Genomic DNA, 85,623 nt, shown 5'->3' with positions numbered 1-85,623 from the left:
GGCGGCGAAAGGGGCGACCACCAACGAGAGGGCGAAGAATACGGCGGGAAGCCAGCGCATTACTTTTTTCATGGAATCATCCTCTACGGAAGACGGGGACACACTGCACGACCTCCGGCGACTGTTTCACCTGACCCACCAACACACAAATCAAGCAAGCGGTCGGGACGCCCTCACTGGGGAGTCCTGGCCCGGGGGACGTAGGCATCATGTGCGTCACGGAGATTGGCATGAATTGTACTTTCGTCCACCCCCCCAACACACGCCCGAAAGAGACCAGGTTGCGATTCACCGTGGACGAAACTGAATCAGCTCAAGCCAGAACAGCCATTGCCCCGCTATGAGCCCCGCACAAACTGACAGCGGGGCCCGATTGAGCAAACCTCGACAACCGGCGACAGCAACGCGCCCAGCTCGAAGCTCAACATGTCCCCCGCAGCAGGGGTCGGCGATTTCGCGCCGGCTCGGACGGGCTACCTCCGAGGCATCAAAGAGGAACTCAGGCCATACTTGCTGGAGTAGAAAAGGGGGGCCGCAGAAGGAGACTCACCGATGGATCGTCGAGCGCTCCCTGTCCTGACTCTTGAAGTGCCGCAGTCTGCTCACCCACAACAACAAGCAGGCCGCTGCTACCGCGGACTCGCACGATTCGCCTCCGCTCTCCTCGGGTTCAGTAGCCTGCTCCGGACAAGAACTGACCGGAGTTTGAGCGAGTCAGCAGTGTCCAATGTGACATGGCCGCCAACGCAGCCACATGTCCAGAAGGCCAAGGCTGATTGACATTACACGGAGCATGAGGCATTTGTTCCCCATACTCCGACTGTTACCGCGACTTAGGTGCCGCCCGCGCTCAAGGCGGCGATGACGAGGCTGCCCGCGAGAGACAGCCTGATGGTGGTGACTAAGGACAGCGGCGCGGAGGAGGAAGGCGGATGGGCGGGAGAGTCGCTCATGCCCAGACAGAAGGGGCGGACTCATGCGACTTCAGGTCGGAGTGGCTCCGCTTCAACAGCTCGCGTGTTCAAGACAACCAACCTGGATTACCCCAGGTGCAACGCAAAGGGACGACACCATGCAGACCGGAACCGTGAAGTTCTACAACCCGGACAAGGGTTTTGGCTTCATCACCGCCGAGAACGGGAGCGACGTTTTCGTGCATTGCTCCGCCCTCGAAAGCAATGGATTCAAACCCCTTGAAGTGGGCCAGCAGGTCTCTTTCGACATCAAAGAGGGGCAGCAGGGCCCGCCGCAGGCAACGAACGTCAAGCGTCTGTGACCAGTCGGGCATGCGTGATGCCGATGTCCGCCAACTGATGGCCTCAGGGGCCCGGCAATAGCCAGCCAATGAGAGCGTTTCGAGGCAGGAGCACTCCCCCTCCGGGGACCGCAACTCCACGCCCCCCATGGTGCGCCAGCTTTGGGGGGCGAATTGGACCACGGGGGCATGGTGCAGAGGCCGGTCGAGCATGGCGGCCACGGCCGTGACACCTGCGAAGTCGCTGGAACTCAACAAGGCAGGTGTCGCGCCAGTCAGCGAGTGTCCTCCTGTCGTATGGCCCGCAGGGCGGGCATGATCCGCATGCCTATGTCGCCCGCAATCATCGCTCAATGACGAGGGCACGAGCCCCTGCTGCCCACACAGAATGACCAACGCTCGGCCAGTCTATCAGCGCGCCGGAGTCTCCGCAGTCCAGTGCAGGGGCGACAAAAGTTCGCGATGATGAAGAGCACGTGGATGGCGACAAATTCGCCAACCGAGCAGCCCCCCCTGTTCGACGTATCCCGGCATTGCACCAAGGTTCAATATCAACACATTGCGACCAATGAAAAGATTCCCTCACCATCCCGAGAACACAATTCGACAAGGCACACATTGATTGCCATGGAGGTTGATTTGCGGCCAAGGGTATTCGACTCCGTCGAATCTGCTCTCCAACTGGCGTCCCATGACTGTTTATTGCCAAAAACAACTCACAGCCATCGTTCTGCACGAATAGGAGAATCATCATGAAGCACATTTTCTGCGCGCCCGTCGTAGTTCTGTCTGTGACTCTGGCCGTTGTTCCCGTCGCGAAGGCGGAGGCGCCAGCGTGTTACGGGGCGAGTTCGATCGTCGGCGAAGCCGTCACCGCAATCCTCAGTTCATTCAACGCTGTGGAAGCGGCAAACAGTGCATTGAGGACTGCATCCGCCACACATCATCCGTTCGACATCACGGTGGCGCAGCATAAGGTTAACGCCGCGTCCGGAAATGTCGTCTTCATGCGTCTGTTCATTGACAGCCTTCCTAGTGTTCCTGGATTCCCAAACGCTTGCATTCCGACATGCAGTGCCGGACTTGCCATCGCAGCCGATGAACTCAGTGTCTGGACCAATCTGGGTCAAACTCGTCTTCGCACTTTGGTTGGGGGTGGCTCCGTGAGTACCGGCGAGCTCGACACTACCGATGCTGAAATTGCGTACCGCAAGGCCGACTTCATGTCGTCCTTTCCCATTTGTGCGCCCTGACTCAAGGGAGGGGCCCTCGGACAGTAAAGCTCGCGCTGGTTGTCCGGTTCTCTTTGGGAGTGCCAACCACAATGCCGTCCCCAAAGTGCACGGCATTGGGGTTGATAGCAGAGCCCCGGCTCGCGTGTTGAGAGAGACGGTGGCTACTTCACTCACCTCCTTCGCGCCGTGAAGTTGTAGATGGCGCCGCCGGGCTGCATTTCTTCGAGGAGAGCCTTGCGGATTGCCACGCTCAGCCCGCGGGCCATGCGCTCGGCGTCCGCGCGCCCACCCAGCATGGAGCCGAACATGCCGGACAGGTCCGCTACGCCCCGGCGACCTGGTCGTGATGGACAACCTGGGGGCACACCACGCCACGAGCGTGAAGGAGGCCATCCGAGCAGCGGGGGCAGACGTGCTGTACCTGCCGCCCTACAGCCCGGACCTCAATCCCATTGAGCTGTGCTGGAGCAAGGTGAAAGCCCTGCTTCGCCAATTGGCGGCACGCACGGTCCGCAGGCTGAAGGTCGCCGTCCAGAAGGCCACCGAAGCTGTTTCTCAACGAGATGCCGAGGGTTGGTTCATTCATTGCGGCTACTCGGTTCCGTGCGACTGATTACCGCTGTGAGCACGGCCATCATCCCGCTTGGAGGGGCAGCTGACGCGCGGGATGTAACCCTCGCCGCGCTGTCCGCTGTTGGACTCGACCTGGCCCCAAAGGAGGACTCCCCTGCTCAATCGTCTGAGTCGTCACCAGTTCCCATGGTGATTGACGGGCGGAGCCACAGGGGGGCGCATGGGGGAGGTCAACGACGAGTGGGAGCAGACGCCATCGGCGATACGCTCTTCTCGCCTGCCGGGCTTCCACCGGCGCACCATGGAGGAGCGCTGGCGCGAGCTGGCGCTGTGCCCATGGTCGTGGAGGAGCCGTCCGTCATCGCCGCGGTGTCCCTCGCCTCCAAGCTGGTGCGCGAGGCGGGCGGGTTCCTGGCCAAGGCGAACACCTCGATGATGATTGGCCAGGTGCAGCTCACCCGCTACGGCGCCCCCGAGAGAGCGCGCGCCCGACTGCTCACGGCCCGGGTTCAACTCCTCGCGCTCGCCAACGGCATCCACCCCGCGATTGAGCGACGCGACGCAGGCGTGGCGCTGTCGGCGCCGGTGTCACGCGCCGTGGACTGGCGCGGCCGGAGCTACCGGTTGGATTCGCGGGCAGCCCTGGGCGGCGCCCTGCCCGAGCGGACGGGCGTGTCGTCGCAGATGACGGAAGCGGCGATGGCACCAACTCTCCACCTGCTCCAACGTGCTCCCCAGGGCGGCCCGCAGCGGCGGACCGGCGGAGCGCAGCAACGACACGGCGGCGCGCGGTCGGACGGCGCGCTGATGCCCTGGTCGCAACGCCATCAGCGAATGGCCAACGATGAACAGGTACTCACGTGCGAGCACGCTCATTCGCGAGTCCTCAGAGGACAGCAAGCTCATGGCGGCCCGGGCACTTCGCGGACTGCAATCCCAGTAGCGAATGAGACCCAGCCGCAGCGCCTGCATGCCCTCGTCCTGTCCCGCACAAGCGGTGTAGAGCGACGAGGCGAGCGCGACCCGAGTGCGCTGAGCTGGACGACGCGTACGGGCGTATTGCTCCAGCGCGCGCGGGATGTCGTCCGAGTGGCGGCGCAGCGCATCCTGGAGCGCTCGTGCATCCTGGAAGCAAGACGTCATGCCGCTGCCGGAGAGCGGATGGCAGCAGGACGCGGCGTCGCCCACCAGCACGGCGCTCCCTTTCCACACTCGCTCCGAGAGCCGGACATCATTGGAGGCCATCCGCAGAGTCGAAGTCGCATCCATCGCCCGGCGAATCTCGGCGACCAGCGCGGGAGGCAGCGTGGCCAGCAGCTCGGGGCGTTCCATCAGAGTCTGGGGGGTGGTGCCCAGAGGGAGGTCCACCATCACCCGCGCCACCCCCGGTTGAATAGCATAGGCCAACGCGTACAGCGGACCTCCGACGAATTTGTGTCCATGCTCGGGACGCGGCAGACAGGCGCTGTCCACACAGAGCCCCAACATGGTGGAGATTCGGGTGTAATTCTCGGAGATACCCAGCATCCGCCGCACGGGCGACGCGCGTCCATCCGAGGCCACCAACAACCGGGCGCGCACCTCGTGGACGCCGCCGTCGTGCAGGAAGCGCAGCCTGACGCCGCGCTCGTCGTTGTGCTCCACCGAAGTCACCCGAGCCCCGGCCAGGAGCGTGACGCCAGGCCTTCGGACCACGGCGTCCAGCAGCGGTACGGTGAGAGCGGAGTGCTCAAGCGACAGGCCCGCGGCACCGTCCTTGTACGGCAGGACGACGACACGTGCGGGCGACGCATAGAAGATTGCGAAGCCTCGCACCGGACACGACAGCCAGGCGTCGACGACCTCGCTGAAGCCCAGCTCACGCAGCGCGCGTACGCCCGTCGGATGCAGCAATTCCCCCGACAGTTGTTTGTGTCGGTCGACGCCCGCATCCACCAGGAGCACGGACTGCCCCAACTGGGCAAGCGCTGCCGCCGCCGCGCATCCCGCGGGGCCGCCCCCCGCCACCACCACGTCGAAATCGCACGGACCGGCCATGAGGCAACAACTGCGCATGAGCCGGGCCCAATGCAGAGGAGGAACCATGGTTGCTCATGAAGAGTCGTTCTGCCGAGCGGTGCTCCCCCGGGTCTCCCGGACGTTCGCACTGAACATTCCCTTGTTGCCCGCCCCCCTGGACCTCGCAGCCACGGTGGCCTATCTGCTCCTACGCGTCGCGGACACGCTGGAGGATGAGATCCACCTGGCCCGACAAGAGGAGCTGTTCGACGCGCTCGCGGACCTGGTGCGACTTGAACCGGGCTGGGAGTCCCGCGCTCAATCCTTCGCTCGTCTGGTGGGAGGCGAGTTCCGGGCCGGCGCTCCCGAAGCGGAGGTTGAGCTCGTCGACAGGACCGTCTGGGTGCTGAGGACCCTGGCCTCGCTCCCCTCGTGGGCCCATACTCCTATCGCCCGCTGCGTGCGCGTCATGACGGTTGGAATGAAGCAGGTTCAGCGACAGCACGGCGGCGGCAAGCCGGTGATGGGGTTGCCCGACCTGCAGACGATGCTCGCCTACTGCTACTTCGCGGCGGGTGTGGTGGGCGAGATGCTAACGGAACTCTTCATCGCCTATTCCCCCGCCATCAACGCAACACGACGCGGCCAACTACAGAGTCAGTCCATCGCATTCGGTGAGGCCTTGCAGCTCACCAACATGCTCAAGGACGTGCGAGAGGACATGGAGCAGGGACGCTGCTGGCTTCCGCTGGACAGAATGGCGCGCCATGGACTGACGACCTCCACGCTGACGCTCCCCAGCCACCGCGAACAGGCCATGGCGCTGCACTCGGAGTTGATGGTGGTGGCTCGGCGGGGACAGCAAGAGGCGCTTGAGTATGTTCTCGCACTCCCCGCCGAGGAGCCGAAGCTCCGGCTGTTCTGCTTGTATCCCCTGTTCCTCTCGGTGAAGACGCTCTGCCTCATCGACAACAACCCCGCGGTGTTCGACGCCCCCCCGCTGAAGCTCAGCCGCCAGGAGGTGTTCGAACTCGTGCGGCTCCTGCACGCGCGAGTGGCTTCGGACTCGGCCCTGCGGGCACTCTTCGCGGAGTGCTCGCACGCGCCTCCGGAGGTGGAGGCGATGAGATGACGCGACAGGCCCGGGAGGTGCTGGTGCGGGCCCAGGAGAAGGATGGCCCCTGGTTTCGTAGCTCAACACCGGCTTGGAGTCACACCGGTCTCGTTGAGTCCCGGCGACTTGGTGGGTCAAGCCGCAGTTGGGTACCTCTTCTCATAGTTGGCGGGAGACTGGTAGCCGAGGGCGAAGTGCCTCCGGCGCAGGTTGTACCAGCCCTCGATGTACTGGAAGACAGCCATCCTGGCCTCTGCGTGAGTGCGGAAGGTCCGTCGGTCGAGCAGCTCGCACTCGAGGCTCGCGAAGAAGGATTCGCACAGCGCGTTGTCATACGCGTCGCCGACGCTCCCCATGGAGGGACGGACTCCGGCCTGCCTGCACCTCTACCCGAAGCTCAGCGAGGAGTATTGGCATCCCTGGTCCGAATGATGGATGACGTCTCGGGGCTGGCGCTGGGCGATGGCCACGTCCAGTGCGGCGATGACCAACTCCGACTGCAGGTGAGTCGTCATGGCCCAGCCCACCACCTTGCGACTCCACACGTCGATGACGACAGCCAGGTAGAGAAAGCCCGCCCACGTCGGGATGTAGGTGATGTCGACGACCCATGGCTCGTTTGGCCCTCGGGCCTCGAATCGGCGCTCCACCAGGTCCGCAACAGGTTGTGCCGCGTCATCTCGCTTCGTCGTCACGCAGTATCCCCTCCGACTGACTCCCGCCGACCGCGCCTCGCTCATCAGTCTGGCGACGCGTCGCCGTCCCACCTGGAGGCCGTGAGTGTCGACCAGCTCCGCCCGGACGCGAGGTGCACCATAGGTGCCGTCCGACATCTGGTGGATGGCATGGATGCGCTCGGAAAGATGGGCACCCTCCTCGGCCCGCTTTGATGTGGGCCTTCCCCTCCAGGCGTAGTCGCCGGCCTCGGTGACGCCCAGTGCTCGGCACATCGTTGACACCGCATGCTCGGCCTGGTTCTCGCTCACGAATCGGAACGCTTCTTGGGCGTCCCGACGCCTTCCTGTGCGAACCAGGCCGCGGCTTTTGAGAGGATGTCACGCTCCTCGCGCAGCACCTTCACCTCGCGCCGCAAGCGGGCCAGTTCCTGCTTCTCGTCCGACGTCAGCCCGTCCTGTCGCGTGCCCTCGTCCAGTTCGCTCTGGCGCACCCAGTTACGCACCGTCGTGTCAGTGACGTGGAACTCCTCGGCCAGGCTGCTCGTCGTCCGTCCCGCCTTCGCCAACTCGACGATTCGCGCTCGGAACTCCGGCGGGTACGGGGGCTTCGGTTTCGGCATCGTTGGGTCCTTCTCCCACAGTTGAACGGACTCAACGAACCCGACGCAACTTCACTCCAGTCCATACCACCACGGGGTGAGTCACTCCTCGCACAGATGTCGTGACAGACCCGGCGGATGGTGTGAGACATTGGAAGAACCGGGTCTCGCCACTTGCAAGGAATGACTTGAAGGGCGCAGGCTCTACCCGGTGTGACGGGTCCATCTCCGGGGACCCGTGGGGGCATGGGCTTGGTGACAACCGCAGACACCGCTCTCCTGGACTCGCTGGACCGGCATGCCCGGCGCCGTGCGGAAGGGATTCCCACTCTGAGCGCCCTGGTGGGTGACCCGGAGCGAGGGCTCCAACTCTGGACGGAATGGCTCCACCGCAGCGGATTGAAGGCAGCCTTCGCCCAGAGCGAGGACCTGCGCTCCACCGTCTCCGCCTGGGCCACCCAGCTCGCGCGTGAGCGCAATCTGTTCCGGGACGCAGAGAGCTACGTCGTCTTCTCTCAACGAGCCATCTCCTCCCGCGAGCTGCACTTCGAAGGCAAGACGCAACACGACCGCCGCGTCCTGTTCGAACGACTGGAGCCTCCCCACGCCGAGCCCGTGACGTGGGTCCTGTGCCGACAGCTGCTCGAAGCCCCCGAGCCCGCCCCCCCGGGCACGCTCCCCAACGAGGTCCGTGAGGCCATCTCCCACGACCCGCTCCGCGTCCTCCACGCGCTGTTGCTCATCATCCCCGAGGGCCGCGCCCCCGCCCTCCACCTGGCGCTCTCCCCCGCAGACCCGCGCAGCCTCCGCACCGCGACCGCCATCTGCTCCGCGGCCCCGCTGCTCCATGTCGCCTGCGTGCTGCCACCGGATGCGCTCGAAGGCACCCGCGGACGCAAGGACTCCCACGCGCTCGCGATGATGCGGGAGGGATTGCTCGAACTCCCGGACCCTGGCTCCAGCGCCACCGTGCAGGACACGCCTGGCGACGAGCCCGTGGCCCCTCGACGCGCGTCCTCGAAGAAGAAGGCTCCGGCCCCGCCTCCCGAGCCCCACGTCGCGCCGCCGTTGCTGGAGCGCTTCCGTGAGAACGCGGAGGCCATGGTCGCCGAGCGCGAGAAGTCCGAGGCCCGCGCACGCAGCAAGATGGAGCACTTCTTCTACCACGACATCCTGCAGGTCCATCCTGCCACCAAGGACGTCTTCACCCTCAACGCCAAGGTGGACGTCGGCGAGGGTAAACGCCCGCTGGAGGTCGACCTGCTGAGCCGTGAGCTGCGGCTCGCCGTCGAAATCGACGGACAACACCACTTCCTCGACCCGGACCGCTTCCGCCGGGACCGACGCAAGGACCTCGCGCTCCAGCGCATCGGCTACTGGGTCGCCCGCTTCCTCTACGAGGACCTGCACCCTCGCTGTGAAGACATCTTGAAGACCCTCGAATCGCTCATGGAGGCCCGGCGGCGAGAAGCCACCGCGCAAAGGACAACGCATGGACAGCCCTGACAACCGGTTGGCGGGACTCGCACTCACCTGGCTCGCGCCGCGCCCACAACGCAGCGGCACCCGCACGGAGCTCGACAACGCCCTGCGCCCCTTCGTGGAGCACCGCCTCTCCCGCCCCGAGTTGAAGGCCCGCCTCGATGGCGTGCTGGAGCAGCTCCTGCGCGATGAGCTCGTGGCCGCGAAGAAGAAGTCCGGCATGACGCTCACCAGCGCGGGGCTCAACCGTGTCCTCCAGTTCCTGCGCCTGGAGCAGCTCCCCAAGGGCCTCACCTGGAAGAAGCTCAAGGCCACCTACCTCCTCGCCAACAGCCTGGACATCACGCCCTCCAAGGCCACGCTCACCCGCCTGAACGACGCGGATGGCGTCCGCGCGGCCGTGCTCGCCCGGCACCATCCCGAGGTCGGAGAGGGAGAGCCGTCCCTCTCGCAGATTCGGGACCGGCTGCTCTGGCGTCAGCTCGGCGTGGAGACCGAGCGCCCGTTCTCCCTCAGCGCCGTGCAGGCCCACCTGCTCGGCAAGATGCTCGACACCGAGGTGAAGAACCCGCGCAAGGCCGTGGAGCAGCTCGCGGCCCGCGCCGCTGGGGCGACTCGCGCCGACGCGGAGATCCTCCGCCTGACGCTGCTGCGACAGTGGTTTCTGCCCGAGCAGCCCCCCGCGCCCACGCGCGACGCCGGGTCCGCGCCCAATCGAACCAGCGCGCCCGCTCCGACACGAGCCCCCGCGCCCCCCCCCACGGCCCTCGTGGAGTCCTTCGCCGCTCACGTGCTCTCGGTGGCGCGGGCCCTTCCCACGGGCCGCTATGGACGCGACAAGGTGTTCATCTCCCACGTGTGGCGAGCCCTCCAGCCCGAATGGAGCAACCGAGAGGCGTTCGACGCCGCGCTCCTGGAAGCCAACCGCTCCCAGCACCTGTCGCTGACGCGCGCGGACCTCGTCTCCGCCATGGATCCCAAGGACGTCGCCGAGTCCGAGGTGCACTCCTACGGCGCCCGATTCCATTTCGTCGTCATCTGATTCGTCCTTCCAGGAGCGCGCATGCCCAGCGACCCTCGACTCGAGGTCTTCCTCTCCGACGGCGGAGAGGTCTTCAGCAGCGTCCAACAGGGCCAGAACCTCTGGCAGCCCGACCCGTTCGACGTGGAGACCCTCAACCCCACCGCGCGGCGCGCCTTCAAGCGCTTGTTGGACCGCGCGACGGCGTCGCCTCGTCCCGACACGGGGAAGATCCTCCTCCTCCGCGGTGAGTCCGGCAGCGGTAAGACGCATCTGGTGCGCGCATTCCGCAACGCGGCGCACGAGCAGCAACGCGGCTTCACTGGCTACATGCCCATGACGGTGGATGCGGCGCACTACGACCGCTACATCCTGTCCAACCTCATCGACTCCATCGACCATCATCCGTACGACGTGGCGAAGGGTGACGACAGCGGGATGATGCACCTGTCGAACAAGCTGATGGCCCAGTGCACCAGCCTCTTCGCACCGAACATCGAACCCAAGGAGAAGGTCCCGGAGGACGATGAGTTCCATGGCCCCGTCCGAGCAGTGGCGGACGACCTGCTCTCCGACCCCCGTTTCAGCGGCGTCGAGGTAGACCTGCTGCGCGCACTCATCTACTTCCAGCGCAGAGACCCCCGCATCAACCGGCGAATCTTCAACTGGCTGCGCTGCGAGGAGATTACCCCCGAGGACCGGAAGGTCATCGGCGATCTCGTGCCGCGAACCTCCGACGACGCGCCCGCGCGCATGATTGAGCAACTGGGTCGCGTCATGAACGCGCTCGGGTATGCGCTCGTGCTGTGCATCGACCAGATCGAAGACATCCACGACTTCGAGCACCGCCCCGAGTCGGAGAACGCATTCCGCCGGGCGATGAACACCCTGGCCTCCATTGCCGGCAAGGTCCCGAACGCCATCGTGGTCATCTGCTGCCTGACCGACTACTGGGAGAAGATGCGCGTGTTCCTCACGCAGGCCATGGTCGACCGCATCGAAAACGACCCAGACCCCGTGACGCTGGAGCGGACCGTCACCGCAGCCACCGCCCGTGACATGGTCGCGCGGCGGCTGCGCTGCCTCTACGAACAGCGTGGCGTGAAGTACCAGCCCGAGGAGCCCACTTATCCCATCCCTCCCGAAGGTTTCGAGTTGCTCGCGGGTCAGCGCGCCCGCGACGTGCTGAACCAGTGTCGTCGCTACCGCGAGAAGGCCATCGAGCTGCAGCGCCTCCCGGATACCTTCCCGCTCCCGAGCCGCGGGACGACCGCGCAACCACCTCCGCCCCCCGTCGGCGCCGACATGGACCGAGCGTGGACGGACTTCCGCACCACCTACAAGGAGAAGCTCCCCGAGGACGATTCCGACATCACCGCCCTGCTCGCGTGGGCCGTCGAGATAGGGAGCGAGGAGATGGGAGGGTCGCCTCGCTTCACTGTGAAGCCCCGCAACGGAGACGACTTGCTGGATGTGGCAGTGCACCCTTCCGGAAAGAAGCTCGTCCTCGCGCTGTGCGAGAACAAGCCGCAAGGAGGCAGCCTGGGTAAGCAGATGACCGAGGCGCTCAGTGCCGCAAGGGGAAAGACGCCGGTGCTCATCCGGACCTCCGAGTTCCCCTCCTCGACCGGGACCCGCGTGTCGGAAGCCTTGAGCAAGCTCATCCGTCAGGGCGGGCGACGTGTGGTCCTGGGGGACAGTGACCTGCGCGAACTGGTCGCCCTGCGTGACTTCCGTGCCCTGCACGTCGGTCAGGCGGCGCTCGCGGAGTGGAGCCGCACCGCGCGGCCCGTCACCCGGCTGAAGTCCATGGGGGACATCCTCGGCCTGGAGCCGCTCGGCCCTTCCCTGCCGCCCCAGGGCCCCGCGAAGGACCCGGTCGCGCGTGAGCCCGAGAAGCGCGATTCCAAGGACACCGAGGTGCCGCCTCCGCCCGCACCGCCTCCCATGCCTGTCCACGTCAAGAACGAGAACAACTTCGTTCCCCGGCAGTCAGGCCTGTTCTCGGACGCCATGGTGACGACCGCGGCGACGCCGACACCGCGCAACGCATCGAGCCCACATCCCGCGCCGACACCTCCCGCCCAGACCTCGAAGCGTCCCTCCGGGAAGGTCGCCACCGTCACGCCGCAAGCGAGCCTCCCACCCGCCGCGGGTCCGAAGATGGCGGCCTCCGCTGATGAGGACACGGACCTCCCAGCAATGAAGCCCGCGGGCAAGCTGCTGCCCGACCCGGACCCCACGCCGGTCCAGCGGCCCGAGGCCCCCGTCAACCTGGTGCGCAAGCCCCGCCCGACACCCGCGGCGGGCATCCCCGCCGTCCCGAACGTGGTGCTCACCGGCCCCCTGCGCCTGGGCGTCTCCGAGGGACTGCTCCCCCAGAACGTCATGCTCGACACCGCCGAGCTGACGAAGCACAGCGCCTTCCTCGGTGGCTCGGGCAGCGGCAAGACGACGCTCGCGCTCAACACGCTGGAGCAGCTCCTGCTCCGAGGCATCCCCGTCATCCTCGTGGACAGGAAGGGCGACCTCGCCGCCTACGCCCGCCCCGAGGCCTGGGAGGAGCCCATCGAGGACGCCACGCTGCGCGAGCGGCGCCGCCTCCTGCGTGAGCGCGTCGACGTCGCGCTCTTCACGCCAGGGCGCTCGGATGGCAGACCGCTGGCGATTCCCATCGTCCCCCAGGGCCTGGAGACGCTCCCCGCCGAGGAGCGCGAGCAGGGCGTCCAGCAGGCCGCGGATGCCATCGCCGGAATGCTCGACTACAAGACGAGCGGCAACGACAAGGCCGCGAAGGCCGTGCTCGCGCAAGCGCTCCGATTGTTGATGGGCCAGTCCTTCGGCAAGGAGGTCACCCTCGAGCTCATCCAGCAGTTCGTCATGTCGCAAGACCCCGCGCTGCTGGAGGCCACGGACGGAATCCCCACGAAGACCCACGCCAAGCTGGCCCAGGACCTCAGCGTGCTGCGCATCAATCTGCGCACGCTCTTGGCCGTGAGCGGTGAACGGCTCGACCTGGACGAACTGCTCGGGCGCGGCGTCCATGGGGTGCCCGGTCGCACGCGCTTGAGCATCATCAGCACCAAGTTCCTCGGGGACAACTCGCGCATCCTCTTCTGGGTGTCGCAGCTCCTCCTGGAGACCCACCGTTGGGCCAGCCAGCACCCGTCGCCGAAGCTCCAGGCTGTGATTCTCTTCGACGAAGCGGACATGTATCTGCCCGCGACGAGCAAGCCCGCGACCAAGGAGCCGATGGAGAGCCTCCTCAAGCGCGCGCGCTCCGCGGGCCTGGGCATCATGCTCGCCACGCAGAGCCCGGGTGACTTCGACTACAAGTGCCGGGAGAACGTGCGCATGTGGTGCGTGGGTCGGGTGAAGGAGGACAACGCCCTCAGGAAGCTCCAGCCCATGTTCACCGAGGCGCGCGTCGACGCCGACGCCAAGCTCCCCGGACAGAAGGCGGGCCAGTTCCACGTCCTGCGCGAGGGCAAAGTGCAGCAGCTCAAGGCGGACCGCTCGGCCATCAGCACGAACCAGCTCTCCGAGGACGAAATCCTCCTGTACGCGCGCAAGTCACGCGAGGCCCAGGCGAGCGACACCAAGAACACTGGAACGTCCTGAACCACCGCCGGATGCCCGTTCCGGGACTTCCTGCTAGGAAGCCCCCGGAATGAGCACCCGGCCGCTTCCGCCACCGTTGGACCGCGAGCGCTTCGATGCGCTCGTGGCCCAGGGCTTCAACCAGGTCCCCGCGTATCGACGGTGGGACATCGGTGCGCTGCGGCCCGTGGACCTGCTGCGCGCCCTCCCTCCACACCACCGCTTCCTCCTCGAGAGCACCCGCGTCAGTGAAGAGGGACGCTACTCGTTCCTCGGCGCGAGCCCTTTCCTCCGGTTCGTCGCCAAGGGCCCCCGGTGCTCCCTCGACGACGTGCCCCAGCCGACTCCTCCGCTCGACACACTGCGAGCCCTGTTCCGTCGGTGGCGCGGCCCCCGCATCGACGGGCTCCCGCTCTTCCTCGGCGGCGCCGTCGGCTTCTTCGCCTACGAGGCCAACCACTACTTCGAGAAGCTCCCCGTCCACCCTCGCGATGACCTGGAACTACCAGACATCGCCCTGTCCTTCGTGGACACATTCCTCGCGGTGGACCATCTCGAAGGACACCTGCTCGCCATCGCCACCGGCTCGGACTGGGAGGACTGCCAGCGACGTCTGGACACCCTCGAGTCCGTCGTGCGCCAGGCCGCGCCCACCCCTCCTCCCGCGCCACCTCCTCCCGACGCGCCCCTCGCGGAGCCGCGCTCCAACTTCACACAGCAGAACTACCTGGACGCGGTGGAGCGCGTGCGCGAGTACATCCGCGCCGGAGACACGTATCAGGTCAACCTCTCCCAACGCCTCGAGGTCGACTTCCCCGGCGAGCCCCTCGCGCTCTACGAGACCCTGTCCGCCACCAACCCCGTCCACTTCGCCAGCTACCTCGAGGAAGACGGCTTCCACGTCGTGAGCGCCTCCCCCGAGCGGCTGGTCCGCGTCGAGCACGGACGCGCCATCACCCGCCCCATCGCCGGCACCCGCCGCCGAGGCACCCCCGAGGAGGACGCCCGCTTCGTCCAGGAGCTGCGCACCAGCGAGAAGGAGCGCGCCGAGCACGCCATGCTCGTGGACCTGGAGCGCAACGACCTCGGCCGTGTCTGCGCCTACGGCTCCGTCGAGGTGACGAAGCTGATGGAGATCGTCGAGTACGCCCACGTCCTCCACATCGAGTCCGAGGTAACAGGACAGCTCACGCCCGACACCGAGCCGCTCGACGTGGTAGGCGCGCTCTTCCCCGGCGGGACGATTACTGGCGTCCCCAAGATTCGCACCATGCAGCTCATCACCGAGCTGGAGCCGCACGCTCGTGGCCTCTACACAGGCTCGCTCGGCTACGTGTCCTTCAGCGGCGACCTGGACCTGAACATCGTCATCCGCACCCTGCTCGTGAAGAACGGCCGCGCCTACGCACAGGTCGGCGGCGGCATCGTCCACGACTCGCAGCCTCGCCAGGAGTTCAAGGAGACGCTGAACAAGGCGCGCTCACAGCTCCTCGCCCTGCGCGCGAGCGGAGCCACGCGATGATTCTCCTCATCGACAACTTCGACTCGTTCACCTTCAACCTCGTCCAGGCGCTCGGCGCGCAGGGCGCGAAGCTGAAGGTGGTGCGCAACGACGCCATCACCGTGCGCGACATCGAGGCCCTCCAGCCCGAGCGCATCGTCATCTCCCCCGGCCCCGGGACTCCCGAGGACGCGGGTGTCTCAATCGAGGTCATCCGCGCCTTCGGCGGACGTGTCCCCCTGCTCGGCGTGTGCCTGGGCCACCAGTGTCTGGGACAGGTCTTCGGCGCGAAGGTGGTCCGCGCTCCCGTCCCCGTCCATGGGAAGACCGCCGAGGTGCGGCACGAGAACCAGGGCGTGTTCCAAGGGCTCCCGCAGCCCTTCGTCGCCGCGCGCTACCACTCGCTCGTGGTGGAGCGGGAAGGCCTGCCCGATTGTCTCGAAGTGACGGCCTGGCATGAGGGCCTCATCATGGGCATGCGGCACAAGGCGCTGCCCGCGCTGGAGGGCGTGCAGTTCCATCCCGAGTCCTTCCTCACCACCCACGGGCCACGACTGCTCGCCAACTTCCTGGCGGCTCGTCGCTGACGATACAAACGGAGCCCCACCATGTTCTCCACCGTGGCGGTGAATGGCGAAGTGAAGCGCTGGGAGGACCTGCGCTTGCACGACTTCGCGCAGGGCTTCTTCTTCGGCGCGGGCTTCTTCACCACCTTCCGCATCGAGGACGGCGCGCCCCTCTTCCTCTCCCGCCATCTGCGGCGACTCGTCGGGAGCCTCGCGGCGCACGCCGATTCCATCCGCGCGCCTGCTCCCGAGTTGCTCGAGCCCGTCTCCGTCCGTGAAACCCTGCGACGCTGCCTCGCCGCGGACCCGCTGCTCGGTCCTCGCTTCACGGGCATCGGCAAGCTGTCCGCGAGCGACGGACAGCTCCTGCTCACCTTCCGGCCCCACGCCCCCGACGCCGAGCGACTCCAGCACGAGGGACGCGCCATCGTCGCCGTGGAGCACGGCGCCTATCGTCACGGGGAGACATCTCCGAACCACAAGGGCCTGTCGTACTTCCGTCAGTTCTCACGGATGCAACAGCTCCCCGTGCTGGCCAACGAGCTGGCTCACGCGTGTGAGCTGCCCACCGCGAACCTCTTCGTCCTCCTGGACGGCGCGCTCGTCACACCGCCACTCGACGCGCCGTGCCTCCCCGGCATCATCCGCGCGGTGCTGCTCGATTCGGGTTCCATCGACGGAGTCCCTATCGTGGAGCAGGCGCTCCCCCTCGCGCGGCTCGCCGAGGTGCGTGCCTGTGTCTTCACCAACGCCGCGGTGCTGGCCACGGGAGCGCCGAGCCTCCTGGGGCACGCGCTGCCCGAGAGCCTGTCACTCGCGGCGCGGCTCCGGGAGCACATCCTGACCATGGCATCACGCGAGGGCTGAGGCAGACTGCGGCCCCATGAGCCGCACCCTCGTCATCGTGCACCGCTGGGCCGGACGTCCGAACACCGACTTCTATCCCTGGCTCGAGGAGAAGCTGCGCGAGCCTCCCGCGCTCTTCGACGACATCCTCACGCTGGACATGCCCGAGCCCGCCGCGCCCACCATCGACGGCTGGGTGTCCACGCTCACGCGCACGCTCGGCCCGGTGCCTCCGCCGTCCACGGTGTTCCTGGGCCACAGCGTGGGCTGTCAGACCCTCCTCCGCTACCTCGCCGCGATGCCCGAGGGTCACCGCGTGGAGGGCGCCGTGTTCGTCGCCGGCTGGTTCGAGGTGGACAAGACGTGGGGCTCCTTGCGCCCCTGGCTCGACACCCCCATCGACTTCGCCCGCGTGCGCGCCGCGCTGGGCCGCGCCGTCGTCGTGCTCTCCGACAGCGACCCGTTCACCTCCGACTGGCGTCGCAATCAACACCTCTGGGAGGAGCACCTGGGCGCCGAGGTCATCGTCGTCCCCGGGGGACGCCACTTCAACAATCCTCGTGAGCCCGTCATCCTCGAAGCCGTGCAATCACATTTCGGCGCACGCCCTCGATAGGACATGGAAAGCTCACACCATGGGCTCTCCTCTCGCGACCACGCCGCGCCTCCGGGCCTCCGCCCTCGTCATGCTCCTGTGCGCCTGGGGCGCGTCCGCCGAGACACCCGTGGCCCAGCAGCCGCCACCCAAGCGACGCCCGGACGCCATCTCCCCTCCCAAACCTGGGGCGCGCCGTGAGCGCGTCGCGTCGGACATCCTCGCGGAGAAGACTCCCACCAGGCCGAAGCCTCCCGCGACACGCACCCGCATCGTCATCCCCGCCGCGGACGTGCCTTCCTTCGGCGTGAAGACGGCCCTGGAGCTGGACGTGGTGTCACCCTTCCAGGCGAGCTATGTGCTCGAGGACCCTGGGACCGAGGGAGTCAAGGTGAAGCTGACCCTGCCCGCCACCGTCCCGGGCGCATCCAAGCTCGACGTGCAACACGCCAACGTCCGGGGACTCGGTCTCTACATCCCCGCGCTCTTCCAGAGCCTGAAGACCCTCGAGAGTGGCTACCGGCTCACCGCCGACGCCACGGCGCGCATCGAACGCGTGGGCGAGAGCTGCCTCTGGGTAGAGGACCCCAAGGACATCACGCACCCCTATCAGGTGGACTGCATGTACTCCGCCTCCCCCACCAGCCCCTCGTTCCTCTGCACGTTCTCGAGCCTGAACCGGAACCTCGCCCGGGCCGCGCTCGAGACCTGCCAATCCCTCACGATGCGCTAACCCGTCACGGCGCCTCGTCGGACTCCCTCTCGGAGCGGAAGCCCAGCGCCTTGGAGACCTCCACCTCCTGGAGCTCCCGCCAGCCACCCTCGGCCACGTCCAGCACCACGTCGCCCACGGCCTCGCGATGGAGCGTGAGCACCGGATGCCCCACCGCCGCCAGCATCCGCTTCACCTGGTGGTGCCGCCCCTCCGTCAGCGTCAACTCCACCACGTCCGAGGCCCGTGACTCGGCTCGCGCAGGACGCGTGAGCCCGTCCTCCAGCTCCACGCCATCCCGCAGTCGCTGGAGCGCCGACGCATTGGGCTGTCCTTCCACTTGCGCCACGTAGCGCTTGGGCAGATGCGTCTGGGGCGCCGTGCCATGGCGCACGAAGCGCTCGTCATTGGTGAAGAGCAACAGCCCCGTGGTGTCCCGGTCCAGGCGGCCCACGGCGAGCCACTCGTAGCCTCGCAAGGGCTCGGGCAGCACCGCGCGGAGGCGCTCGAACACCGTGCCCACGCCCTCCGGGTCCGTGCCGTGCACCACCGGTCCCGCGGGCTTGTGGAACATCAACACCCGCGTCGAGGCCGTCAGCGAGTGCTCGCGCCCATCGACTCGCACCGTCTGCGTCGCACTCACCGGCGCGAAGGGCTCCGTCACCACCTGCCCGTCCACCTCCACCCGGCCCGCGCGAATCGCCGCCTCCGCCTCCGCCCGAGGCATCACCCCGGCGCGCCCCAACGCCCGCATCAGCCAGTCCGAGCGGCCCTGGGCCATCGCCTCGGCGTCCCGCTTCCGCGCCGCCTCCAGCCACTTGGGGGTCCTGCTCTTGCGCGCCATGCTCTCGCCTCTTTCCTGCACCACTCCGACATCCCTTGTCTTCTTTGGAGAGCCCATGAGCCGCGCTTCCCGAGCGCGCATGGCGGACAGGCGGACGTCACCGGGCCGCCATTTGACTCCACCCGGGCCGCTCTGCCATTGCGCCGCGTGTGGCCGTCCCTCCTGAAATCGCCGCCTCGCTCCAACATCACCCGCAACCGCCAGGGCCGTCCGTCGCCTTTACCCTGAGACTGGCCGAGGCGCTGCACCGCTACGGCACTCCCTCGCACCGCCTGGAGGGGCTGATGAAGCGCGTGTCGGAGCGACTGGGACTGGAGGGCCGCTTCTTCTCCACCCCCACGTCCCTCTTCGCGTCCTTCGGCCCGCCCGAGGCGCTGCGCACCAGCCTCATCCGCGTGGAGCCCGGGGACATGGACCTGGAGCGCCTCACGCAGCTCGACATCCTGGCCGACGACGTCATCCACTCGCGCCTCACCCCCGCCGAGGGCGCGCTGCGCGTGGAGGCCATCCTCGCCCGGCCCCCGCGCTTCGGGCCCGTGCTCCAGATTCTCTGCTGGGCGCTCGCCGGAGGAGCTGGCGCCCGTCTGTTCGGCGGAGGACTGAAGGAGATGGCGGTGGCCACGGTGAGCAGCCTGCTCATCGGCATCCTCAGCGAGGTGACGCAGCGCCAGCCCACCACCGCCCGCGTGCTCGAGCCCGTGGGCGCCATCCTCTCCTCCGCGCTCGCCGTGCTGGCCGCGAGCGTCATCGGGCCGCTGTCCATCCAGGTGGCGACGCTGGCGGGCCTCATCGTCCTCTTGCCCGGCCTGACGCTGACGGTGGCCCTCAACGAGCTGGCCACGCGCCACCTCATCTCCGGCACCTCGCGCCTGACGGGCGCCGCGGTGGTGTTCCTCCAGCTGGGCTTCGGCGTCGCGCTGGGCAGCAAGCTGTCCTTGCTGCTGCCGCCGCCCGTCGCCCCGCCGCCGCCCTCGCTGCCGTCGTGGACCCAGGCCGTGGCGCTGCTCGTGGCGGGCGTCGCCATCGGCGTGCTGTTCCGCGCGCGCCCTCGGGACTGGGGCTGGATTGCCGCCGCGGGCACGTTCGCGTTCTTCGGGGCCCGCCTGGGCTCGGACCTGTTGGGGCCGCAGCTGGGCGCCTTCGTGGGGGCGCTCGCGCTGGGCATCGTGGGCAACGTGCTGGCGCGGCTTCGCAACAAGCCCTCCGTCACCGTCGTCGTGCCCGGGCTGATGCTGCTGGTGCCCGGCAGCGTGGGCTTCCGCAGCCTGTCCTCGCTGCTCGAGCGCGACGTGGTGGCGGGCGTGGACACCGCCTTCAACATGCTGATGGTGGCGGTGGCCCTGGTGGCCGGACTGTTGTCCGCCAACGCGCTGGTGCCCACGCGCAAGGTGATGTGACGCGGGCGTTCAGCGCATCCGCGTGACGTAGAGGGCCACGAGCGACAGCAGGAAGTACGGCACCAGCCCGCCCGCGCCCGCGTAGTCCTTGGCCATGCGCTGGCCGAAGAAGAGGCACACCAGCGACACGGCGGACACCAGCGCGCCGAAGAAGGCCAGCGCCGGGCTGCCCGTGGCGACGAGCGAGACGAGCCCCGCGCCGCTGAGGGCTCCGGCCGCCAGCTCCAGCAGCGTGATGACGCCGAGCATCAACGGCACCATGCCCTTCAGGGGGCTCTTGGCGAAGTGTCCGGTGAGCCAGCCCAGGTTGCCCTTCCAGTCGATGACCTTGTCCAGTCCGGACTGGAGGAAGAGGATGGCGAGGAAGGCGGCGCACAGCGCCTGGAGCAGCCACGGGGTGAACTGACTCGATTCGAATGCCGGCATGGCGGGGCACTCTAGCCGCCCAGGGCCCGGGCCCAAGTCTTCTTGCTCGTGGAGCAGGCAGCCGGCCTGGGGGGCCGCCTCCCCCTTCCCTCCCACGGAAGCCGCCCTAGCTTCACGTGTATGGCTTCCGAGCAGACCGCCCGGCGTGTGTTCACCGGCCTCATCCTGCTGTCGCTGTTCCTGTTGGCCCTGGTCATCAAGCCCTTCGCCAAGGGCATCTTCCTGGCGGCGGTGCTCGCGGGCGTCTTCTACGGGCTGCACGTCCGGCTGACGCGCAAGCTGCGGGGGCGCAAGAACATCTCGGCGGGCCTCATCTGCACGGCCGTCATCCTGGCGCTGCTGTTGCCCCTGGGCGGGCTCACGGCGTTCGTGGTGGCGGAGGTGTCCTCCGGCGCGCAGTTCATCACCAAGACGGTGCAGCAGGAGGGCGTGGAGGGGCTGGTGCAGAAGCTGCCGGGCCCCGTGCGCAAGGGCGCCGAGAGCCTGATGGAGCGGCTCCCCCTGGAGGAGCAGCAGCTGGACCAGACCATCCAGGAGCAGGTGACCACCCAGGGAGGGACGGCGGCGCGCGCGGTGACGGGGGCGGTGGCGGCCACGGGCTCCATCGCCTTCCAGACCACGATGATGCTCATCGCCCTGTTCTTCTTCCTCACGGACGGGCGGGAGCTGGTGCACTGGATTGAGAGCGTGTCGCCGCTCAGGCGCGGCGAGGCGCTGGAGATCATGCGCGAGTTCCGCAGCGTGTCCGGCGCGGTGCTGCTGTCGTCGGTGGTGACGGCGGGTGTGCAGGCATTCGCGGCGCTGGTGGGGTTCCTCATCGTGCAGGTGCCCGCGCCGCTGTTCTTCGCGGGCGTGGCCTTCTTCATGGCGCTGATTCCCGCGGTGGGCGCGGCCATCGTCGTGCTGGTCGCCGCGGCGCTGATGTTCTTCAGCGGCCACCCGTGGGCGGCGCTGTTCCTGGCCGTCTGGGGCACGGTGGTGGTGGGGCTGGTGGACAACATCGTCAAGCCGCTGCTCGCCAAGCGCGGCATGCACCAGCACGGCGCCATCGTCTTCTTCTCGCTGCTCGGCGGCCTGGCCGCGTTCGGCACGGTGGGCCTGCTGCTGGGCCCGCTCATCGTCGCCTTCTTCCTGGCGCTGGTGCGCATCCACGAGCGCGACTACGGCCGCAACCACCCGCTGCCCTCGAGCCCGCCGACGCCCGGCCCCCAGGATGGAGACACGCACTCCGCGCGGGCCACCGAGCGCGAGGGGACGCTCACGACTCCCGGCGAGAGTCACTGAGACACGACGCGACGACCAGGTTCGTCGCGTCCCTCCGTAGTCCCTCTGTCAGCCCCGCTGGGCCCCTGAGACCCGCGCCCCCTGCTGACAGAGGAAGCCCCCATGTTCCGTCGTGGCAGTCGCAGTCCCTGGATGATGTTGGCCACCGTCCTGTCCGCGAGCCCGGGCCTCGCGGGCGACACCACCAACGTCATCTCCACCGACCGCTATCCGCTCCCCGCCGTCCGTGAGAGCCGGTATCGCCACCGCATCGCCACGGAGCTGGGCGGCGGCTGGCAGACCTTCGTCGGAGACCTGCACAGCCACCCCCGGGGACACTCGGAGATGGGGGGCGTGAGCCTCAGCTACACGCCACAAATCCGGCGCGACGAGGTCCTGCTCTCCGCCTTCCGCCATGGCTACGACTTCTTCGGGACCAGCAACCACACCTCGTCCTGGGACAACTCCTACGACGAGGATGATCCCGTCGGGCAGGTGAGCCTGGAGCAGGACGCGAACGGACAGCCCGAGATGCTGACGCTCGGGGGCATGGAGAGCCACCTGGGCTCCGACCCCGAGCACCACTTCAACACCTTCAACCGCCGCATCCGGTTCAACTCGAACAGCCTCTGGAACTGGCACCACGAGATCCTCAACCACTACTCGACCGACCCGCTCCAGAGCACCCACGTCCAGCTCAACCACCCCAACGAGGACGTCTTCTTCGCGCTCCCCACGGAGCCGGACCGGCGCCGCAACGTGCGCGACGCGGTGGAGCTGGCCGAGTACAACGACAGATACTTCGAGCTGCTGCGCCGCGGCTTCCGCGTCGCGCCCGCCTCCAACACGGACTCCCACGCCACCACCCGCGCGCAGCTCGGCGAGCCCTTCACCTTCCAGCACCCGAACGGCGCCTGGGTGCTGCCCTACATCGACGAGCCTGGCGTCCCGCGCGAGAAGATTCACGGCCGCGACACCGCCCAGGGCCGCACCGGCATCGTGCTGCCTCCGGGTGAGTGGTTCGACTACGGCAACTTCCTGAGAGCGCTGCGCAACCGCTGGGTGTACCGCACGGCGCTGCCGCCGGCGTCCGGCTTCTTCATGGTCAACGGGCGGACCATGGGCTCCGAGTTCTCGCTGGCCCCGGCCGAGCGGCGGCTCGACTTCACCGTCTGGGGCACGACCAAGGACGGCACCGGCGGCGGCAACAACTGGACCAGCCTCAAGGTCTGGAACCCCTTCCAGCCGGGCGCGCCCATCAAGGAGTTCACCTACACCGACCCGGGGCTCATCGACCTGAAGCAGGTCTTCTCCCTCACCCCCTACGAGTCCATCTACGTCGTCACGATCAACCAGGCCTGGGAGAACGCCGAGGTCACGATGGCGCCCATCTGGGTGCAGAACCCCGTCGCCAAGCCCACCATCACCCTCGAGTCCTCCGCCGTCCCCCGCCATGCGGTGCCCGTGATCTTCGTCAACGGTGGAGGCGACTCGGTGGTGCTCCAGCACGCGCGCACCGGCACCGACTTCAATGGCTGGCGGACGGTGGGGACCGTCTCCAACTTCTTCATTCCGCTGGACCCCGGCGTGCTTCCGACGACGTCGCAGTGGCGTGTCGTGGACCCGCATCAGCCGGAGGTCGTCTCCAACACCGTCACGCTGACGGTGAACAACGGCATGGACGTCCGACAGCCCCACCTGCCCACCCCGCCTCTCGACGGCGTCAACGTCCAGCTCTCCTGGACCAACCCGACGCCGCTGGCCGTGGACTACTACGCCTCGCGTGACAACGGCGCGACGTGGACGAAGCTCGCGGAGTCCATCAACTCCACGACGTCCGCGTATTGGAGCTTCTACACGGGCGGCTGGGGCGGCTCGAACGTGATTCTCAAGGTGGTGGACCGCGCCGACCCCGGTCACTTCGGCGTCACCCTGCCTTTCTTCGTCTCGCCCGAGGTGCAGCTCAAGATTCCCGCGACATCCAGTAACGCGACCGTCAACGCCATCGCGGCGTTCACGGTGACGGACTCGGACCTGGGCTCGTGCTGGTGGACAACCAGCGGCAACGAGCAGTCCGTCTACATCGACCTGGGCCAGGAGCACCTCGTCAAGCGGATGGAGGTGCTGTTCGGGAGCGAGAACCCACCGAGCTGGTACATGGGCACCAGCCACAACGGGAGTACCTGGAGCATGCATGACAGCGGCTCGCTGTCGTACTCGCCGAACCAGACGCTCATGAAGGACTACACGAACCGCACCGGCGGCGGCCTGACGGCGCGCTACATCCGGTTCTACGTGGCGGGCAACTTCCCCGGCCTCACGAGCGGGTCGCGGGTCTGCGACATCCGCCTGTACCGCTGACCGACCCGCGCCCCCTCTTCACACCGAGGGGGCGCGGAGCCTCATCAGAACGCTGCGCCGCTCGCGCGCCGGCCCGGCGAGGACGTCAGGCTGGACAGGCTGGTGTGCAGCACGAAGGTGGCGGCCGGGCCCAAATCCGGGCTGCGGTTCGCGGAGACACCGTCCGTGCCCGCCATCGCCGAGGACAGCACCGCCGTGTCCACCACCGTGCCGGACGCGTTCTTCACCGTCACGGTGTCACCGCTGTTCGACAGGCCCAGCGTGCTGGTGGACGCGGCCACCGCGTTGGGCGTGCCCGAGGGGATGCCCGACGCGCCACCGAACACCACGATGACGCCGCCCGCCGGCACCGTCGTCCCGCTGGCGAAGGTGTGCCGCACGCTCGCCGCGTCGGACACCGTCCACCCCGCGATGCTCAGCGCCGCCGTGCCCGTGTTCACCAGCTCCACGAACTCGCCATTCACGTCCGAGCCCGCCTCGTTCACCAGCACCTCGTTGATGAGCAGCGTCCCGGTGCCGCCCCCACCGCCCGTGGAGATGGAGAAGGCCGCGTCGCTGGTGTCCGTGATGCTGGAGTTGGACGTGTCCGTCACCCGCACGCGCGCCGCAGTGCTCGCGGTGGTGGGCAGCGTCCAGGCGAGGCTCCCCGCCGAGGCCGACGTGCTCGACGACAGCGTGGTCCACGTGCTGCCGTTCAGCGTGTACTCCACCCGCACGTTCGACACGCCCGAGGACGTCCAGGAGATGGAGCGCGCGCTGCCCGTCGTCCAGCTCTCACCGCCGTTGGGCGACGTCACCGTCAGGCTGGAGGACGCCGCGTCCCCGGGGATGAGGAAGTCCTTGATGACGCCCATGTGCTGCATGCCGGACGCGCCGCTGTCGCCCGAGAGCGCCGGGGACAGCTCGCCGATGGGCGAGTACACGCGCGTGTCCACCACCAGGCCGTTGGCGAACGAGCTGCCGCCGATGACCACCGCCGTCTGGTACGGCCGCAAGTCGCTGTCCACCAGCACGTGGTCATACGGGCTGTTGCGGCCCGCGTTGGTGTTGGTGTTGCCATTGCGGTCCGCGGGGTACGGGCTCGCCGTGTTGACCACCTGCGACAGGGTGCCGAAGGCCGACTCGGAGCGGCTGCCCGTGTTCAGGTCGCCGCCAATCACCAGGTAGTCCCCCGCGGGGATGTTGGCCTGGATGCGGCTGACCAGGCTCACCGCCTCCGTGTTGCGCGTGCTGGCGTTCGCCGTCAGCAGGTGCACGCTCACCGCCCACAGGTCCTTGGGCCCCGGGATGTCGATGCGCGCCCAGGCGAAGTCGCGGTTGCTGACCTGCGGGTCGTCCCACTCGCCCGAGGCGATGATGGGATAGCGGCTGATGATGCCATTGGGAATCTGCGCGCCGGACTCGCGGTAGTACGAGAAGCCCGGCCCGAAGGCCGTGTCCACGAAGCTGCGGATGTCGGCGGCGGAGTCCGTCTTGTAGTTGAACTCCTGAATCATCACGATGTCCGCGTCCGTGCCCTGGAAGATGCGCAGGCCGTGGCCCGGGTCGTAGTCCTGCCCGTTGCCACTGGAGAGGTTCGCCGCCATCAACCGCAGGCGCACGTTGGCCAGCTCGTCCTGGCGCTCACCGAGCGACGCGTCCTCGGAAGGCGCGTCCGACAGGGGCGCCTCGCCACCGCAGGCGGCGAGTCCCAAGAAGAACACCATGAGCCAGTGGCGCCATGACGACAGCGCGCGCGTCGAGACTGCGAGAGGGTTTCGCACGAGGTCCAGTCCTGCTCCCGCCTGGGGAGCGGTTGAGGGTCGGCAACGAATGCTGAACGGGTGGTCCAGACAGGCTTCGCCTGGAACCACGGCCTCAACTTACCTTCCCGGACCCACGGGAAAACCTGCGAAACACGATTGAAACATGACGAGACGTCGCCCTACAGGGCAGCCGCGGTGGACAGGGCGACGAACGCGTAGCGCAGGCCCTTGCCCAGCGTGACGAAGATGACGAACGGCAGGGGCCTGACGCCCACCATGCCGCCGGCGATGACGAACGCGTCACCGACGATGGGCATCCACGACATCAGCAGCGCGGGCGCGCCCCAGGTGCGCAGCTTCGCCTCGACGCGCTCCATCCGGGGCCCCTCCTTCTCACGGCGGCGCGCATACCAGCGCCCCAGCGCCCCGCCTCCACCGCGCGCCACCCACAGCCCCAGCAGGTAGAGCGACACCGCGCCCAGCACGTTGCCCACGGTGGCCACGCCCGTGGCGAGCATCGGCGGGGCGCCTCCATAGATGAGCGCGGCGAGCAGCGCCTCGGAGGGCACCGGCACCACCGAGCCCGCGAGCATCGCGACGAAGAAGAGGCCCGGGAGCCCCCAGGCGGAGAGGAACGAGGCGTCTGGCATGGAGAGGTGGGTGCGGAGCGCCCCGGCAGTGTGCCATGCGCACACGGGGGCACGCAGCCTCCGCGTCCAACCCGCCTGCTCCCACCCGCGGTGAGTCCCGGACCCGCAGGAACTGCGCACCCGCCCGAAGGCGCGCAGGAAATGCACGGCGTCGGGGTGGTTGGCACCTCGCTCCCCGAGGGAGGACGGGCGTCGGCGCAGGCCTTGCTACGGGAAGGAAACATCACCTCACCGTGAAGGAACTTCGTGTCATGAGCAGCAGCGACCATCCCGCACCGGGCCTGAGCAACGACCTGCGAATCGTCCCCGTGGAGATTGCTCCCGAGACGTTCTGGGTGGGCAAGCGGGAGCCGGGCAACATCTTCTACGCCAACCCCTATCTGAGACGCTTCCGGGGGACGGACGCGAAGACGCAGAGGACCTCGGAGTTCAACCTCCTCATCGACCCGGGCTCGAGCAGCGACTTCTCCACCATCCACACCAAGGTGACGTCGCTCATCGGAGGGATGGAGCGGTTGTCGGCCCTGTTCATCAACCACCAGGACCCGGACGTGGGCTCGTCGGCGAGCATCATCTCCGCGCGGTATGCGCCTCGCGCCGGAATCCTGTGCTCGGAGGACACCTGGCGGCTCATCGTCCACCAGAACCTGCCGCGCAACCGCTTCATCGCCACCGAGAAGTTCGCGCAGGGGCTGAGCGTCCCCACCGGGCACAAGCTGTTGCCGGTGCCCTCGCCCTTCTGTCACTTCCGGGGCGCGGTGATGCTCTACGACCCGCAGACGCGCGTGCTCTTCACGGGCGACTTGTTCGGCGGGCTCACGGACGCGAACGCGAAGGGGCTGTACGCGGACGAGTCCGACTGGGCGGGCATCCGCGCGTTCCATCAAATCTACATGCCGGTGAACGCGGCGCTGGCGCGCACGGTGGCCACCATCCGCAAGCTCACGCCCGCGGTGGAGATCATCGCGCCGCAGCACGGACGCGTCATCCGGGGGCCGCTGGTGCAGCAGTTCCTGGAGCGGATGGAGCGGCTGCAGGTGGGCCTGGACATCATGGACGAGGCCCAGGACAAGACGCACATCCAGGCGTGGAACGCGGTGGTGGACCGCGTGCTGGCGCTCGCGCGGGGCTACCTGGGCGATTCGGTGGACGTGAAGCTGGGGGCCAGCGAGGAGCTGTCGGACACGTCGACGTTCGAGGGCAACCGCCTGGTGGTGAACCGCCTGGGCAAGTGGACCGTGGAGCACGTGGTGGACGTGCTGTGCAAGGGTGAGCCGCCGGAGATCGCGGGCCCCATCATGGTGGAGGCCACCAGCGCGGCGGCGGAGTACAACCTGCCCACGCCGCACCTGGACATCGAGGGCGCGGGAGCCCCCTCGCACATCTCGCTGCTGGACCCCTGAGCCGCGGCACGGGCCAACGGACACCGAGAGGGAGGCGCGGTGGGCTCGACGGAAGATGACGCCGGGGGTGTGGTGTACCTCGGCGGCGTGCAGGAGACGAAGGCAACGGGCGGCACGACGCCGCCCCCGACGCCCGAGCTGTCATGGGGTCCCGCGCCGGTGACGCCTCCGCCCCCAGTGTCACTGGGCGAGACGTTGCGCGCGTCGACGCCCGTGTCCCCGCACGGGACGCTGCTCCAGGGAGTCCCCACGCCCGCGCCGCTCCCCGCGGCGATGGTGCGGGGGCTCGTCCCGGGACAGGTGGTGGCGAAGCGCTACCGCGTGGAGCGCTGGCTGGGCGCGGGTGGGAGTTCCACGGTGTACGAGGCGCACGACCTGCTCGAGCGGCATCGCGTGGCGCTCAAGGTGCTGGCGACGCCGCACGCGGACGCGGCGACGGTGGCCAGGTTCCGACAGGAGGTGGAGCACGCGCGGGCGCTGGAGCACGTGAACATCCTGCGTGTCTTCGATGTGGGCCTGGATGGGGAGCGGCACTTCCTCACCGTGGAGTTGTTGGACGGGATGGATTTGCGCCAGCGGATGATGGAGCGGCGCCCCACGCTCGCGGAGGCGCTGCGCTGGCTCACGCACGCGGCCGTGGCGCTGGAGCACGCGCATGGCCGGGGCGTGCTGCATCGGGACGTGAAGCCGGCGAACCTGTTCATCACGCGCGGCGGGGTGTTGAAGCTGATGGACTTCGGCCTGGCGAAGAGCGCGCACGTGGCCGGGACGACGGCGCAGGGGACGGTGCTGGGGACTCCCGAGTACATGGCGCCCGAGCAGGTGATGGGCAATCCGCCCGTGTCGTCCGCGACGGACCTGTATGCGCTGGGCATCGTGGCGTACGAGCTGCTCACGGGGCAGCTGCCCTTTCGTCACACAGACCCCGTGCCGCTGATGTTCCTGCATGTGCAGCAGGCGCCGGTGCCGTTGACGACGCTGCGGCCGAACCTGCCAGGGCCGTTCGAGCGGGTGGTGCTGAAGCTGTTGGAGAAGCGCCCCGAGGACCGCTACGCCAGCGCGGCGGAGCTGCGCTCGGCGCTCGCGAAGCTGTGGCCGTTCGCGCTCAAGGAGTCGAGCTGAGCGCGGAGGCGCGCGCGTCGAGGGCGAGAAGGGAGCTCTGAATGGGCGCACGCGCCGAGCAACGACGCCGCGCCGCGAGGAGACGCTCACGCGCGTGAGCGAGCCTGGGCGAAGGGCACACCCGCCCTGAGCTTTCGCGTGCGCTCAGGCCTCGCTCGTGGACTTTCCGGGAGCGGCCACCGCGAGCCCCAGGGCGACGACACCGGCGAGCGCGCCCGCGATGGCGAACTGCAAGGCGAAGTGGCCTCGGGCCAGCGCCAGCGCGGCCACCGTCAGCGAGCCACCCAACAGGCGCGTCGCGTAGAGGCTGCTGGTGACGATGCCCCGATGATGCCACGGGGCTCGCGACTGCGGGCCGATGAGCGACGTGCTCGCCGCAGGGCCCAGCCCCATGCCCAGCACCGCGAGCGAGACCAGCGCCGCGGACGTGCCCCAGCCATACGCGGCCGTCAGCGCGAGGAGGCCCGCCCCCGTCGCCGCCACCGCGAAGCCCACGCCCGCGCTCAGTCGCATGCCTCCGCGCACCAGCAATTTCACGCCGAAGGTCGACCCCACGGACCACCCCAACAACATGGGCAGCAGCGTCAGTCCGGCGACGATGGGTGTCTGTCCGCCCTGCTCCGTCATCCACAGCGGCACCCACGCGGCCATGCTGTAGAGCAGCGCGCCGCCGGCGATGCCTCCCGCGACGCCGCTGAGCACGGTGCGGTCCTTCACCAGCTCCATCGGCAGGAGGGGCGCGGGGGATTTGCGCTGCTGGAACACCAGCCCCGCGCCCAGCACCACCGCGCCCAGGAGGCACAGCCAGCGCAGCTCCGCGTGCCCTGGCTCCAGCGAGAACAGGAGCATCGCGGCGGAGGTGCCCGCGAGCACGGGCCCCCAGCGGTCCAGCTTCACGTCCGTGCGGCGCGGCGGGTCTCGATAGGAGAGATACAGGAGCAGCGCGGCGAACAGCCCCACCGGGACGTTCACCAGGAACACCCACCGCCACGACGCGTGCATCACCAGCCAGCCGCCGATGAGCGGGCCCACCGCGTTGCCCGCGCCCCACGCGCCGGTGAACAGGCCCTGCACGGCGGCGCGCTCGCGCAGCGTGTAGAGGTCCGCGCTGATGGTGAGCGTGGTGGGCTGCAGCGCACCGGCTCCGAGCCCCTGCAGCACCCGGAAGGCGATGAGCGCGTGCACGGAGTCGGCGAGCCCGCACAGCGCGGAGCCGACGAGGAACAACCCCATGCCGGCGAAGAAGACGGGCTTGCGGCCGAGCCGGTCCGCCAGCTTGCCGGAGATGAGCACGCCGACGGTGGAGGCGAAGAGGAACGCGGAGAACACCCACGAGTAGAGGTGCTGGCCGCCCAGCTCGCGGGTGATGGTGGGCATGGCGCTGGTCACCACCGTGCCCTCGAAGGCACTGACCACCAGGGCCAGCAGCACCGCTCCGGTCGCCGTCCGCCTCGCCACGCCGGGCCGAGCGGAGGACACCGGCTCTACCGACACACCGCTTCCATCCATTCCGAACATGTAACCGGGGGCTGGCCATGCGAAAATCGCAACTTCCGCATAGACTTCTTGCGCAATCCGCATGACCCGAGACCAGCTCCAGGCCTTTCTCCGAGTGGCACAAGAGGGGCGCCTCTCTCCGGCGGCCAAGGGCCTGGGCTTGTCCCAGTCCGGCCTGTCCCGGCAGCTCCAGGCGCTCGAGGCGGAGCTGGGCACCCGGCTGCTCGTCCGCACGCCCGCTGGCGCTGTCCTCACGGACGCGGGCGAACGCTTCCTGCCTCATGCCCGGCGCGCCCTGGATGCACTGGCCGCGGGCAGGTCCGAGCTGGAGCGACTGTCGGGAACACCTCGCGGCGCCGTGTCGCTCGGGACGTTGCACACGGTGGGCGCGTACCTGCTGCCGGACATCATCCCGACCTTCGCGCGGCGATTTCCCGAGGTGCGTCCCCGGCTCAGCGAGGGCATGAGCACGGTCCTCGAGGACAACGTGGTCCGAGGCGTCCTGGACCTGGCCATCGTGTCGTTACCCGTGCGTCACACGGACCTGGTGGCGCAGAAGTTGTGGGAGGAGGTGCTGGTGCTGGCGGTGCCTCGTGGACATCGCCTCACGAAGAGCACCCGGCCGCTGGCACTGGCGGACGTGGTGGAGGAGACGTGGGTGGTCATCCCCAGCATGAGCGGGACGCGGGCGCTGGAGGCGGAGTGCGAGGCGCGCGGGGTGACGCCGAGGCTCGCGCTGGAGACGGACAACGCGGAGGCGATGCGGCGCATGGTGGAGCGCGGCCTGGGTGTGGCGCTCATCCCGGAGCTGATGGCGCGGGACCATGAGTCTCGCGGCTTCGACGTGGTGCCGCTGCCGAAGAGTGGGTTGAAGCGACAGGTGGCGCTCGTGCATCGGGGCGAGGGCTACCTCACCGCGGCGGCGCGCGAGCTCAAGTCGTTCATCGTGGAGAGTGTGCGAGCGATGCCCGAGCCCTGGGGAGGAGGCAAGCGCACGGCAGCGGCCTCGGGCCCTCGGGTGAGGTAGCTTGCGAGCCGGCCAGCACGTCCATGTGGGCGAGAGAGGAGTTTCATGCCGCTGAAGGTGATGACGTTCAACGTGTTGCAGGGAGGCGAGGAGCGGTTCGACGACATCGTCACCTTCCTCGCCCGGAACGCACCGGACGTCCTGGTGCTCCAGGAGTGTCTGGGCTGGGACGACGGCGGGAGGTTGCGTCGGGTGGCGGAGGCGCTGGACGTGCCGCAGGACGAGGCGCACCTGGTGTTGGGACAGTCCCGCTCCAGGCCCAGCGGGCGGTGCTACCACGTCGCGGTGGTGAGCCGCCCTCCCCTGCGCTCGCTGCGCATCCACAATGACCGGCACTTCCTGGGTCACTGCATCGTCGAGTGCGAGCTGGAGGCCAACGGCCCGGTGACGCTGTTCGGCACGCACTTCGACGCGCACCACGAGAAGCTGCGCTACGTGGAGGCGCGGTATCTGCGCTCGTTGCTGGACGCGTCCCGGTTCCGCGAGGGGCAATATCTGTTGGTCGGTGACCTCAACTCGCTGTCGCGCAGGGACCCGTATCCGGTGGACCTGGAGGACCGGCTGCGACGGGCGGGCACGGACAAGTACGGCCATCCACCGCGCTTCGACGTCATCGACGACATCGAGGACTACGGCTGGGTGGACACGCTGCCGACGCGGGCCGCGTCGACGCGCTGGGTGACGGCGCGACGCAACCGGGGCGGCGTCACCATCGACTACCGCACGGACTATGTCTTCGCCTCGCCACGCATGGCGGAGCGACTGGTCTCCGCGGAGGTCATCGACGTGGGCGACACGTCCGACCACAACCCGCTGGTGGCGACCTTCCGATAAGAAACCAGGCTGGGAGAACACCATGTCCGGGGGGACATCCATGACGAAGCGCGGGTGGTGGGTTGCGCTGCTGCTCCTGCTTGCCAGCTGTGCGTCGGCACCTGCCGTCCACGCGGAAACTGTCGAGCTGTCGCTCGAGGAGGAATCCGCGGAGGACTGCCGCGAGGCGGCGGAAGACGACGGGGATGAGGGATGTGTCACCATCGCGTGCGAAGACGGCACGTGTGGGCTCTACCGGTGCGAGGACGTCGCATCCGCTGCGGTGGCATTCCGCACAGGCGCCCCCGCCGCACCGATGGCAGGCATGGGCAACTCGCCACAACGGTACTGGGGCGCTGCCCAGGTGTTGCCGGGCCGCGAGCCCGTGCTCGTCTTCCGGAAGGAGCGCCCCGAGGAGCTACCGAGTCAGAAGGACCTCCGGAAGGCGAGAAAGGAGTGGGAGCAGGCCACGAAAGAGAAGCACCACATCTTCCCCCGGGCATTCGCGGACTACTTCGCGTCCCGCCAGATCAACATCCACGAGTACGTCCTGACCATCGACGTGAAGCGGCACAAGGAGATCCACGGTGGTGGGCATGGTGCCCCGTGGAACGCGGACTGGCTCCAGTACATCACGCAGGTGGAGCGAGAGGCCAACCTGGAGGGCGGGCCCAGGCCCGCGGAAGTGCGGCAGCGGCTCTTCGACTTTGGAGGGCTCATGGTCCAGCGCTATCGTCTCGTGGGGATGCCGATGACGTACTGGCAGCAGCTCACCGCCAACATGCGAATCGCCGAGGACTGATGCGCTACTTCAGCCTGGCCCCCATCTTCGACCTGGGTGACACGCGATGGCGTTGGAGTCTCAACGCGAAGCGCCGGTGGGTATTACCCGGGACGGAGTGTCCTCAATGTCATGCCGGGCCTGCGCTCGGAATCGACTACCCGAGCGTCGACTTGTCCGGCCTGCCCGAAGAACGGCAGTACCGGAAGGCAAGGTTCGCCCCTTGGAACGAGTACGCGCCCCTTCAGGACCGCGTCCTACCGCTCCTCCCAGCAGGCGCTGCTCCCCGCTCGGGAATGGGAATGGGGCCACTGGTAGGAAAGGTCCGAGGACGCCCGCCCCCCGTCGCGATGGACATGCCCTGGCGTCTCTTCGCCCAGCCCGAGGGCTTCGAGCGATTGCTCGCCGCTGGGCTGCGCGGCATCACTCCGATTCCGACGGCCATGACGGCAGCGCGTGATGTACCACCGCTGCTCGAGCTCGAGCTCCAGTCCGGGGGCAGCTTCGCACCGGAGTGCGGCGTTGCTCCTCCAGGGGCACCATGCACCGTCTGCGGAGTCGAACGTCTGGTAGTAGCGCCGAAGAACTGGTGGCTCGATCCCGCCGAGAACTCGTCTTCCCTGGACCTCTTCCGCTTTCGTTGGGACCCCGCGATGACCGTCGTGAGCGAGCGCTTCGTGGAAGTGCTCCGCTCCCTGGGCGACACCGGCATCCAGGTCAGGGAAGTTCCCACGACCGAGCCATCCGCGACTGGCGCGCACCCGTAGCGGGAGAAGACCTCCACCTCATCGTCACGCCACGCCTGTACCGCACCGTTCCAGAAGTTGGTAAACCTCCACGCGCATGGCGCGAATGGACAGCTTCGTGGAGTACACGGTCGAGTTGTTGGAGAAGCTCGGCCCGGTGCAGGCCCGGCGGATGTTCGGCGGCTGGGGGCTGTACTTCGGCGGCCGGATGTTCGGCCTCATCGGCGACGGTCAGCTCTACTTGAAGACGGACGAAGTCTCCCGACCGGAGTTCCAGGCCGCGGGCTGCCGCCCCTTCGTCTGGGAGGGCGGGGGCCAGCGCATCGAGATGAGCTACTGGACGCCGCCCGCCGACGCCAGCGATGACGCCTACGCGCTGCTGCCCTGGGCCCGCCGCGGCGTCGACGCGGCGACCCGGGCCGCGCTGAAGAAGGCGCCGAAGAAGAAGGCGGCCGCGAAGAAGACTCCAGCGGAGCCCGCGAAGAAGACCGCCGCTCCACGCAAGGCCACCAAGACTCCGGCGAAGAAGGCTCCCGCCCAAAAGCCCTCGGCGACGAAGAAGCCCGCCGCGAAGAAGACCTCCACCGCGCGCAAGGCGAAGCCTTCGTCCCGCCGTCGGTAAAGCCCGCTCAGGCGGTCTGGATGTCCGCCGCCGTCTGCAACCCCAGCTCGGCGACGGAGACCTCGCGCATCCTGAACTTCTGCACCTTGCCCGTCACCGTCATCGGGAACGCGTCCACGAGCTTCCAGTAGCGGGGAATCTTGAAGCTCGCGATGCGCCCGGTGCAGTGCTTCGTCAGCTCCTCCGTCGTGAGCGACACGCCGGGCTTCGCCTTCACCCAGGCCATCACCTCCTCGCCGTACTTCACGCTCGGCACGCCGATGACCTGCGCCTCGCTCACGCCCGGGTGCGTGTGCAGGAACTCCTCCACCTCGCGCGGCGAGATGTTCTCCCCGCCCCGGATGATGAGGTCCTTGATGCGGCCGACGATGCGCACGTACCCGTCCGCGTCCATCGTCGCCAAATCGCCCGTGTGCATCCATCCCGCACGGTCCACCGCCTTCGCCGAGGCCTCCTCGTTCGCCCAGTACCCCAGCATCACGCTGTACCCGCGCGTGCACAGCTCCCCCGCCGTCCCGCGTGGCACCACCTCGCCCGTCTCCGTGTGGACGACCTTCACCTCCAGGTGCGGATGCACGCGCCCCACCGTGGACACGCGCTTGTCCAGCGGGTCATCCAGCGAGCTCTGCGTGGACACCGGTGACGTCTCCGTCATGCCGTAGCAGATGGTCACCTCGCGCATGTTCATCCTCGACTGCACCTGCTTCATCACCTCCACCGGACACGGCGAGCCCGCCATGACACCGGTGCGCAGCGTGGAGAAGTCGAACTCACCGAAGCGCGGGTGGTCCAGCTCCGCGATGAACATGGTCGGCACGCCGTACAGCGACGTGCACCTCTCCGCCTGCACCGCCTGCATCACCGCCAGCGGCTCGAAGGCCTCGCCCGGAATCACCATGGTGGAGCCGTGCGACGTGCAGGCCAGGTTGCCAATCACCATGCCGAAGCAGTGGTAGAACGGCACGGGGATGCAGACCCTGTCCGCGGGGCCGTACTTCAGCGCCTCGCCGATGAAGTACCCGTTGTTGAGCACGTTGTGGTGCGACAGCGTGGCGCCCTTGGGGAAGCCCGTCGTCCCGGACGTGTACTGGATGTTGATGGGGTCATCGAACTGGAGCGACGCCTCGCGCGCCTCCAGCGTGTGCCCGCTCACGTGCTTCGCGTTGGACAGGAGCAGCTCCCAGTCCTCGTCCAGCACCAGCGCCACGCGCAGCTCGGGACAGCGCGGACGCACCTCCTCCAGCATCGACTTGTAGTCCGTCTGACGGAAGCCCTTGGACAGCAAGAGCACGCTGGTGCCGGACTGGTTGAGCGAGTACTCCAGCTCCGCCGTGCGATAGGCCGGGTTCAGGTTGACCAGGATGGCGCCGATGCGGGCCGTCGCGTACTGCGTCACCACCCACTCGAAGCGATTGGGAGACCAGAGCCCCACCCGGTCCCCCTTCTCCACGCCCATGGCCAACAGGCCCTTCGCCACCTGCGTCGTCGTGTCCCACAGCTCACGGTACGTCGCCCTGTAACCCTGGGAGACGACCACGAGCGCCTCGCCCTCCGGGTTCCGCTCCACCGTCCGCCGCAGGTTCTGCCCGAGGGTCTCTCCGAGCAGCGGGGTGGAACTGGTGCCATGCACATACGAGGGAGGCAGTGGGCTCATGCCGTCATCGTCACGCCGCCAGCCACGGTGGGCAAGCATCACCGTCCCCGCTTGCACACTCTCCATCGTTGCGCAGAAATTGCGCGGCACCTCACCGGGCCGTCGAGCGGGCTCTCCGTCCCTTCACCGCGCCGCGCCGCGAGTCGCGTCGCTTCACCTGGACAACACGGGCCTTCTTCTTCTTCGCGACCCGAGGCCGAGGCACCGCGTCGACACCCTGGCACTCCGCGCAGAAGAACAACCCGCGTGCCGCCAGCTCCCGTCGTCGCACCTTCGCGCCACAGCGAGGACAGGGCTGTCCCTCGCGGCCATACACACAGAAGCGCTCCGCGCGCTTGCGCCCCGCCACACCCTCCGGCACCGGCGGCGCCCCCGGCGTGACGATGTGCCCGTCCCGCGACGCGTCCAACAAGAGCCGCTGGAGCACATCCCACAGCCGCGCGAAGTCCGCCTCGCTCAACACTCCCGCCGGCAGCAACGGCGGGAGCCTCGCCAGGAACAGCGCCTCCGCCCGGAGGATGTTGCCCACGCCGGACAGCCGCTCCTGGTCCAGCAGCGCGAGCGCCAGCGGCATCCGGCCCCGACACAGCTTCTCGCGCGCCCGCTCGGGCGAGGACTCCGGGCGCAGCGGGTCCTCTCCGAGCTTCGCGCGCAGCGTCGCCTCGTCCTTCGCCGTCAACAGCTCACAGGCCTGCGGTCCGGACAGGTGCAGCGTGGCGTGGGGCGAGGACAGCCGCAGCCGACAGGCGGGGGACGGCGCCGGCGCGTCGCTCCGGAAGTGGCGGATGTTCCCGAACAACCCCAGGTGCACGTGCAGCCGCACCTCGCCCTCGAAGCGATAGAAGAGGTGCTTGCCGTGCGCCTCCACCGCCTGGAGCACCCGCCCGGACAGCACGCGCGCCCCGTCGCCGAAGCGCCCCTGCGGGGAGTCCGCCGTGAAGCGCCGGCCCGACAGCCATCGGCCATGGACCCGCGCCACCCGGTGGATGATGTTCCCTTCTGGCATCCCCCTGGGTAACCCCCGGCCCTTCCAGGCGCCAAGGCCCCCCAGCCCCCCGTCCGGGGACCAGCCGGGGCAGCGCCCCTGTCCACTGGCATTCGCCCCAGCGCCGAATCGGGAGATCCCCTGGTGCGCGGTCACCACGCACCGCATTAAAAGGGGGAGGTTCATGGAAGACTCAAACGCCAGGCTGGTCGCCGCGCTGCTGGAGGCCCGACAGCGCCACTGCTTCCCCCCCGACGTGCGGCGGGCGGCTCCCGAGTTCGTCGGACAGGTGCTCGGACTGCTGTTCCCCCACTTCGCCGAGCGCCTGGAGTGTACCGCCGCCGCCGTGCGCCGGGACGTCACCACCGTGGAGGCCAGCCTCCACCGCCTGCGCGAGACGCTCGCCCCGCTCTACCCCGACATCAACGCCAGCATCCCCACCCGCTTCATGGAGCGGCTGCCGGAGCTCTACGACTGGCTGCGACAGGACTCGCAGGCCATCTTCGAGGCCGACCCCGCCGCGCGCTCCGTGGACGAGGTCATCCTCACGTACCCGGGCTTCCTCGCCATCGCCATCTTCCGCGTGGCCAACGCACTGCACGTGCTCGGCTTCCCGCTGCTGCCGCGGCTGCTCACCGAGCACGCGCACCAGCGCACCGGCGTGGACATCCACCCGGGCGCCACCATCGGCCGCAGGTTCGTCATCGACCACGGCACGGGCGTGGTCATCGGCGAGACGACGCTCATCGGCAACAACGTCACCGTCTACCAGGGCGTCACGCTGGGCGCGCTCATGGTGGAGAAGGCCCTGGCCGACAAGAAGCGCCACCCCACGCTCGAGGACGACGTGGTGGTGTACGCCAACGCCACCATCCTCGGCGGGGAGACGGTGGTGGGGCGAGGCAGCATCGTCGCCGGCAACGCGTGGCTCACGCAGACCATCCCCCCCAACTCCGTCGTCACCCGCCGCAGCGAGATTCGCCCCCGTGGGGCCGACGGCGCCATGGACGCCATCGAGTTCCACATCTGAACGCTCCCGAAGCACCCACCGCGCAGCCCCCGACGAGGCCCGACATGAAGGCGAACAACATCCTGGAGACCATCGGCAACACGCCGCACGTGCGTATCAACCGGCTGTTTCCGTCTCGCGTCACGGTCCACATGAAGCTCGAGCGCGCCAACCCCGGCGGCAGCATCAAGGACCGCATCGCGCTCGCCATGATTGAGGACGCGGAGAAGCGCGGCATCCTCAAGAAGAGCAGCATCATCATCGAGCCCACCAGCGGCAACACCGGCATCGGCCTGGCCATGGTGGCCGCGGTGAAGGGCTACAAGCTGGTGCTCGTCATGCCGGACTCGATGAGCATCGAGCGCCGCCGCCTCATGTCCGCCTACGGCGCCACGTTCGAGCTCACCCCGCGCGCGCAGGGCATGAAGGGCGCCATCGCCCGCGCCAAGGAGCTCGTCGAACAGGTGCCCGACGCGTGGATGCCCCAGCAGTTCGAGAACGAGGCCAACATCGAGGTGCACAAGCGCACCACCGCGCAGGAAATCCTGAAGGACTTCCCGGACGGGCTCGACTACCTGATTACGGGCGTGGGCACGGGCGGCCACATCACCGGCTGCGCCGAGGTGCTCAAGCAGCACTGGCCCAAGCTGAAGGTGTTCGCGGTGGAGCCCACCAAGTCGCCCGTCATCAGCGGCGGCCAGCCCGGCCCCCACCCCATCCAGGGCATCGGCGCGGGCTTCATCCCCAAGAACCTGCACACCAACGCCCTCGACGGCGCCATCCAGGTGAACGAGGAGGACGCCGCCGAGTTCACCCGCCGCTCCGCGCGCGAGGAGGGCATCTTCGTGGGCATCTCCTCCGGCGCCGCGCTGGCCGCCGTGAATCAGAAGCTGGGCGAGATGCCCGACGGCAGCCGCGTGCTGTGCTTCTGCTACGACACCGGCGAGCGCTACCTCTCCATCGAGACGCTCTTCCCCGCGCAGCAGTAGGCGCGATTCAGCCGCCGTAGCCCTTCACCAGCTCCACCAGCCGGTCCATCTCCTCCGGCAGGTTGTAGAAGTGGGGGGACAGCCGGATGCGGCCCCGGCGCACGGAGTGGGCGACGTGGTGCTCGGCCAGGTACGCGCCGAGCGCCCGCACGTCGGCCCCGGGTGGCAGGAAGGTGAGGATGCCCGCGCGCAGCGCCGGCGTGGGCCCCACCTCGCAGCCCAGCTCGACGAGGCCCTTCTCCAGGCGCGCGAGCAGCTCCTTGATGCGCGCCTCGATGTTCTCCACGCCCACCTCCTGGAGCAGCTCCAGCGCGGCGCCCAGCGCGTAGAGGCCGGGGTAGGAGGCGCTGCCCTCCTCGAACTTGCCAGCGTCCGGGCGCAGCTCGAAGTGGGTGCGGTTGAAGTTCCACGCGTCCGTGGTGCTGCGCCACCCCACGAGCACGGGGCGCACCCTCGGCAGCACCTCCTTCGCCACGTACAACACGCCGATGCCGGAGATGCCGAGCATCCACTTGTGACTGTCCGCGCTGAGGAAGTGGATGCGACACTTCTTCACGTCCACGGGGACACAGCCGACGCTCTGGATGGCGTCCACGCAGAACAGGACGCCGGCCTTCTCGCACAGCGCGCCCACCGCCTCCAGGTCCGTGCGCACGCCGGTGGCGAACTGCACGGAGGACACCGCCACCAGCTTCGTGCGTGGGGTGAGCGCCTGGGCCACGGCCTCCACCGTGACGCCGCCGGACGGCGCCTGGATTTCCCGCACCACCACGCCCCGGTCCGCCAGGTGTTGCCAGGGATAGACATTGGAGGGGTACTCCAGCGACGTGGCCACGGCCACCTCGTCCCCGGGCTTCCAGTCGAGGCCCTCCGCGACGAGCCCCAGGCCATGGCTGGTGTTGCGCACGAAGGCCATCTCGCCTAGCTCCGCGTTCAGGAGGCGGGCGGCCAGGGCGCGGATGCGCTCGCAGTGGGCCTCCCAGCCCCGCTCGTGGCGGATGCCATGGTGGACCAGGTCCTCCATCCACCCGCGCACGGCCTCGGCGGCGCGCAGGCTGGTGGGGGCCACTCCCGCGTGATTGAAATAGAGCTGCTCCTGCAGCACGGGGAACAGGGCACGGTAGGACTCGAGCGGGCGCGTCATGCGCGTGAGTCTAGCCAGGAGTCCGGCCAGCCGGGCGGATGACGTTGACACTCCAAGGAGCTGCGCGTTCACCCGCGAGCAGGAGCCCCCCTCCCGGGACGGTGGGTGGATGGGATAAACATCGGGCCCCGGTTTCAGGAGAGAGGGCTGCGCATGCGACGCGAGGTTCGCGGTGTCGTGAGGAGCATGGTGTTGGCGAGCGTGTTGCTGGCCGGCTGTGCCGGCACCGTCAAGGCGCCCTACCCCAAGCTCCAGGCGGACACCTCGCCCGCGGCGGTCGCTCGCGGCGCCGCCATCTTCCACGCGAGCTGCGAGTCGTGTCATCGCGGCGGCGACAACGAGACGGCCTCGGGCGCGCCCCTGCACGAGCTGCCGTCGTACATGGGGAAGTTCCACGCCTCCAACCTGACGTCACATCCCACGGCGGGCATCGGCTCCGCGACGGACGAGGAGCTGGCGCGCGTCATCCGTTACGCGGTGAGCCGGGACGGACGGCTGATGGTGATGCCCAGCTATGGGATGGGGGACAAGGACCTGGCGGCGGTGCTCGGGTTCCTGCGCTCGGGACATCCGCTCTTCACGCCGGACCCCACGCCCGCGCCCCGCTCCGAGTTCAGCTTCTTCGGGGGGCTGGGCTTCCGCGTCATCACCGGCAACGAGCCCATCCCCCGTCCGCCCCTGGGCATCCCCGTGCCGGAGAAGGCGGCCACGCTGGAGTACGGCCGCTACATGGCGCATGACGTCTATGATTGCGCGTCCTGTCATACGCCGGGCTTCAGCCCGCGCAAGACGGAGGGCGACGATGTCTTCTCCGGTGGCATGTCGTTCAAGGACCCCGAGGGGCAGGACGTCGAGTCGAGCAACCTCACCTTCCACGGGACGGGGCTCGCGCACTGGACGCTGGAGGACTTCACCCGCGCGGTGAGGGACGGCCTCGCGCCGGATGGGTCCGCGCTGCGCTCGCCCATGCCCCGCTTCCGGGGAATGGACGCGGTGGAGGCGCAGGCGCTCTATGACTATCTGCGCTCGGTGCCGCTCAAGAAGAACGATGTGGACGGTGCTCGTCCCCGGCTGACCGCCACGTCCGTGCGCCCCACGTGGGTGACGAAGCTCGATGGCGCGGGCGCGGAGGATGCTGCGGAGTCCGATGACGGCTCCGGGTCGACGACCGTGGCGGAGGCGGCGTCGGCCACCACGACGGGGACAGGGCCGACGGCTCCCGCGTCGACCCCTGGCGCGGCAACGGGCACGGCGCCGCACGGCTCGACCTCCCCCGTGGCCTCGAACACCCCTGCGAACTCAGCGCCTCATGGCTCGGCCACCACCGTGGCGGGCACGGCGGCTCACGGCTCGCCCGCCGAGGTGGCCTCGGCCCCCGTCGCGGGCACGCAGCCTCCCGCCGCCACGCCGGTGGCGTCGAGCCCCGCGCCCCGCAGGCCTCGCCCCGCGGCGCCGAAGGTGGACGCGCCCAAGCTCTTCACGCAGCTGGGCTGCGCGGGCTGCCACGCGCCCGGCGCCCGCTACCACGAGCAGATTGCCCGCGCGTCGCGCCGCTCGGACGCGGACCTGGTGCGCTGGGTGCGCAACCCGGAGCAGTTCCAGCCCGGCACGCCCATGCCCACGTACGCGGACCTCCTGGACGAGCGCACCGCGCTGGCCCTGGTCCGCTGGGTGAAGTCCGGCGGCCCCGCGACGCTGAAGCCCGCCGCCCACTGAAGCCCACTCCGACGCGCGGCGAAGCCGCCTCACGCCCCGCGTGCCACCCGCGCGGCATAATTCGCGCGAAATGACCCGAGAAAGCACGCCCCCACGTATCTGGGTTGGAAGTTCCTCGGGGTGTCTTTCGACAACACCGGGGCACGCGCCACCCCGGTGCCATCCGGCCCCTGCCCCGGGGTGGCGTGTGTAATCTTCCCAAGTCCTCGCTCCGCTTCTCGGACGAAGGGCTGCGTCCCGGACGCGGCTCGCATAGCGTGGACGCATGACGGAGTGCCTCCTCAACATCGACCTGGGTGAGCTGCCCGACGAGGATGAGCGGCTCTACGCGCTCGCCCACGTGGCCAACATCGCCTGCGGTGCCCACGCGGGCGACGAGGCCTCCATGCGCCGCGCGCTCGCCCTGTGCGCCCGGCATGGCACCCGCGCCTGCGCGCATCCGTCCTACGAGGACCGGGAGGGCTTCGGACGCCGCACGCTCGACGTGACACCCGAGGTGCTCCGTCAACAGGTGGCCCACCAGTGCGCCCGCCTCGCCCGCCTCGCCCGCGAGGAGCGCCTCCCCGTCGGCTACGCCAAGCCCCACGGCGCGCTCTACCACGCGGCCAATGCCTCACCCGCGCTCGCCCGCGCCGTGGTGGAGGGCATCGTCGACGCGCTGGGCACCGGCGTCACCCTCATCGGACCTCCCACGGGCGCGCTCGCGGACGCGGCGACGGACGCCGGCCTGTGCCACGCGCGCGAGGGCTTCGCCGACCGAGGCACCCTCCCGGATGGCTCCCTGATTCCACGCGGCCAGCCCGGCGCCGTGCTCACCGACCTGGCGAAGGCCCGCGACAACACCGCGCGGCTGGTGACGGGCGGCGGCGTCGACACCGTGTGCGTTCACGGCGACACCCCCGGCGCGGTGGCGCTGGCCCGCGAGGTGCGCACCACGCTGGAGGCCCTCGCGCTGCCACTGGAGGCCCTGGGTGACGGCGCGCTGCGCATGGTGCTCCCCGCGGGCATCGAGCGGCGCGCCGCGCGCGACGTGTTGCATGCGCTCGAAGGCGTGATGGACGCCGTCGTCACCGAGGAGCACGCGTGCGTGTACTTCGACCCCGCGGCGCCGCCCTCGGAGCCGCGACTCGCGCTCGCCCGATGGCTGGGAGCGCCGCGGGCCACGTCCGCGTCCACGCTCGTCACGCTGCGCGTGCGCTACGACGGGCCCGACCTGGCGAAGGTCTCCGAGCGGACGGGCCTCCTGGTCGACGACGTGGCCCGGCTCCACACCGCGCGCGAGTACACGGTGCGCTGCGTGGGCTTCCTGCCCGGCTTCGCGTACCTGGGCGAGCTGGACCCACGCATCGTCGTGCCTCGGCTGCCCACGCCGCGCACGCGCGTGCCGGCGCTCGCGGTGGGCATCGCCGGAGGACGCACGGGCGTGTACCCGTTCGCGTCCCCCGGCGGCTGGAACCTGATTGGCACGGCGCTGGACTTCACGGCCTTCCACCCGGACCGGGGCGCGGTACTGCAACTCGGTGACAGGGTGCGCTTCGAGCGGGTGGACTGATGGCGGGCTGGTTGGAACTCACCGCGATGCGAGCCCCCGCCACCGTGCAGGACGGCGGCAGGCCCGGACAGATGCACCATGGCGTGCCTCCCGGCGGAGCGATGGTGCCGGAGCTGCTGGCGCAGGCCAACCGCGCGGTGGGCAACCGCTGGGACGCCGCCGCGCTGGAGTGCCTGGGCGCGCTGGAGCTGCGCGCACGCGGCGCTCCGCTGCGCCTCTCGGTGGATGGCCGCGAGCCCCATGCCCTCGACGAGGGCGAGGTCCTCCGCGTCCCCGCCTCCGAGCGCGCCAGCGTCAGCTACCTCGCGGTGGCCGGCGGCGTGGACGTGCCGGTGGTGCTCGGCGGCCGCGGCACGCTGCTGGTGGCGCGGCTGGGAGGCCACGAGGGGCGGATGCTGCGCCCCGGAGACTCACTGCCCGTCGGTGATGCACTCTCGCTCGCGATGCCCGTGGAGGGCCCTTGGGAGGAGTCGGGGCCCATCCGCCTGACGCTGGGCCCCGACACGCGCCACTTCGATTCGCTGATGGCGGCCTCGCTGCTGGGCGGCACCTTCACGGTGTCCAGCGCGAGCGACCGCGTGGGCATGCGGCTGCAGGGGCCCGCGCTCGCGCACGGCGATGAAGGCGCGAGGACCTCCCGCCCCATGGTGCGTGGCGCCATCCAGGTGACGCTGTCCGGTGAGCCCATCGTCCTCGGCCCCGACCACCCCACCACGGGTGGCTATCCCGTCATCGCCACCGTCATCCGCGCGGACTGGGGACGGCTGGGCGCCCGGCGCGCCGGCACGTCCGTCGAGTTCCAGGCGGTGAGCCCGCACGAGGCCCGCGAGGCCTGGCGAGAGCACATGCAGCGCTTCCACGCGGAGCCCTGACATGGAGCTGCGCACCCCCCGGCTCGTCCTCCGGGACTTCACGCGCGAGGACACCCCGAGCGTCCTCGCGTATCAATCCAAGCCCGCCTACCTCGAGCACGACGACCGCCCGCCGCCCACCGAGGACGACGTGCGCGCCTTCGTGGAGATGCTGTCCCAGTGGGCCCACGAGGAGCCCCGCGCGAAGTACCAGCTCGCCATCACCCTGGAGGGCCGCGTCATCGGCACCTGCGGGGTGCGCAAGGCGTCCGCCGGGGACACCGTCGCGGAGTACGGCTGCGAGCTGGACCCGGCGTTCTGGGGACACGGCTACGCGCACGAGGCCTCCCAGGCGCTCATCACCTTCGGCTTCACCACGCTCGGCCTGAAGCGGCTGTTCGCGCTCACCCGGCCCCAGAACCGCGCGGCCATCCGGCTGGCGCGAGCCCTGGGGTTCCACGGCGTGAGCGACGAGCGCTACGAGCGCGGCCCCGCCGGACCCGGGGCGTCCGTGGGGAGCGAGAAGGTGAACGTCGTCCCCAGGCCCAGCTGACTGCGCACGCTGACGGTGCCGCCGTGGGCCTCGACGATGCCCCGGGTGATGGAGAGCCCCAGGCCCACGCCGCTGCCCGGCGCGCGCGTCGTGGGGCGCTGGAACCGGTCGAACAGGACGGGCAGGAGCTCCGGGGAGATGCCCGCGCCCGTGTCCTCCACGCTCACCTCGACGCGGTTCTCGCGCACCTCCGCCATCACCGTGATTCGGCCCCCCGCGGGCGTGAAGCGCACGGCGTTGCCCACCAGGTTGGAGAACACCTGGTGGATGCGGTCTGGATCACACCACACCTCGATGTCCTGCGCGTGGGGGCGCAGCTCCAGGCCGATGCCCCGCTCCTGCGCCAGGGGGCTCAGCTCCGAGGCCTGCTCCAACAGCCGCGAGAGCGCCATCGACTCCTGGCTCACGCGGAAGCCACCGCCCTCGATGGCCGCGAAGTCCAGCAGGTCATGGATGAGCCGCTCCATGCGCAGCGAGGAGCGGTTGAGCGTGTCCAGGTGATGGCGCGCGCGCCCGTTGAGCGGGGCCAGCAGCGGCGCGAGCAGCGACGTCGTCATCGTGATGACGCCCAGCGGGTTGCGCAAATCGTGGGACACCATCGCCAACAGCTCACCGCGAAGGCGCGTCTCCGACTCCGCGGCCTTGCGCGCGCGGCGCTCCGCGTCGTACAGCCGCCCGTTGTCCACCGCGACGGCGGCGGAGTCCGCGAGCGCCTGGAGCAGCGCCACCTCGCGCGCGCCCGGCACGCGGCGCTCCGCCCAGTACGCGCCGATGGCGCCCACCGGGTCCGCGCGGCGCACGGGCACCATGACCAGGCTCTTCACGAAGGTGGCACGGTAGACGTCATGCGGGATGCGCTCGTCCGCGTAGATGTCCTCGATGACCGCCGCCTCGCCATGGAGGATGGCCCAACCGGAGATGCACGCGTGGATGGGGAAGCGCCGGCCCTTCCACAAGGGCGCGATGGCCTCCTCGTCCGCGTAGTGGACCTGGTCCCCTTCGCGCAGCACGAAGGTGACGCCATCGGCGCCGCTGAGCTGTCGGGCCGCGCGGCGCACCAGCGCCATCACGTCCTCCAGCTCCCTCAGATGCGACAACTCCTGCACCACTTCCAACAACACCAGCGCGTCATCGAATGTCAGCGCCTCGAGTGGCAAACGTTCCTGAAACCTTCTCAAGGACGACCTCCCTGGGAGCAAGACTCAGCCAACACACCCGAAAAGAAGGACGTTCATTCGCTCGCCACGCCCGCCAGGACAGCAACCTGGCGACCTGCCTCCATCCGCCCTTCCCGGAGATATAGAGACCCGCCATCTCCAGAACCACGTGAGTCGACCGCCTCGCCGGATTCGAGCCTGCGACTCTGCCCACGTGTCGACACCCTTCCACACCCCTCGTTCCCACGTGAACGGAAAAAATTGCAACCGCGCTCGACCCCGGGAGCGTCCGCGACGCCGGCCTGAAAAAACGAGCGCCTGGGTGAGGGGAAAAAAGCGGGGGTTTCGTTCAGGGGACAGGTGCGCATCCCGGCCCGTCATGACGACGACCGAGCGCCCCCTCCACGAGGCTCCCCGTGTCATCGCTTCAGGACGTCGCCCGACGCAGGCCCCCGACGCCAGACGCCGCGCCGCGCCAGGACGGCGAGCCCTTGCGCCGTGAGCACCATCTCGCGCGCGTCCCCGCCGTGCTTGCCGCGGCAGGAGCCTTTCGATGACCATGACCTTTCCCCGGAGGATGGTCCACGTGGAGCCGCGACAGAGACCGACCCAGACCGCGGGCGCTCTGCTCGATGACGAGCTGGAGAAGCTCCGAAGGGATTTGACCCACGCCGTCGCGCGGGTGTGCCCTCCCCGGCTGGCCGAGCGGCGCGACGATTTGGTGCAGACGGCGATGATGCGCGTCATGGAGCTGCAGCGGCGCGAGCCCGAGCGCTCGAAGCTGGCCCCGGCGTACCTGTACCGCGTCGCGTACACCGCGCTGGTGGACGAGCTGCGCGGGGTGCAGCGGCGCAAGGAGGTGGCGCTGGAGGAGGTGGAGGCGCTGCCCGAGTCGCCGGTGGCCTCGGGTGACCCGGAGCGCTCCGCGGGCTCCTCGCAGATTGCCCGCGCGGTGCGCGACTGCCTCAAGCGGCTGGTGCAGGACCGACGGCTGGCGGTGACGCTGTACCTGCAGGGCCACACCGTCCCGGAGGCCGCGGCGCTGCTGGGCTGGGATGGGAAGCGTACCGAGAACCTCGTCTACCGCGGACTGAGCGGCCTGCGCGCCTGCCTCTCCGCGAAGGGATTCGAGCCGTGAGCGAACACCGACGCGACGACACCGCGGTTCCCGAGGAGGCCACCGTCGAGCGCCTGCGCGCCGTGGTGCGAGGCGAGGACGCGGCCGAGGAGGCGGGCTCGCCCGTGGACCCGGACCTCATCTGGCGCGCGGTGAGCGGGGAGCTGCCCGCCGAGGAGCGCAGGGCCGTGGTGGAGCGCGTGGCGGCCGACCCCGCCTGGGCCGCGGCGTGGCGACTGGCGCACGAGCTGAACCGCGCCTCCCGCCAATCCTCCTCCGATGAGCGGGAGGACCTGCGGGGCTCCCGGGCCCGCGGGAGCGGCGGGGCGTCGCGCGACGAGCGACGGTTCCGCTTCGCATGGAGCCGGCCCCTGTGGGGCGCGGTGGCCACCGCGGCGCTGGTGCTGGTGGTGGTGGCCGTCAAGCTCCCTGAGGACTCCGACGCGCCGAACCTGCGGGGCCAGGACACCGCGGGGCTCGTCTCGCGCGTGCCCGAGGACGCGGCGCTGCGAAGGAATGACTGCGTCCTGCGTTGGAGCGGCGGAGCCGAGGGGACGCGCTGGTCGGTGCGGTTGTCCACCGAGGACCTGCGCTGGGTCCACCGCGCGGACTCGCTGGAGAAGAGCGAGTACCGCGTGCCGGAGGCGGTGCTCGCGCCGCTGGAGGCGGGCACGAAGTTGCTGTGGCAGGTGGAGGCGCGGTTGCCGGACGGACAGGTGCTCAGGAGCGCCACGTTCGTCAACCGCGTGGACTGAAGTCGCGGTGTCGAGCACCTGGAGAAGACCTCATGACGACGGAGAGAGTGATGACGACGCGACGCTGGATTCACGGAGGGCTGCTGACGTTGGCGCTGGCGTGTGGCCTGTCCACGCAGGCCTGGGGGCAAGCGACGACGTACACGAGCGGCAGGACGCCTTCCATCCGGGGTGAAGGGGGCGACACGGTGCTGTTCTCCGTGGTGGAGAACGCGGCGCGCACCGGGGCGAGCCAGTCCGTGGTGCTCCAGGTCGTCGACGCGAACACGGGCGTGGTGCTGGCGCAGACCCAGGGGACGGTGGGGCCGGACGCGCCGCTGCGGCTCATGTACCGGCCCTCGGTGAGCGGCCCCGTGTACGGACGCGCGTTCGCGCCCAAGAGTGGGCCGCAGCTCTCCGTGGCCCTCCTCACCGTGGAGCGCTGGAACCCCACCCGAGCGACGGCGTTCAGCGGCCCGCAGACATGTCACTGGGAGCTGGTCCCCATCATGCCGGAGCCGGACCGCCCTGACGGCCCCACCACGATTCGCGTCTGCGTTCCCGACGACCCGCCCACGCCGCAGGTCCGCGCGGCCCCGTAAGGATGAGATGCCCCTGACGCGATGGCTCCGGCGCGCCACCGAGCACCTCCTCACCTTCCTGGTGGGGATGCTGCTCGTCGTGTGTCCGGTCATCGCGTCCGCCGCGCAGGACGCGCGAGCCCCCGCGCCCACCCTCGTCGACTGCCAGGAGCGCTTCGCGGCCCGTCCCGAGGACCTGGCGACGGTGATGTGCTTCTACGAGTGCGCGCAGGTGCCCCAGGCGCGCGACACCGTCCGCCGGGCGCTGATGGCGCTGGGGAAGCAGCACCCCGAGAACGGGTGGCTCGCCCTGGTGCTGGGACACGTGGAGTTCCTGTCGGACCGCAAGGCCGCCGAGGTGGCCTACCTGCGCGCGGTGGACCTCTTCCACGCGCGGGGGGACGCGGAGGGCGAGGTGCTGGCGTCCACCAACCTGCGCTCCATCCTGTTGAAGCAGCGGCGCACCGAGGAGGCCCTGTCCTGGACACACCGCGTGGGAGAGGTGGCGCGCGCCTCGGGCAAGCCCGACCTGCTCGCCCGCGCGCTCATCGTCGAGGCCAGCCACCTGCACGACGTGGAGCACGACCTGGGCCGCGCCTTCCGCGTGCTCAAGCGCGCCGAGCCGCTCACCTTCCCCGACGGCGCTCCAGGACTGCAGAAGCAATACCTGACGCTGCTCCACTCCATCAGCGAGCGGCTGGGGTGGCTGGAGGAGGCGACGGAGGCCTCGGTCCGACTGGCGGAGGTGGCGCGAAGCTCGCGGGACCTGTTCTCCGAGGCGCGCGCGCGACACGCCCTCGCCAACCTCATGACGCGCAGGCATCTGCGCGACCGGGAGCCCGAGACGCGGGCCCAGGCCCTGCGAATGGCCCGGGAGGCCCTGGTCGCCTCGCGCAACGCGGGCGTCCAGCAGCTCGAGGTGAAGGCGCTGCGGCTCATCGCCGACCTGCTCGGCGACGGCCCCGAGGAGCAGCGCGAGGCCGAGGAGCTGCTGCGTGAGTGCATGCGCATCGCGGAGGAGCTGGCCTCGGATGAGCGGAAGATTGCGTGTCTGTGGACCCGCGCGGAGCGCAAGGCCCACGTCGACCCCGCCGGCGCCATCCAGGACTCGGAGGCGTCCATCCAGCTGGCGCTCGGCGTCCCGGACCCGCTGATTCTCGCCCTGGCCCTGCGGGGGCGCGCGCAGGTGGCGTACCTGACCCAGGCGCTCCCCATGGCGCTGGAGCACGCCGAGCGCGCCCTCGACGCAGTGGAGTCCCTGAGGGCCTCGCAGAGCGACGCCCTCATCCAGGCGGAGCTGTTCGCGAGCTGGGCGAGTGACTACCACCGGCTCGCGGGGTGGACGCTGGAGGCGGGCGGCGCGACGGGGAAGCCCCTCCTGATAGCGCCGCGTGAGGCGCTGAGCCGGGCCTTCGCCATGAGCGAGCGCATGCGGGCACGGAGCCTGCTCGACGCGCTCGTGGCCTCGCACGCGCTCGCGGCCGTGGCGGAGACGCCGAAGCACAAGGCCCAGCGCGACGAGGTGCGCGGGCGCCTGACGGCCGTGCAGCGCAAGCTGTTGGAGCCGACGCGCACCCTGGCGCAGCGGGAGGCGGCGCTGCGCGAGCTGCAGGAGCTGGAGCGCATCGACCGGGATTTGCGTCCCGCGCCGCGCCAGGGCGCCCGGGAGTTCGCCTCGCTCGAGAGCATCGAGCAGGAGCTCGGCGAAGACGAGGCCCTGCTGGCGTTCCTGGTGGGCGACGACACGGACACACGGGGGGACTTCGCGGGTGGCGCGTGGGTGCTGACGGTGACGCGGGGCGGGACGCGCGCGCACCGCATCCCCGAGCGAGCGCGCCTGACGCCCACCGTCGCGTTGTTCTCGGGCCTGCTCGAGCGGCGCGACGGCTCCGAGACGAACGCGGCGGCGGCCCTGTACGCCCAGCTCCTCGGCCCCGCGCTCGCGGAGCTGCCCACCACCGTGCGCCGCCTGCTGCTGGTGCCGGACGGGCCGCTGCACGACTTGCCCTTCGCCGCGCTGAGACAGGACGCGGACGGTCCGCCGCTCGTCGCGCGCTACGAGCTGTCCCTGGTGCCCTCCGCGAGCCTGTGGCGTCACTGGCGCCAGGCCGCCGCGCGCGCGCCCGGAGGCGAGGCGCTGGTGCTCGCGGACCCGGACCGGAGGGTGCACGTCTCGGACGCGCGCACCGTCTCGAAGGAGCGCATGACGGTCTTCACCGAGGCCGCGCGGGTGGGCGCGCTCCCCGAGGCCCGGCGCGAGGGACACGCGGTGATGGAGGCCCTGCGGGACACGGAGGTGACGCCGCGGCTGCTCACGGGCACCGAGGCCTCCGAGCGCGCGCTCAAGACCACGGACCTGACCCGGATGAAGGTGTTGCACATGGCGGCGCACGCCGTCGTCGACGCCGAGGCCCCCGAGCGCTCGGCGCTGGTGCTCGCCCCGGGCAGCGAGCAGGAGGACGGCATCCTGCAGCCGCGAGAAATCGCCGAGCTGAGCCTCCAGGGCGCGCTGGTGGTGCTGTCGGCGTGTCGCAGCGCCTCCGGCGCGGTGCTCGCGGGCGAGGGCGTGCTCAGCCTGTCCCGCGCCTTCTTCGAGGCGGGCTCGCGCGCGGTGGTGGCCAGCCTGTGGCCCCTGCGCGACGACGAGGCCGCGGACCTGGTGGCGCGCTTCTACGAATACCTGGCCCAGGGCCTGAGCAGCTCGGCCGCCCTGAGGCGCGCGCAGCTCGACGCCATCGACGACGGCCTGCCCGCCGCGGCCTGGGCGGGGCTCGTCGTGCTGGGAGACGCCTCGCTCACGGTGACACCTCCTCGCGAGGAACACCTGTCCTCCCACCTCCTCCTGCTGGGAACGGGGGGGCTCGCCGGTGTGCTCCTCCTGGGACTGCTCGGGTGGCGGTGGCGGGCCCGTCGCCTCCGGAGCGCCGCCTCATGAACGCAGGCCGTCCCGCGACTCCCTCACCTCACCGCTGAAGCAGGCGCGCGAGGAACTCACGGGTGCGCGGGTGCTGGGGCTCGCGCAACACCTGCTGGGGACTGCCCTCCTCCACCACCTTGCCCGCGTCCATGAACAGCACGCGGTGCGCGACGTCCGCCGCGAAGCCCATCTCGTGCGTCACCACGCACATCGTCATGCCCTCGCGCGCGAGCGTCCGCATGACCTCCAGCACCTCGCCCACCAGCTCCGGGTCCAGCGCGCTCGTCGGCTCGTCGAAGAGCATCAGCTCCGGCTTCATCGCCAGCGCCCGCGCAATCGCCACCCGCTGCTGCTGTCCACCGGAGAGCTGCGCCGGGTACGCCTCCGCGCGCGCGTCCAGGTGCACCATCGCCAGCATGCGCCGGCCGAGCGCGTCGGCCTCCGCGTCCGACAACCCCAGCACCCTGCGCGGCGCGAGCGTCACGTTGTCCAGCGCGCTCAGGTGGGGAAACAGGTGGAAGCGCTGGAACACCATGCCCACCCGGCGGTGCAGCGCCTGGAGCGAGCGCGGGTCATCGCGCACGGGCGTGCCACCCACGACGACGTCACCCTCCGACGGCACCTCCAGCCCGCACAGACAGCGCAGGAGCGTGGACTTGCCACAGCCGGAGGGCCCGACGAAGACGACCACCTCTCCGGGCTGCACGGAGAGGTCCACGCCCTTGAGGACCTCCAGCGTCCCGAAGCGCTTGTGCAGATTGCGAACCTCGACGAGCGCCATGGCCTTCCTCACGCCTGACGGTGGAGGCGCTTCTCGAGCGCCGAGGCCAGCCGCGTCAGCGGCAGCGTGGCCATGAGATAGAACAACGCCACGAGCGGCCAGACGGCGAGCGGCGCGGCCAGTTGGCTCGCCAGCTCCTGCCCCGCCCGCGTCAGCTCCGCCATGCCGATGATGGACACCAGCGAGGAGTCCTTCAGCAGGGCGATGCCCTCGTTCGTCAGCGGCGGCAGCACGTTGCGCACCGCCTGCGGCAGGATGACGTGGCGCATGACCTGCGCGCGGCTCAGGCCCAGCGCCCGCGCCGCCTCCTCCTGCCCCGGGTCCACCGAGGCGATGCCCGCCCGGAAGATCTCCGCGACATACGCCGCGCTGTTGAGCGTCAGCGCCAGCACCGCCGCCAGCATCGGCGCCAGGTCCACGCCGAGCAGCTGCGGCAGCGCGTAGTAGATGAAGATGATTTGCACCAGCAGCGGCGTTCCACGAAGCCCCTCGACGTAGGCCGCGCACAGCCACGACAGCGGCTGGAAGCGCACGCGCCGCCCCAGCGCCACCGCCAGCCCCAGCGGCAGCCCGGACACGAGCGCCAGCAGGGTGAGCCCCAGCGTCAGCCCCAGCCCCTGGGCCAGCCGCCACGCCACCTTGCCCCAGGGCACCTCGGCTCGCGCGGCCTGGGCCTTCTGCGCCGCCTCGCCGAAGTAGCGCTCCTCCAGCGCGGCGAACTGCCCGTTGTCGCGCAGCCGCTGGAGCGCGCCGTCCACCGCCTCGCGCAGCGCGGTGTCATCCGGTCGCAGCGCGATGCCGTAGTGCTCCTCGGTGAGCAGCCCGCCCGCGGCGCGCAGGCCCTCGAAGCCGTGGGCGAGGAAGTAGCGCAGCGTCGGCCCATCCCCCACCACGCCCGCGAGGTTGCCGTTGCGCAGGTCCTGGAGCGCCAGGTCGATGCTCGGGTACTGCCGCACCTGGATGTCCGGGTACTTCTCCAGCACCAGCGAGGCGCTCGTGTTGATCTGGATGCCCGCCGTCTTCCCGCGCAGCGTCTCGATGCCGGTGACGGACGTGTCGCCCTGGCGCACCACCACCAGCTGTCCCGCCGTGTAGTACGGAGTGGAGAAGCCCAGCCGCTGCTGCCGCTCGGGCGTGATGGTCACCGCCGAAATCACCAGGTCGAACTTGCCGGCCATCAGCGCGGGGAACACGCCGTCGAAGGACGTGTTCGTCCACGCGACCTTCGCGCCGAGCTCTTCTGCGATGAGCGCGCCCAGCTCGATGTCGAAGCCCACCAGCTCGCCGTCCTTCACGGACTCGAACGGTGGGTAGGTCGCGTCCGTGCCGATGCGCAGCGTCTTCCCCGCCCAGTTGCTCCGGTCGGCGGGAGCCTCCGGGCGGCCGCAGCCGAGCCCCACGAGCACCAGCAATCCCCAGGCGAGGCAGGACAGGACACGCCCATGCAGGGGGGCCCAGAGGGAGCAGAGGCGGTGGCGCGGCATGGTTCGAACCGCTCACATGCACAAGATTCCCTGTCGTTTCAAGGGTTTCCGCAGGGGCTCGGCCAGCCCTGACAGCCGCGCAACTTCCGCCCTCCTCGGAGCGATACTTCCTCCACATCATGAAGACCCCCATCGCCGGCCCCCGCGTCCAGCCCCGCCCGCTCGAGACTCCCGCAGCGCCCCCGCCTCGCAACGAGGTGAAGCCGCAGGCTCCGGTGGCGCGCGGTGACGCCCGCGACGTGTCCCGCTTCGACGTGGGCACGCCCCAGAAGCCGGTGGTGGCGCTGACCTCGCCCGTCGCGCCCCAGGGCACGCAGGTGACGCCGGGCAGCTACCCCACGGTGGCGGACGTGAAGGCCATCTCCTCCATCCAGGACCCGGTGGCGCGCAACTACGCGATCACGCAGGGCTACTCGGACCTGTCCAACGCGCTGGGACAGATGCTGGGCAAGGAGAACGCCAACTGGTCCACCTTCGCGACCTGGGCCTCGAAGCAGGCGGGCGTGAGCATCCGCAACGAGGACATGCCCAAGTTCCTCACGGACGCGCTGCAGAAGGCCGGGGACATGGCCGGTCCGCTGAAGAAGGTGGACGACGTGCTGCGCAAGCTGGGCCTGCCCGCGCTGCCGCTGGGTGACATCGCCGCCGCGGGCAAGGAGGCGCTCGACAACGTCAGCGGCTCCATCGCGGAGGGCAACAAGTTCGTGTTCAACGAGGTGGGCCAGGAGTTCGCCCGCTTCATCGAGACCTTCCAGGGCGACACGTCGTACGACGCGGCGAAGGCGCAGAAGTACCTGGACGGCTTCGCGAAGGACAAGCCGGTGCTGAAGGAGGCCTTCGGTCACTACACGAAGGCCATGTTCGAGAAGGACCCGAACAAGAAGGCGGAGCTGATGCTGCTGGCCAACGACAAGATTGGCCTGCACGAGCAGACGCAGCTGCAGGGCTTCGTGGAGAAGGCGCTCAACTCGCCCGTGCACGACACCTTCCGCAATATCCTCAAGCAGAGCATCGAGTCGGGCATCAACGGGCTGCCCTTCCCCGCGCGGCTCGCGGGTCAGGCCGCGCTGAAGACGGGCCTGGTGGACGCGGCGCTCAACCCCGTGGTGGACGTGACGGCGTCGGTGTTCCGCCGGCTGGCCACCGAGCACATGATGAAGCTGGCGGTGCCGGGTGGCGCGCTGAAGCTGGGCAATGATTTGCCGCCGCCCACGGGCATGGAGTCGACGCTCTTCCCGCCGCACCTGCGCTCCATCGAGAACCCGGAGCTGCGCGCGCTGCTCGGCAAGCTGGACTCCAGCCCCGACAGCCTGAAGGGCACCGCGGCCAAGGACTGGAGCAAGCTGAACCAGCGGATGGACTACATCATCGACCTGTTCCGCACGCGCCAGTCGGACCCGCACCTGTTCGACGCGCCGTTCGGCAAGACGGGCACCACGTACCCGCTGCCGGCCACTCAGCCGCGCGCGAACTGAGCCGTCAGACCTCGTCCACCACGAACTGCTCCTGCCGGGCGATGCCGAGCTTCTTCATCCGGCTCTGGAGCGTGGAGGGCTTGAGGCCGAGCAGCGCCGCGGCGCCACCGGGGCCATAGACGCGGCCCCGGGTGAGCGCGAGCACGCGCAGGATGTGCTCGCGCTGCACCGCCGCCAGCGTCAGCACGGAGCCGGGCTTCATCGTCGCGTCCACCACGCCGGGGACCGCGGAGGCCTCGAGCTGTGGCGCGGTGCTGGTGGCGCCCGCGTGTGAGGTGATGTCGAAGGAGGACGGCCCCAGCTCCGTGCCGGTCGCGAGGATGGTGGCGCGCTCCAGGGCGTTGGCCAGCTCGCGCAGGTTGCCGGGCCACTCGTAGGACGCGAGCCGCGCGAGCCCCGCGGGGGACACGCGCATGCCGCGCCGCCCGGTGCGCCGGGCCTGCTCCTCGAGGAGGAACGCGCACAGCTGCGGCAGGTCCTCGCGCCGCTCGCGCAGGGGCGGCAGGCGCAGGGGGAAGACGCTCAGGCGGTAGTAGAGGTCCTCGCGGAAGCGCTTCTCGGCGATGGCGCGCTGCAGGTCCACGTGGGTGGCGGCGAGGATGCGCACGTCCGCGCGCACGGTCTTGTCGCTGCCCACGGGCTCGAAGGCCTTCTCCTGGATGGCGCGGAGCAGCTTCGCCTGGAGCTCGACGGGCAGCTCGCCCACCTCGTCGAGCAGGAGCGTGCCGCCGTGGGCCATCTGGAAGCGGCCCGCGCGGTCCTTGGTCGCACCGGTGAAGGAACCCTTGAGGTGGCCGAAGAGCTCGCTCTCGAGCAGGCCCGCGGGGATGGCGGCGCAGTTGAGGGTGACGAAGGGCTCGTCCGCGCGGGAGCTCCAGCGATGGATGGCGCGGGCGAGGCGCTCCTTGCCGGTGCCCGTCTCGCCGGTGATGAGGACCGGGGTGTCCGTCTCCGCCACCTGACGCGCGCGCCGGGCGAGGTCGCGCATGACGGTGCTGAGGGACGTCTCCAGGATGCCCTCGGACTCGCCGCCGAGCTGGGCTTCGAGCAGCTTGGCGTGCTCGTGGTCCTGGCGGTGGAGGCGCTCGAAGGTGGCGCGCTGCTCGGCGGCCTGGAGGGCGGTGGCGAGCATCTGTCCGTAGACCTCGACCAGGTCGACGACGGGCTGGGGGTAGGTCTCGCACTCGGCGCGGTCGAGGGTGAGGACGCCGTAGGAGCGCTCGCCCGCGCACAGGGGGACGACCATGCAGGCGTGGCCCGGGGGGAGGTCGAGGACGCCGTCGAACGGGTCTCCGTCGCCGTGGGAGTGGTCCTCCTCGGTGAAGGCGCGGGCGCGGCGGGTCTCCAGGGCCTGGCGCAGGGAGGGGAACTCCGAGAGCGGCAGGGCGTGGTGGCGCACCTTGGCGTTGGCGAGCGGGCCACGAGCGGCCACGGAGACGAGCTTGCCGTCCCTCAGGAGGAACAGGGTCGCCAGGTCGAAGCGCACCACGCGCGTCAGCCAGTCGAGCCCGCGCCGCAGCAGCTCCTCCACCGAGTCCTCGGTGGTCGCCAGCTCCACCAGGTCCCGCGCGTCCTTCACGCCCTCGACTCGGCCCGACAATTCATCCGCCATGAGGCGATGGATAATAGCGTTCCACCGAAATTGCAGTGCCCGAGGCACCGAGATTTCGTGGCGTGGGATGCGAGATGTAGGCCTCTCTGCCGAAACCCCTTGGATTGAACACTGAGGGAGAGGGAGGCGACGCCCTCATTCCGCACCTGAGGTGAAACGGGCGCAGGGTTCGTTCCTGGCTGGCAGCAACACCGCCACCCAGGAGTTCACACACATGAGAGCCTTTGGAATGAAGCCGCTGCTGGCAGCCTTGTCAGCGCTGGTCGTGTCCCTCGCGGGCTGCGGGGTGCCCGAGCAGGAGGCCCCCGCCGCTCCGGAGTCCACGTCGGCGTCCACGCCCCAGGCCCTGGTCGGTCCCTATGACCCGTGGGTCGCCCGCCACAACCTCACCGCCGCCCAATACCAGACGGAGTTCAACACGTGGACGGGGCAAGGCTATCGCCTCTCCTATGTCAGCGGTTACGAGGACGCCGGCAGTGCCCGCTATGCCGCCATCTGGGAGGACACGAGCGGGCCCGCCTGGCGGGCCTCCCACGGGCTGACCTCGGCGCAATACCAGACGACCGTCGTCAATCAGAACGCGCAGGGCTACCGCCCGGTGATGGTCAACGGGTACAGCGTCGGAGGCGTCGCCTACTTCGCGGTCATCTTCCACGCGGACAGTGGCGCCCCGTGGGTGGCCCGCCATGACCTGACCGCGGCCCAGTACCAGACGGAGTTCAACACCTGGACGGGCCAGGGCTACCGGCTCTCGCACGTGAGCGGTTACACGTCCGGTGGCGCGGAGCGCTACGCGGCCATCTGGGAGCAGTCGAGCGGCCCGGCCTGGCGCGCCTACCACGGGATGACCGCGGCCCAGTACCAGTCCACGTTCGACACCAACGCGTCCCAGGGCTACCAGCTCGCGAAGGTCAGCAGCTACAACGTGGGCGGCACGGACCGGTACGCGGCCATCTTCCATGCGTCCTCGGGGATTCCGATGGCCGCGCGCCATGGGCTCTCCTCCGCCGCGTATCAACAGGCCGCGACGGACCTCAAGAACCAGGGGTACCGCCCCATCCTGGTGGCGGCGCACAACAACGGGAGCGCGCCCGAGTTCTCGCTGCTCTGGCAGAACCTGACCTTCAGCGCCGCGGACCTGCAGCACATCGACGACACCGTGCAGCAGGCGATGAACACCACGAACACCGTCGGCCTGTCGCTGGCCATCACCCGTCGTGGGCGCCTCGTGTTCGCCAAGGGGTATGGCCTGGCCGACCGCGGCAACAACACCCCGGTCAACAGCTCCCACCGCTTCCGCGTCGCCAGCGTCTCCAAGCCGATGACGTCCATCGGCATCATGCGGCTCATCGAGAGCGGGCAGATTCAACTGACGGACCGCGTCTTCGGCCGGGGCGCCCTGCTCGGGGAGCTCTACGGCGCGCAGGGCACCTACGCCGACAGCCGCGTGCTGAACATCACGGTCCAGCACCTGCTGGAGCACACTGCTGGAGCCTGGGACAACGACGGCGCCGACGGCACGGGCGACCCCATGTTCATGAACACGGCCATGACACACGCGCAGCTCATCCAGTGGGTCCTGCAGAACGTGCCGCTCGAGTTCGCGCCGGGGACGCGGCACCAGTATTCGAACTTCGGCTACAGCGTCCTGGGTCGCATCATCGAGCGCGTCACGGGGATGACGTATGACGCCTATATGCAGAGCCGCGTGTTCGCGCCCAGCGGCGCCACCAGCTTCGCGGTGGGCGGCGATACCCTGGCCGCGCGTCTGTCCAACGAGGTCGCCTACTACCAGCTCGGCACGGGGGCGGCCAACCCGTACGGCATGCCGGTGCGTCGCATGGACGCGCACGGCGGCTGGGTCGTCACGCCCATCGACCTGGTGCGCGTCTCCGTGCACGCGGATGGGTTCTCCACCGTCCCGGACCTGCTGAGCGCGGCCTCCCTCACCACGATGACCACGCGCACGACAGTGCCGAACACCGGGGGAAACGCCGTCAACTACGCCAAGGGCTGGGAGGTGAACAGCGTCCCCAACTGGTGGCACGGCGGCTACCTCCCGGGCACCCGGGCCCTGCTGGTGCGGACCGATGACCGCTTCGGCCCCAGCCGCACCGAGGAGTTCACCTGGTCCGCCATGACCAACTCCAACAACAGCAACAACTCGGGCACGTCCGACATCAACCTCGACAACCTCATGTGGAGCGTCGTGAACGGCGTCAGCGCCTGGCCCGCACACGACCTGTTCTGACCCGGGCGTCGACGTGGCACGTGGGACCGGCGGGGCTCGAGCGGCTCCGCCGGTCCGTTGCAACGTCCAATGCCAGACACCTGGCGCCTCTCCGCAACACCTTGACGGCTCCCGTCACGCTCGTCGAATCTCGCTCAACCTTTCGACCCGACAGCGTTGTTCCATCGAAGGCACCCGACCTCGGGAGGCACGCGATGCGAATGCACACCAGGAAGGCCCAGGACCCGGTTCCGTCCAGCGTCCACCGGCCCGTGCCCCGGGCCGGCAAGGGGCTCGTGGGGAAGCTCGGAGCCCTCGACGGGAATGACGCCGAGCACGGGGCCACTGTGCCCCTGGGGTCGTGGAGCATCGGCGACATCCCGCTCTTCCCACCCACCGCGCCACAAACCAAGCTCGCCCTCGGAGAGGCGCACGGCCCGCTCGAGCGCGAGGCGGACCGCGTCGCCGACCAGGTGCTGCGCATGCCCGAGCGTGTCGGCCCTGTCGCCACCGCCCCACAGCAGCTCAGCCGCAAATGCACCTCCTGCGAGGAGGAGGACACGCTCCAGACGATGTCCGCCGGGTCCCGGCCCGCGAGCTGGTCACGCGACGCGGTGGGCGAGGTGCTGCGCTCGCCAGGCCAGCCGCTCGATGCGCAGACCCGGGCCTTCTTCGAGCCGCGCTTCGGGCACGACTTCTCCTCCGTGCGCCTGCACACGGACACCCGGGCCGCGCAGTCCGCCCGGAGCCTGAATGCCCATGCCTACACCGTCGGCCACGACGTGGTCTTCGGTCGGGGGCAATTCGCGCCGGGAACCCAGGAAGGAAGGCGCCTGCTTGCCCACGAGCTGACGCACGTCGTGCAGCAGTCCGGCGCGAAGGGACTCCGCTCCGACAGCCAGGTCCCGAGCCAGGACGCGCCTCGGGTCTCCGCCGGGGGCGCCTCCAACACCCTCATGAAGAAGGGCTTCGAGAGCACGGTGCAGGTGTGTCACCGGGTCCTCGAATCGAGGAAGTTCGAGGTCAGCAACGGCGGCCTCCGCGTCGTGCTGCTCCCACAGGCCGTGGACCGGGACGTCCCCAACTGCCGGGACTTCGATTTCCACGTCACGTTGACCCGCTCGGTGGACTGGGGGTTCGACCAGGAGATTGGCACCTGCGAGGCCACCACGGGGGGCCCCCGGACCTTCACCTTCGGCAACCTCGCGTCCGGGACGTATTACCTGACGGTCTGGCGCACCTTCGACCATCCCCACTGCTGCCTCGAAGGGGACCTGATGGTCTTCGACGAAGCGGTCTCGGAGGACTCGTCCGGCTGTACACGGCACAAGTCGCTGTCTGCCATGGATATCGTCCATGGCGCCTTGGACCTCGCGGGGTTCATCCCGGTCCTGGGAGCCATCCCCGATGGAGTGAACGCTGGCATCAACGCCCTGGAGGGTGATTGGGCCAACGCGGGTCTCTCCGCGGTGGCCATGGTGCCCGCCTGGGGCGATGGCGTGAAGCTCGGGGCCATCGCGGGCAAGGGGGCCATCAAGGTCTCCGAGAAGGCGGCCTTCCGGCTCGGCGAGGAAGGCATCGCCAAGGGCCTGAAGGAGGTCAAGGCCGCGAGCGCGGCGGAGAAGGCCGCCGTGGAGGCCTCGCAAGGCGCGGCCAAGACGGAGAAGGCCGTCGGCAAGGAGGCCGCCGCCCAGGCCGAGAAGAAGGAGGTCAAGGAGGCCGCCCAGGCGGAGCAGGCCGGGAAGGACTCCAAGAAGAAGAAGGACAAGGGCTCGGGAGGGAAATGGACCTGCTACGGCCACAGCGCCGTCTTGCAGATTCCCAGCGCATTGCCTGCGAACAAGTGCCCCTACGATGGCCAATACGTCGACGGCCCTCCCATGAGCGCCTCCACCGAGGCTGCCGCGTGCCTCGAAGCCAAGCACGCGTTCAATGCGATGATGCCTCGCGGATGCCGTCCCAAGCACCTCGCGTGCAGGTGTTCCAAGCGATGAAACCCGACCGCAAACTCGCGAAGAAGTTGGACGCCATCGTCCAGGGAACCCTCGTCGATGGACGGGCCCAGACCGAGTCGCTCGTGGCCTCCGTCGTCAGCGCGGGAGGGACGTCGGAGCAGGCGCTCATCAAGATGCTGGGTGACTCGAGCCTGGACCCCGAGCTTCGCGCGGACATCTGTTGGTTGATTCCACGACTGGAGCTCGACGCGGCGCAGAGACTGCTCGAACCGCTCATGTCCGAGTCCTCGGACAAGCTCCGGGAGGAGGCCGCGGTGGGACTGGGGCTCGTCGCGCACGACTCCTCCATCGAGGTCTTGCTGAAGGCGATGGAGCAGGATGCCTCCCGGTCCGTCCGGCGGGCCGCGCTTCACGCATTGGGCATCTTCAGTCCCCCCCGGGCCGCGGCCCACGTGATGAAGCTCCTGCTGGACCCGCGCGAAGACGAAGAGATGAGGGCGGAGGCCGCGGAGGCCCTGGCCCACTTCAGACATGAAGGCGTCGTGGAGGTCCTCATCGGCCAGCTCCGGGACGCGTCCGCGATGGTGCGCTATTCGGCGGCCTATTCGCTCGGTCAGCAGGGTGACGCGAAGGCCATCGAGCCGCTGCGAGAGGTCTCGTTGAGAGACCATGCCGCCACGCCGTGGGGCAGCGTTTCATCCAGCGCCCGGAGCGCCCTCGAGGAACTCGAGCGCCGCGACGACTGAGGTGCGTCAGGGGATGCTCGAAGCCTGGACGACCAGGGCATCCAGCTCGATGACCTCGCCCACGCCACCTTCGTCGCCCGTCACCTCCACGGACATCCGCTCCGTTCCCTCCGGAGCCGTCAGCGCGAGCGCGGTCCGCACCCACTGCCCGGAGAGCACGGGGCTGGAGAGCGTCTGCGCCTGCAACTCCCGGCCGGCCGAGTCACGCCAGCTGACCTTCATCTGTGCGACCACCGAGCGCCCCGTGCGCCCTCGCGCCCAGAAAGAGGCACGGTGCGCCCCGGGTGACGCGGCGAATCCCGGCCAGTTGTCGAGGTGAACACCCCAGCCATACGGCTCGGTCACCTCCACGCGCAGGACGGCTTCACCCTCTCTCGCGTCGGTGGACGCTCTCGACGCGGTGACGCCGTACCACGCGGTCCACACACCGAGCCCTGTCTCCAGGGAGGCCGTCTCCGCATCGAGCAGATTGGAGTTCGGGGCATGGTCGATGACGACGGCATCACAGGCGGCCAGCGCCGCGACCAGACACAGCAGGCCCCAGCGACTCATCGCTCCCGGCCCTCACAGGACAACGTCCCACGCGCACGCTGGACCGCCTCCAGGTAGCGCCCGCGACGGAACTGTTCCTCATGTCGGGACCAGTGAGCACAGGCCCGCTGCGCGTCCTTCAGCTGGTACGTCAGCAACGAGCCCAGCTCGAAGCTGAGGCGCTCACGCGTCGCAGCCGGTTGTCTGCGCATGGACTCCTCGAGGTACCGCGCCGCCTGCTCGAACTCGTGCCGACCTCGAAGGACCTCCAGCTCTCGCAAGACCTCCTCCACGCTCGGACCACGAACCACCGAAGGGGGGACACGGGAAGGAACGACCTTCGGTCCCGTCGGCGTCGCCAGCGCGGGAGGTGAGCCCGACTCGGGAGGCGCTGGCTCGGGGGACACACGCACAGGAGGGGATGGCTCATCGGGTTTGACCACCGGCCACGCCAACGTCTGCCCCACCTGCACGGGGACCACCTCGCCCCCGGGCTGACGGAAAGCGATGGCGCCTTCGTGCAAGGTGACCGCGCCACCCTCCCCTCGCTCCTCCACCGTGAAGCGCGTGCCCATGACCTCGATGGCGCCGCCCGACACGAGCACCACCGCGGGGAGCGCGCCCTGCGGGCGATGACCCACCGAGAACTCCGCGCGACCACGGACCAGCCGAACACCCGAGGACTCTCGACGAACGACGAGCGCGCCCTCGTTCCGGAGGGTGATGCCTCGGGATGCGTCCAGAAGCGAAGCATCGCCCCCTTGAATCACCACCCCCTCGGAGTCCTCCCGAACCACGAGGTCAGCGCTCGCGTGCGCGATCTCGAGCCCGCCCACGGAGCGCACGGAAGGAGTCCCCATGAAGAACACCACGAGGGCCACCGCGACCGCCGACACGGCGAGGCCCCAGAACACAGGACGCCGGTGCCATGCGGCGGGCCTGGGCTCGCGAGCATCCCGCAGTCGCGCGCCCACCCGGGCCCGGACAGCAGGCGGCATCCCTTGCTCGCGGCGAAGCGAATCTTCACGCCGCAGCGCTGCGCGGAGGTCACGGGGCGCCATCATCCACCTTCCATCCCCAGGCCGTCAGGCGGCCCTGAGCGCGGCTGATCAACTTCGACACGTAGCCCTCTGACAACGAGAGCAGCTGGGCAATCTCGCGCTGGCTCAAATCGTCCAGGAGCTTCAAGGTCATCACCACCCGCTCCTGCCCCGGCAAGCAGTCCAACGTCGCCGTGGCGCTGCGCACCGCCTCCCTGTGCGTGAGGGCCGACTCCGGCGTGGACTCCACGTGCGCCGGGTGCGCCGGGAACAAGAGGTTGGCGATGCGCTGTCGGAACGTCCTCTCGCGCCGCAAGGCCGAGAACGCCACGTTCTGCGTGACACGAAAGAGCCAGCCCCGCACATCCTCCTCGCGCAGCCAGGCCTGGTGCTCCCAGGCCTTGAGGAACACGTCATGCGTGACGTCTTCGGCCCAGCCCGAACGGCCCGCCGCATACCGCATCGCCCACGCGTAGACGTCCTCGACATGCGCCTCGTAGAGCGTGTCGAAGGACACGGGCCGGGCAGGCGGGACCTTGTAGTGGACAGCACGCGACATCCATCACCTGCGAACCTACGAGCGAAGCGCGAGAAACTTTCCTCCGAAGGCTACAGCCCCCACGAGAGCTGCACGCCAGTTTCGAGCCTCACGCCTCCCCGTGACCACAGTGCCTCGCCCTCGCGCACATGCGTCACGGGCCGCAGCAGCCCCAGGGCCGCGCGCGCCTCCACGGCGAGACGCTCGGTGAACCGCCACCCGAGCTTCATCCGAGCCCAACCCGCGGGAGAGACCTGGGTACCGCGCTGCCCCGACACCCAGGTGTCCTCGAGCCGGAAGGCGTGCACGACGAGGCCCGCGCCCACAGCGGGCTCCAGTCGCAGCCGCTCCGTCACGGCGTGGCGGTAACTGACGAAGGCACCACCTTGCACCTCGAACACGTTCAGCGCCGGCTCGCGGGACACGCCGAGCCCCGCCTCCGCATCCAGCCCCCAGTCCCCCAGCCCCCACCTGACGGAGAGCAGCCAGTGGGGAGCGACTCCGGGTCCACCCCAGAGCGTCCCCAGCCCCAGTCCCAGGTCCAGCGCTGCGCGCGATGGAGCAGCGGCCACCTCCACGGGAGCCTGGAGCACGGGCTCGGATTGGGGCGGCTCTGGTTCTGGTTCTGGCTCGGGCTGCACCGCTCGCGTCATCTCGGCGAGCTTCTGCGCGACCTCCAGATGGAGCTCCGCGATGGAACCCCGTCCCACGCGGACGCTCTGCTCGACGCGCTGCCGAGGCCCGACCGCCTCGAGCAACAGTCCCTCAGGAGCACGGCTCGCGCTCAGCCGAACCTGGGCCGGGCCACGTGCCGAGACGACCGCGAAGCCCTCCTGAATCAGCCGCAGGGCCACCTTCCGCTCCAGCTCCACGCCGTCCCATCGTCGATAGTCCTGTTCAGGGAGCGCGCGGAGGTCGAACGAAACCGACACCACCGGGGACTGGGTCAGGACGACGAGGGAGAGCGCGCAGAGCAGTGCGGTCATGCGGTGTCGGCGAGAGTACCGTCGGCCGTGGCCCTTCGGGCAGGAAAGTATTTTCGGCGTCGTGAGTAGCCAGGGACATGACGCTCCTTCGCTCCGTGAGCATCCTGCTGCTCTGCGCTGGCGTGGCCGCCTGTGAAGGCGCCGCGAAGAACAACCACCATGTCGGTGGAGGTGGAGGCGAACCCGAGCCTCCAACCCCGTCCGACACCCTCCGTCCGGCGCCCGCGAAGTTCTCCTGCGACGCGAGCACCGTCCCCACGGAGCTGCCGTTGCCCCGGCTGTCCCGGAAGCAGCTGATGAACTCGCTGCGCTTCGCCATCGAGCGTGCGCTGCCAGACGAGGCCGAGGCCATCTGGACGAAGCTCACCTCCATCCTCGCTCGCTACCCCACGGACCAGCGCACGCCCGCGCCCGGCGACGTGAAGGGCGGCTTCAGCCGACTGGACCAGTCCATCCAACAGACCCAGGTCGACGTCATGTACGACCTGGGCACGGCCGTGGCCCAGGAGCTGACCCGCACCGACGCGCGCCGCGACGCGCTGCTGGGCAGTTGCGCGAGTGACAGCCAGACCTCCAACGACCGGGCCTGTCTGGAGACCTTCCTCCGAGGCTGGGGCTCCCGCGTCCTGCGCCATCCCTTGTCCACCGCGGAGGTCACGACCTTCGCGGACATCGCGGGTGCCACGCCCGTGGACAGGGCCGCAATCGCGGACGTCATAACCACCCTGCTGAACTCCCCTGCGTTCCTCTACCGGCTCGAGCATGGAACCACGGCCGGCGAGCCAGTGAGTCCCCTCTCCGCGTTCGAGCTGGCCGCGAAGCTGTCCTACCAATTCTGGCAGGCGCCTCCAGATGACGCGCTCTGGGCCTCGGCGTCGGACGGCTCGCTGCTGACGGAGCGCGGCTTCGAGACGCAGCTCGACCGGCTGCTGCAGAGCCCCGAGCTGCGCGGCTCGCTGGACGAGTTCGTCAGCGAGTGGCTGCGCCTCGATGAGCTTCCGTCCCTGGTGGCGCTCCGGAACGACCCCGTCTATCGAGCCTTCGTCGGCGCGCAGCTGCCCACGGACGCCACGCGCGCCGCGATGTTCGACGACGTCCAGCGCTCCGCCTGGAGCACCCTCGTGTCGGGTGGCTCGGTGAGCGACTTCCTCAATGACCGGAGGTCCTACACGGCGGACCCCTTCCTGGCCGGCATCTACGGCGTCCCCGTCTGGGATGGCGAAGGCCCAGCGCCCATCATCCCCTCCCAGAATCGCAGCGGCCTGCTCACCCGCGCGGCGTTGCTGGCCACGGGGACCGCGTCGACGCGTCCCATCCACAAGGGCTACCTGGTGCGCAACGCGCTGCTCTGCCAGCAGGTCGGCGCCCCTCCGCCCAACGCCAGCGACCGACCCCCCGCGCCGACAGAGAGCATGACGACGCGGCAGGTGGTGACCCAGCTCACCTCCGGAGGCAGCTGCGGGGGCTGCCACAACAACTCCATCAATCCACCGGGCTTCGTGCTGGAGGGGTTCGATGCGCTCGGACGGGAGCGCGGCGTGGAGCGGCTGTTCAATCCGCAGGGCCAGGAGACGGCCGCGCCCTCCGTGGACACCTCCGCGGACGTGTGGCTCTACGACTCCGAGCAGCGGGACATCTCCAACGCCGTGGAGCTGTCGCGAATGGTCGATGAGAGCCAGCTCTTCGAGTCCTGCGTCGCGCAGCACTACTTCCGCTTCGCGCACGCCCGCGTGGAGTCCACCTCCCGCGATGGGTGCCTGCTCTCGGAGCTGGAGTCCGTCGCGCGCAGCGGCGCGCCGATGGCCGACCTGCTGAAGACCCTCGCCCGACACCCCACCTTCCAGCAGAGGAGCTTCCCGTGAGCAACACACCTGTCTTCCGATGGGACCGCCGCATGTTCCTGCGCGGCGCGGGCGGCGCCGTGCTGGCGTTGCCGCTGCTCCCCTCGCTCTTGAGCCCCCGCGAGGCGAAGGCCCAGGCCGCCCAGCGCCCGAAGTGCTTCGTGCACTTCCGCACGCCCCACGGCGCCATCTTCGGCGCGAGCATGTGGCCGACGGACGCCACGCTGACGCAGAGCCTGTTCTACGCGGACCACGACGTCCGGCGAGGAGACCTGGTCGCGACGCCCGACACGAGCGGTGACGTGGCCCTCAGCCGGGTGCTCACCGCGAAGTCTTCCGTGCTCACGCCCACACTCGTCTCGAAGATGAACCTCCTGCGGGGGCTCGATTTCCCCCTGTACATGGGACACAACTTCGGCGCCCCGCTGGGCTACTACGACTTCGACAAGCAGCGGCCCGGCTCCCCCCGAGCGACCATCGACCAGGTGATGGCCTACTCACCGGCCTTCTACCCAAGCGTCGCCTCCGTCCGGAAGCGGAGCGTCGCCATCGCGGGCTCCGGCACGTCGACGGGCAGTTGGGGATACAGCACCCCTGGAGTCCGCTCCTCTGGCGTCGCCACGAGCGCTCTCGGCGGCACGGAGAGCTCACTCGCCCTGTTCGACACCTTGCTGGCGGGGACGAGCAGCCCCGGCACCACCCGGCCCTCCGTGGTGGACAAGGTCCTCGAGAGCTACCGGCGACTGCGCAACGGCAACAGCCGACTCTCCGCCGAGGACAAGCGGCGGTTGGACCAGCACATCGACGCCGTCGCCGAGCTGCAGCGCCGGCTGGAGACCACCAGCGCCGGCTGCCAGGTGCCGCCCCGCCCGACCATCGACAACCTGTCGCTGCGAAACTCCGGCGCCTTCGCGGGCGACCCCGCGATGAACGTCGAGTACTTCCGGCTCATCAACGAGGTGCTCGCGGTGGCGATGAACTGCGGCGTCTGTCGCGTCGCCACGCTGAGCATCGACGAGAACAACCAGAACCTGACCTTCACCCCGCGCGCGCCGCAGGGAGAGGACTGGCACAACAACGTCGTGCACCCATCGACGGTGCCCGGGGCGAACCAGGACCTGGTGGTCCAGTTCAACCAGGTCTTCTTCTCGCAAGTGTTCCTCGACCTCGTCTCCCGCTTCGAGCGGTTCTCGAACGGCGTGGGAGGAACACTGCTGGATGACGCGCTCATCGCGTGGGGACAGGAGAATGGCAACACGCCGCACTTCTCCTTCTCCGTCCCCGTCATCACCGCCGGGAGCGCGGGAGGCGCCCTGAAGACGGGCAGCTACTGCGACTACCGGAACATCACGCGCAAGGTGAGCGGCGACTCGAGCACCGGCAGCGAGGGCAGCTTCCTGTGGGCGGGCCTGCTCTACAACCAGTGGCTCGGCACGGCGCTCCAGGCCATGGGCATCCCGAAGTCGGAGTGGAGCGAGACGGACCACCCCGGCTACGGCTGGAAGGCGTCGTACCAGTCCACCTACGAGTACCTCTTCACCAACAAGGGCTTCAGCTCGGCGCAGGCGTACCCGTCGTCGATGTGGCAGAAGACCGGGGAGCTGCTGCCATTCCTCGCGCCCTGAATCAGAGGGACTGGATGAACCGGAGCAGCGCCGCGCGCTGAGCGGCGCTCGAGGTGCGGAAGGCCTCCTTGGAGGACTCGGCTTCTCCTCCGTGCCACAGGATGGCCTCGGAGAGGCTGCGCGCACGGCCGTCATGCAGATAGGCCTCACCACCGCTGACGCCCGCCGTCAGGCCGATGCCCCAGAGGGGTGGCGTGCGCCACTCCGCGCCCGAGGCCCCCTCCTCCGGGAGGTTGTCCGCCAGCCCCACGCCCAGGTCATGCAACAGCAGGTCGGTGTAGGGGCGAATCACCTGACTCCGCAGCTCGGCGTAGGGGTGGTACGGGCTGGTCGTCAACGTCGCGACGTGACACCGCGCACAGCCCATTCCGCCAAAGAGGCCCTCGCCCTGAATCGCCTGGGCGTCACCGAGATTGCGGCGCGCGGGGACTCCGAGCAGCGCGAGGTAGCGCACCATCTTCTCCAGGTCCGCGTCCGCCAGCTCGGTGCTCACCGCAGCGCAGGTCTGCTCCGAGCCGCAATCCGGAACAGGGAAGACGGACGTGGTGACCCCCATGTCGACATTGAGCGCGTTCGCGACCTGATGGCGGAGCCTCGCCTTGCCCGCCTTCCAGCCGAAGCGTCCCGCGCGCGTCTGGCCCGTCTGCGGGTCCACCACCGTCTGCATGCGCCCGGAGATGCCATCGCCATTGGCGTCATTCGGGTCGGCGAGGCTGGCCAGCGTGTTCTCCTCCACCGCCTCCAACAGTCCCAACCCGACCAGGGGCGGCGTGATTCGGGCGGAGTGATGCGTGGGCACGGGCCCCGTGAAGGCGTAGACCGGGCGCCGCAGCTGATAGCCCGTGCCGTCCCCATACGTGCCGTTCGTCACCGTCCAGCCCGAGATGCTCACGCCGCCCTCGGGGGAGCCCTGGGTGCTCTGCGGTTGGAGGACCCCTCCCAACGCTGGATGCGCCGTCACCGTGGTGCCGACCACGCCCACCTTGACGGTATGGCGCAGGGGTGGCGCGACGACGAGGTACCCATGGGGGCTGGCTCCACTGGAGCCAGCCCCGTTCACCGTGAAGCTCACCGGGGACGTGGTGCTCAGTCCTCCCGAGGTGTTGCCGATGGTGAAATGGTATTGGACGACCGTGCCCGCCGGGACGTTGGTGAGCCATTGGGTGTTCGTGCCGGAGCTGTCACGCGCCATCCGGAAGCTCTGCTGCCCGCCACCGTTGAGCCGATAGTGCACGTCCGCCCAGGGCGCGGCGTTCACATGGAACCGCACGGTGTACACGGACGTCGCCGGGTCGGGCGGAAGCGCGCGGCCATTGTTGATGTGACAGGCCACGCAGCTGCGCGCGATATAGGAGGGTCCGAGCTTGTTCTGCTGCGCGGTGAGGCTCGGGTTGCCGGCCTCCGAGTGGGAGCCATCCGCGAAGTCGGTGTGATGAAGGCGCCGGCCCTCGACGAACGGCTGCGCATTCACAGGCGCCAGGTTCGTCGCCATCTGCTTGAACAGGTGCGCCGGCTCGCTCGAGTAGTTGTAGCCCAGCGTCGTACGCCCCCCCAGCCACGCGGTCTCCGGGAGGGGGAACGAGTCCAGGTTCGAGCCCCGTCCCTCCCAGGGCACCATGCCGCCCTGGCCCACGAGGTAGAGGAACGCCGTGCCGTAATAGTTGGCGCGTCCCACGACGGGCGGGAGCATGAAGGGGCTGATTTCAATCTCCATGCGGTCGCCCACCTGGAGCCGCCGGTTCTCCTTCGCGTTGTAATTGAGGGTGGCCGTGTAGCGCAGGGGGTCCACCTGCGCCATGTCCACGTTGAACCAGTATTGAGAGAGCACCGCCTGGCCTTGGTAGAAGGCGCGGAAGTCCGGCGTGTCCAGGGGCCAGAGCGAGGTGATGTTGACGGTGATGTCGTTGCCACCCTTGGCGACCCTGTCGATGACCTCGATGCTGTACGTGCGGTACTCGAAGTACAGCGGCAGGTAGTGCTCGTAGCTCTGGAATTGTGACTCACGCGCGTGGCGGTCTCTCGACCGGTCCGCCAGGCGGGTGATGAGCGCCGTGGGCGTATCCACCACCAACGCGGGCTCCAGCGGGGTGCTGGCGTCGAAGAGCGGGACCACTGGGGCCAGGGGCGTCGCAGTCGACGAAGCCACAGGCGGCGATTCATCGTGATGAGCTTGGGGCGCGTTCCCACAGGCGCCGATGAACAACCCCAAGATGGCCAGACTCCAAGCCGCCGCTCGTGTGCTGGATGGCTCTCTCATGCCTGGGATTATATCCCCGCAAAAGCCGCAATACGCGCCCACGCAGACACATGCGTCGCATGCATCCGATGTCTGTCTGAAATGAGATATCCGAGGCCCGCCCCTTCACCGTGTCGCGGCATCCACCTGTTGTCGCGGAGCCCGTGTGTCCAGGACCACCTGGCCGTCCTTCATCACGAACCTCACCTGCTTCAGCGCGTGGATGTCCTTCAGCGGGTCTCCCTCCACCGCGACCAGGTCCGCGAGCTTGTTCGGCTCGACGGAGCCGAGCTGGTCCTGCATCCGCAGCAGCTCCGCCGCGTTCACCGTCGCGGCGCGCAGGATGTCCACGGGCTTCAGGCCCGCCTCGGCATAGGCGATGAACCACTTCACGCTGGCCTGCCCTCGCGTCAGCCCTGGCATCCCCAGGTACATGTCCGAACCGGCGGCCACCCGGACGCCCGCGGCCACCGCGCGGCGGAGGCGCTCCTGGGCCTTGGTGAGGTTCCTCCTGCAGCGCTCCTTCATCTTGCGCTGGCGCTCCACATCGCCTCCCCGGGCCTCGAAGGAATCACAGACCTCCAACGGGCCGTCGGTGGGCACCAGGAAGATGCGCTTGCGGACCATGGGCGCCACCACGTCATCGGGAAGGGAGTACCCATGTTCGATGGAGTCGACGCCCGCCTGGACCGCCACGCGGATGCTCTCGTCGAGAGTGGTGTGCGCCGCCACGGGCCGCGTCTTGCGGTGGGCCTCCTCGACGATGACCTTCATCTCCTCCAACGAGAGGAGGTTGTGTCCGTTGTCGACGATGACCTTGATGCAATCCGCGCCGTCAGCGATGGCCTGACGCACGGCGCGCCGGGCCTCCTCCACGCCGGAGACGGTGACGTACTCCTGCTCGATGAGGGGCTGCGCCGGGACCTGGAGCGTGGGGAACTGACCGCCATGCGGCGCGAGCGCGCGGGTGCTGGCGGAGATGCGCGGCCCCTTCACCCAGCCACGCTGGATGGCGTTGCGCAGCGCCACGTCCCCGTTGAGCCCGGAGTTGCCGAGGTCTCTCACCGTCGTGATTCCCGCCTCGAGCATCTCACGGCCCAGCTTCGCGCCCAGCAGCGCACGCTCGGCGGTGCTCTGCTGGAAGAGAGGCCCGAGCGAGTCGCCACTCTCCGCATCGACCTCCAGCAGCAGGTGCGAGTGCGAGTCGATGAGCCCAGGCAACAGGGTGACGTCGCCCAGGTCCAGGACGCGTGTCCCCGCCGGGATGGGCAGTCCGCTGCCCACGGCCTGGATGCGCGAGCCCTCGATGAGCACGACCGCGTCCGGCAGGGCCTTGTCACGCTTCCCATCGAAGAGTCGCGCGGCGCGCAGGGCGATGCGCGGAGGCGCCTCCGGGGTGGGCGTCTGGGCCCATGACGGCGAGGGAAGGCTCCACGAGAGGAGCATGCCCAGGACCGTCGTCAACAGTCGTCGGGAACGATGGGACAAGGCGAGACTCCCCCGGTGCGCGGTGTTCAACCACTGTACGCGCGCCGCCCTGCCTTCTGAAGACTGTCATCGGCGCTGAAGTCGAACGGCACCGTCCGGGCTTGGGGCGACCATGACGAGGGCCGTTGCGCGGCGGCGCGAGGCAAAGGCATCACTCGACCGGCTGTCACCGCGCGTCCGCGATGCGCTTGAGCAACTCGTGCAGCAGCAGGCTTTCGCCGGGCGAGAGCACGCCCTGGAGCCCCTCCATGGATGCGCGCATGACCGTGGCGACGGCGCGGGCATCCGTGCTCGCCGGGGACTCGCCCTCATTCGAAATCGCGGCCACCACCGCCTCACGCGCGGCTTCGGCGAGCCCGAGGTCTCGTTGGTCCTCGGGCTGGGCCAGCAGCATCAGCACGGCCCCGGTGCCCATCGCCGACACCAGACCGAACGCACGCTCCTCGCTGACCCGCAGCCGCCCCGCGAGCGCGATGTTCCGGATGCGCCTGCGCAGCACCGCCGCCCCATCGCCGAGGGCCGGCGAGTGCGACGACAGATAGGGGTCGCTGCTCATCAGCGCGAACAGACCGGGGTGGCCGAGGCCAAACGCCACGTGCATGTCCCATCCATCGCGGAAGTCCTGGAGCGGGTCGGGGTGCGGCCGCCGCGTGGCCTTCTCCGACACGTAGCGCTTCATCACATGCTCGATGACCGCGCCGACGAGGCCCCGCTTGTCGCCGAAGAGCCGGTACAGCGTCGGTGCCTGCACGCCGGCCGCGGAGGCGACCGCGCGCGTCGTCACCGCATCCGGCCCTCCCGTGGCGATGAGCTCGGCCGCGGCCTCGATGATGCGGATGCGCACATCCGAGCCCGCCTCGGCCTCGTCGGCGAGCTTCTCCCGGTCCGTCATTTCACGGGGATAGCACGCGGCCAGAATCACCGCTAACGGGACATTGACATCGTCGATAACGAGCCCTACGTTTCCGCTGGAAACGATAATCCGTTTCCATTGATAACACCTGGAGGCAGTCGGATGATCGTCGTGACCGGAGCAACGGGGCGGCTCGGCCGCCTCATCGTGGAGAGGCTCATCACCCGGGTGCCCGTGGAGCGGGTCGCCGTCAGCGTCCGCGACCCGGGGAAGGCCCAGGAGCTGGCCGCGAGGGGCCTTCGGGTGCGCCAGGGCGACTTCGCCCAGCCAGCCAGCCTCGTGCACGCGTTCGAGGGAGCGACCCAGGTCCTGCTCGTCTCTTCCAATGCACGTGCCCATGGCGGGGACACCCTGGCGCAGCATCGCTCGGCCATCGACGCCGCGCGTGCCGCGGGCGTGAAGCGCATCGTCTACACCAGCCATATGGCCGCGAGCCCTTCCTCGGCCTTCCCTCCCATGCACGACCACGCGGCGACGGAGCAGTTGCTGAAGGACTCCGGCCTTCAGTGGACCGCGCTCCGCAATGGATTCTACGCGGCGAGCGCGGTGATGCTGCTGATGCGAAGCGTGGAGACGGGCGTCTTCGAGGCACCGGAGGATGGCCAGGTCTCCTGGACCACGCACGAGGACCTCGCGGAGGCCGCCGCCGTGGTTCTGGCGAACGAGGGTCGGTATGAAGGCCCGACCCCGCCGCTCACGGCGACACGAGCCCTGGACTTCGAGTCGCTCTGCGCTATCGCCTCAGAAGTGTTGGGTCGTCCGGTGCGTCGCGGCACCGTGTCCGAAGACGCGATGCAGGCGAGACTGGAGGCGGCCGGCATGCCTTCGCACGTGGTCGCCATCTCCCTGGGCCTCTACCGCGCGAGCCGTCACGGTGAGTTCGCGGCGGTCGACCCCACGTTGTCGGAGCTGCTCGGTCGCGCGCCGATGAACATGCGCGATGTCGTCGCCAAGGCGCTCGGCTGACCGCACGGGACCGCGCCACTTTCGGACAAGTCCATCCCCGGGACACCACCGTGGAGCGAGCAGGCGCCCCTGGCCATGTATCCTCGCGAGAGCGATACGACCATGCCTCCTCGCGCGTCTTCTCTTCTCGGGTTCATCATCGCGGCAGTGCTGGCCTCCAGTGGCGGGGCGCTCGCGGACAACCCACCGCTGACGGGTTCGAACTACGCCATCGACGTGTACCAGGGCCCGGTGCTGGCGCCAGTGCGGGTGTCGGGTCTGTCGGGCGCCTATGCGCCCATCGCCGAGGGCGTCGAGGGCATCAGCGTCAACACCGCCGCGCCCGCCATGCGCTCGCTCTATTCGTCGAAGCACGTGGACTACGACCTGTCCGCGGGCTTCACGTTCCCCAGCTCGCTGCGCGACACCGACTTCGACAACAACGGTTCGGTGGGCTTCGCCAAGGAGGAGTTCGTCTTCGTCCAGTTGGGAGGCCTCATCCAGTGGGGTCCCTGGGGAGTGGGCGGCGCCGCGTCGATCCAGAACTACACCCTGGGCCAGGACGCGAACGGCCAGGTCCTCGACCTGGGGATGACGCGCTTCCAGCTCCAGCTCGCGCGCAGCTTCTTCGAGGCGGAGCTGGTGGTGGGCGTGGGCCTGCGCGCGGTTTCGCTGAACATCAACCCCGCCCAGGACACCAACAACACGCTGGCCACCATGCTCGGCGCCAACGTGGAGGCTGGGGCCCTCTGGACGCCCATGGACCTGCCGCTGCGCGCCGCGCTGTCCCTCCGGGCGCCCGTCAAGGGAAGCCTCACGCCGGGCGGACCCGCCACCGCGGATGACGCGGGCAACGTGCGGGTCGCCGGTCTCTACCTGCCTGACTCCGTGAGGCTCCCCTGGGAAATCGAAGCGGGCATCGCCTGGCAGTTCGGTGCACGCCCGCTCCAGATGCCGTGGGGGCCTGAGCGCGCGGAGCGCTTCAAGGCCCTGCCCCGCTCCAAGCTGCTGCTGACGGGCTCCGTGCTGTTCAGCGGCGCGGTGTCGAACGCCATCGGCTTCGACTCATTCCTGTCGCAGCGGCTGGAGCGCTCGGGGCGGCGGCTGTCGGTCTCTCCTCGCATCGGCGCGGAGCTGGAGCCCCTCGAGAATCGCCTGCAGCTGCGCGCGGGCAGCTACCTGGAGCCGAGCCGCTTCGACACCGTCGGGCCGCGCCTGCACGGCACCGTCGGCGCGGAGGTGCGGCTGTTCCAGTGGTCCGTCTTCGGCCTGATGTCGCCCGACACCTCGTGGCGAGTCAGCGGCTTCGCCGATGTGTCCCGTCGCTACTTCGCCTGGGGTGTCGGCGCGGGCACCTGGCACTGAGCCACGGCGAGGCCATGGGCGCGTGCGAGCCTCCACGGATGGCAAACCACCTGGTTCCAGAAGGTGCGCTTCAAACCCGCGACCCTCACGCTCGAGCTCTCCGACACCACCTTCGCCGTCCGCCAAGGCTGGGCGAGCTTCGGAGACACTCGCATCGAGGCCACCCCGCTGGCCACCGCGGGCGACTGCGTTGCCAATGACTCACAGACCGGCCGAGGCAACATCGACCTGACCGGGACCCCGTTCAGCATCGAGCCCGGTCAATTCCAGACCTCGGGCTTCAATCCGAGCGGTACGGCCACCTTCAGGGGCAGCCAAATCGTCAACCTCCGAGACGGCGGCTACTGCGGGAGCATCGGCCCTCCCGAGAACGTCCTGCGGCTCGCTTTCCGGACGCCCCCCTCGCGAGGTCCTCGCCCCACGAGCGCGAGCAATCGCTGAGCCGCCCCGGGTTCTCGACACATCGCGCGCCGGACGGCGGCGAGTGTTCAGCACAGGCCTCCGGTGGCGTCCCCAGGGCATGGGTTCGTACCCCGGGTCCGTGAACATGCCCCTCCAACCATCCAAGCGGCGTTCAGCAACGCTCTCATCGTACTCCCTGGTCAGTGGCCTCCACCGGGCGGGCGTGAGCTATTTCCCGGCCCCAGCGGCCTCCATTCCAATCATCGTCACCGAAGGCTCCATGGATGAACGAGGCCGCTCCTCGTCCCATCGGGTTCCACACCCGCCTCACTCCTCGGACCCTGAAGCTGAGATGGCACATCATTCGGACATCTGCATCGTTGGCGCCGGAATCGGCGGACTGACCTGCGCCGCCCGTTTGGCGGCCGCGCCATCGAGCAACCACCTGAGCATCAAGGTGTTCGACTTGAACACCCACGTGGGCGGCCGAATCCTCTCGAGAAAGCTCGACTGCGGAGAAATCGCCGAACTGGGCGCGGCACGCTACTCACCGCAACTGCACCCACGCTTCCAGGCCCTCATGCACGGCTTCCAGCATCGACATGAGACCTATCCATTCACCCAGGCGGAGTTCCAAGGCCACACACAGGGACGACTCAGAGCCACCCTGCTCGAGCTGCTCTGCCTGCTGGAAGCCCATCCGCATGATTCATTCCTGGGCTTCGTCAGCCACTACCTGGGAGAAGGCGAGGCCAGGCGGACCATCAAGGCCATGGGGTATGACGCCTTGCTCCTGCCCATGGTCTCCGCGTCCATGGCCTATGGCATCATCAAGAAGCACCCCGAGACACAGGGGCTGCTCGACGACACAGGCAACCAATGGCGCTACGCACCGGCGGGCTACGGCCAGCTCCTGGCGCGACTGCAGAAGCAGGCCCAGTCCGACCGGGTCGAGTTTCGGATGGAACACTGCCTGCACTCCATCTCTCGCTTTGGAGACAGCTACCTGCTCGCCTTCAGCCACCGAGGCAGCTCGCAGTTCCATCGAGCGCGGCACCTCATCCTGGCCATCCCACCATCCGCCATGTCACGGCTCAATCTCGGATTCCCCACCCGCTGGAGTCCGCATCAATACGGCTCACTTCCCTTGTTCAAGGGCTTCTTGACCTTCGACACCCCCTGGTGGCGAGACCTCCAGTTGACCGACAAGGTCCTGGTGGTCGACAACCCCTTGAGGAAGCTCTATTTCAAAGGCAGGAAATACGTCCAGTTCTACACCGACGGAGAGAACGCCACCTATTGGCGTGACTGTGTGGAGCAAGGCGAGGATGTCTATCTGAGCAAGGTCCGCGCCTGCATGGAGCAGGTCCTCCCCCTCGGCGGCAAGCCCCTGCCTCCCATCAAGGACCATTTCCACAAGCATTGGTCACATGGCGTGGAGTTCAGCCTCGAGCCCAGGGTCAGACAACCCGGGGCCTTGCTTCATCGCGATGGTGTCATCGCCTGCTCGGATGCCTACACACCCCATGGTGGCTGGATGGAGGGGGGCCTCCTCAGCGCACATCAAGCAACCCGGCTGTTGCAGGAACGGCTCGTCGGCGCCCCCGAGCGTCGGCCCTGACACCCCTCCTCACAGCACTCCGTGCCGGACGTCATGAGCATCCTCCATCTCCCGCGGCTTCACTTTCGAGGCTTTGCCCGCGCCAATGTCCCCACCGGGAACCGAAACACCCATGGGCAGCTCGACCTCGCGACCAACACCGTCTTCATGGATGGCGCGCCGTTCGACCTCCACCGGGCGCCCTCTGAATTCCATGAGCACCTGAAGCAACTGGCTCCCAGATTCGATGCGGAGGGGAGACCCGCCCCTGAAGGCATCTTCAGCGAGGCAGCCGGCTACAACCTCGGCGGCAACAATCACTTCTCCTGGGAGGAGGTCCGGCTCACGGGCGTACAGCTGCGCGAAGGTGTCATCGACACGGAAGACCCTCTGGTGGGAGCCCGACTGGCGCTCTGGGGGCACTACAACGAGTACCTGCGCACGACGTTCAACCGCGCCAGATGGGTGGACAACAACCCCAGCCGACCGGACACCACCCTCATCTACGCCGGGCAGCTGACGCTGAGCGACAAGCACGCCACGCCTCACACCCCACCCTTGCTCACGGCGAGCATTCCGCGGGCGCATTCCGTCCGCTGGCTCGGAGCAGGGCATGTCGTCGAGCGCAGCCCTCATTTTCTCGACGAAGAATTCAGCCGCTCGCGACTGTTCCAGTTCTCCCTCCCCAAGAAGGACGCGCTCTTCCCACTCGATTCACGGGCCACGGCGTCCCCCGGCCTGGGTGCCGTGCAGCGAGCACTGGAGGACGAGGAGATTCTGGGACTGACGGTCCAGTACGCCTTGTTCAACATGTCGACGCCGCGAGCCGCCGATTCCGCCGTCTTCCATGACCTCATCGGCACCATCGGGCTGTGGTGCAAGCACGAGCTGGAGACGTACCCAGCAGGACGCCTGCTGTTGCCTCGCCAACCCGGCCTGGGACCGGTCGCGGTGAAGGTGCAGCCGGACCGGGTGTCCCTCAACATGCCGACCGCGATTCCCTTCACGACCCGAAGCGCTCGACCTGTCTCGGCCGAACACCCCACGCATGGCCTGGGCGGGAAACTGCCACTGGGGGACCTCGAGCTGCGCGACCCATCCGGCACCCTGCTCGCGCGGCTCCCCGAGGCACTCTATCTCGACCATGGGCGTCACCATGGCGTCCTCGACGTGCCGCTGTTGGGCTCCGCCACGGGTTCGCTGTCCCTGACAGGCGAACACGCGCAGTGGGACGAGGTCGACTGGGTGGTGCAGTCCGACGACAACCACCTGTTCCTCGAGTCCCCCCACAAACGAAAGAACCGGGTCTTCCCCCAGACCCTCACGGTGCAGAGTCGCCTCCGTGGCGAACTGGCCTCCCCGCCGGCGTTGGCCGTGCACGTCGAGGACTCCGACATCGCGACGGCGCAGCTGGCCCCTTCTCCGCATGGGACGGGCCATGCGCAACTCACCCTCATCGGCCAACGGCCTGGAGCAACCCGCGTCGCGCTCAGCGTCGGAGACGACAGCCAGTTCATCGGTGTCCGGGTGTTACCCGACGACTGGCATCTGGAGGAGGTCCCCACCGAGCAGGTCGACTACGCATTCTTGTATCGGCACGTCATGAGCTACTACGAGCTGATCTACCCGTTCATGTCGAACAAGGTGTTCAGCATGGCGGACCGCTGCAAATGCGAAACGTACTCCCGACTGATGTGGCAGATGTGTGATCCGCTCAACCGGGACAAGAGCTACTACATGCCGAGCACCCGGGAGCTCTCTCTCCCCAAGTCGAACCTGTTCCTGAAATACCTGACGAACATCGAAGCCACCTCCAGGACCTCTCTCCCCGAGCCGGAGGGACCGCGCCCCATCCACAGCAAGGCCCAACTGGTCCAGGAATTGAAGCGGGCGATCGATCTGGAGCTGTCCCTGCTGCATCAATATCTGTACGCCGCCTACTCCATTCCCAACTACGAACAGGGACTCGAGCAGGTCCGGGCGGGCCGTTGGCAGCTGGCCGAGCTGGAACTGGCCTGCGGCTCCGAGGACCGACGCCGCAACAGCGGCATGCGGGGGACGCTGCTCGAAATCGCGCATGAAGAGATGATTCACTACCTGGTCATCAACAATGTGTTGATGGCGCTGGGTGAGCCCTTCCATGCCGGCACTTCCATGCTGGGGGCCCAGGCGCGGCGGCATTTCGGCCTGGATGCCGAGTTCGCCCTCGAGCCTTTCTCCGAGCACGTGCTCGCGAAGTTCATTCGCTTCGAATGGCCCGGACATCTCCCCTCGCCAGGAAGGTCCATCTCGGACCTCTACACCTCGATTCGCCAGGCGCTCCGTGAGCTGCCCGACCTGTTCGCCCCCCGCGCTGGCAAACCCGGAGGGGAACACCACCTCTTCTTGAATGAGCTGACCAACAAACACTTTCCAGCCTATCAACTGGAGGTCTTCGACCGGGACAGCGCGCTCTTCTCCATTGATTACGTCACCGCCCAGGGAGAAGGGGTCGCGGTCGATTCGCCTCACTTCGAGTCCTCGCATTTCCAGAGACTGCGCGGCATGGCCTCCCGATTCAGCGCGCGGAAGCAGCCCTTCGAGCCCGCGGTTCCCGCCTTGAGGAACCCAACCCTGGAGCCACGCGAGAGCTGCGTCGAGGTCACGAACGAGCGCGCCAGGGCGCTGATGACGCTCTATCAAGGGTGTCACGCGCTGATGATGTCGTTGATGACGCATCACTTCGCGCAGAGCCCGTCGGGCAGCCTGCGCCGCTCCCGCTTGATGAATGCCTCCATCGACATCATGACGGGCCTGCTGCGTCCGCTCTCGACGACCCTGATGCGGACGCCATCCGGCATTCCCGGGCGCAACGCAGGGCCCCCCGTGCCCGAGTCAGCCCATGAGCCCATCAGCAGCGACTACGCGCAGGGGTGCCTGGAGCTGGCTCGGAGATGCCTGACGCTGGCGCAACGGGCCCGCGAGCTCGGCGCGGACCTCGTCGGCGTGGCACCGATAGAGATGTTGGAGTTCTTCGACCGACAGCTGACCGACCTGGCCCACGGGAAGCTTTCAAGGGAGGCCTGAATGCATGAAACCATCATCGTGGGCGGTGGACTGGCGGGGAGCCTGACCGCCATCTATCTGGCACGTCGTGGGTACGACGTCCGTGTCCTCGAGAAGCGAAGCGACCCGCTGCGAAGCCCGTCCCCCGCCCACGAGCGGACCTCCTCACGCGCCATCGGCGTCAGCATGAACGTCAGGGGCATGAAGGCGGTCCTGCGGGCGGGAATCCCCGCGCAGGAGCTGGCGCGATGTGGTGAGCCCATCACGGGCATGGCCTTCTGCGTGGGCGGGAAATACAAGATCCGCAAGCTCACACCGCTCGAGGACCTCTCCCCGCTGTCCCTGAATCGACTGGCGTTCCAACAGCTGCTGAACCAGCACGCCGCCCTTCTCGGGGTGAAGTTCCACTTCGACTGCAAATGCATCAACGTCGACCTGGAGAAGAAGTCGGTCCTCGTCCAGGAGGGAGACGGCGGATTCCGGCACCACCGAGGGGATTTGATCATCGGCGCGGATGGCGCGCACTCGGCGGTCCGGCAGTCCATGCAGAGTGGCTTGCGGCGCTTCGAATTCAAGCAGACCTTCTTCCGCCACGGCTACAAGACCCTGGTCCTCCCCAATGCCGCCGAGCTGGGCTACCGGAAGGACTTCTTGTACTTCTTCGGCATGGACTCCAAGGGGCTCTTCGCCGGACGCGCGGCGACCATCCCCGATGGCAGCATCAGCTTCGCCATCTGCTTGCCCTACCAAGGCGCCCTGAGCCTGGCCACGCAGGATGGAGCCACCCTGCGCGCCTTCTTCAATCACTACTTCGGGGGCCTGCCACCCGGACGCCGGCAAGAGATGCTGGACCAGTTCGTGACCCAGCCCAGCAACGACCTCGTCAATGTCCGCGCCAGCACCTTCCATCATCGTGGAAACGCCCTGCTCCTCGGCGATGCGGCGCACGCCACCGCGCCCTTCCTGGGCCAAGGGATGAACATGGCGCTGGAAGACGCCTCCGTCTTCGCCACCCTGCTGGACCAACATGCCCACGACCTCGACACCGTGCTCCCCGAGTTCACTCGCCAGCGCAAGGTGCAGGCAGATGCGATGCAGGACATGTCCATCGCGAACTACGAGGTGCTGAGCCACCCCAGCGTCATCTTCTTCCTGCGGGCCCAATATGCCCGCTACATGCACAAGAAGTTCCCCAGCCTCTATCCACCAGACATGGCGGAGAAGCTCTACTTCGATTCGGTCCCCTATGACGAACTGCGACGGCTCCAGCGGAAACAGAACGTCTGGTACAGGCTTGGCCGGATGAATTGACCGAGCGCGTCCCCTCTGGATCTCCATGAGCAAGCACTCGCGTGGAAGGCCCCGACATGCAAACACGCCCTCCCCCTCCGCTCCTCCCCCTCCAATGGTGCAGCGCCTACGTCTCCTATTGGTCGCCCATGCGACGAGACGACCAGGTCACCTCGGGCTACTGCTGGTTCGACTATGTCCGGGACGTCTGCCGCATCGACGGGCTGTTCAATCCCTGGCCGGAGAAGGAGCGGGGGTACCAGCTCTGGATGTCGGAGGTCGGCGATGTCGCGCAAGGACGGAGCATCAAGAGGAAGATGGCCTATTGGCGGACGGCCACCGTCCTTGGCGACTGCCTCTGTGAGTCCTTGTTGCCGGAGGAGACGACGCCGTTCCACGAGCTGTTCCTGCCTCGCGCGGTGTTGGTCGATGGGAATGCGCGCCATGCCGGATGTGAACCCGTGCTCGGACAACTGGCCGATGCCTGGGTCATCGAGCGGCGACACAAGGCCCCCTTGACGTTCTACACCCAGACCCGAACCAACCTGCTGCTCCGCATGCTCTCCGGGAACGACTCGCAACACGTCTCGGTGCGAGACTTCCCCAATGTCTCTGTCGGAGACATCCCCGCGAACGTCTTTTCGCGGAGCGAGGACACCGCGCGTCCCCTCCCCTAGGCGCCCCGGGCTCAGCGCCCCGTCACCTTCTCCAACGCCTCGGGATAACGCGCGCCCTGCACCGTGATCCTCGACGCGGCGTCGTGTATCTCGCGCAGGTCCTCCGCCGACAACTCGATGTCGGCCGCGCCCAGGTTCTCCTCCAGCCGGCTCTGCTTCGTGGTGCCCGGGATGGGCACCATCCAAGGCTTCTGCGCGAGCAGCCACGCCAGGGCGATCTGCGCGGGCGTCGCCTTCTTCTTCGCGGCGACCTGGCTCAGCAGGTCGACCAATGACTGGTTCGCCTTCCGGGCCTCCGGGGTGAAGCGCGGGACCATGTTGCGGAAGTCGTTGCTCGCGAAGGAGGTCTTGTCGTCGATCTTCCCCGTGAGGAACCCCTTGCCCAGCGGGCTGAAGGGAACGAAGCCGATGCCGAGCTCCTCCAGCGTCGACAGCATCTCCTCCTCGGGCTTGCGCCACCACAACGAGTACTCGCTCTGCAGCGCCGTCACCGGTTGCACCGCGTGCGCGCGACGCACCGTCTGCACGCCGGCTTCGGAGAGCCCGAAGTGCTTCACCTTCCCTTCGCGAATCAAATCCTTCACCGCGCCCGCGACGTCCTCGATGGGCACGTTCGGGTCCACGCGGTGCTGGTAGAACAGGTCGATGGCGTCGACCCGCAGCCGCCTGAGCGAGGCCTCGGCCACCTCCTTGATGTGCTCGGGCCGACTGTCGAAGCCACTCCAGCGCGCCTCGCCCGGCGTCGTGGGCGTGAAGCCGAACTTCGTGGCGATGACCACCTTCCCCTTGAACGGCTCGAGCGCCTCGCCCACCAGCTCCTCGTTCGTCAACGGGCCATAGACCTCCGCGGTGTCGAAGAAGGTGACGCCCCGCTCCACCGCCGCGCGAATCAGCTGAATCATCTCCTGCCGGTCCCCGGGCGGGCCGTAGCCGAAGCTCATGCCCATGCACCCCAGCCCCATCGCCGAGACCTCCAGGTTGCTCTTCCCCAACTTGCGCGTCTTCATGTCGGTTCCTTTCTTCGGAAACGAAGGGGCGAGCAGCCCGCCCGCCTGTCCGCTCCTGACTTCCTGGCGCCGTGCGCCCACGAGAAGAGAGGTACCCACCGCCTCGACCCGTGACCACATCCGCCGCCGTCATGGGCTTTGAAGGAGCACTTCAGGGTGACGGTGCGCCGGGATGCGCGTGCACCCCGGGCAGCGCCTCCTCTTCGTCATCCCGCGTGCGCCGGGAGTCTCCGCGCAGCTTCTGCATCAGCAGGTAGAGGCTGGGGATGAAGATGAGGTTCACCACGGTGGACACCAACATGCCGCCGAAGACCGCGGTGCCCAGGCTGTTGCGCGCCGCCGCGCCCGCGCCCGTGGCCAGCATCAGCGGCACCACGCCGAGCAGGAACGCGATGGACGTCATGAGGATGGGACGCAGGCGCACCTCGGAGGCCTCGATGGCGGCCTCCAACGCGCTGCGCCCCTGCGCGCGCAGTTGCTCCGCGAACTCCACGATGAGGATGGCGTTCTTGCTCGCCAGCCCCACCAGCATGACCAGCCCCACCTGACAGAAGACGTCGTTGGGCAGCCCGCGCAGCACCTGGAGCCCCAGCGCCCCCAGCATCGCCAGGGGCACCGAGAGGATGACCACCAGCGGCAGCGTGAAGCTCTCGTACTGGGCGGCGAGCACCAGGAACACGAAGAGCAGCCCCAGCCCGAAGATGACGCCGGTCTGCCCGCCGCTCTCCTGCTGCTCCAGGGAGAGGCCGGACCACTCCGTGGCCGTGCCCGGCGGCAACACCCGCTCCGCCAGCTCCTCCATGGCGGCCATGGCCTGCCCGGAGGAGACCCCCGGGGCCGCCTGCCCGTTGAGCTCCGCCGAGCGGAACAGGTTGTAGCGGCGGATGACCTGGGCGGACGTGGTGGGCGTCACCTTCACCAGCGACTCGAGCGGAATCATGTCCCCGCTCTCGTTGCGCGCGTAGAAGGCGCCGATGTCCTGGGGCGTGTCCCGGAACTGCTGCTCGGCCTGCAGATAGACGCGGTAGGTGCGGCTCGCGTAGTTGAAGTCGTTGACGTACTGGCTGCCCATGTAGAGCTGGAGCGTGCTGAAGAGCTGGTCCACGGGGATGCCCAGCGCGTTCGCCTGCTGCCGGTCCACCTCCACGTCGAGCAGGGGCGTGTCCGCCGCGAAGGAGGTGAAGACGCCTCGCAAGCGGCTGTCCTCGCCGCTTTTGCCCACCAGCTCGTGGGCGGCGGTGGCGAACTCCGACAGCGCCCTGCCACCGGACGTCTCCTCGACGATGAACTGGAAGCCGCCCACCGTGCCCACGCCTCGAATCGCCGGCGGCAGGAAGGGCATCACCCGCGCGCCGCCGATGCCCGCGAGCGGCCCGCGCAGCCGCTCCACGACGGCGGCCACCGAGTGGCCCTCGCCCTTGCGCTCGTCCCAGGGCAGGAGGTTGACGTAGGCCTGGGCCAGGTTGGAGCCGTTGTTGCCCAGCGACGTGCCTCCGATGACGAACATGCCCCGGAACTCGGGCTGCGCGCGCAGGATGACCTCCAGCTCCTCGAGCACCTTCTCCGTCCGGGCGAGCGACATGCCCTCCGGCCCCTGCACCGAGACGATGAAGTACCCCTGGTCCTCGTCCGGGATGAAGCCCGTGGGCACCACGCGGAACAGCACCGCCGTGGCGCCCAGGAAGGCGACGAAGACGAGCAGCACCCGGGCCGGGTGCTTCAGCAGGACGCGCAGCAGCCGCCCGTAGAGGTGCTTCGTCGCGTCGAGCACCGCGTCCACCGCGCGGAAGAAGCGCCACTTCGGCCCGGCGTGATGTCGCAGCAGCAGCGCGGAGAGCGCGGGCGTCAGGGTGAGCGCGCACACCGTGGACAAGCCCACCGAGGCCGCGATGGTGAGGGCGAACTGTCGGTAGATGGCGCCCGTCGTCCCGGGGAACAGGGCCACCGGCACGAACACCGCCACCAACACGACGGAGATGGCCACCACCGCGCCGGCCACCTCCTTCATGCCTTCCCGCGCGGCGGCGCGGGCGCTCAGGCCCCGCTCGGCCATCAAGCGCTCGATGTTCTCGATGACGACGATGGCGTCGTCCACCACCAGCCCCGTGGCCAGGGTGAGCCCGAAGAGCGTCAGCGTGTTGATGGAGAAGCCGAACAGCTTCACGAAGGCGAACGTGCCCACGAGCGACACCGGCAGCGTCAGCGCGGTGATGAGCACGCTGCGCCACCCGTGCAGGAAGAGGAAGATGACCAGGATGACCAGGACGATGGCCTCCATCAGCGTCTTGAGCACCTCGTCGATGGAGGCGCGCACCGCCAGCGTGGTGTCGGTGGCGTGCCGGTACTCGAGCCCCGGCGGGAACTGCTGGCTCAGGCGCGCC

Annotated in this window: 67 protein-coding genes and 3 pseudogenes (1 of these 70 only partly in view); 46 read left to right on the top strand and 24 right to left on the bottom strand. The window is 68.9% G+C overall.

Going from position 1 to position 85,623, the window contains the following annotated elements:
- Window positions 1–1,072 precede the first annotated feature (1,072 nt).
- Entirely contained in the window at window positions 1,073–1,276 is a 204-nt protein-coding gene (locus LXT21_RS36405) for a cold-shock protein (RefSeq protein WP_254042834.1), read from the top strand.
- Between the two features lie 731 nt (window positions 1,277–2,007).
- The gene (locus LXT21_RS36400; protein ID WP_254042833.1) at window positions 2,008–2,508 is read left to right on the top strand and encodes a hypothetical protein; all 501 of its coding nucleotides are present in this window, start codon (window positions 2,008–2,010) and stop codon (window positions 2,506–2,508) included.
- Between the two features lie 152 nt (window positions 2,509–2,660).
- Here LXT21_RS36400 and LXT21_RS36395 read toward each other — a convergent pair whose 3' ends face one another.
- Complete coding sequence (locus tag LXT21_RS36395) at window positions 2,661–2,798, bottom strand: hypothetical protein (protein WP_254042840.1); 138 nt, start codon at window positions 2,796–2,798, stop codon at window positions 2,661–2,663.
- 35 nt (window positions 2,799–2,833) lie between these two features.
- On the opposite strand from LXT21_RS36395, the gene LXT21_RS36390 reads away from it, so the two are divergent.
- Window positions 2,834–3,103 (top strand): transposase, encoded by a 270-nt coding sequence (locus LXT21_RS36390; RefSeq protein WP_407667084.1) that lies wholly within the window; start codon window positions 2,834–2,836, stop codon window positions 3,101–3,103.
- Between the two features lie 146 nt (window positions 3,104–3,249).
- Window positions 3,250–3,609: pseudogene (locus LXT21_RS45570) on the top strand (hypothetical protein); the annotation flags it as partial.
- A 42-nt stretch (window positions 3,610–3,651) separates the two neighbouring features.
- On the opposite strand, the gene LXT21_RS36380 reads toward LXT21_RS45570, so the two are convergent.
- Window positions 3,652–5,100 carry an FAD-dependent oxidoreductase gene (locus LXT21_RS36380; protein WP_254042832.1) on the bottom strand — a complete coding sequence of 483 codons (1,449 nt, stop codon included), beginning with the start codon at window positions 5,098–5,100 and terminating at the stop codon, window positions 3,652–3,654.
- Between the two features lie 46 nt (window positions 5,101–5,146).
- Here LXT21_RS36380 and LXT21_RS36375 point away from each other — a divergent pair, with 46 nt between their 5' ends.
- Window positions 5,147–6,193, top strand: coding sequence for a phytoene/squalene synthase family protein (locus LXT21_RS36375; RefSeq protein ID WP_254042831.1), 1,047 nt, complete (start codon window positions 5,147–5,149; stop codon window positions 6,191–6,193).
- A gap of 116 nt (window positions 6,194–6,309) precedes the next feature.
- Here the strand turns inward: LXT21_RS36375 and LXT21_RS36370 are convergent.
- A pseudogene (locus LXT21_RS36370) lies at window positions 6,310–7,472 on the bottom strand (IS3 family transposase).
- Between the two features lie 378 nt (window positions 7,473–7,850).
- Between LXT21_RS36370 and LXT21_RS36365 the strand changes: the two are divergent.
- The 8 genes from LXT21_RS36365 to LXT21_RS36330 are packed head-to-tail and all read left to right on the top strand — an operon-like array spanning window position 7,851 to window position 17,795.
- Window positions 7,851–8,957 (top strand): DUF559 domain-containing protein, encoded by a 1,107-nt coding sequence (locus LXT21_RS36365; protein WP_254042830.1) that lies wholly within the window; start codon window positions 7,851–7,853, stop codon window positions 8,955–8,957.
- Window positions 8,944–9,975: a hypothetical protein gene (locus tag LXT21_RS36360; protein WP_254042829.1), complete on the top strand. Its 1,032-nt coding sequence runs from the start codon at window positions 8,944–8,946 to the stop codon at window positions 9,973–9,975. The genes LXT21_RS36365 and LXT21_RS36360 overlap by 14 nt, the downstream gene beginning before the upstream one ends.
- A 21-nt stretch (window positions 9,976–9,996) precedes the next feature.
- Window positions 9,997–13,575: a helicase HerA domain-containing protein gene (locus tag LXT21_RS36355; protein WP_254042828.1), complete on the top strand. Its 3,579-nt coding sequence runs from the start codon at window positions 9,997–9,999 to the stop codon at window positions 13,573–13,575.
- 49 nt (window positions 13,576–13,624) lie between these two features.
- A complete protein-coding gene (locus LXT21_RS36350; protein ID WP_254042827.1) occupies window positions 13,625–15,076 on the top strand; it encodes an anthranilate synthase component I family protein in 1,452 nt (483 codons plus the stop codon).
- A complete protein-coding gene (locus LXT21_RS36345; RefSeq protein WP_254042826.1) occupies window positions 15,073–15,642 on the top strand; it encodes an anthranilate synthase component II in 570 nt (189 codons plus the stop codon). Before LXT21_RS36350 ends, LXT21_RS36345 begins: the two co-directional genes overlap by 4 nt.
- 21 nt (window positions 15,643–15,663) lie before the next feature.
- Complete coding sequence (locus tag LXT21_RS36340; RefSeq protein ID WP_254042825.1) at window positions 15,664–16,488, top strand: aminotransferase class IV; 825 nt, start codon at window positions 15,664–15,666, stop codon at window positions 16,486–16,488.
- Window positions 16,489–16,504: 16 nt separating this feature from the next.
- Window positions 16,505–17,083, top strand: a complete 579-nt coding sequence (locus LXT21_RS36335; RefSeq protein WP_254042824.1) for an RBBP9/YdeN family alpha/beta hydrolase — start codon at window positions 16,505–16,507, stop codon at window positions 17,081–17,083.
- 19 nt (window positions 17,084–17,102) lie between these two features.
- Window positions 17,103–17,795 carry a hypothetical protein gene (locus LXT21_RS36330; RefSeq protein WP_254042823.1) on the top strand — a complete coding sequence of 231 codons (693 nt, stop codon included), beginning with the start codon at window positions 17,103–17,105 and terminating at the stop codon, window positions 17,793–17,795.
- 4 nt (window positions 17,796–17,799) lie between these two features.
- Here LXT21_RS36330 and LXT21_RS36325 read toward each other — a convergent pair whose 3' ends face one another.
- Window positions 17,800–18,618, bottom strand: a complete 819-nt coding sequence (locus LXT21_RS36325) for a pseudouridine synthase (RefSeq protein ID WP_254042822.1) — start codon at window positions 18,616–18,618, stop codon at window positions 17,800–17,802.
- A gap of 137 nt (window positions 18,619–18,755) precedes the next feature.
- On the opposite strand from LXT21_RS36325, the gene LXT21_RS36320 reads away from it, so the two are divergent.
- The gene (locus tag LXT21_RS36320; RefSeq protein WP_323395461.1) at window positions 18,756–20,015 is read left to right on the top strand and encodes a threonine/serine exporter family protein; all 1,260 of its coding nucleotides are present in this window, start codon (window positions 18,756–18,758) and stop codon (window positions 20,013–20,015) included.
- Between the two features lie 9 nt (window positions 20,016–20,024).
- On the opposite strand, the gene LXT21_RS36315 is transcribed toward LXT21_RS36320, so the two are convergent.
- Window positions 20,025–20,441, bottom strand: a complete 417-nt coding sequence (locus LXT21_RS36315) for a DoxX family protein (protein WP_254042820.1) — start codon at window positions 20,439–20,441, stop codon at window positions 20,025–20,027.
- A 120-nt stretch (window positions 20,442–20,561) separates the two neighbouring features.
- Here LXT21_RS36315 and LXT21_RS36310 point away from each other — a divergent pair, with 120 nt between their 5' ends.
- On the top strand, window positions 20,562–21,725 hold the full coding sequence (locus LXT21_RS36310; protein WP_254042819.1) for an AI-2E family transporter: 1,164 nt from the start codon (window positions 20,562–20,564) through the stop codon (window positions 21,723–21,725).
- A 102-nt stretch (window positions 21,726–21,827) separates the two neighbouring features.
- The gene (locus LXT21_RS36305; RefSeq protein ID WP_254042818.1) at window positions 21,828–24,065 is read left to right on the top strand and encodes a discoidin domain-containing protein; all 2,238 of its coding nucleotides are present in this window, start codon (window positions 21,828–21,830) and stop codon (window positions 24,063–24,065) included.
- A gap of 44 nt (window positions 24,066–24,109) precedes the next feature.
- Here LXT21_RS36305 and LXT21_RS36300 read toward each other — a convergent pair whose 3' ends face one another.
- A complete protein-coding gene (locus LXT21_RS36300) occupies window positions 24,110–25,771 on the bottom strand; it encodes a lamin tail domain-containing protein (RefSeq protein WP_254042817.1) in 1,662 nt (553 codons plus the stop codon).
- A gap of 218 nt (window positions 25,772–25,989) precedes the next feature.
- Window positions 25,990–26,460, bottom strand: coding sequence for a YqaA family protein (locus LXT21_RS36295; RefSeq protein ID WP_254042816.1), 471 nt, complete (start codon window positions 26,458–26,460; stop codon window positions 25,990–25,992).
- A 251-nt stretch (window positions 26,461–26,711) separates the two neighbouring features.
- Between LXT21_RS36295 and LXT21_RS36290 the strand changes: the two genes are divergently transcribed.
- Both LXT21_RS36290 and LXT21_RS36285 read left to right on the top strand, forming a co-directional pair.
- Window positions 26,712–27,863 carry an oxygen-binding di-iron domain-containing protein gene (locus LXT21_RS36290; protein ID WP_254042815.1) on the top strand — a complete coding sequence of 384 codons (1,152 nt, stop codon included), beginning with the start codon at window positions 26,712–26,714 and terminating at the stop codon, window positions 27,861–27,863.
- A gap of 39 nt (window positions 27,864–27,902) precedes the next feature.
- Window positions 27,903–28,985 (top strand): serine/threonine-protein kinase, encoded by a 1,083-nt coding sequence (locus tag LXT21_RS36285; protein WP_254042814.1) that lies wholly within the window; start codon window positions 27,903–27,905, stop codon window positions 28,983–28,985.
- 144 nt (window positions 28,986–29,129) lie between these two features.
- Here LXT21_RS36285 and LXT21_RS36280 read toward each other — a convergent pair whose 3' ends face one another.
- A complete protein-coding gene (locus LXT21_RS36280; RefSeq protein ID WP_256572270.1) occupies window positions 29,130–30,494 on the bottom strand; it encodes an MFS transporter in 1,365 nt (454 codons plus the stop codon).
- A 70-nt stretch (window positions 30,495–30,564) separates the two neighbouring features.
- Here LXT21_RS36280 and LXT21_RS36275 point away from each other — a divergent pair, with 70 nt between their 5' ends.
- The 5 genes from LXT21_RS36275 to LXT21_RS36255 all read left to right on the top strand — a co-directional run bounded on the left by LXT21_RS36275 (window position 30,565) and on the right by LXT21_RS36255 (window position 34,471).
- On the top strand, window positions 30,565–31,509 hold the full coding sequence (locus LXT21_RS36275; RefSeq protein ID WP_254042812.1) for a LysR family transcriptional regulator: 945 nt from the start codon (window positions 30,565–30,567) through the stop codon (window positions 31,507–31,509).
- A gap of 45 nt (window positions 31,510–31,554) precedes the next feature.
- Window positions 31,555–32,343 (top strand): endonuclease/exonuclease/phosphatase family protein, encoded by a 789-nt coding sequence (locus LXT21_RS36270; protein ID WP_046711754.1) that lies wholly within the window; start codon window positions 31,555–31,557, stop codon window positions 32,341–32,343.
- Window positions 32,240–33,124, top strand: coding sequence for a SitA6 family polymorphic toxin lipoprotein (sitA6, locus tag LXT21_RS36265; protein ID WP_323395453.1), 885 nt, complete (start codon window positions 32,240–32,242; stop codon window positions 33,122–33,124). The genes LXT21_RS36270 and sitA6 overlap by 104 nt, the downstream gene beginning before the upstream one ends.
- Entirely contained in the window at window positions 33,124–33,870 is a 747-nt protein-coding gene (gene sitI6 / locus LXT21_RS36260; RefSeq protein WP_254042810.1) for a SitI6 family double-CXXCG motif immunity protein, read from the top strand. Before sitA6 ends, sitI6 begins: the two co-directional genes overlap by 1 nt.
- A gap of 76 nt (window positions 33,871–33,946) precedes the next feature.
- Window positions 33,947–34,471: a TfoX/Sxy family protein gene (locus LXT21_RS36255; RefSeq protein ID WP_254042809.1), complete on the top strand. Its 525-nt coding sequence runs from the start codon at window positions 33,947–33,949 to the stop codon at window positions 34,469–34,471.
- A gap of 7 nt (window positions 34,472–34,478) precedes the next feature.
- Here the strand turns inward: LXT21_RS36255 and LXT21_RS36250 are convergent, their stop codons facing one another.
- The gene (locus tag LXT21_RS36250; protein WP_254042808.1) at window positions 34,479–36,125 is read right to left on the bottom strand and encodes an AMP-binding protein; all 1,647 of its coding nucleotides are present in this window, start codon (window positions 36,123–36,125) and stop codon (window positions 34,479–34,481) included.
- Between the two features lie 91 nt (window positions 36,126–36,216).
- Window positions 36,217–37,131 (bottom strand): Fpg/Nei family DNA glycosylase, encoded by a 915-nt coding sequence (locus LXT21_RS36245; RefSeq protein WP_254042807.1) that lies wholly within the window; start codon window positions 37,129–37,131, stop codon window positions 36,217–36,219.
- 163 nt (window positions 37,132–37,294) lie between these two features.
- Between LXT21_RS36245 and LXT21_RS36240 the strand changes: the two genes are divergently transcribed.
- Window positions 37,295–38,140: a serine O-acetyltransferase gene (locus tag LXT21_RS36240; protein WP_254042806.1), complete on the top strand. Its 846-nt coding sequence runs from the start codon at window positions 37,295–37,297 to the stop codon at window positions 38,138–38,140.
- A gap of 44 nt (window positions 38,141–38,184) precedes the next feature.
- A complete protein-coding gene (gene cysK, locus LXT21_RS36235; protein ID WP_254042805.1) occupies window positions 38,185–39,108 on the top strand; it encodes a cysteine synthase A in 924 nt (307 codons plus the stop codon).
- 7 nt (window positions 39,109–39,115) lie between these two features.
- Here the strand turns inward: cysK and LXT21_RS36230 are convergent, their stop codons facing one another.
- A complete protein-coding gene (locus LXT21_RS36230) occupies window positions 39,116–40,252 on the bottom strand; it encodes an aminotransferase class V-fold PLP-dependent enzyme (RefSeq protein ID WP_254042804.1) in 1,137 nt (378 codons plus the stop codon).
- A 153-nt stretch (window positions 40,253–40,405) separates the two neighbouring features.
- Between LXT21_RS36230 and LXT21_RS36225 the strand changes: the two genes are divergently transcribed.
- The 4 genes from LXT21_RS36225 (at window position 40,406) to LXT21_RS36210 (ending at window position 44,924) form a co-directional block, all read left to right on the top strand.
- Window positions 40,406–41,968 carry a c-type cytochrome gene (locus LXT21_RS36225; RefSeq protein ID WP_254042803.1) on the top strand — a complete coding sequence of 521 codons (1,563 nt, stop codon included), beginning with the start codon at window positions 40,406–40,408 and terminating at the stop codon, window positions 41,966–41,968.
- Between the two features lie 265 nt (window positions 41,969–42,233).
- A complete protein-coding gene (locus LXT21_RS36220; protein ID WP_254042802.1) occupies window positions 42,234–43,520 on the top strand; it encodes a LamB/YcsF family protein in 1,287 nt (428 codons plus the stop codon).
- The gene (locus tag LXT21_RS36215; RefSeq protein WP_254042801.1) at window positions 43,520–44,392 is read left to right on the top strand and encodes a 5-oxoprolinase subunit C family protein; all 873 of its coding nucleotides are present in this window, start codon (window positions 43,520–43,522) and stop codon (window positions 44,390–44,392) included. Before LXT21_RS36220 ends, LXT21_RS36215 begins: the two co-directional genes overlap by 1 nt.
- Window position 44,393: 1 nt before the next feature.
- Window positions 44,394–44,924 (top strand): GNAT family N-acetyltransferase, encoded by a 531-nt coding sequence (locus tag LXT21_RS36210; RefSeq protein WP_254042800.1) that lies wholly within the window; start codon window positions 44,394–44,396, stop codon window positions 44,922–44,924.
- Here LXT21_RS36210 and LXT21_RS36205 read toward each other — a convergent pair.
- On the bottom strand, window positions 44,849–46,102 hold the full coding sequence (locus tag LXT21_RS36205) for a sensor histidine kinase (RefSeq protein WP_254042799.1): 1,254 nt from the start codon (window positions 46,100–46,102) through the stop codon (window positions 44,849–44,851). The two genes, LXT21_RS36210 and LXT21_RS36205, sit on opposite strands and share 76 nt — an antisense overlap.
- Before the next feature lie 532 nt (window positions 46,103–46,634).
- On the opposite strand from LXT21_RS36205, the gene LXT21_RS36200 reads away from it, so the two are divergent.
- Genes LXT21_RS36200 through LXT21_RS36185 form a run of 4 tightly spaced genes read left to right on the top strand, consistent with a single transcriptional unit; the run spans window position 46,635 to window position 51,448 of the window.
- Window positions 46,635–47,219 carry an RNA polymerase sigma factor gene (locus tag LXT21_RS36200; protein ID WP_254042798.1) on the top strand — a complete coding sequence of 195 codons (585 nt, stop codon included), beginning with the start codon at window positions 46,635–46,637 and terminating at the stop codon, window positions 47,217–47,219.
- Window positions 47,216–47,953, top strand: a complete 738-nt coding sequence (locus LXT21_RS36195) for a hypothetical protein (RefSeq protein ID WP_254042797.1) — start codon at window positions 47,216–47,218, stop codon at window positions 47,951–47,953. The genes LXT21_RS36200 and LXT21_RS36195 overlap by 4 nt, the downstream gene beginning before the upstream one ends.
- Before the next feature lie 32 nt (window positions 47,954–47,985).
- Window positions 47,986–48,534, top strand: coding sequence for a hypothetical protein (locus tag LXT21_RS36190; RefSeq protein WP_254042796.1), 549 nt, complete (start codon window positions 47,986–47,988; stop codon window positions 48,532–48,534).
- A gap of 7 nt (window positions 48,535–48,541) precedes the next feature.
- A complete protein-coding gene (locus LXT21_RS36185) occupies window positions 48,542–51,448 on the top strand; it encodes a CHAT domain-containing protein (RefSeq protein WP_254042795.1) in 2,907 nt (968 codons plus the stop codon).
- A gap of 28 nt (window positions 51,449–51,476) precedes the next feature.
- Here the strand turns inward: LXT21_RS36185 and LXT21_RS36180 are convergent, their stop codons facing one another.
- On the bottom strand, window positions 51,477–52,211 hold the full coding sequence (locus LXT21_RS36180) for an amino acid ABC transporter ATP-binding protein (RefSeq protein WP_254042794.1): 735 nt from the start codon (window positions 52,209–52,211) through the stop codon (window positions 51,477–51,479).
- An 8-nt stretch (window positions 52,212–52,219) separates the two neighbouring features.
- Window positions 52,220–53,695: an ABC transporter permease subunit gene (locus LXT21_RS36175; protein ID WP_254042793.1), complete on the bottom strand. Its 1,476-nt coding sequence runs from the start codon at window positions 53,693–53,695 to the stop codon at window positions 52,220–52,222.
- A 119-nt stretch (window positions 53,696–53,814) separates the two neighbouring features.
- Between LXT21_RS36175 and LXT21_RS36170 the strand changes: the two genes are divergently transcribed.
- Entirely contained in the window at window positions 53,815–55,170 is a 1,356-nt protein-coding gene (locus LXT21_RS36170) for a hypothetical protein (protein ID WP_254042792.1), read from the top strand.
- 4 nt (window positions 55,171–55,174) lie between these two features.
- On the opposite strand, the gene LXT21_RS36165 is transcribed toward LXT21_RS36170, so the two are convergent.
- Window positions 55,175–56,782: a sigma 54-interacting transcriptional regulator gene (locus LXT21_RS36165; protein ID WP_254042791.1), complete on the bottom strand. Its 1,608-nt coding sequence runs from the start codon at window positions 56,780–56,782 to the stop codon at window positions 55,175–55,177.
- Window positions 56,783–56,996: 214 nt separating this feature from the next.
- Here LXT21_RS36165 and LXT21_RS36160 point away from each other — a divergent pair, with 214 nt between their 5' ends.
- From LXT21_RS36160 to LXT21_RS36150, 3 genes are all read left to right on the top strand, one after another.
- Window positions 56,997–59,033: a serine hydrolase gene (locus tag LXT21_RS36160; protein ID WP_254042790.1), complete on the top strand. Its 2,037-nt coding sequence runs from the start codon at window positions 56,997–56,999 to the stop codon at window positions 59,031–59,033.
- A 194-nt stretch (window positions 59,034–59,227) separates the two neighbouring features.
- Window positions 59,228–61,006 (top strand): eCIS core domain-containing protein, encoded by a 1,779-nt coding sequence (locus LXT21_RS36155; RefSeq protein WP_254042789.1) that lies wholly within the window; start codon window positions 59,228–59,230, stop codon window positions 61,004–61,006.
- Entirely contained in the window at window positions 61,003–61,713 is a 711-nt protein-coding gene (locus tag LXT21_RS36150) for a HEAT repeat domain-containing protein (protein ID WP_254042788.1), read from the top strand. Before LXT21_RS36155 ends, LXT21_RS36150 begins: the two co-directional genes overlap by 4 nt.
- 6 nt (window positions 61,714–61,719) lie before the next feature.
- On the opposite strand, the gene LXT21_RS36145 is transcribed toward LXT21_RS36150, so the two are convergent.
- From LXT21_RS36145 to LXT21_RS36130, 4 genes are read right to left on the bottom strand one after another with little or no spacing between them, the layout of a single operon-like run.
- The gene (locus tag LXT21_RS36145) at window positions 61,720–62,265 is read right to left on the bottom strand and encodes a hypothetical protein (protein WP_254042787.1); all 546 of its coding nucleotides are present in this window, start codon (window positions 62,263–62,265) and stop codon (window positions 61,720–61,722) included.
- On the bottom strand, window positions 62,262–63,242 hold the full coding sequence (locus tag LXT21_RS36140) for a FecR domain-containing protein (protein ID WP_254042786.1): 981 nt from the start codon (window positions 63,240–63,242) through the stop codon (window positions 62,262–62,264). The genes LXT21_RS36145 and LXT21_RS36140 overlap by 4 nt, the downstream gene beginning before the upstream one ends.
- A gap of 49 nt (window positions 63,243–63,291) precedes the next feature.
- Window positions 63,292–63,843, bottom strand: a complete 552-nt coding sequence (locus LXT21_RS36135; RefSeq protein ID WP_254042785.1) for an RNA polymerase sigma factor — start codon at window positions 63,841–63,843, stop codon at window positions 63,292–63,294.
- A 50-nt stretch (window positions 63,844–63,893) separates the two neighbouring features.
- Window positions 63,894–64,808 carry a hypothetical protein gene (locus LXT21_RS36130; protein ID WP_254042784.1) on the bottom strand — a complete coding sequence of 305 codons (915 nt, stop codon included), beginning with the start codon at window positions 64,806–64,808 and terminating at the stop codon, window positions 63,894–63,896.
- Between the two features lie 77 nt (window positions 64,809–64,885).
- Between LXT21_RS36130 and LXT21_RS36125 the strand changes: the two genes are divergently transcribed.
- Both LXT21_RS36125 and LXT21_RS36120 read left to right on the top strand, forming a co-directional pair.
- Complete coding sequence (locus tag LXT21_RS36125) at window positions 64,886–66,670, top strand: DUF1592 domain-containing protein (RefSeq protein ID WP_254042783.1); 1,785 nt, start codon at window positions 64,886–64,888, stop codon at window positions 66,668–66,670.
- Window positions 66,667–68,274 carry a DUF1552 domain-containing protein gene (locus tag LXT21_RS36120; RefSeq protein ID WP_254042782.1) on the top strand — a complete coding sequence of 536 codons (1,608 nt, stop codon included), beginning with the start codon at window positions 66,667–66,669 and terminating at the stop codon, window positions 68,272–68,274. The genes LXT21_RS36125 and LXT21_RS36120 overlap by 4 nt, the downstream gene beginning before the upstream one ends.
- A 1-nt stretch (window position 68,275) precedes the next feature.
- On the opposite strand, the gene LXT21_RS36115 is transcribed toward LXT21_RS36120, so the two are convergent.
- The 3 genes from LXT21_RS36115 to LXT21_RS36105 form a co-directional block, all read right to left on the bottom strand.
- Complete coding sequence (locus tag LXT21_RS36115; RefSeq protein WP_407667083.1) at window positions 68,276–70,531, bottom strand: di-heme oxidoredictase family protein; 2,256 nt, start codon at window positions 70,529–70,531, stop codon at window positions 68,276–68,278.
- 105 nt (window positions 70,532–70,636) lie between these two features.
- The gene (locus LXT21_RS36110) at window positions 70,637–71,998 is read right to left on the bottom strand and encodes an amidohydrolase family protein (protein ID WP_254042780.1); all 1,362 of its coding nucleotides are present in this window, start codon (window positions 71,996–71,998) and stop codon (window positions 70,637–70,639) included.
- Between the two features lie 166 nt (window positions 71,999–72,164).
- Window positions 72,165–72,920 carry a TetR/AcrR family transcriptional regulator gene (locus tag LXT21_RS36105; protein WP_254042779.1) on the bottom strand — a complete coding sequence of 252 codons (756 nt, stop codon included), beginning with the start codon at window positions 72,918–72,920 and terminating at the stop codon, window positions 72,165–72,167.
- Between the two features lie 93 nt (window positions 72,921–73,013).
- On the opposite strand from LXT21_RS36105, the gene LXT21_RS36100 reads away from it, so the two are divergent.
- From LXT21_RS36100 to vioE, 7 genes and pseudogenes are all read left to right on the top strand, one after another.
- Window positions 73,014–73,877 (top strand): SDR family oxidoreductase, encoded by an 864-nt coding sequence (locus LXT21_RS36100; protein ID WP_254042778.1) that lies wholly within the window; start codon window positions 73,014–73,016, stop codon window positions 73,875–73,877.
- Window positions 73,878–73,979: 102 nt separating this feature from the next.
- Complete coding sequence (locus LXT21_RS36095; protein ID WP_254042777.1) at window positions 73,980–75,221, top strand: hypothetical protein; 1,242 nt, start codon at window positions 73,980–73,982, stop codon at window positions 75,219–75,221.
- 51 nt (window positions 75,222–75,272) lie between these two features.
- Window positions 75,273–75,662, top strand: a pseudogene (locus LXT21_RS36090) (GON domain-containing protein); the annotation flags it as partial.
- Between the two features lie 313 nt (window positions 75,663–75,975).
- On the top strand, window positions 75,976–77,244 hold the full coding sequence (locus tag LXT21_RS36085; protein ID WP_254042775.1) for a flavin monoamine oxidase family protein: 1,269 nt from the start codon (window positions 75,976–75,978) through the stop codon (window positions 77,242–77,244).
- A gap of 21 nt (window positions 77,245–77,265) precedes the next feature.
- Window positions 77,266–80,289, top strand: coding sequence for an iminophenyl-pyruvate dimer synthase VioB (vioB, locus tag LXT21_RS36080; protein ID WP_254042774.1), 3,024 nt, complete (start codon window positions 77,266–77,268; stop codon window positions 80,287–80,289).
- Entirely contained in the window at window positions 80,290–81,579 is a 1,290-nt protein-coding gene (locus LXT21_RS36075; RefSeq protein ID WP_254042773.1) for an FAD-dependent oxidoreductase, read from the top strand.
- Between the two features lie 56 nt (window positions 81,580–81,635).
- The gene (gene vioE, locus LXT21_RS36070; protein WP_256572268.1) at window positions 81,636–82,235 is read left to right on the top strand and encodes a violacein biosynthesis enzyme VioE; all 600 of its coding nucleotides are present in this window, start codon (window positions 81,636–81,638) and stop codon (window positions 82,233–82,235) included.
- Between the two features lie 11 nt (window positions 82,236–82,246).
- Here vioE and LXT21_RS36065 read toward each other — a convergent pair whose 3' ends face one another.
- Both LXT21_RS36065 and LXT21_RS36060 read right to left on the bottom strand, forming a co-directional pair.
- Window positions 82,247–83,242 (bottom strand): aldo/keto reductase, encoded by a 996-nt coding sequence (locus LXT21_RS36065; protein ID WP_254042771.1) that lies wholly within the window; start codon window positions 83,240–83,242, stop codon window positions 82,247–82,249.
- Between the two features lie 151 nt (window positions 83,243–83,393).
- On the bottom strand, window positions 83,394–85,623 hold the 3' portion of the coding sequence (locus LXT21_RS36060; RefSeq protein WP_254042770.1) for an efflux RND transporter permease subunit. It continues 932 nt past the right edge of the window; the window shows 2,230 of its 3,162 coding nt (coding positions 933–3,162); its start codon lies beyond the right edge, outside the window; the stop codon is at window positions 83,394–83,396.

The sequence above is a fragment of the Myxococcus guangdongensis genome (genome assembly GCF_024198255.1).
GTDB lineage: Bacteria > Myxococcota > Myxococcia > Myxococcales > Myxococcaceae > Myxococcus > Myxococcus guangdongensis.
The sequence above is the reverse complement of the archived record's forward strand: the minus strand, read 5'-3'. Positions and strand labels throughout refer to the sequence as shown.

What these genes read in the sequence shown, in the direction of transcription:
- vioE (WP_256572268.1), top strand. Translation starts at nt 81,636, where the DNA reads ATGCAAACACGCCCTCCCCCTCCGCTCCTCCCCCTCCAATGGTGCAGC.
- LXT21_RS36185 (WP_254042795.1), top strand. Translation starts at nt 48,542, where the DNA reads ATGCCCCTGACGCGATGGCTCCGGCGCGCCACCGAGCACCTCCTCACC.
- LXT21_RS36310 (WP_254042819.1), top strand. Translation starts at nt 20,562, where the DNA reads ATGGCTTCCGAGCAGACCGCCCGGCGTGTGTTCACCGGCCTCATCCTG.
- LXT21_RS36290 (WP_254042815.1), top strand. Translation starts at nt 26,712, where the DNA reads ATGAGCAGCAGCGACCATCCCGCACCGGGCCTGAGCAACGACCTGCGA.
- LXT21_RS36305 (WP_254042818.1), top strand. Translation starts at nt 21,828, where the DNA reads ATGTTCCGTCGTGGCAGTCGCAGTCCCTGGATGATGTTGGCCACCGTC.
- LXT21_RS36210 (WP_254042800.1), top strand. Translation starts at nt 44,394, where the DNA reads ATGGAGCTGCGCACCCCCCGGCTCGTCCTCCGGGACTTCACGCGCGAG.
- LXT21_RS36345 (WP_254042826.1), top strand. Translation starts at nt 15,073, where the DNA reads ATGATTCTCCTCATCGACAACTTCGACTCGTTCACCTTCAACCTCGTC.
- LXT21_RS36175 (WP_254042793.1), bottom strand. Translation starts at nt 53,695, where the DNA reads ATGCCGCGCCACCGCCTCTGCTCCCTCTGGGCCCCCCTGCATGGGCGT.
- LXT21_RS36190 (WP_254042796.1), top strand. Translation starts at nt 47,986, where the DNA reads ATGACGACGGAGAGAGTGATGACGACGCGACGCTGGATTCACGGAGGG.
- LXT21_RS36130 (WP_254042784.1), bottom strand. Translation starts at nt 64,808, where the DNA reads ATGACCGCACTGCTCTGCGCGCTCTCCCTCGTCGTCCTGACCCAGTCC.
- LXT21_RS36275 (WP_254042812.1), top strand. Translation starts at nt 30,565, where the DNA reads ATGACCCGAGACCAGCTCCAGGCCTTTCTCCGAGTGGCACAAGAGGGG.
- LXT21_RS36065 (WP_254042771.1), bottom strand. Translation starts at nt 83,242, where the DNA reads ATGAAGACGCGCAAGTTGGGGAAGAGCAACCTGGAGGTCTCGGCGATG.
- LXT21_RS36245 (WP_254042807.1), bottom strand. Translation starts at nt 37,131, where the DNA reads ATGCCAGAAGGGAACATCATCCACCGGGTGGCGCGGGTCCATGGCCGA.
- LXT21_RS36085 (WP_254042775.1), top strand. Translation starts at nt 75,976, where the DNA reads ATGGCACATCATTCGGACATCTGCATCGTTGGCGCCGGAATCGGCGGA.
- LXT21_RS36340 (WP_254042825.1), top strand. Translation starts at nt 15,664, where the DNA reads ATGTTCTCCACCGTGGCGGTGAATGGCGAAGTGAAGCGCTGGGAGGAC.
- LXT21_RS36200 (WP_254042798.1), top strand. Translation starts at nt 46,635, where the DNA reads ATGACCATGACCTTTCCCCGGAGGATGGTCCACGTGGAGCCGCGACAG.
- LXT21_RS36250 (WP_254042808.1), bottom strand. Translation starts at nt 36,125, where the DNA reads ATGAGCCCACTGCCTCCCTCGTATGTGCATGGCACCAGTTCCACCCCG.
- sitA6 (WP_323395453.1), top strand. Translation starts at nt 32,240, where the DNA reads ATGTCTTCGCCTCGCCACGCATGGCGGAGCGACTGGTCTCCGCGGAGG.
- LXT21_RS36400 (WP_254042833.1), top strand. Translation starts at nt 2,008, where the DNA reads ATGAAGCACATTTTCTGCGCGCCCGTCGTAGTTCTGTCTGTGACTCTG.
- LXT21_RS36135 (WP_254042785.1), bottom strand. Translation starts at nt 63,843, where the DNA reads ATGTCGCGTGCTGTCCACTACAAGGTCCCGCCTGCCCGGCCCGTGTCC.
- LXT21_RS36330 (WP_254042823.1), top strand. Translation starts at nt 17,103, where the DNA reads ATGGGCTCTCCTCTCGCGACCACGCCGCGCCTCCGGGCCTCCGCCCTC.
- LXT21_RS36215 (WP_254042801.1), top strand. Translation starts at nt 43,520, where the DNA reads ATGGCGGGCTGGTTGGAACTCACCGCGATGCGAGCCCCCGCCACCGTG.
- LXT21_RS36380 (WP_254042832.1), bottom strand. Translation starts at nt 5,100, where the DNA reads ATGGCCGGTCCGTGCGATTTCGACGTGGTGGTGGCGGGGGGCGGCCCC.
- LXT21_RS36115 (WP_407667083.1), bottom strand. Translation starts at nt 70,531, where the DNA reads ATGAGAGAGCCATCCAGCACACGAGCGGCGGCTTGGAGTCTGGCCATC.
- LXT21_RS36095 (WP_254042777.1), top strand. Translation starts at nt 73,980, where the DNA reads ATGCCTCCTCGCGCGTCTTCTCTTCTCGGGTTCATCATCGCGGCAGTG.
- LXT21_RS36325 (WP_254042822.1), bottom strand. Translation starts at nt 18,618, where the DNA reads ATGGCGCGCAAGAGCAGGACCCCCAAGTGGCTGGAGGCGGCGCGGAAG.
- LXT21_RS36225 (WP_254042803.1), top strand. Translation starts at nt 40,406, where the DNA reads ATGCGACGCGAGGTTCGCGGTGTCGTGAGGAGCATGGTGTTGGCGAGC.
- LXT21_RS36270 (WP_046711754.1), top strand. Translation starts at nt 31,555, where the DNA reads ATGCCGCTGAAGGTGATGACGTTCAACGTGTTGCAGGGAGGCGAGGAG.
- LXT21_RS36295 (WP_254042816.1), bottom strand. Translation starts at nt 26,460, where the DNA reads ATGCCAGACGCCTCGTTCCTCTCCGCCTGGGGGCTCCCGGGCCTCTTC.
- sitI6 (WP_254042810.1), top strand. Translation starts at nt 33,124, where the DNA reads ATGCGCTACTTCAGCCTGGCCCCCATCTTCGACCTGGGTGACACGCGA.
- LXT21_RS36180 (WP_254042794.1), bottom strand. Translation starts at nt 52,211, where the DNA reads ATGGCGCTCGTCGAGGTTCGCAATCTGCACAAGCGCTTCGGGACGCTG.
- LXT21_RS36170 (WP_254042792.1), top strand. Translation starts at nt 53,815, where the DNA reads ATGAAGACCCCCATCGCCGGCCCCCGCGTCCAGCCCCGCCCGCTCGAG.
- LXT21_RS36145 (WP_254042787.1), bottom strand. Translation starts at nt 62,265, where the DNA reads ATGAGTCGCTGGGGCCTGCTGTGTCTGGTCGCGGCGCTGGCCGCCTGT.
- LXT21_RS36140 (WP_254042786.1), bottom strand. Translation starts at nt 63,242, where the DNA reads ATGCCGCCTGCTGTCCGGGCCCGGGTGGGCGCGCGACTGCGGGATGCT.
- LXT21_RS36160 (WP_254042790.1), top strand. Translation starts at nt 56,997, where the DNA reads ATGAGAGCCTTTGGAATGAAGCCGCTGCTGGCAGCCTTGTCAGCGCTG.
- LXT21_RS36100 (WP_254042778.1), top strand. Translation starts at nt 73,014, where the DNA reads ATGATCGTCGTGACCGGAGCAACGGGGCGGCTCGGCCGCCTCATCGTG.
- LXT21_RS36395 (WP_254042840.1), bottom strand. Translation starts at nt 2,798, where the DNA reads ATGTTCGGCTCCATGCTGGGTGGGCGCGCGGACGCCGAGCGCATGGCC.
- LXT21_RS36075 (WP_254042773.1), top strand. Translation starts at nt 80,290, where the DNA reads ATGCATGAAACCATCATCGTGGGCGGTGGACTGGCGGGGAGCCTGACC.
- LXT21_RS36335 (WP_254042824.1), top strand. Translation starts at nt 16,505, where the DNA reads ATGAGCCGCACCCTCGTCATCGTGCACCGCTGGGCCGGACGTCCGAAC.
- LXT21_RS36375 (WP_254042831.1), top strand. Translation starts at nt 5,147, where the DNA reads ATGGTTGCTCATGAAGAGTCGTTCTGCCGAGCGGTGCTCCCCCGGGTC.
- LXT21_RS36220 (WP_254042802.1), top strand. Translation starts at nt 42,234, where the DNA reads ATGACGGAGTGCCTCCTCAACATCGACCTGGGTGAGCTGCCCGACGAG.
- LXT21_RS36230 (WP_254042804.1), bottom strand. Translation starts at nt 40,252, where the DNA reads ATGACGCGCCCGCTCGAGTCCTACCGTGCCCTGTTCCCCGTGCTGCAG.
- LXT21_RS36150 (WP_254042788.1), top strand. Translation starts at nt 61,003, where the DNA reads ATGAAACCCGACCGCAAACTCGCGAAGAAGTTGGACGCCATCGTCCAG.
- LXT21_RS36315 (WP_254042820.1), bottom strand. Translation starts at nt 20,441, where the DNA reads ATGCCGGCATTCGAATCGAGTCAGTTCACCCCGTGGCTGCTCCAGGCG.
- cysK (WP_254042805.1), top strand. Translation starts at nt 38,185, where the DNA reads ATGAAGGCGAACAACATCCTGGAGACCATCGGCAACACGCCGCACGTG.
- LXT21_RS36355 (WP_254042828.1), top strand. Translation starts at nt 9,997, where the DNA reads ATGCCCAGCGACCCTCGACTCGAGGTCTTCCTCTCCGACGGCGGAGAG.
- LXT21_RS36155 (WP_254042789.1), top strand. Translation starts at nt 59,228, where the DNA reads ATGCGAATGCACACCAGGAAGGCCCAGGACCCGGTTCCGTCCAGCGTC.
- LXT21_RS36300 (WP_254042817.1), bottom strand. Translation starts at nt 25,771, where the DNA reads ATGGTGTTCTTCTTGGGACTCGCCGCCTGCGGTGGCGAGGCGCCCCTG.
- LXT21_RS36125 (WP_254042783.1), top strand. Translation starts at nt 64,886, where the DNA reads ATGACGCTCCTTCGCTCCGTGAGCATCCTGCTGCTCTGCGCTGGCGTG.
- LXT21_RS36405 (WP_254042834.1), top strand. Translation starts at nt 1,073, where the DNA reads ATGCAGACCGGAACCGTGAAGTTCTACAACCCGGACAAGGGTTTTGGC.
- LXT21_RS36280 (WP_256572270.1), bottom strand. Translation starts at nt 30,494, where the DNA reads ATGGATGGAAGCGGTGTGTCGGTAGAGCCGGTGTCCTCCGCTCGGCCC.
- LXT21_RS36165 (WP_254042791.1), bottom strand. Translation starts at nt 56,782, where the DNA reads ATGGCGGATGAATTGTCGGGCCGAGTCGAGGGCGTGAAGGACGCGCGG.
- LXT21_RS36350 (WP_254042827.1), top strand. Translation starts at nt 13,625, where the DNA reads ATGAGCACCCGGCCGCTTCCGCCACCGTTGGACCGCGAGCGCTTCGAT.
- LXT21_RS36255 (WP_254042809.1), top strand. Translation starts at nt 33,947, where the DNA reads ATGGCGCGAATGGACAGCTTCGTGGAGTACACGGTCGAGTTGTTGGAG.
- LXT21_RS36360 (WP_254042829.1), top strand. Translation starts at nt 8,944, where the DNA reads ATGGACAGCCCTGACAACCGGTTGGCGGGACTCGCACTCACCTGGCTC.
- LXT21_RS36240 (WP_254042806.1), top strand. Translation starts at nt 37,295, where the DNA reads ATGGAAGACTCAAACGCCAGGCTGGTCGCCGCGCTGCTGGAGGCCCGA.